The 111,641-nt window shown below is 72.5% G+C and carries 103 protein-coding genes, 2 tRNA genes and 2 pseudogenes (1 of these 107 running past the window's edge); 46 read left to right on the top strand and 61 right to left on the bottom strand.

Translation table 11 applies throughout. The features are described from left to right. From NR072_RS11180 to NR072_RS11170, 3 genes are all read right to left on the bottom strand, one after another. Positions 1–1,006: the 5' portion of a type I restriction endonuclease gene (locus tag NR072_RS11180; RefSeq protein WP_036314529.1), read on the bottom strand. It extends 110 nt beyond the left edge of the window; the window shows 1,006 of its 1,116 coding nt (coding positions 1–1,006); it begins with the start codon at positions 1,004–1,006; its stop codon lies beyond the left edge, outside the window. A 267-nt stretch (positions 1,007–1,273) separates the two neighbouring features. Next, on the bottom strand, positions 1,274–1,618 hold the full coding sequence (locus NR072_RS11175; protein ID WP_010079880.1) for a hypothetical protein: 345 nt from the start codon (positions 1,616–1,618) through the stop codon (positions 1,274–1,276). Between the two features lie 99 nt (positions 1,619–1,717). Continuing rightward, positions 1,718–2,956 carry a CdaR family transcriptional regulator gene (locus tag NR072_RS11170; protein ID WP_036314531.1) on the bottom strand — a complete coding sequence of 413 codons (1,239 nt, stop codon included), beginning with the start codon at positions 2,954–2,956 and terminating at the stop codon, positions 1,718–1,720. An 86-nt stretch (positions 2,957–3,042) separates the two neighbouring features. Here NR072_RS11170 and NR072_RS11165 point away from each other — a divergent pair, with 86 nt between their 5' ends. Both NR072_RS11165 and NR072_RS11160 read left to right on the top strand, forming a co-directional pair. Further along, a complete protein-coding gene (locus tag NR072_RS11165; RefSeq protein WP_036314533.1) occupies positions 3,043–4,095 on the top strand; it encodes a ferredoxin reductase in 1,053 nt (350 codons plus the stop codon). Between the two features lie 67 nt (positions 4,096–4,162). Continuing rightward, a complete protein-coding gene (locus NR072_RS11160) occupies positions 4,163–5,461 on the top strand; it encodes an acyl-CoA desaturase (RefSeq protein ID WP_061873189.1) in 1,299 nt (432 codons plus the stop codon). Between the two features lie 161 nt (positions 5,462–5,622). Here the strand turns inward: NR072_RS11160 and NR072_RS11155 are convergent, their stop codons facing one another. Together NR072_RS11155 and NR072_RS11150 are read right to left on the bottom strand one after the other, a co-directional pair. Continuing rightward, positions 5,623–6,102 carry an SRPBCC family protein gene (locus NR072_RS11155; RefSeq protein WP_051995337.1) on the bottom strand — a complete coding sequence of 160 codons (480 nt, stop codon included), beginning with the start codon at positions 6,100–6,102 and terminating at the stop codon, positions 5,623–5,625. A 71-nt stretch (positions 6,103–6,173) separates the two neighbouring features. After that, positions 6,174–6,428 (bottom strand): glutaredoxin domain-containing protein, encoded by a 255-nt coding sequence (locus tag NR072_RS11150; RefSeq protein WP_020624868.1) that lies wholly within the window; start codon positions 6,426–6,428, stop codon positions 6,174–6,176. Positions 6,429–6,463: 35 nt separating this feature from the next. On the opposite strand from NR072_RS11150, the gene NR072_RS11145 reads away from it, so the two are divergent. After that, positions 6,464–7,282, top strand: coding sequence for a spermidine synthase (locus NR072_RS11145; protein WP_036318045.1), 819 nt, complete (start codon positions 6,464–6,466; stop codon positions 7,280–7,282). A 15-nt stretch (positions 7,283–7,297) separates the two neighbouring features. Here NR072_RS11145 and NR072_RS11140 read toward each other — a convergent pair whose 3' ends face one another. Continuing rightward, the gene (locus NR072_RS11140; RefSeq protein WP_036318042.1) at positions 7,298–7,807 is read right to left on the bottom strand and encodes a MarR family winged helix-turn-helix transcriptional regulator; all 510 of its coding nucleotides are present in this window, start codon (positions 7,805–7,807) and stop codon (positions 7,298–7,300) included. A 24-nt stretch (positions 7,808–7,831) separates the two neighbouring features. On the opposite strand from NR072_RS11140, the gene NR072_RS11135 reads away from it, so the two are divergent. Further along, positions 7,832–9,067: an MFS transporter gene (locus NR072_RS11135; RefSeq protein WP_036318039.1), complete on the top strand. Its 1,236-nt coding sequence runs from the start codon at positions 7,832–7,834 to the stop codon at positions 9,065–9,067. Between the two features lie 39 nt (positions 9,068–9,106). Here NR072_RS11135 and NR072_RS11130 read toward each other — a convergent pair whose 3' ends face one another. The 3 genes from NR072_RS11130 to NR072_RS11120 all read right to left on the bottom strand — a co-directional run bounded on the left by NR072_RS11130 (position 9,107) and on the right by NR072_RS11120 (position 11,387). Further along, positions 9,107–10,138, bottom strand: coding sequence for a DMT family transporter (locus NR072_RS11130; protein WP_084786012.1), 1,032 nt, complete (start codon positions 10,136–10,138; stop codon positions 9,107–9,109). Between the two features lie 17 nt (positions 10,139–10,155). Then, complete coding sequence (locus tag NR072_RS11125; RefSeq protein ID WP_036315598.1) at positions 10,156–10,719, bottom strand: GNAT family N-acetyltransferase; 564 nt, start codon at positions 10,717–10,719, stop codon at positions 10,156–10,158. Positions 10,720–10,811: 92 nt separating this feature from the next. Further along, on the bottom strand, positions 10,812–11,387 hold the full coding sequence (locus tag NR072_RS11120) for a hypothetical protein (protein ID WP_061867713.1): 576 nt from the start codon (positions 11,385–11,387) through the stop codon (positions 10,812–10,814). Positions 11,388–11,635: 248 nt separating this feature from the next. Between NR072_RS11120 and trpB the strand changes: the two genes are divergently transcribed. After that, positions 11,636–12,937 (top strand): tryptophan synthase subunit beta, encoded by a 1,302-nt coding sequence (gene trpB / locus NR072_RS11115; RefSeq protein ID WP_197458574.1) that lies wholly within the window; start codon positions 11,636–11,638, stop codon positions 12,935–12,937. A gap of 54 nt (positions 12,938–12,991) precedes the next feature. Next, the gene (locus NR072_RS11110; protein WP_036337122.1) at positions 12,992–13,693 is read left to right on the top strand and encodes a ZIP family metal transporter; all 702 of its coding nucleotides are present in this window, start codon (positions 12,992–12,994) and stop codon (positions 13,691–13,693) included. A gap of 30 nt (positions 13,694–13,723) precedes the next feature. On the opposite strand, the gene NR072_RS11105 is transcribed toward NR072_RS11110, so the two are convergent. From NR072_RS11105 to NR072_RS11095, 3 genes are all read right to left on the bottom strand, one after another. Continuing rightward, a complete protein-coding gene (locus NR072_RS11105) occupies positions 13,724–14,644 on the bottom strand; it encodes an SDR family oxidoreductase (RefSeq protein WP_036382428.1) in 921 nt (306 codons plus the stop codon). Between the two features lie 234 nt (positions 14,645–14,878). Further along, entirely contained in the window at positions 14,879–16,510 is a 1,632-nt protein-coding gene (locus tag NR072_RS11100; protein ID WP_061873085.1) for an amidohydrolase, read from the bottom strand. Between the two features lie 81 nt (positions 16,511–16,591). Next, the gene (locus NR072_RS11095) at positions 16,592–17,764 is read right to left on the bottom strand and encodes a cystathionine gamma-lyase (RefSeq protein WP_061867711.1); all 1,173 of its coding nucleotides are present in this window, start codon (positions 17,762–17,764) and stop codon (positions 16,592–16,594) included. 61 nt (positions 17,765–17,825) lie between these two features. Between NR072_RS11095 and NR072_RS11090 the strand changes: the two genes are divergently transcribed. Beyond that, positions 17,826–19,574, top strand: coding sequence for an ABC-F family ATP-binding cassette domain-containing protein (locus NR072_RS11090; protein WP_061867710.1), 1,749 nt, complete (start codon positions 17,826–17,828; stop codon positions 19,572–19,574). Between the two features lie 45 nt (positions 19,575–19,619). On the opposite strand, the gene NR072_RS11085 is transcribed toward NR072_RS11090, so the two are convergent. After that, entirely contained in the window at positions 19,620–20,069 is a 450-nt protein-coding gene (locus NR072_RS11085) for an SRPBCC family protein (RefSeq protein WP_020627043.1), read from the bottom strand. A 104-nt stretch (positions 20,070–20,173) separates the two neighbouring features. On the opposite strand from NR072_RS11085, the gene NR072_RS11080 reads away from it, so the two are divergent. Next, positions 20,174–20,911, top strand: a complete 738-nt coding sequence (locus NR072_RS11080; RefSeq protein WP_061867709.1) for a Pr6Pr family membrane protein — start codon at positions 20,174–20,176, stop codon at positions 20,909–20,911. Between the two features lie 7 nt (positions 20,912–20,918). On the opposite strand, the gene NR072_RS11075 is transcribed toward NR072_RS11080, so the two are convergent. From NR072_RS11075 to NR072_RS11055, 5 genes are all read right to left on the bottom strand, one after another. Next, on the bottom strand, positions 20,919–21,749 hold the full coding sequence (locus tag NR072_RS11075) for an alpha/beta fold hydrolase (protein WP_020627045.1): 831 nt from the start codon (positions 21,747–21,749) through the stop codon (positions 20,919–20,921). A 188-nt stretch (positions 21,750–21,937) separates the two neighbouring features. Further along, the gene (locus NR072_RS11070) at positions 21,938–22,465 is read right to left on the bottom strand and encodes a hypothetical protein (protein WP_036315583.1); all 528 of its coding nucleotides are present in this window, start codon (positions 22,463–22,465) and stop codon (positions 21,938–21,940) included. 11 nt (positions 22,466–22,476) lie between these two features. Beyond that, the gene (locus NR072_RS11065; protein ID WP_044659356.1) at positions 22,477–23,067 is read right to left on the bottom strand and encodes a DinB family protein; all 591 of its coding nucleotides are present in this window, start codon (positions 23,065–23,067) and stop codon (positions 22,477–22,479) included. Between the two features lie 98 nt (positions 23,068–23,165). Continuing rightward, the gene (locus NR072_RS11060; RefSeq protein ID WP_061867716.1) at positions 23,166–24,710 is read right to left on the bottom strand and encodes a sodium:alanine symporter family protein; all 1,545 of its coding nucleotides are present in this window, start codon (positions 24,708–24,710) and stop codon (positions 23,166–23,168) included. 139 nt (positions 24,711–24,849) lie between these two features. Then, positions 24,850–25,554, bottom strand: a complete 705-nt coding sequence (locus NR072_RS11055; RefSeq protein WP_043281415.1) for a hypothetical protein — start codon at positions 25,552–25,554, stop codon at positions 24,850–24,852. 167 nt (positions 25,555–25,721) lie between these two features. On the opposite strand from NR072_RS11055, the gene NR072_RS11050 reads away from it, so the two are divergent. Both NR072_RS11050 and NR072_RS11045 read left to right on the top strand, forming a co-directional pair. Beyond that, positions 25,722–26,849, top strand: coding sequence for a YeeE/YedE family protein (locus tag NR072_RS11050; protein WP_061867708.1), 1,128 nt, complete (start codon positions 25,722–25,724; stop codon positions 26,847–26,849). Between the two features lie 52 nt (positions 26,850–26,901). Then, on the top strand, positions 26,902–27,129 hold the full coding sequence (locus NR072_RS11045) for a sulfurtransferase TusA family protein (protein WP_002855519.1): 228 nt from the start codon (positions 26,902–26,904) through the stop codon (positions 27,127–27,129). 43 nt (positions 27,130–27,172) lie between these two features. Here the strand turns inward: NR072_RS11045 and NR072_RS11040 are convergent, their stop codons facing one another. Beyond that, complete coding sequence (locus NR072_RS11040; protein ID WP_061867707.1) at positions 27,173–28,234, bottom strand: zinc-binding dehydrogenase; 1,062 nt, start codon at positions 28,232–28,234, stop codon at positions 27,173–27,175. 265 nt (positions 28,235–28,499) lie between these two features. On the opposite strand from NR072_RS11040, the gene NR072_RS11035 reads away from it, so the two are divergent. Both NR072_RS11035 and NR072_RS11030 read left to right on the top strand, forming a co-directional pair. Further along, positions 28,500–30,002 carry a long-chain fatty acid--CoA ligase gene (locus NR072_RS11035; RefSeq protein WP_061873086.1) on the top strand — a complete coding sequence of 501 codons (1,503 nt, stop codon included), beginning with the start codon at positions 28,500–28,502 and terminating at the stop codon, positions 30,000–30,002. A gap of 7 nt (positions 30,003–30,009) precedes the next feature. Beyond that, the gene (locus tag NR072_RS11030) at positions 30,010–30,585 is read left to right on the top strand and encodes a DUF6226 family protein (protein ID WP_061867705.1); all 576 of its coding nucleotides are present in this window, start codon (positions 30,010–30,012) and stop codon (positions 30,583–30,585) included. 25 nt (positions 30,586–30,610) lie between these two features. Here the strand turns inward: NR072_RS11030 and NR072_RS11025 are convergent, their stop codons facing one another. The 11 genes and pseudogenes from NR072_RS11025 to NR072_RS10975 form a co-directional block, all read right to left on the bottom strand. Continuing rightward, the gene (locus tag NR072_RS11025) at positions 30,611–31,363 is read right to left on the bottom strand and encodes a metal-dependent hydrolase (RefSeq protein WP_061867704.1); all 753 of its coding nucleotides are present in this window, start codon (positions 31,361–31,363) and stop codon (positions 30,611–30,613) included. 177 nt (positions 31,364–31,540) lie between these two features. Next, entirely contained in the window at positions 31,541–32,275 is a 735-nt protein-coding gene (locus NR072_RS11020) for an LrgB family protein (protein WP_036315548.1), read from the bottom strand. Continuing rightward, positions 32,272–32,634 (bottom strand): CidA/LrgA family protein, encoded by a 363-nt coding sequence (locus NR072_RS11015; protein ID WP_061873087.1) that lies wholly within the window; start codon positions 32,632–32,634, stop codon positions 32,272–32,274. The genes NR072_RS11020 and NR072_RS11015 overlap by 4 nt, the downstream gene beginning before the upstream one ends. Then, positions 32,631–33,338 carry a GntR family transcriptional regulator gene (locus NR072_RS11010; RefSeq protein WP_061873088.1) on the bottom strand — a complete coding sequence of 236 codons (708 nt, stop codon included), beginning with the start codon at positions 33,336–33,338 and terminating at the stop codon, positions 32,631–32,633. Before NR072_RS11010 ends, NR072_RS11015 begins: the two co-directional genes overlap by 4 nt. A gap of 267 nt (positions 33,339–33,605) precedes the next feature. Next, complete coding sequence (locus NR072_RS11005; RefSeq protein WP_061867701.1) at positions 33,606–34,613, bottom strand: GIY-YIG nuclease family protein; 1,008 nt, start codon at positions 34,611–34,613, stop codon at positions 33,606–33,608. A gap of 102 nt (positions 34,614–34,715) precedes the next feature. Beyond that, a complete protein-coding gene (locus NR072_RS11000) occupies positions 34,716–34,871 on the bottom strand; it encodes a hypothetical protein (protein WP_157554162.1) in 156 nt (51 codons plus the stop codon). Positions 34,872–34,903: 32 nt separating this feature from the next. Then, entirely contained in the window at positions 34,904–35,656 is a 753-nt protein-coding gene (locus NR072_RS10995) for a hypothetical protein (protein ID WP_061873090.1), read from the bottom strand. A 6-nt stretch (positions 35,657–35,662) separates the two neighbouring features. Further along, entirely contained in the window at positions 35,663–36,259 is a 597-nt protein-coding gene (locus NR072_RS10990) for a DinB family protein (protein ID WP_061867699.1), read from the bottom strand. 23 nt (positions 36,260–36,282) lie between these two features. Next, positions 36,283–36,624, bottom strand: a complete 342-nt coding sequence (locus NR072_RS10985; protein WP_231862115.1) for an alpha/beta fold hydrolase — start codon at positions 36,622–36,624, stop codon at positions 36,283–36,285. Between the two features lie 202 nt (positions 36,625–36,826). Next, entirely contained in the window at positions 36,827–38,047 is a 1,221-nt protein-coding gene (locus NR072_RS10980; protein WP_061873091.1) for a Fic family protein, read from the bottom strand. Positions 38,048–38,114: 67 nt separating this feature from the next. Then, a pseudogene (locus NR072_RS10975) lies at positions 38,115–38,390 on the bottom strand (GNAT family N-acetyltransferase); the annotation flags it as partial. A gap of 110 nt (positions 38,391–38,500) precedes the next feature. Here NR072_RS10975 and NR072_RS11520 point away from each other — a divergent pair. Continuing rightward, a complete protein-coding gene (locus tag NR072_RS11520) occupies positions 38,501–39,682 on the top strand; it encodes a GNAT family N-acetyltransferase (RefSeq protein ID WP_061873092.1) in 1,182 nt (393 codons plus the stop codon). A gap of 184 nt (positions 39,683–39,866) precedes the next feature. On the opposite strand, the gene NR072_RS10960 is transcribed toward NR072_RS11520, so the two are convergent. Beyond that, positions 39,867–40,316: a hypothetical protein gene (locus tag NR072_RS10960; RefSeq protein ID WP_061867715.1), complete on the bottom strand. Its 450-nt coding sequence runs from the start codon at positions 40,314–40,316 to the stop codon at positions 39,867–39,869. A 313-nt stretch (positions 40,317–40,629) separates the two neighbouring features. Between NR072_RS10960 and NR072_RS10955 the strand changes: the two genes are divergently transcribed. The 3 genes from NR072_RS10955 to glpK all read left to right on the top strand — a co-directional run bounded on the left by NR072_RS10955 (position 40,630) and on the right by glpK (position 44,732). Further along, on the top strand, positions 40,630–42,405 hold the full coding sequence (locus NR072_RS10955; protein ID WP_061867695.1) for a glycerol-3-phosphate dehydrogenase/oxidase: 1,776 nt from the start codon (positions 40,630–40,632) through the stop codon (positions 42,403–42,405). Further along, positions 42,383–43,105, top strand: a complete 723-nt coding sequence (locus NR072_RS10950; RefSeq protein ID WP_061867694.1) for an MIP/aquaporin family protein — start codon at positions 42,383–42,385, stop codon at positions 43,103–43,105. The genes NR072_RS10955 and NR072_RS10950 overlap by 23 nt, the downstream gene beginning before the upstream one ends. A gap of 94 nt (positions 43,106–43,199) precedes the next feature. After that, positions 43,200–44,732, top strand: coding sequence for a glycerol kinase GlpK (gene glpK, locus NR072_RS10945; RefSeq protein ID WP_061867693.1), 1,533 nt, complete (start codon positions 43,200–43,202; stop codon positions 44,730–44,732). 209 nt (positions 44,733–44,941) lie between these two features. On the opposite strand, the gene NR072_RS10940 is transcribed toward glpK, so the two are convergent. From NR072_RS10940 to NR072_RS10920, 5 genes are all read right to left on the bottom strand, one after another. Next, positions 44,942–45,478 carry a hypothetical protein gene (locus tag NR072_RS10940; protein ID WP_061873093.1) on the bottom strand — a complete coding sequence of 179 codons (537 nt, stop codon included), beginning with the start codon at positions 45,476–45,478 and terminating at the stop codon, positions 44,942–44,944. A gap of 52 nt (positions 45,479–45,530) precedes the next feature. Beyond that, entirely contained in the window at positions 45,531–46,313 is a 783-nt protein-coding gene (locus tag NR072_RS10935) for a GIY-YIG nuclease family protein (protein ID WP_061867691.1), read from the bottom strand. A 215-nt stretch (positions 46,314–46,528) separates the two neighbouring features. After that, complete coding sequence (locus NR072_RS10930; protein ID WP_228070676.1) at positions 46,529–49,954, bottom strand: DEAD/DEAH box helicase family protein; 3,426 nt, start codon at positions 49,952–49,954, stop codon at positions 46,529–46,531. Between the two features lie 54 nt (positions 49,955–50,008). Further along, positions 50,009–51,091, bottom strand: a complete 1,083-nt coding sequence (locus NR072_RS10925; protein ID WP_084776584.1) for a restriction endonuclease subunit S — start codon at positions 51,089–51,091, stop codon at positions 50,009–50,011. After that, positions 51,088–52,560: a class I SAM-dependent DNA methyltransferase gene (locus tag NR072_RS10920; RefSeq protein ID WP_002857768.1), complete on the bottom strand. Its 1,473-nt coding sequence runs from the start codon at positions 52,558–52,560 to the stop codon at positions 51,088–51,090. Before NR072_RS10920 ends, NR072_RS10925 begins: the two co-directional genes overlap by 4 nt. 99 nt (positions 52,561–52,659) lie before the next feature. Here NR072_RS10920 and NR072_RS10915 point away from each other — a divergent pair, with 99 nt between their 5' ends. Beyond that, the gene (locus NR072_RS10915) at positions 52,660–53,808 is read left to right on the top strand and encodes an ImmA/IrrE family metallo-endopeptidase (protein ID WP_002857770.1); all 1,149 of its coding nucleotides are present in this window, start codon (positions 52,660–52,662) and stop codon (positions 53,806–53,808) included. Next, positions 53,805–54,308 carry a DUF4411 family protein gene (locus NR072_RS10910; RefSeq protein ID WP_002857771.1) on the top strand — a complete coding sequence of 168 codons (504 nt, stop codon included), beginning with the start codon at positions 53,805–53,807 and terminating at the stop codon, positions 54,306–54,308. Before NR072_RS10915 ends, NR072_RS10910 begins: the two co-directional genes overlap by 4 nt. A gap of 111 nt (positions 54,309–54,419) precedes the next feature. Here NR072_RS10910 and dnaB read toward each other — a convergent pair whose 3' ends face one another. Next, positions 54,420–55,811: a replicative DNA helicase gene (dnaB, locus tag NR072_RS10905; RefSeq protein WP_061867481.1), complete on the bottom strand. Its 1,392-nt coding sequence runs from the start codon at positions 55,809–55,811 to the stop codon at positions 54,420–54,422. Between the two features lie 731 nt (positions 55,812–56,542). Between dnaB and NR072_RS10900 the strand changes: the two genes are divergently transcribed. After that, on the top strand, positions 56,543–57,718 hold the full coding sequence (locus tag NR072_RS10900) for a CaiB/BaiF CoA-transferase family protein (protein ID WP_061867480.1): 1,176 nt from the start codon (positions 56,543–56,545) through the stop codon (positions 57,716–57,718). Positions 57,719–57,743: 25 nt separating this feature from the next. Next, on the top strand, positions 57,744–58,970 hold the full coding sequence (locus NR072_RS10895; protein ID WP_256837252.1) for an acyl-CoA dehydrogenase family protein: 1,227 nt from the start codon (positions 57,744–57,746) through the stop codon (positions 58,968–58,970). Between the two features lie 15 nt (positions 58,971–58,985). Here NR072_RS10895 and rimK read toward each other — a convergent pair whose 3' ends face one another. After that, positions 58,986–60,221: a 30S ribosomal protein S6--L-glutamate ligase gene (gene rimK, locus NR072_RS10890; protein WP_061867479.1), complete on the bottom strand. Its 1,236-nt coding sequence runs from the start codon at positions 60,219–60,221 to the stop codon at positions 58,986–58,988. Between the two features lie 27 nt (positions 60,222–60,248). On the opposite strand from rimK, the gene NR072_RS10885 reads away from it, so the two are divergent. The 3 genes from NR072_RS10885 (at position 60,249) to NR072_RS10875 (ending at position 62,831) form a co-directional block, all read left to right on the top strand. Continuing rightward, positions 60,249–60,779, top strand: a complete 531-nt coding sequence (locus NR072_RS10885; RefSeq protein ID WP_061867478.1) for an ATP-dependent zinc protease — start codon at positions 60,249–60,251, stop codon at positions 60,777–60,779. Then, complete coding sequence (locus NR072_RS10880; protein ID WP_061867477.1) at positions 60,776–61,891, top strand: succinylglutamate desuccinylase/aspartoacylase family protein; 1,116 nt, start codon at positions 60,776–60,778, stop codon at positions 61,889–61,891. The genes NR072_RS10885 and NR072_RS10880 overlap by 4 nt, the downstream gene beginning before the upstream one ends. Positions 61,892–62,087: 196 nt before the next feature. Further along, positions 62,088–62,831: an MBL fold metallo-hydrolase gene (locus tag NR072_RS10875; RefSeq protein ID WP_061867476.1), complete on the top strand. Its 744-nt coding sequence runs from the start codon at positions 62,088–62,090 to the stop codon at positions 62,829–62,831. 14 nt (positions 62,832–62,845) lie between these two features. Here the strand turns inward: NR072_RS10875 and NR072_RS10870 are convergent, their stop codons facing one another. From NR072_RS10870 to rpsF, 5 genes are all read right to left on the bottom strand, one after another. Then, positions 62,846–64,069 (bottom strand): MFS transporter, encoded by a 1,224-nt coding sequence (locus NR072_RS10870; RefSeq protein ID WP_236557177.1) that lies wholly within the window; start codon positions 64,067–64,069, stop codon positions 62,846–62,848. A 103-nt stretch (positions 64,070–64,172) separates the two neighbouring features. Continuing rightward, positions 64,173–64,634, bottom strand: a complete 462-nt coding sequence (gene rplI / locus NR072_RS10865) for a 50S ribosomal protein L9 (protein WP_002857787.1) — start codon at positions 64,632–64,634, stop codon at positions 64,173–64,175. A gap of 28 nt (positions 64,635–64,662) precedes the next feature. Further along, positions 64,663–64,902: a 30S ribosomal protein S18 gene (gene rpsR / locus NR072_RS10860; protein WP_002857788.1), complete on the bottom strand. Its 240-nt coding sequence runs from the start codon at positions 64,900–64,902 to the stop codon at positions 64,663–64,665. Positions 64,903–65,132: 230 nt separating this feature from the next. Further along, the gene (locus NR072_RS10855; RefSeq protein ID WP_044659956.1) at positions 65,133–65,729 is read right to left on the bottom strand and encodes a single-stranded DNA-binding protein; all 597 of its coding nucleotides are present in this window, start codon (positions 65,727–65,729) and stop codon (positions 65,133–65,135) included. Between the two features lie 132 nt (positions 65,730–65,861). Then, positions 65,862–66,167, bottom strand: a complete 306-nt coding sequence (rpsF, locus tag NR072_RS10850; protein ID WP_061867474.1) for a 30S ribosomal protein S6 — start codon at positions 66,165–66,167, stop codon at positions 65,862–65,864. A 344-nt stretch (positions 66,168–66,511) separates the two neighbouring features. Here rpsF and NR072_RS10845 point away from each other — a divergent pair, with 344 nt between their 5' ends. Next, positions 66,512–67,078, top strand: a complete 567-nt coding sequence (locus NR072_RS10845) for a hypothetical protein (protein ID WP_157554107.1) — start codon at positions 66,512–66,514, stop codon at positions 67,076–67,078. Positions 67,079–67,142: 64 nt separating this feature from the next. Here NR072_RS10845 and NR072_RS10840 read toward each other — a convergent pair whose 3' ends face one another. Further along, entirely contained in the window at positions 67,143–68,630 is a 1,488-nt protein-coding gene (locus NR072_RS10840; RefSeq protein ID WP_061867472.1) for a M18 family aminopeptidase, read from the bottom strand. A gap of 107 nt (positions 68,631–68,737) precedes the next feature. On the opposite strand from NR072_RS10840, the gene NR072_RS10835 reads away from it, so the two are divergent. Further along, positions 68,738–69,070 carry a hypothetical protein gene (locus NR072_RS10835; RefSeq protein WP_231862096.1) on the top strand — a complete coding sequence of 111 codons (333 nt, stop codon included), beginning with the start codon at positions 68,738–68,740 and terminating at the stop codon, positions 69,068–69,070. On the opposite strand, the gene NR072_RS10830 is transcribed toward NR072_RS10835, so the two are convergent. Then, positions 69,061–70,584: a glycosyltransferase family 87 protein gene (locus NR072_RS10830; protein ID WP_159833615.1), complete on the bottom strand. Its 1,524-nt coding sequence runs from the start codon at positions 70,582–70,584 to the stop codon at positions 69,061–69,063. The genes NR072_RS10835 and NR072_RS10830 overlap by 10 nt on opposite strands. Before the next feature lie 168 nt (positions 70,585–70,752). Between NR072_RS10830 and NR072_RS10825 the strand changes: the two genes are divergently transcribed. After that, positions 70,753–71,838, top strand: coding sequence for an inositol-3-phosphate synthase (locus tag NR072_RS10825; RefSeq protein ID WP_002857798.1), 1,086 nt, complete (start codon positions 70,753–70,755; stop codon positions 71,836–71,838). 106 nt (positions 71,839–71,944) lie between these two features. Here the strand turns inward: NR072_RS10825 and NR072_RS10820 are convergent, their stop codons facing one another. The 3 genes from NR072_RS10820 to NR072_RS10810 form a co-directional block, all read right to left on the bottom strand. Next, the gene (locus NR072_RS10820) at positions 71,945–74,083 is read right to left on the bottom strand and encodes an acyltransferase family protein (protein ID WP_231862095.1); all 2,139 of its coding nucleotides are present in this window, start codon (positions 74,081–74,083) and stop codon (positions 71,945–71,947) included. 142 nt (positions 74,084–74,225) lie between these two features. Continuing rightward, positions 74,226–74,525: a Rho termination factor N-terminal domain-containing protein gene (locus NR072_RS10815; RefSeq protein WP_122054785.1), complete on the bottom strand. Its 300-nt coding sequence runs from the start codon at positions 74,523–74,525 to the stop codon at positions 74,226–74,228. Positions 74,526–74,577: 52 nt separating this feature from the next. Further along, a complete protein-coding gene (locus NR072_RS10810) occupies positions 74,578–76,029 on the bottom strand; it encodes a CCA tRNA nucleotidyltransferase (protein WP_256837239.1) in 1,452 nt (483 codons plus the stop codon). A 65-nt stretch (positions 76,030–76,094) separates the two neighbouring features. On the opposite strand from NR072_RS10810, the gene NR072_RS10805 reads away from it, so the two are divergent. The 5 genes from NR072_RS10805 to trxA all read left to right on the top strand — a co-directional run bounded on the left by NR072_RS10805 (position 76,095) and on the right by trxA (position 82,365). After that, on the top strand, positions 76,095–76,706 hold the full coding sequence (locus NR072_RS10805; RefSeq protein ID WP_070708931.1) for an NUDIX hydrolase: 612 nt from the start codon (positions 76,095–76,097) through the stop codon (positions 76,704–76,706). A gap of 46 nt (positions 76,707–76,752) precedes the next feature. Then, positions 76,753–78,597 carry a murein biosynthesis integral membrane protein MurJ gene (gene murJ, locus NR072_RS10800; RefSeq protein ID WP_256837234.1) on the top strand — a complete coding sequence of 615 codons (1,845 nt, stop codon included), beginning with the start codon at positions 76,753–76,755 and terminating at the stop codon, positions 78,595–78,597. A gap of 65 nt (positions 78,598–78,662) precedes the next feature. Next, on the top strand, positions 78,663–80,795 hold the full coding sequence (locus NR072_RS10795) for a hypothetical protein (RefSeq protein WP_256837233.1): 2,133 nt from the start codon (positions 78,663–78,665) through the stop codon (positions 80,793–80,795). Between the two features lie 147 nt (positions 80,796–80,942). After that, positions 80,943–81,944 carry a thioredoxin-disulfide reductase gene (trxB, locus tag NR072_RS10790; RefSeq protein WP_036337321.1) on the top strand — a complete coding sequence of 334 codons (1,002 nt, stop codon included), beginning with the start codon at positions 80,943–80,945 and terminating at the stop codon, positions 81,942–81,944. 31 nt (positions 81,945–81,975) lie between these two features. Then, positions 81,976–82,365: a thioredoxin gene (gene trxA, locus NR072_RS10785; RefSeq protein WP_327036762.1), complete on the top strand. Its 390-nt coding sequence runs from the start codon at positions 81,976–81,978 to the stop codon at positions 82,363–82,365. A gap of 117 nt (positions 82,366–82,482) precedes the next feature. On the opposite strand, the gene NR072_RS10780 is transcribed toward trxA, so the two are convergent. The 8 genes from NR072_RS10780 to rpmH all read right to left on the bottom strand — a co-directional run bounded on the left by NR072_RS10780 (position 82,483) and on the right by rpmH (position 90,628). Continuing rightward, entirely contained in the window at positions 82,483–83,856 is a 1,374-nt protein-coding gene (locus NR072_RS10780) for a ParB/RepB/Spo0J family partition protein (protein ID WP_216886381.1), read from the bottom strand. A 2,510-nt stretch (positions 83,857–86,366) separates the two neighbouring features. After that, positions 86,367–87,311, bottom strand: coding sequence for a ParA family protein (locus NR072_RS10775; protein WP_049145027.1), 945 nt, complete (start codon positions 87,309–87,311; stop codon positions 86,367–86,369). A 74-nt stretch (positions 87,312–87,385) separates the two neighbouring features. After that, a complete protein-coding gene (rsmG, locus tag NR072_RS10770; protein WP_080556411.1) occupies positions 87,386–88,111 on the bottom strand; it encodes a 16S rRNA (guanine(527)-N(7))-methyltransferase RsmG in 726 nt (241 codons plus the stop codon). Further along, positions 88,104–88,688, bottom strand: a complete 585-nt coding sequence (locus tag NR072_RS10765; RefSeq protein ID WP_256837232.1) for a R3H domain-containing nucleic acid-binding protein — start codon at positions 88,686–88,688, stop codon at positions 88,104–88,106. The genes rsmG and NR072_RS10765 overlap by 8 nt, the downstream gene beginning before the upstream one ends. Before the next feature lie 2 nt (positions 88,689–88,690). Beyond that, positions 88,691–89,689 carry a membrane protein insertase YidC gene (yidC, locus tag NR072_RS10760; RefSeq protein ID WP_049145020.1) on the bottom strand — a complete coding sequence of 333 codons (999 nt, stop codon included), beginning with the start codon at positions 89,687–89,689 and terminating at the stop codon, positions 88,691–88,693. Positions 89,690–89,694: 5 nt separating this feature from the next. Next, positions 89,695–90,063 carry a membrane protein insertion efficiency factor YidD gene (gene yidD / locus NR072_RS10755; RefSeq protein WP_002856440.1) on the bottom strand — a complete coding sequence of 123 codons (369 nt, stop codon included), beginning with the start codon at positions 90,061–90,063 and terminating at the stop codon, positions 89,695–89,697. After that, positions 90,064–90,462, bottom strand: a complete 399-nt coding sequence (gene rnpA, locus NR072_RS10750; RefSeq protein ID WP_002856442.1) for a ribonuclease P protein component — start codon at positions 90,460–90,462, stop codon at positions 90,064–90,066. It lies immediately after the preceding gene. 28 nt (positions 90,463–90,490) lie between these two features. Next, entirely contained in the window at positions 90,491–90,628 is a 138-nt protein-coding gene (gene rpmH / locus NR072_RS10745) for a 50S ribosomal protein L34 (protein ID WP_002856443.1), read from the bottom strand. A gap of 342 nt (positions 90,629–90,970) precedes the next feature. Here rpmH and dnaA point away from each other — a divergent pair, with 342 nt between their 5' ends. The 12 genes from dnaA (at position 90,971) to NR072_RS10685 (ending at position 103,781) form a co-directional block, all read left to right on the top strand. Continuing rightward, entirely contained in the window at positions 90,971–92,518 is a 1,548-nt protein-coding gene (gene dnaA, locus NR072_RS10740; protein WP_044659943.1) for a chromosomal replication initiator protein DnaA, read from the top strand. A gap of 748 nt (positions 92,519–93,266) precedes the next feature. Then, positions 93,267–94,382, top strand: coding sequence for a DNA polymerase III subunit beta (gene dnaN / locus NR072_RS10735; protein WP_256837302.1), 1,116 nt, complete (start codon positions 93,267–93,269; stop codon positions 94,380–94,382). A 21-nt stretch (positions 94,383–94,403) separates the two neighbouring features. Further along, positions 94,404–95,618 (top strand): DNA replication/repair protein RecF, encoded by a 1,215-nt coding sequence (gene recF / locus NR072_RS10730; protein ID WP_134377489.1) that lies wholly within the window; start codon positions 94,404–94,406, stop codon positions 95,616–95,618. Next, on the top strand, positions 95,611–96,174 hold the full coding sequence (locus NR072_RS10725; protein ID WP_010079771.1) for a DUF721 domain-containing protein: 564 nt from the start codon (positions 95,611–95,613) through the stop codon (positions 96,172–96,174). The genes recF and NR072_RS10725 overlap by 8 nt, the downstream gene beginning before the upstream one ends. 370 nt (positions 96,175–96,544) lie before the next feature. Next, the gene (gene gyrB, locus NR072_RS10720) at positions 96,545–98,695 is read left to right on the top strand and encodes a DNA topoisomerase (ATP-hydrolyzing) subunit B (RefSeq protein WP_036314432.1); all 2,151 of its coding nucleotides are present in this window, start codon (positions 96,545–96,547) and stop codon (positions 98,693–98,695) included. A 68-nt stretch (positions 98,696–98,763) separates the two neighbouring features. Beyond that, a complete protein-coding gene (gene gyrA, locus NR072_RS10715; RefSeq protein ID WP_113914087.1) occupies positions 98,764–101,460 on the top strand; it encodes a DNA gyrase subunit A in 2,697 nt (898 codons plus the stop codon). Further along, complete coding sequence (locus tag NR072_RS10710; RefSeq protein WP_010079768.1) at positions 101,457–101,957, top strand: DUF3566 domain-containing protein; 501 nt, start codon at positions 101,457–101,459, stop codon at positions 101,955–101,957. Before gyrA ends, NR072_RS10710 begins: the two co-directional genes overlap by 4 nt. Before the next feature lie 100 nt (positions 101,958–102,057). Beyond that, positions 102,058–102,131: transfer RNA gene (locus NR072_RS10705), tRNA-Ile, on the top strand. 58 nt (positions 102,132–102,189) lie between these two features. After that, complete coding sequence (locus tag NR072_RS10700) at positions 102,190–102,351, top strand: hypothetical protein (protein WP_020624432.1); 162 nt, start codon at positions 102,190–102,192, stop codon at positions 102,349–102,351. Between the two features lie 11 nt (positions 102,352–102,362). Beyond that, positions 102,363–102,435: transfer RNA gene (locus tag NR072_RS10695), tRNA-Ala, on the top strand. Positions 102,436–102,687: 252 nt separating this feature from the next. Continuing rightward, entirely contained in the window at positions 102,688–103,476 is a 789-nt protein-coding gene (locus tag NR072_RS10690) for a queuosine precursor transporter (protein ID WP_256837222.1), read from the top strand. 77 nt (positions 103,477–103,553) lie between these two features. Further along, positions 103,554–103,781 (top strand): amphi-Trp domain-containing protein, encoded by a 228-nt coding sequence (locus NR072_RS10685; protein WP_206452668.1) that lies wholly within the window; start codon positions 103,554–103,556, stop codon positions 103,779–103,781. 36 nt (positions 103,782–103,817) lie between these two features. Here the strand turns inward: NR072_RS10685 and NR072_RS10680 are convergent, their stop codons facing one another. After that, positions 103,818–104,465 (bottom strand): MBL fold metallo-hydrolase, encoded by a 648-nt coding sequence (locus NR072_RS10680; protein WP_256837219.1) that lies wholly within the window; start codon positions 104,463–104,465, stop codon positions 103,818–103,820. A 208-nt stretch (positions 104,466–104,673) separates the two neighbouring features. Beyond that, the gene (locus NR072_RS10675; protein WP_256837218.1) at positions 104,674–105,909 is read right to left on the bottom strand and encodes a hypothetical protein; all 1,236 of its coding nucleotides are present in this window, start codon (positions 105,907–105,909) and stop codon (positions 104,674–104,676) included. A 186-nt stretch (positions 105,910–106,095) separates the two neighbouring features. Here NR072_RS10675 and NR072_RS10670 point away from each other — a divergent pair, with 186 nt between their 5' ends. Beyond that, on the top strand, positions 106,096–106,626 hold the full coding sequence (locus tag NR072_RS10670) for a peptidylprolyl isomerase (protein WP_049161430.1): 531 nt from the start codon (positions 106,096–106,098) through the stop codon (positions 106,624–106,626). 11 nt (positions 106,627–106,637) lie between these two features. Next, positions 106,638–107,582 (top strand): rhomboid family intramembrane serine protease, encoded by a 945-nt coding sequence (locus tag NR072_RS10665; protein ID WP_256837217.1) that lies wholly within the window; start codon positions 106,638–106,640, stop codon positions 107,580–107,582. Positions 107,583–107,749: 167 nt separating this feature from the next. Here NR072_RS10665 and NR072_RS10660 read toward each other — a convergent pair whose 3' ends face one another. Then, positions 107,750–108,055 carry a cell division protein CrgA gene (locus NR072_RS10660; RefSeq protein ID WP_060973757.1) on the bottom strand — a complete coding sequence of 102 codons (306 nt, stop codon included), beginning with the start codon at positions 108,053–108,055 and terminating at the stop codon, positions 107,750–107,752. A 157-nt stretch (positions 108,056–108,212) separates the two neighbouring features. Between NR072_RS10660 and NR072_RS10655 the strand changes: the two genes are divergently transcribed. Beyond that, positions 108,213–108,866 carry an aminodeoxychorismate/anthranilate synthase component II gene (locus tag NR072_RS10655; protein WP_002858195.1) on the top strand — a complete coding sequence of 218 codons (654 nt, stop codon included), beginning with the start codon at positions 108,213–108,215 and terminating at the stop codon, positions 108,864–108,866. Positions 108,867–108,911: 45 nt separating this feature from the next. Here NR072_RS10655 and pknB read toward each other — a convergent pair whose 3' ends face one another. Beyond that, entirely contained in the window at positions 108,912–111,200 is a 2,289-nt protein-coding gene (gene pknB / locus NR072_RS10650; RefSeq protein WP_256837216.1) for a Stk1 family PASTA domain-containing Ser/Thr kinase, read from the bottom strand. Between the two features lie 32 nt (positions 111,201–111,232). Beyond that, positions 111,233–111,641: pseudogene (locus NR072_RS10645) on the bottom strand (serine/threonine-protein kinase); the annotation flags it as partial.

The raw sequence follows: 111,641 nt of genomic DNA, 5'->3' as shown, positions 1-111,641 counted from the left end.
GCACCAGATATTTCACCTTCCCGTCGAAGTGAAGGCGCGCGATCGGCTTCCGATTGTTGTCGTCCAGGATGACGCTGCAGTACGAGGCTGCGTCGCGCATGTAGACGCGGTTCATCGGCACGATTCCGGCGAGAATCGCCTTGATGATGCGGAAACCCTCGATCTCCTCTTCGGTCGTCACGACGCCCGGCTTGAGCTGGCCCTCCTGACCGTTCTCCTCGTCGGACAGGACCGTCTGATCGCCGGTGGCCACGGGCTCAGCGGGAGCCGCCAGTACCGGAGCGACCTGGTCGCCCAGGGCAGTCTTCAGCCGCGCGTTGACGCGATCGTTGATGTACTGGCGCGCAGCCTCCTCGGTGAGCCGGGTGAAGGTCTCCACCGCCTTGGCGTTCATGTACCCGGAGTACACGCGCTTGGCGAGGACCTTCACCAACTCATCGCTCGGCGCAGCCATCTCGGCAGAAATCTCGCGCTTGATGGCCGATACGTACTTCAGCTCCTCGGCTGCGGCGATGACCGAGTCGAGATCGAAGGATCCCTTCGCCAGCTGCTCGAGCTTCGGCACGGTGACCGGGTCGATGTCCAGAAGATCGAGGACGAGGAACGGACGCTCGTCGAGGATGTTGGCCTTGTCGAGGTCCGTGTAGAAGTTCCACACCCGCCCGTTGGTGAGCACGCCGATCCGCGCTTCACTGGTGTGGAAGTAGCGCACCAGCTGGCTCGCGTGCGCCAGGGACAGCTCCGAGCCGACCTTCTTGGCCTCCACGAGGATGTTGACCTTCCCCTCCCGCATGATGGCGTAGTCGATCTTCTCCCCCTTCTTCAGGCCCAGATCTGCGACGAACTCCGGGACGACCTCCTGGGGATCGAACACGTCGTAGCCCAACACCTGCGAGATGAATGGCATGACGAGCGCGTTCTTCGTCGCCTCTTCCGTGTCCAGGGAGCTTGCGTAGTCGCGGGCTCGCCGAGCCACTTGCGCAAGCTTGTCCTCGAATTCAGTCATGCCGTTTCACCCATCCGTGAGTAGGAGCCGGACAGCCGGGAATCCGGCAGCCTCGCACGTCAGCGCCCGAAGGCCCGCCGCAGCTGTGTCGAAATATAACCCAGCTCACAAACACGCTACGGGGACCCTCGCAGGCGCTCCGTGGCCGGACCGCGGGATCGCCCGGAACGCGAGGCGGCCACGACGCGTCGCCTCTCACAGGAAGGAGACGGGGCGTCGTGGCCGCGTTCCGCGGGGGGCCGCCCTGTCAGGCGACGCCCGGCCGGCTCAGCGGTTGCCGGGGTGCTGCGGGTCGGCCGGGATGCCGCGGCTCAGGGGCTCCACGGGCGGGCCGCTCGTCTCCGGGGTCACGGGCGAGCCGGTGCGGGAGCCGCCGACCTCCGGGGTGTCCGGCACCTGATCGCCGGAGGGCTGGGCGCCGGAGCGCAGCGCCTCGAGCCGCGTCTCGAGGACCTGCACCACGGGCAGGCGGTCGCCGTGGGCGCGCTCGTAGGCGAGCAGCTGCTCCACCTGCGACTCGTCGAGGCCGGTGATCCGGGTCGGCAGCGTGCCGTTGGGGATGTGGTCGTAGTCCGGCAGGGGGAGCTCGTCGCGGTTCGGGGCGTTCGTCATGGCACTGTCCCTCTTCTCTCGTCGGGGTCCCTCGTCGGGATGCGTGGTCCACCCACGCTAGTGAAGGCCCCCGTCAGACGGCACCCCCTGCCGCCCCGCTCACCCGACCCCGTCCCGCCGCGCCCGCAGCACGATCTCCAGGTCGAACCGCGCGTCGGGGTCCTCGAGGGCCTCCCCGAACAGCTCGCGCAGCCGGCCCACCCGGTACCCCACGGTCTGGGGGTGCACGCCGAGCTCCGCGGCGATCGGCGCCCGCTGGCCCCAGTGCGTGAGCCAGGCGAGCAGGGTCTCCTCCAGCACCGCCCGCTTCGCCTCGCTCACCTCGTCCAGGGGCGCCAGCACGCGTTCGGCCAGCTGCGTCACGACGCGCGGCTCGGCCCCCAGCACCACGCGCGCCAGGTGGTCCGCGGCGAGGATCGGGGACGGGGCGCCGTCGTCGTCCTCCCCCTGCGCGGGCTCCGCCGTCCGGCCCGCCGCCTCCTGGACGGCCAGCGTGCGGGCCACCCGGTAGGAGTGGGGCACGAGCGGCCAGTCCACGGCCGGCCCGACGACGGCGGCCGTCCCCGCCAGCAGGCGCAGCATGCGCTCGCGGCGGCCCTGGGAGGGCGTCGCGTCGATCACGGCGACCACCTCCGAGTCCCGCTCCACCACGAGCCCGGCCCGGCCCAGCCTCTCCCGGACGGCGACGCCGGCGTCCGCGGGCAGCACCACCACCGCCAGCCGGCGCGGCAGCCGCCAGTCCGCGAGCGCGGCCAGCCGTTGCACCTCCTTCTCCTCGGTCCCGCCCCGGACCAGGGCGGTGGCGAGGGCGGCGCGGTGCAGCTCGAGCACGCCCGCCTGGGCGGACTGCGCCTCCGCGTACGCCTGGGCGCTGACCGAGGAGAGCTCGTCGATGTAGGCCCAGATGGACTCGCCGAGGTCGATCACCACGGACATGCCCATGCCGAGGTGGGCGCATTCGGCGGACAGGTCCCGGAACACGATCCGTGCGGAGGCCCGGTAAGCGCCGAGCAGGGCGTCCATCGTGCGGCCCTCCCGGAACTCCCCCGCGCCCAGGTAGGCCATGAGCGCCCGCGTCTCGGGGCTGAGCGCGGGACGGGCGGTGCCTGGCAGGCTCATCAGCTGCTCGAGCGCCGCGGTCACCCCGCGCGTCAGGTTCTCGCCGTAGCGGCCGTCCCGGGCGCTCACGTACGCCGGGATCTGCTCCGGCACCGTCTCGATGATGCGCTGCATGATGGCCGGGATCGCGGGGGCCAGCCGGCCGGGGAGGTCCGAAGGCAGGGACAGCCACGGCGGGTGCCAGTCGGTGCCGCGCGTCGGGGCGGGGGTTGAGGCCATGATCTTGTCTCCTCACGATGAATCCTGCGGGTCGATCGTACGTCCGACATGAAGAATCATGGCGCGCTGCGCCATAGCGTGGGGGCATGCCCGGCCCCTTCCTGCTCACCCGCCTGGTCACGACGCTCCTGCACCCGCTCACACCGCAGGACGTCCTCGGCCTGTTCGACCCCGTGCACTCCTCCCGCCAGCTGCGCGGGGTGGTCACCTCCGTCGCCCGCGCGACGCCCGGCGCCGTCACCATCGCGTTCCGTCCCGGACCGGGTTGGCGGGCCCACGACGCCGGCCAGTGGGCACGCATCGGCGTCGACGTGGACGGGGTGCGGCAGTGGCGCTCCTACTCGCTCTCCGCCCCCGCGGGCGCGGACCCGGAGATCACGGTGTCCGACATCGGCCTCGTCTCCGGCACGCTCGTGCGCCACACGAAGCCCGGCGACGTCCTCTTCCTCGACATCCCCGAGGGCGACTTCACCCTGCCGGACGAGCCGCGCCCGCTGCTCATGCTCACCGCCGGCTCAGGCCTGACCCCGGTGATGTCCATGATCCGCACGCTCGTGCCGACGCGCCGGGATGCCGACGTGGTGCTCATCCACTCCTCCCGCACCCCCGAGGACGCCCTGTTCCGCGAGGAGCTGGCCGAGCTGGCCGACCAGTTCCCGGGCCTGCGCGTGGTGCACCACCACACCGCGGAGGCGGGCCGCCTCGACCTCTCCTCCCCCGCGCAGCTCGAGGGCCTCTGCCCCGACTGGCGCGAGCGGGCCGCCTACGCGTGCGGGCCGGCCGGGTTCCTCGACGACGCCGAGGCCCTGTGGCGGCGCGAGGCGGCCGCGGACCTCACCATCGAGCGGTTCCAGGCCGACTTCGCCCCGGGCGTGGCGGGGGCCGGCGGCCGCGTGGTGTTCGAGCACGCCGACGTCGAGGTGGACGCCCCCGGCGACGTGCCGCTGCTCGTGGTGGCCGAGGACGCCGGCGTCGCCGCGCCCGCCGGCTGCCGCATGGGCATCTGCCACGCATGCCTCACGCCGCTGCGCTCGGGCCAGGTCACGGACCTGCGGACCGGACAGGTGCACGGCGAGCCCGGCGAACTGATCCAGACCTGCGTGAGCGCCGCCGCCGGCCCGCTGAGCCTCGGCCTGTGAACCTGACGCCCGGCCCGCGACCCGGGCCTCCCTGACCATCCCCGCCTCCCGCCCCCAGGAGCATCACATGACCCAGACCCCCACCGCCCCCGACCGCACCGGCGCCACCGCCCCGGACGATCTGGCCCTGGCCATCCCCGGCACCACCGTGCGCGGCCGCGCCGCCCGGGTCCTGCCGCAGGACCGCCCCGACACCACGAGCTGGGCTCCCCACACCGCCGAGTCCCGTGCCGCCACGTCCCGCTCCACCGCCGCCGCCACGACGCCGGGGCTGCCGGGCGTCGTCGGGAGCCCGGCGGTGCGCCCGCCCGGCGCCGCCCACCTGACGGACGCGCAGGTGGCCGAGCTGGGCCGTGAGCTGGACGCGATCCGCGACGACGTGCTCGCCCGCCGCGGCGCCTCCGATGCGGCCTACATCCGCCGCGTCATCCGCTGGCAGCGCCGGCTCGAGCTCGGCGGCCGCGCCCTCCTGCTCAACGCACGCCACCCCGCCGCGTTCGTGGCGGGCACAGCCATGCTCACGGTCGCGAAGATCGTGGAGAACATGGAGATCGGGCACAACGTGCTCCACGGCCAGTGGGACTGGATGCGCGACCCGGACATCCACTCCACCACGTGGGAGTGGGACTTCGTGACGCCGTCGCGGGCGTGGCAGAACACCCACAACGACCTGCACCACCGCTGGACCAACGTGGTGGGCAAGGACCGCGACGTGGGCTACAACGTCCTGCGCATGGACGAGTCCGAGCCGTGGCGGCCCCGCCACCTGCTCAACCCCGTGATCAATGCGGGGCTGGCGCCGATCTTCGAGTGGGGCATCGCCCTCTACGACCTCGAGCTGGACCGCGTGCAGAGCGGCGAGAAGTCCCGCGAGGAGCTGATGACGGATCTGCGCTCCGTGGGCGTCAAGGCGGCCCGGCAGTTCGCCAAGGACTACGTGGCCACGCCGGCCGTCGCCGAGGTGCTGACGGGCTCGGGCAAGGCCACGCTCGCGGGCACGCTGCTGGCCAACGGCCTGCGCAACATCTGGGCGCACGCGGTCATCTTCTGCGGGCACTTTCCGGAGGGTGCGGAGACGTTCTCCGAGGAGATGGTGGACGGCGAGACCCGCGGCGACTGGTACGTGCGGCAGATGATCGGCTCCGCGAACATCTCCGGTTCGAAGCTGATGCACTTCATGACCGGCAACCTCTCCCACCAGGTGGAGCACCACCTGTTCCCGGACCTGCCGTCCAGCCGGTACGCCGAGGTGGCGCCCAGGGTCCGCGAGATCTGCGCCCGCTACGGCCTGCCGTACACGACCGGCCCGCTGCTGCGGCAGGTGGGCTCCGCGTGGAAGAAGGTGTTCCGGCTGGCGCTGCCGTGAAGCGGCGCACGACGGGGCAGACCACGTCGGCACCGTCCCGCGCCCGGGCCGGGGCCGGGGCCGGGGCCGGATCTTCTGCGGATCTGACCCTTCTGGCCGCCGGTTCGGCCGTCAGAAGGGTCAGAACCGCAACGGATTCCGTATGAGCCGAGGCAGGCCGGTCAGCCCTGGCGCTCGGCCAGCTCCGCGAGCCGGTCGATCGACGCGCGGAGCTGCTCTTCGCCGGTCCGCAGCGCCTTCTGGATGCGCTTCGGGTCGGCGAGCCGCGTCCAGTCATAGGTGTGGGTGACGCGGCAGCCGCCGTCGTCGTCGCCGTCGACCTCCCACCGCCACAGCTGGCCGAACGGCTCCCCGCCGACCTCGGAGGGCTTCCAGGCGATGCGACGGCCCTCCTCGAACTCGACCACGTGGTTCGCGCGGTCCACGCCCTTCTGCAGGGTCATGACGAACACGTCCCCGACGGCGGTCACCCGCTGCCCGGGGGCGGCCTCGGCCAGGTTGTCGTTGCCGTCCCACTCGGGCTGGCGGGCCGGGTCCGCGATCAGCTCGAAGACGACGCCGGCCGGCGCGTCGACGTGACGGGTCGCGGACACGACGCGGTCCTCGGGGGCGGGCAGGGCGGTCTCGTCGATGTGCTCCATGGGGAGAGCGTAGACCCCGGTGCGCGCCCACCGAGAGCGCCGGCGGGGCTCGCGCCGGGGGCGGCCCGACCTCAGATCAGGCCCAGCGCGGTGAGCTTGGCCGCGGTCTCCTCGTTGGTCGGCTCCACCTGGTGGTCGCCGTCGGGGAACACGACCACGGGGATGTTCTTCCGGCCGGAGATCCGCTCGGCGGCATCGGCCTGGGCCGGGTCGGCGACGAGGTCCACGTAGTCGTAGGCGACGCCGAGCTCGTCGAGCTGGCGCTTGGTGCGCAGGCAGTCGCGGCACCAGTCGGCGCCGTAGACGGTGAGGACGTTCTGACTCATCCGTCCAGCGTACTGAGGGGTGGGATGCTGGGGGCATGCCCGCCCAGCCCTCCCCCTCCGGCCGCACCGTCCACCTGTCCACGTCGGGCGTGGACGCCCGCATCGCCCCCGACGAGTTCGGCGGGTTCGTCCTGGAGATCGGCGGGGCCGTCCAGTCCCACGTGGACCTGGCCGACCCCTTGCGCATTCGCTACGAGTACCTGCGCCGCATGGCCCACGTGCTCGACGGCGTCGCTCCGGCGGGCGCGCCGGTGCGGGTCCTGCACCTCGGCGCGGGCGCGCTGACCCTGCCGCGCTACCTCCAGGCGACCCGGCCCGGCTCGGAGCAGACGGTGGTCGACCTGGACCGGGAGCTCGTGTCCTTCGTGCTCGCCGAGCTGCCCCTGCCGGCGGGCACGGACCTCGTCTCCGTGGTCGCGGACGCGCGCCTGGCCGCCGTCGACCTCGCGCTGGACGGGGAGCGGTTCGACGCCGTCGTGCTGGACATCGGCACCGGCGAGGAGGGCGCCGAGCACCTGCGCGGCGCCGTGTTCTACGGGGAGCTGCTCGAGCTGCTGACGGCGGGCGGGGTGCTGCTGGTGAACATCGGCGACGACGCCGGCCTGCGCTTCCTGGGCGCCGAGCTGGGCGCCCTCGAGGAGGCGGCCGCCGAGGCCGGGGTGCCCGGCCCGTGGACGCTCGCGGACCAGGGGATGCTGGAGCGCCTGGACTGGGGCAACGTCGTGCTGGCCGCGGGGGCGCCGCTGGGAGAGGCCGGCTGCACGGAGCGCCTCGCCGCGGCGGGGCCGCATCCGGCGGCCGTGCTGGACCCGGCGGAGTCGGCCGCGCTGGCCGACCGCATCCGTCGCGCCTGAGGGCGGGCGCGGTGCTCAGAGCCGGGGGTCCTCCGCACCGGGGCCCGTCTGCGGTCGGGGCCACGGGTGGCCCCGGCGCTCCTCCGCCCCCTCGTTGAAACGCCGCAGGAGCCTGCTGAACTCGACGACGTCCTCGGCGGGCCAGGAGGAGACGATCTGCGCCACGTTGTCCGCGCGGGAGCTCAGCTCCGCGGCGAGGCGGGCGCGTCCCTCCTCCGTGGGACGGTGCAGCCGGGCGGAGCCGCCGTCGGGGTCCACCACCCGCTCGACGAGGCCGGCCTTCATGGCGGCGGCCACCTGCCGGTGGACGGTGGAGACGTCGAGGTCGAAGGCCTCGGCCAGCTCGGCGATGCTCATGGCCCCGCCCGCCTCCAGGCGGGCGAGCAGCACGGTGGCGCTGCGCTCCAGCGCGCTCGACCGGCCGTAGGGGGCCACCCCCTGCGTGGCCACCCGCAGCAGGAGCATGTGCTCGTACATGATCCCTTCGACCGGGTCGACCCACGCCCCCTCAGATGATTGCATCATGCAAACGATGCTACCTTTTGCATCATGCAAATCGCCGAGCAGGAACGCATCGCCTCCCCCACCTTCGTCCTCGCCTGGGTGGTCTCCTTCCTCCAGTTCCTCGCGTTCTACGCCCTCGTCACCACCATGGCCGTGTACGCGGTCCGGCAGTTCGCCGCCTCGGACGCCGGGGCGGGGCTGGCCTCGAGCGCCTTCGTCATCGGCGCCACCCTCAGCCGCGTGGTCACCGGCCACGTGGTGGACCGCTTCGGCAAGCGCCGCGTCCTGGTGGTGGCCCTGGTCGCCGTCGCGCTGTCCTGCACGCTCTACCTCGTCGCCTCCTCGCTGCCGGCCCTGGTGGCGGTGCGCATGCTCCACGGTGCCAGCTACGCCTTCGCCAGCACCGCCGTCATGGCCCTGGCCCAGGCGGCCATCCCCGACGGGCGACGCGCGGAGGCCACCGGCCACCTCGCGCTGGGCACCACCCTGGCCACCGCGATCGGCCCCGCCCTGGGGCTCTTCCTCGCCGGCTCCATCGGCTACGTGTGGCTGTTCCGGGCGACTCTGGGGATCACGGTGGTCAGCCTCGTGCTGGGCCTGCTGGTGCGCGAGGCGCCCGCCGCGGCGGGCGTCGACGGCGAGCGCGCCGCCGGCGAGGTCCCCCTGGAGCACCCCGCCCCCGCGGTGGGCTTCCGCCTGCGCTCCGTGCTGCACCCGGCGGTGCTGCCGATCAGTGGCTTCATGCTGCTGGTGGGCCTGAGCTACGCCGGGATCCTCACCTACCTGAACGCCTACTCGGTGGAGCGCGGGCTCACGGCCGGCGCCGGCCTCTTCTTCCTGGCCTACGCCGCGGCGATGCTCGTCATGCGCCTCACCCTGGGCACCCTGCAGGACCGCCGGGGGGACGACGCCGTCGTCTACCCCGCGCTCCTCTGCTTCACGGCCGCGCTCCTGGTGCTGGCCTTCGCCACGCGCGACTGGCAGGTGGTGCTGGCCGGGGCGCTGAGCGGCCTCGGCTACGGCACGCTCATGCCCGCGGCCCAGGCGATCGCCGTGAACGCGGTGCCCTCCCACCAGCTCGGCGCCGGCATCTCCACCCTCATGCTGTTCGCGGACGTGGGGCTGGGCCTGGGCCCCGTGCTCCTCGGCGGACTCGTGGCCTCCGCCGGCTACGGCGCCATGTACGCGGCCCTGGCGGGTGTGCTGGTGATCGCCGCCGGGTACTACTTCGTGATGCACGGTCGCCGGCACGGGCGGCGGGGGACCGTGGCCCGCGCCTGAGTCCCGCGCGGTGACCGCGGGCTGTCGCCGCGGGCGGCGCTACCGGCGCCGCGCCGGCCAGGACGCAAGCGTGACGGCGGCGAGGGCGCCCAGGGTGCCCAGCACCGTCGTCGTGGTGACCGTGGATCCGTCGGTGGGGGCCACCAGGTCCACCATGAGGGAGCCCAGGAGGTTGCCCGAGACCAGGCCGAGGGTGGCGGCGAAGACGCCCAGGCGCGGGACGACCATGGCGCCCACCCCGATGAATACGCACCCCAGCGGGCCGCCGAAGTAGAGCCGCCAGTCGTGCGGCAGCGCGGGCATGCCGTGGCCGGAGGCCAGGACGATCCCGCCCCACACGATCCCGAGGAAGAGGACGCCGGCGGTGAAGTTGACCAGGGTCGCCGGGATGGCGGTGCCGTAGGCCGTGGCCTGACGGGCGTTGAACACCTGCTGTCCGGCGGTGGCCAGGCCGGCCAGCAGGGGCAGCAGGGCCAGCAGCGCCCAGCCGGGCCCGCCGCCGGCCTCGCCGAGCTTGGGCCACACCACGAGGGCGACCGCGGCCAGGGCGAGCGCCGCCCCCGTGAGGCGCCGCGGCGTCAGGCGCTGCACCCCGGCGGGGCTGAGCCCGAGCCGGTCCACGACCATCCCGCCGACCACCTGCCCGGTGACCACGGCGACCGTGAACACGGCCACGCCGAGGGGGCCGATCGTCGCGGACTGGGTGAGCACCAGGAGTCCGCCGATCACGCCCGCCACCGCGTACCACGGGCGCACGGACCCCGCGGCGAGGGCCGGGCGGATGCGGGCCAGGCCCCGGCGGCCCCGCGGCGTCAGCACGCTCACGAGCACCATGACGACCAGGCCCGCCGCGAAGGAGCACAGCGCGGCGAGGACGGGGTCGCCCGTCAGGTGGGCGAGGCGGGAGTTGATGCGGCCCTGCAGCGGCATCACGGAGCCGGCGGCCACCGCGAGCGCGAACAGCAGGGCGGTCGCCCGCGGGGAGGGGGCGTCCGGGCGGGCGGCGACGTCGGCCGGGTGGGGGCGGGCGGGTCCGCGCTCGGCGGACGGGGCAGAGGGTTCGGGTGGCATCCCCCCGTTGTACACCTCTAGGCGGCCAGGCGCGCCTCGAGCCCGGCGCGCACCGCGGGCCATTCCTCGCGCACCACGCTGAAGTAGTCGACGTCGGCGATCGTCCCGTCTGCCGCCGGGCGGAAGCGGCGCAGAGTGCCCTCGAACGTCGCCCCCAGGCGGGCGATGGCGGCGTGTGAACGGGCGTTGCGGTGGTCGCAGCGCAGGGCCACCCGCTCCAGTGCCCATTCCTCGAACGCGTGCCCGAACAGCAGCAGCTTGCAGCCGGGGTTCACGGAGGTGCCCCACACCCGACGGGCGTAGACCGTGTGCCCCACCTCCACCCGCAGCCCGGGCACCAGGTCATAGAGGCTCGTGCGCCCCACCAGCTCCCCGCCCTGCTCGACGGCGAAGGCGAAGGTGCCCTCCCGCTCGATCAGCTCGGCGAGGTGCGCGGACATGGCCGCGCCGTCCACCGGCAGGGGCGCGCTGTTCCCCGCCCACATAGCCGCGTCGACGAGCTCGCGCAGGGCGGGGCCGTCGTCGGGGGCAAGGGGGCGCAGGGTGAGGTCCCCGCGGGTGAGGACGATCTCGTGCTTCATGCACCCATCCTGTCAGCGGACTCGGGGTGATCTCCCGGCGCGACGAGACCGAGCGCCACGGACGAGGGCGTCGCCTCCGGCGCCCGGCCGGCTCAGAGCGTGGCGGAACGGCGGGCGGAGGCCCTCATGGCCGCGACCCGCTGCGCCACGGGGGCCGCCAGGGCGCCCGGCTGCAGGGCCGGGGCGAGATCGGCGGCCACCTCTCGGGCGACCCCCTCGAGGGCGGAGGCGTCCTGGGCGACCCAGGCGCGCAGCGTCAGGTGCTCCCGCATCCACGCCGTGAGCGTCTCCTCGGACTCCGGAGTCAGGGCGAAACCCTCCCCCGCCGCACCCGGGCTGGTGCGCTCCACGTCCAGGGCGAGCACGTCCCTGAGCAGCGCGGCCAGGCCCTGGCGCAGCGGGGAGGCGCCGGTGCGGCCGGACTGGAAGGCGACGCGGACGTCGCGGTCGCGCAGGCCGTGCGGCGCCGCCGTCACGGCGAGCAGGCCGGTGTGCTGCGCGGGCAGGCCGAGGGCGGCACGGGCCGCGTCGTCGGCGACGACGGCGACCACACCCGGCAGGCTTGGGGCCTCGGCGAGGAACGTCTCGTAGGACACACCGGGCATCGCGGCCAGCACAGCGGCGGCCTCGGCGGTCAGGGACTGGGTGTCGACGGTGGTGACGGTCATGGATCCAGGGTGAATCGCGATTCACTGAGATGGGGAGCCGCGTCCACATTATGAGATTTGTAGCCACATGGTGAGACTCACGCCTGCCCCGACGTGCAGTACGCTGGCCCCATGCAGATGCACGCGCAGCAGTGGTGGACCGCCTGAGGGCGGCCCCGGTCATGCGCATCTGACACGACGAGCCGCTCGCCTGCCGGGCGGCTCCGTCATGAGCGGCTCCGGCGGGCCCCATCCCAGGAGGACCCCCGATGACCCACCGCAACCCCGAGGACAACGCCCTGAGAGGCGCCCCCGAGCCCCGCACCCTCGCCGAGGCCTGCGACCTCGTCACCACCCCGGACCTGGACGTCTCCGCGGACGGCATGTTCGGCCAGTATGGCGGCGCCCACCTGCCCCCGCAGCTGGCCGGCCCCATGGCCGAGGTCGCCCGCGCGTACGCCGAGGCGCGCCAGGACCCCGAGTTCTACGCCGAATACCGACGCCTGCTGCGCGACGCCGTCGGGCGCCCCTCCCCCCTGACCCCGCTGGACCGCCTCTCCGACGAGCTCGGCGGCGCACGGATCGTGCTCAAGCGCGAGGACCTGAACCACACGGGCGCCCACAAGATCAACCACACGATCGGCGAGGCGCTGCTCGCCAAGCGCATGGGCAAGCGCAGCCTGATCGCGGAGACCGGCGCCGGCCAGCACGGCGTGGCCCTGGCGACGGCGGCCGCGATGGTCGGCCTCGACTGCGAGATCCACATGGGTGCGATCGACGTGGCCAAGCAGCACCCCAACGTGGTGCGCATGCGCCTGCTCGGCACGAAGGTGGTCTCGGTGGAGCGCGAGGGCCGCTCCCTGAAGGAGGCCGTGGACTCGGCGTTCGAGGTGTACGCGGCGGACCCGGAGAAGTACCTGTTCGCGATCGGCTCCGTGGTGGGACCGCACCCGTTCCCCACGATGATCCGCGACTTCCAGTCCGTGGTCGGCCGCGAGGCCCGCGCCCAGTTCCAGGAGCGGTTCGGGGCGCTGCCGAGCGCCGTCGTCGCCGCGGTGGGCGGCGGCTCCAACGCGATCGGCGCGTTCACCGCGTTCCTCGACGACGCCGACGTCGCGCTCGTGGGCGTCGAGCCCGGCGGCCGCTCCGCGACCAAGGGCGAGCACGCGATGACCATGACCCAGGGCCGCGACGGCGTCCTCCACGGCATGGCCACCCTCGTCCTCGCCGACGACGACGGCACCCCGGATCCCGTGCACTCGATCGCCTCGGGCCTGGACTACCCGGGCGTCGGTCCACAGCACGCCCACTTCGCGAGCGTCGGCCGCGTCCGGTACGTGGCCGAGGACGACGCGGCCGTGCTCGACGCGTTCCAGCGGCTCACGCGGCTCGAGGGCGTCATCCCCGCGCTCGAGTCCGCGCACGCCGTGGCGCACGCGATCCGCCTCGCCCCGCAGATGGGCCGGGACGCGCGGATCCTGGTCAACCTCTCCGGCCGCGGAGACAAGGACGTGGACTACGTGGCCGAGAAGCTCGGGCTCACGGGCGAGGCGGACGAGGTCGTGCGGTGAGCTGAGGCGGCGGCCCGGCGTCGCCCCCGGTCAGCGCGTAGCCTGGCTGCCGTGATGACCCTGATGTGGGGCGCGGTCGCCGCGTCCTCCCTGCTCGTGGGCGCCGTCCTGGCGACCCTGCGCCGCTGGCACATGGGCACGATCGGACTCGTGCTCGCCTTCGGCGCCGGCGCCCTGATCGCGTCCGTGTCCTTCGAGCTCGCGGAGGCGGGCGTGCAGGCGGCCGGACCTGCCGCCGTCGGCATCGGGTTGACGCTCGGCGCGGCCGCCTACTTCCTCGGCGACCGTGCGGTGGAGCGCTCCGCCGCGAGGTCCGGGGGCTCGTCCTCGGGTGCGGCGCTGACCGTGGGCGCGCTGCTGGACGGCATCCCGGAACAGCTCGTGCTGGGCATCGGGCTGGTCGCGGGCGAGGGCGTGTCCCTCGCGCTGCTCGTGGCGATCTTCATGTCCAACCTGCCCGAGTCCATCGCCGCCACGGCCGACTCCCTCGACGGCGGCAAGACGCGCCGCCACCTGCTGATCCAGTGGTCGCTCGTGGCGGTGGTCTGCGCCCTGGCGACGTGGGGCGGCGGGCTGATCGCCGACGTCGCCTCCCCTGCCCTGACCGGCGGCATCCAGGGCTTCGCGGCCGGCGCCCTGCTGGTCATGCTGATCGACACGATGATCCCCGAGGCTCGCGAGAAGGGCGGGGAGAAGGCCGGGCTGCTCACCGTGGTCGGCTTCGCGCTCGGCGCGTTCCTGTCCCTGGTGGTGTGACCGCCCAGGGACAGGAACGCCCGGCTCCGGTCACGGGGTGGGCATGCCGCCGGTCACCGGGATGGTCGCGCCCACCACATAGGAGGACTCCGGCGAGGCCAGGAACACGTACGCCGGGGCCAGCTCGGTGGGCTGCCCGGCGCGGCCCAGCGGAGTGGACTGGCCGAACTCCGGCAGGTCCTCCGACTTCTGGCCGCCGGAGGGCTGCAGCGGGGTCCAGATCGGCCCGGGCGCCACGGCGTTCACGCGGATGCCCTTCGGGGCCAGCTGCTGGCCCAGGGCCTTCGTGAAGGTGTTGATGGCGGCCTTGGTGGAGGCGTAGTCCACGAGCTGCGGCGGGGCCATGTAGGTCACCACGGACGTGGTGTTGATGATCGTGGAACCCGGCTTCAGGTGCGGCAGGGCGGCCTTGACCAGGCGGAACTGGGCCAGGATGTTGACGTCGAAGGTGGCCTCGAGCTGCTCGTCGTCGATGTCCTCGATCGAGTCCTGCGCCACCTGCTTGCCGGCGTTGTTCACCAGCACGTCCAGCCCGCCGAGCTTCTCGACCGCCTGGGCCACGAGGTCGGCGCAGAACGTCTTGTCGCGGAGGTCGCCGGGGATCCCGGCGGCGGTGCGCCCCTCCGCCTGCAGGACCCCGAGGACGTGCTGGGCGTCCTTCTCCTCCTCGGGCAGGTAGGTGATCACGACGTCGGCGCCCTCGCGCGCGAACGCGATCGCGGTGGCCGCGCCGATGCCGGAGTCGCCGCCGGTGATGAGTGCCTTGCGGCCCTCGAGACGGCCGGTGCCGCGGTAGGACTTCTCACCCAGGTCGGCCTTCGGCGTCATCTCCGCGTCCAGGCCGGTGCCGGGCAGCGTCTCCTCCGGCGGGCTGATCACGGGGTAGCGCTTCGTGGGGTCCTGCAGGGTGAGCTGGTCGGTGGTGGTGGTGTTCGCGTCGTCGTGCGCCACGGGGTGCTCCTCACGGTCTCGGGGCGACGCGCGGTCTGCGCGCCGTCCTCCGAGCGTAGGGAGCAGCCCCCCGGCGGCGCCACGGCTGATCCCCGGGTCACCGGACGCGCCCCGCCCGCTCCCCCGGACGATGAGCCCTGCGATTTGGCCCCTAACCGGCGGGTTCAGGGGCCAAATCGCAGGGCTCGTCGCGGGGTGCCGGGTGTCGCGGGGTGCCGGTGCCGGGGCCGGGCGTCACAGCCCGCCGTGCACGAACTCCCCGCCCACGGCGGTGGCGACGACGTCGATCGCCGCGATCTGATCGCTCGGCACCGCGCGCGGGTCCTCGCTGAGCACCGTGAAGTCCGCGAGCTGGCCCGCGACGAGCCGTCCCTTGCGGCCGCCCCAGCCGGTCGCCTCCGCGGAGCCGACCGTATAGGCGTGCAGGGCTTCGGCCACCGTGAGCCGCTCCGCGTCCGGGCCGTACTGCTCGCCGGTCTCGGTGCGGCGCAGCACGAAGTCCTGGATGACCTCCAGCGGGCGGCCGCCGGCCACGGGCCGGTCCGAGCTGCCGGGCAGCACCAGGCCCGCGCGCAGCAGCCGCCCGGCCGGGTACGAGAGCGCGGCTCGCTCCGGCCCGATCCGCTCCCGCACCGACCCGCCGAACGCGCTGATGAAGTTCGGCTGGGTGGCCATCACGACCTCCAGCTCGGCCATGCGGGCCACCTGATCGTCGCGGACCACCCCGCCGTGCTCCACGCGGTGCGGCATCACGGGCCGCCCGAACCGGCCCCGCGCCTCGGCGATCACGTCGAGGGCGAAGTCGAGGGCGGCGTCGCCGATCGCGTGCAGGGCCAGGGCCCAGCCGGCGGCCGCCGCACCGAGGCACGCTCGGCGCATCTCCCCCGCGTCCTGCTGTAGGTAGCCGCGGCCGTGGCCGTGGCCGCAGTAGTCCTCGGTCATCGCGGCGGTCTGTCCGAGCATCGACCCGTCCGTGAACACCTTCGCCGGCCCGATCTGCAGCCACTCGTCGCCCACGCCCGTGCGCACGCCGGCGTCGAGGGTGAGGTGCGTGCCGTCGTCGGGATGGCCGTCCACCGGGTGCAGCGCGTCCAGGGTGACCATCGTCTGGAAGCGGGTGCGCAGCAGCCCCGCGTCCCGGGCGCGCTGATACGCGCCGAACTCGAGCGTGCTGTGCCCGATCCACCCGCCGGCCACCCCCGCATCCGTCACCGAGGTGATGCCCTCGGCCGCGTACTCCTGCGAGGCCCGCGCCAGGCACGCGCCGATGTGCTCGTGGGACTCCGGCTGCAGCAGCCGGGTCACCAGGCTCATGGCGGTCTCCTCCAACAGGCCGGTGGGCCGGCCGGCGGCATCCGTGAGGATCCGCCCGCCCTCGGGCTGCTGCAGCACCTGCTCCCCCACGCCGGCCAGGACCAGCACCGCCCCGGACACCGTGACGGCGTGGCCCGTGTTGTGGCGGATGAGCACGGGGCGCCCGGAGGCGGCGGCATCGAGGCTGTCGCGGTCCGGCTGGGGTCCGGTGAGGTGGCCGGGGTCGAAGCCGGTGCACGTCACCCAGGCGCCGGGGTCGAGCTCGGCGGCGCGGGCGCGGACCCGGCGGTGGACCTCCTCCGCGGTGCGCGCGCCCTCGAGGTCCACGTCCAGTCGGGACTGGCCGAACCAGACGCTGTGCGCGTGGGCGTCGTTGAACCCGGCGAGGACGGTGCGCCCCCGCGCGTCGAGGCGTTCGCGCGCTGCGAGGCCGTCCAGCTCCTCGTCCACCCCGACGACGACGCCCCGCCACACCCCCAGCCGCGAGGCCGACGGGCGGGCGGGGTCGCCGGTGATGAGGCGGGCGTTCTCCACGATCAGGTCGAGCTGCATGGGGCGGGGCCTCCTGGGACGGGGCGGCGGGGACTGATTCGCGAGCGTAGCCGGGCCGGGCTCAGGCGGGCAGGGCCGGGCTCAGGCGGGCCCGGCCGCCGCGTCCAGCGCCCGGGTGAGATCGGCGAGCAGCTCCGCCGTCGGCTCGACGCCCACGGACAGACGCACGAAGCCGGCCGGGACGTCGTCGCCCCAGCGGGCGCGGCGCTCCGCCGCGGTGTGGGTGCCGCCGAAGCTCGTCTGCGCCACCACGTACGCGGCCGCCCCGATGAACCGCTCCGCCGCGGCCGCGTCCGCGAACTCCAGCCCGACGACGCCGCCGGCTGCCGTCATCTGGCGCGCGACGATCGCCGCGTCCGGGTGGTCCGGCAGCCCCGGGTAGGCCACCGCGCGCACGGCCGGGTGCCCGGCCGCGAGCTCGGCGACCGCGAGCGCCGACGCGCACATGCGGGCGAAGCGGACCTCGAGGGTCTCCAGGCCGCGGTGGATCAGCCAGGCCTCATGGGTGCCGAGGATCCCGCCGGCCAGGGTGCGCCAGCCGCGCACGCGCGCCATCAGCTCGGGGTCGCGGGACGCGACGTGCCCGCCGAGGGCGTCGGTGTGCCCGTTGAGGGCCTTCGTGTCCGAGGCGACGACGACGTCCGCCCCCAGGCCCAGCGGCCGCTGCCCCAGCGGGGTCAGGGAGGTGTTGTCCACGACGACGAGCGCCCCCTTCCCGTCCCGCCGCCCGTTCGCGTGGGCGCGGGCGGCGACGTCGGCCAGATCCGCGACGCGCAGCCCGGGGTTGGAGGGGGTCTCGACGAACACGAGGTCGTGGGCGGAGAGGTCGGCGTCCGCGAGGCCCGGCGTGGACACGAAGTCCACGTGGACGCCGGCGGGCACGAGGTGCTCGGCGGCGAGGGCGCGGGTGGCGCCATAGCCGTCCGAGGGCAGCAGGGCGCGGTCCCCCGGGTGCAGCAGGGGCAGCAGGACGGCGGCGATCGCGGCCATGCCGGAGGGGACCACGGCGACGTCGGCGTCCTCCAGCGCGCCCAGGGCGGCCTCGAGCGCGGACCAGGTGGGCGTGGCCCAGCGCGCGTACTGGAAAGGCACGTCCGCGCCGGGGGCGGTGGGGGCGCCGTCCGGGTCCGCGCCGGGCAGGTGGAACGCGCTCGCGTGGACCAGCGGCGGGGAGATGGACTCCCCCGGGGCCATCCCGTGGGCGCGGTGGTGCAGGACGGTGCCGAAGGCGGGCGGCGGCGGGGCGGCGGACATGGCCCCGAGCGTAGTCCCGACCCCGGACGCGGCAGCGCGCCCCCTCCCTAGACTGGCGGACATGACCTCCGGCCCTCCCTCCCCCGCCCTGCCCGCCGGGCCCGCCGCCCACCTGCGCGGCGAGCACCTGACCGTCTCGCTCGGCGGGCACCGCGTGCTCACGGACGCCACGGTGCGGATCAACGCCGGCTCGCGGCTCGGGATCGTGGGTGAGAACGGGCGCGGCAAGACCACGCTGCTCCACGTGCTCACGGGCCGGATCACGCCCGACGTCGGCCGCGTGACGCGGGCGGGCACGCTCGCGTTCGTCCCGCAGGCGCTGCGGGCGCGGGCCGACGGGCGCTCCCGCACGGTGGGCGACCTGGTCCGCGACGCCCTCACGGGCCCGCACGCCGCACTCGAGGCCCTGGACGCCGCCGCGGCCGCCCTGGCCGAGGCCCCCGACGACGCCGGCGCCGGACACCGGTACTCCACCGCGCTGGAGCGGGCCCACCTCTACGACGCCTGGGACGCCGGCCGGCGCGTGGACATGGACCTCGAGGGGCTGCACGCGTGCACGGACCGCGAGCGCCCCCTCACATCGCTCTCGGTCGGCCAGCGCCACCGGGTGCGCCTGGCCGTCACCCTCGGCTCCCGGCCGGACCTGCTGCTGCTGGACGAGCCGACCAACCACCTGGACGACGTCGCCCTGGACTTCCTCACCCGCCGGCTGGTGGAGCACCCGGGCGGGGTCGCCGTCGTCAGCCACGACCGCGCCCTGCTGCGCGCCGTGTGCACCGACATCGTGGACCTGGATCCCAGCCAGGACGGGCGGCCGCGGCGGTACTCCGGCGGGTACGCCGGCTGGGCGAAGGGGCGCCGCCGCGCCCGGGCCCCCTGGGAGCAGGAGTACGCCGAGCAGAACGCCGAGCGCGAGCGGCTGGAGCTGGCCGTGGAGGACGCGCGGGAGCAGATGCAGGGCTCGTGGCGGCCCCCGAAGGGCACCGGCAAGCACCAGCGCTCGAGCCGGTCGGCGGGGATCGTGCAGATGTTCAACCGGCGCTTCGACGAGCTGGAGGCGCACCGGATCACCGTGCCCGAGCCGCCCCTGCGCCTGGACTGGCCGTTCGCGGACATGCCCGACGGCGACCCGCGGGACGGCGCGGACGCGGCGGCGGGCACGGCGGGCGGGCCGGGCACGGCGGGCGACGACGTCCTGCTCACCGCGGACGCCGTGCGCGTGGCCGGGCGGCTCGAGCAGCCGATGGGCGCGGCCCTCGTGCCGGGCGGCCGCGTGCTGGTGACGGGCCCGAACGGGGCCGGGAAGTCCACGCTGCTGCGCGTGCTCGCCGGGGACCTGGAGCCCACGAGCGGCTTGGTGACCGTGGGCGCCGACGTGCGCGTGCGCCTCGTGGCGCAGGAGACCCCCGCGTGGGACGAGGAGCGCACCGCCGCCGCCGTGTTCGAGGAGCACGTGCGCCGCGTCGGCGCGGACGAGGCCGGCGTCGACGACCTGGGCCGTCCCCTGCCGGCCCCCACGCTGCCCTCGCTCGGGCTGCTCACCGCCGAGGCCGCGGACACCCCGGTCGGACGCCTGTCCCAGGGGCAGCAGGCCCGTCTGCACCTGGCGATGGTGCTCATCGAGCGCCCCCACGTGCTGCTGCTGGACGAGCCGACGAACCACCTCTCCCCCGCGCTCGTGGACGAGATGACCGAGGCCCTGCAGGTCACGGAGCAGGCCGTCGTCGTGGTGACCCACGACCGGCAGATGCTCGCCGACCTCGCCGACTGGCCGCGCGTCGAGCTGCGGACCGACGCCGCGGCGGTGTGAGGCGGGCGGGGCCCCTGGCCACAGGCCCGGCCCGGCGGTCCGCCCTCAGAGGTGCGCCCGGCACAGCCGCCGCAGCGCCACGCGGGCCGGCAGTCGGTAGGCCAGGGCGACGACGGCGGGCCCGTGGACCGTCAGCCCCGCCCGGGTGCCGCGGGGGGTGGCGGTGAGGTCGTGCGTCATGGAGACCGCCGTCCCGGCCACCCGCACCGTCCACCGCCAGGTGCGGGCGTCGTCGTCGACCTCCTCGACCACGAACGGGACGCGCAGCCCCAGGGGCGCGTGGACCACGCCGCGAAGCCCGGCCCGCAGCCGGCGCCGTGGCGCCTCCACGGCGCGGATCTGCGGAGCCCACCGCGGCCACAGGCGCAGGTCGGCGTAGCGGGCCCAGGCCACGTCCACGGCGGCGGGCCCGGTCGTCGTCACGCGGCGGAACTGTCGGGGGCGGCGCGCGCGCCTCGCGCCGGCGGGGGTGCGGGTCCAGGGGGTCCGGATCATGGTGCCGAGCGTAGGGTCCGGACCGCCGGCCGGGACACGCCCGCCGGCCCGAGCGGCTCGGCCAGTGCACCGGGGGCGGCGTCGCGCTCCGGCAGGATGGGCGCATGACCCTCCCCACCCCCTCCGGCCGCTGGACGACGACGGCGCGGCCTGCCTTCGCCGTCGCCGCGGCCCTGTCCCTGGGCGGCAACCTGCTCTCACTGTGGATCGGCTCGTGGAAGTCCTCGGACCTGCCGGCCGACGCGGGCTACGCGGGCGTGCTCGAGGGCGGCTGGGAGCACATGCTCAACCAGCCCACGTACTTCACGTTCCTCTCGAACTTCCTGGTGGGGCTGACGTCCCTGCTGCTGGCGCTGCGCCTGCACCGGCCGGGCACGCTGTTCCGGGTGCTGCGGGTGACGGGGGTGGTGTGCATCGTGATCACGGGCGTGGTGTTCAACGTGCTGCTGCGGGACGCCGACCCGATGACCGCCGTCGAGCGGTTCAACGACACCCTGCAGCACATCGTCACGCCGATCCTCACCCCGGTGCTGTGGGCGGTCTTCGGGCCGCGGCGGCAGATCACGTGGCGGGTGGTGTGGTTGTCCACGCTCATCCCGCTCGCCTGGCTGGCGTTCACGCTGCTGCGCGGGCCGTGGCTGGACTGGTACCCGTACACGATCCTGGACGTCCCGCGGCTGGGCTACGACGGCGTCGCCGTCTACGTGGTGGCGATCCTCGTGTTCTTCGTGGCGGTCGCCGCCCTGCTGCGGGTGGCCGACGGCCTGCTGGCGCGGGCCAGCGTCGGGGTGGGGGCGGGCGCCGAGGCGGAGGCCCGGGTGGAGGCCCGTCCCTCCCCCTGACCCCGCCTCAGTCCGACGCCGCGCGGCCCACCTGCACCGCCCACGCGCGGACGAGCGCCTCGGCGACCTCCGGCTGGTCCAGGTGCACGTTGTGGCCGGCGGCGTCGAGCGCCGCGTAGGTGGCGCGCGGGTAATGCTCCAGGAGCGCGGCCTGGTCCCGGTAGCCGACGAGGTGGTCCTCCCGGCCGGTGAGGATCAGGGCGGGCCCCTCGAACGGCGGCGCGGCCTCCTCCGGCACGGCGTCCAGGACGTAGCGCGCGGACAGGCGCTTCAGCGCCTCCTCGTCCACGGCGCGGACGCCCGGCAGCGCGTGCTCGCGGAACCGCTCCCACGTGTCCCGCGTCAGCCGCGGGGACATCTCGAGGAACGGGGCGGCGTCGTCGGGGTCGAGGGTAGACATGAAGGCGTCGTCGCGCTCGCGCACCACCAGGTCGGTGCGGGTGCGCCGGTCCTCGTCCGGGTCGACGACGGGCGCGAGCAGCCCCAGCCCCAACACCTGCGCGCCGAACTCGGCCGCCACGTGCCGGGCGAGCAGGCCGCCGAGGGAGTTGCCGAGCACCGCGAACGGCCGCTCGCCGACCTCCGCGCGGATCCAGTCCACGAGCCAGGCGGCGAGCTCGGGGAGGCCGCCGTCGTCCTGGAGGGCCGAGGTCCGGCCGAAGCCCGGCAGGTCCACGTAGATCCGCTCGACCTCCCCGGCCTCGGCGAGGGCGTCGTCGAGCGGCAGCAGCAGCCGGTGGTCCACGCTGTTGCCGTGCACCGCGATCAGCGGGACGCCGGAGCCGCGGCGGACGACGTGGGGGTTCTCGGGGGTGTGCTCGGATGTGTGCTCGGTCATGGGTCCGAGCGTAGGGCTGAGCGCGCGGTGCCGCCCTCTCCCCGCCGCCCTCTCCTCGCCACCCTCTCCCCGCTGCCCCCTCCCCACCGCTTTGCGGGCCGAATGCGACGCTCCCGTGCCCGATTCAGGGGCTCATCCGTCGGATTCGGCCCACAAAGTGCTCGGCCGGGCCGCCCGGTGCCGGCCGGTCACCAGAGCAGCTGGTCCCCGCGGATCTGCGTCTGGAGTCCGTCGATGCGCCCGAGCACGGAGACCTGCAGCAGGGCTGGCCAGGCGTGCACCACGAGCCCCAGGGCCACCGCGACCACGCCCCAGACCGGATGCCCGACGGCCGCCAGCGCCACGCCCGCCACCGCGTGCAGACCCGCGGAGGCGGCGTGGCTGACGAGGGAGCCCACGGCGGCGGTGCGGATGCGCCGCAGGTCGGCCCGGCCGGTGATGCGGCGGCTGATGGCCGCGTTCCAGCCGACGGCGCCCAGCTGCCGGGAGAGCCAGTCGGTGCGGACCCGGCGGGCGAGATCGCGCCAGCGCGTGTCCCGCCTCCACGGCCGGTCCACGAGCTGCCGCGAGGGCTCCCCGTAGAACGGGCCGAACCCGAAGGTCCCCACCGTGAGCACGCCGACGAACAGCCCCGGCGCCGTCGGCGCCATCAGCACGAAGGCGGACATCAGGGCGGCGACGGTGAGGGCCAGACCGGCGAGCGAGCGGGGAGTCATCACCGCGGACGCTAGCGCACCGGGCCCGCACCCCGGGCGATCCCCTCGAGCCGCCGCACGTGCGCGGCCCACCGCTCGGCGTCCCAGCCGGGCAGGTTGTCCCCGGGGCCGCGCAGGCCGGCCTGCCCGTCGATCCCCTCGCGCAGGATGTCGGCGTGGCCGGCATGGCGGGCCGCGTCGAGGGCCACGTGGGAGAGGATCTGCGCCAGAGTCACCTCGGCCAGGTGCGCGGGCCACCAGGGGACCCGCCCCCGCGCGTCGAGGACGAGGGCCTCGATGGTCGCGTCCGCGTGCGCGAAGCATCGCCGCGCGTAGTCGAGGACGTCCTCGAGGGTCTCGTCCTCGGCGGCGAACAGGTCCGCGCCGTTCTCCTCGCCCACCCCCGGCGCGTCCCAGGGCAGGGGGATGCCGGCGGGGCGGCCGAAGACCTCGCCGAAGTACTCGAGCTCGCACGTGGCCGCGTGCTTGAGCAGGCCCAGCAGGTTGGTGCCGGTGGGGGTGCGGGGCAGGCGGACCTCCCGCTCGGGCAGGCCGTCCAGCTTCGCGAAGAGGGCGTCGCGCTGCCGGCGCAGCCCCTGATGGAGGATCTCCTTGTGGTCCATGGGGTGAGCCTGCCGGGATTCAGGCCGCGCGGACGGCCCTGGCCCGTGGCCCGACGTCGTCGCGGACGTCCGGCGCCCCGGGCCGCCGTCGTCGGTCCTCAGCCCTCCCGGCGCGGGACCACGGTGATGGCCCGGGTGTCCGGGGCGGTGTCCGCGACGTGGTCCATGGCCTCGTCCACGTCCCCGGTGCGCTCGTAGGCGGCGTGGATCTGCTCCCACAGGCGGGCGTTCCGGACGCCGATCGCCGCCGGATCCAGCACGGGGTCCTGGCCGGCACGGCGCTGGCGGTCGTAGTCCTTGAACAGCCGGATGGCCACGGGGCTCAGCAGGATGAGTGCCACGATGTTCACCCACGTGTAGAGGCCGACGCCGAAGTCGGCGAACGCCCACACGAGGGCCGAGCTCTGCACGGACCCGAACACCATGGAGCCGGCCAGCATCAGCCGGGCGATCGCGATGACCGCGCGCTGCGCCGTCTTGTTCGGGATGAGGTAGGCGACATTCGTCTCCGCGTAGAACGCGAAGGAGAGCAGGGTGGTGAAGGAGAAGAGGAAGACGGCAATCGCCACGAAGGACGGGCCGAAGGCGGGCAGTGCCTCGTCGATGGCGATCTGGACCCACGCCGGGCCCTCCTCGACGCCGGGCACGTGCTCCGCGAGCAGACTCTCCCCGTCCGGGCCCAGCACGTTGAAGCTGTTCGTGGCGAGGATCATCAGGCCGGTCATGGTGCAGACGAACAGGGTGTCCACGTAGGCGGAGAACGCCTGGGCCAGGCCCTGCTTCACAGGGTGGGAGACGTGGGCGGCCGCCGAGGCCTGGGCGCCCGAACCGGTGCCGATCTCGGTGGAGTACACGGCACGGCGCACGCCCCACGCGACGGCGGCGCCGAGGATGCCGCCGTAGACCGAGTCCAGGCCCAGCGCGCTGGAGAAGATCAGCCCGAACATCGCGGGGACCTGCTGCCACATGAGTCCGACGACGAGCAGCCCCACCAGGATGTACGCGCCGGCCATGAACGGGACCACGAGGCCCACCGTGCGGCCGAGGCGGTGCATGCCGCCGAACACGATCACGCAGAACAGCACGGCCATCCCGAGACCCACCCACAGCGGGTCCCAGCCCCACGCCTCGGTCGTGGCGGCGGTGACGGCGTTGGCCTGGATCTGCGGGCCGGTGAAGACCGTGGCGAACACGGTGGCCGCGGCGTAGGCGACCGCCAGCCACCGCCAGTTCCGGCCGAGCCCCTCGAGGATGTAGTACGCGGGCCCGCCGCGGTACTCGCCGCGGACCTTGTGCTTGTAGAGCTGTGCGAGCGAGCTCTCCACGAGCGCCACGGGGGCGCCGAGGATCGCCGTCACCCACATCCAGAACAGCGCGCCCGGGCCGCCCAGGTAGATCGCGGCCGCGACGCCCGCGATGTTGCCGACGCCGATGCGCCCACCCAGGGCCATGGCGAACGCCTGGAACGAGCTGATCCCCGCCGACGACGATCCTCCCCTGACCAGCTGGCCCACCATGTCCTTGAGCAGCCGCACCTGGGGAGCCGCCATGCGGATCGTGAAGTACAGGCCCAGGGCGAGGAGCCCGACGACCATGGGCAGGCTCCACATGATCGAGTTGGCGGCGGTGACGAACTGCTCCATGGTCACTTCCCAGGTCGTGGACAGGATCCGTGCACTCCATCACATTCGGGCCACCTCGGGCACCCCTGAGCCCCCGGGGGGTCTGCGCGGGACCGGCAGGGTCGGCCGGCCAGACACGCCGTGCCGTCCCCGCGCCGGCTCACCCCTGCCCCGCTCCCGCCTCCTCCCGCACCGTCATCGCCAGCTCGACGTGGCCGGCGTCCGGGTCCGCGAGGATCTGGCGGATCTCCGGCGCGGCGCCGGCATCCTCCACGTCGAACGCGTCCATCAGTCCCAGCAGGTCCGGATGGGGCAGCGCGCCGCCGGGGGCGTCGTCGAGCAGGTCGACCTCGCCCGCATCGGCCCGCACGTCCACGTACCGCTCCACGCGGCGCGGCAGCGCCCCGGTCACCACCTCGTGCCCGCCGACCCTGAGGCCCGTGGGAGCCGGGCCGCTCAGCGGGACGGCCAGGACGGTCTCCACGACGTCGGCGGTGCCCGGCACCGGACGCAGTGCCGTCCACGGCGGCCCGGCCGGTGCCGACCCCGCCTCCGCGAGCGCCTGGAACAGCGTCGCGAAGGCGTCGTTCGCGCGCTCGGTGGTCGCCTCCTCACCGGCCTCGTCCAGGGCCACCCGCTGCACGACGCCGGCCCACGGCGTCGGCCCGACCGTGCGCTCCGCCACGGGGCCGGGACGGGCGGGGGCGCCGTCGTCGTCAGGATCCGGGGCCGCGTAGACACCGGCGACCGCGAGCGCGAGCGCGCGGTCCTCGAGGTCGCGGCGGCGTCGCAGCTCGGCCGCGTGCGCCTTCGCGCTCAGTCCGGTGGCGAGGGCGAACTCGCCGACGGTCATCGGGGGGCTCATGGGGCGACCTTTCTCTCAGGTGATCCCAGCGTGGGCGTTCCCCCAAGGGGAGGGTCAAGCGTCGCCCACGGCGCCCCCGCGCGTCGTCTCCGGCACAGCCCTGCGACTGTTACCCCGCACGTCCTGCCCGGCGCGCGGGACCGGCCGCACCCTGTCTCATGGCAGGCATGATCATCACCGGACTCCTCCTCGGCCTCGTCCTGGGCTTCGTGTTCCAGCGCGGACGCTTCTGCGTCACGGGCGCTTTCCGCGACCTGTTCACTATCCGGTCCACCCGATGGCTCACCGCGTTCATGGTGATCGTGGCCGTCCAGTCGGTGGGCGTGTTCGCCCTCGACGCCCTGGGCGTGATCACCCTGGAGGCGGAGACGTTCCCGTGGCTGGGCACGATCATCGGCGGCCTGATCTTCGGCTTCTCGATCGTGCTCGCGGGCGGCTGCGCCACCGGCACGTACTACCGCGCGGGCGAGGGCCTCGTGGGCTCGTGGTTCGCACTGATCTTCTACATCGTGGGCGCCACCGCGTTCCGCAAGGGACCGCTGGCCGGCACCACCGAGGCCGTCCGCTCCGTGGAGACGCAGACGGGCTCGTTCCAGCAGCTCACGGGACTGTCCCCGTGGGTGTTCGTGGCGCTGCTCGTGGCCGGCGTCGGCCTGGCCGTGCGTCATCACCTGCGTCGCGAGGCGGCCATGACCCGCTTCCGCCTGCCCGCTGCCAAGACCGGCCTCGCGCACGTGCTCACCGAGAAGGCGTGGCACCCGTTCGTCACCGCCGCGATCATCGGCGTGCTGGCGATCCTCGCGTGGCCGCTCTCCTGGGCGACCGGCCGTGAGTCCGGCCTGGGCATTACCGGCCCGTCCGCGAACATCGGCGCGTTCCTCGGCACGGGCGAACTCGAGCTCGTGGACTGGGGCGTGCTGATGGTGACGGGCCTGCTGATCGGCTCGTTCATCGCCGCGAAGGCCTCCGGCGAGTTCCGCGTCCGCGTACCCGACGCGCAGACCACCGTCCGCTCGATCATCGGCGGCCTCGGCATGGGCTGGGGCGCGGCGTGGGCCGGCGGCTGCACCATCGGCAACGCGATGGTGAACACCGCGACCTTCAGCTTCCAGGGCTGGACCGCGCTCGTGTTCATGGTGCTCGGCACCGGCCTGGCGGCCAAGCTCTTCATCCTCAACCACCGCGGCAAGGGCACGACGCCGGTCCCCGCCTCCGGCTCCGGCCTCGCCTCGGCCGAGGGCGCGGCGGCGAACGCCGGGACGGCCCGCCCCGTGAAGCTCACGCCGATCGGCTGAGCCGGCCCGCCCGCGCACGACCTCTGACCACCGACACCAAGGAGAGAACATCATGGCGAAGCACCTGCTCGAGACCGACGGCCAGGTCTGCCCCTTCCCGCTCGTGGAGGCCAACCAGGCGATGCAGCAGATCCCCTCCGGGGACGAGCTCGTGATCGACTTCGACTGCACCCAGGCCACCGACTCCCTGCCCCGCTGGGCCGCGGAGAACGGCCACGAGGTCACCGACTTCGTGAAGCGCGGCGCCGCGGAGTGGACGATCACCGTGAAGAAGGGCTGAGGGGCAGAGGAGCCTCTCGGCACCTCCGCACGCCGCAGGGGCCTCAGACCTCCAGCAGCACCTTGATCTCGCGGCGCTCGTCCATGGCCCGATACGCCTCGGCGGCGTCGTCGAGCGGCATGCGCGCGGTGAACACGCGGCCGGGCTGGATCTCCCCGGACTGGATGCGCTCGATCAGCTCGGGCAGGAAGCGGCGGACGGGGGCGGGGCCGCCCTCGAGGTGGATCTGCCGGCCGAAGAGGTCGGAGCCGTCGAGGGTCTGGTCGTGGGAGACGCCCACGAACCCGAGGTACCCGCCGGGGCGCACCGAGGCTAGGGCCTGGTCCATCGAGCCCTGCGTGCCGACGGCCTCGCACACCCCGTGCGCGCCGTAGCCGCCGGTGAGCTCGCGCACCTGGGCGGCGCCCTCCTCGCCGCGCTCGGCGATCACGACGTCCGCGCCGAACTCCCGGGCGAGCGCGGCCCGATCCTCATGGCGGGAGAACACGATGACCTGCTCCGCGCCGAGGGTCTTGGCGGCCAGGACGGCACACAGGCCGACGGCGCCGTCGCCGACCACGGCGATGGTCTTGCCGGGGCCGGCCTGCGCGGCGACGGCGGCGTACCAGCCGGTGCCGAGCACATCCGAGGCGGCAAGGTAGTCGGCCAGGCGGTCCGGGTCCGAGGGCTCGCCCCCGGGCACCTTCACGAGGGAGCCGTCGGCGAGCTCGACGCGCATGTACTGCGCCTGGCTGCCCGTGTACTCGCCGGCGTTGACGCATCGGGACTGGTAGCCGGCCTGGCAGATCTCGCACGTGTTGTCCGAGAGCATGAAGGAGCCGATCACGAAGTCGCCGACCTCGAGGGTGGCGACGTCCTCGCCCTTCTCCACGATCGTGCCGACGTACTCGTGGCCCATGCGCCGGTGGTCGACGTCGTTGTGACCGCGGTAGGGCCACAGGTCCGAGCCGCACACGCACGCGGCGGCCAGCTTCAGGACGACGTCCGTGGGCTGAGCGACGCGCGGGGTGTCCACCTCCTCCACGACGACGTCGCCCGGCGCGCGCATGACGACGGCCTTCATCGTCTCGGGGATGGCAGGGGTGGCGGGGGTCTGTGCGGTCATGGTCTGTCCTCCGGTCTGGCCCGGCGGTCCGGGCGGCGGTGTGCGGGGACCAGTCTTGCGCCCCTGAGCCGTGGAGACGACACATCGACGTCGCAGGCGGGGCCGGTGGATGACCGCGCGCCAGCGACATCACCGCCGGGCAGAACCGCGGTGATGTCGCTGGCGTGAGGTCCGCCGACACACCCCGCTCGGCTCACAGCGAACGAGCACCGCCGGGCGTTACGCTGTGGTTCCCATCACATCCGACTCCCCTCGGAGGCCCGTCGTGACCCTCACCCTGCCCACCCGCCTCGAGCGCACCGCCGCCGAGCATCCGAACTCCACCGCCCTGATCCTCGGCGAGAACCGCATGACATACGCGGAGCTGCAGGACCAGTCCCAGCGCCTGGCCGGGCTCATGCGGCAGGAGGGCATCGGCCCCGGGGACCGCGTGGCGCTCATGGTGCCGAACATCCCGGCGTTCCCGGTGGTGTTCTTCGCGGCCCTGCAGCTGGGCGCCGTCGTCGTCCCGATGAACCCGCTGTTCAAGCGCCGCGAGATCGAGTACTACCTGGAGGACTCGGGCGCGTCGATGCTGTGGTCGGTGCCGTCCGAGGAAGCCGTGGAGGGCGCCCGCGAGCGCGGTGTGCCGCTGCGCACCCTCGGCGAAGACGGCCTCGCCCCGCACCTCGCGGAGAGCCCCGGCCCGGTGACCGAGACCGTCGAGCGGGACCTCGAGGACGACGCCGTCATCCTCTACACCTCCGGCACCACCGGCCGCCCCAAGGGCGCCCAGCTGACCCACCGGAACATGGGCACCAACGCGGACACCGCGGCGGAGACGCTGATCCAGCTCCAGCACGGGGAGACCGTGCTCGGCTGCCTGCCGCTGTTCCACGTGTTCGGCCTCACGTGCGCGCTCATGGCGCCCGTGACCATGGGCGCCAGCCTGGCGTTGATCCCCCGCTTCGATCCCGCCGTGGCCGCGCAGACCGTCCGCGAGCACGCGGTGGACGTGTTCATCGGCGTGCCCACCATGTACGGGGCCGTGCTGGCCGCGGCCAAGGACCGTCCGGAGGACCTGGCCAGCCTGCGCCTGGGCGTCTCCGGCGGATCCGCCCTGCCCGTGGAGCTGCTGCGCCGCTTCGAGGCCACCTTCGACTGCGAGATCCTGGAGGGCTACGGCCTGTCCGAGACCTCCCCGGTGGCGTGCTTCAACCACCCGGGCGAGGAGCACCATCCGGGCTCGATCGGACGCGCCGTCCGAGGGTGCGAGATGCAGCTGGTGACGCCGGACGGGGCCGTCGTGCCCGAGGGCGACGAGGAGACCCTGGGCGAGGTGTGGATCCGCGGCGAGAACGTGATGAAGGGCTACTGGGGCAAGCCGGAAGCCACTGCCCAGGCCATCACCGAGGACGGCTGGTTCCGCTCCGGCGACCTCGCCCGGCGCGATGCGGCGGGCAACTACTACATCGTGGACCGCACGAAGGACATGATCCTGCGCGGCGGGCTCAACGTGTACCCGCGCGAGATCGAGGAGGTGCTCTACGAGCACCCGGCCGTCGCGGAGGCCGCCGTGGTGGGGGTGCCCCACCCGGAGCTCGGCCAGGAGGTCGCCGCGCACGTGGTGCTCGCCCCCGGCGCGCACGCCACGGAGGAGGAGCTGATCCAGCACGTGAAGTCCCAGGTGGCGCCGTACAAGTACCCGCGCACCGTGAACGTGCGGGACGGGCTGCCCAAGACCGCCACCGGCAAGATCCTCAAGCGGGAACTGACGCCGACGGAGTGAGCTCGGGATGACCGCCCGGGCCCGCGTGTGGGCCGAGGTGCTCGCGGAGGCGGGCGCCGCGGTCGCCCCGGACCCGGTGCGTGGCATCCCACTCGACGAGGCCGGGCGCGCCGACCTGGCGGTCCCCGTGGGCCGGGCGCTGCGGGTGGCGCCGCCGGCCGACGTCGACGGCGCCTCCCCCTGGCGGCTGCTGGAGACGGACGTGCCCCAGGACGACGACGGCGGTGTCCTTCCGGTGCTCCGGGTGGCGGTCGGCGCCCCGGGGCAGGTGCACGCGCTGCTCCCGGACTGCGGATGCGACGCATGCGACCCCGGGTCGGATGAGCTGCTCGAGGCCGTCGACCAGGCGGTCGTGCGCACGGTCGGGACAGGGGTGAGCCTGCGGGGCCGTCATGGGCTGCGGCGCCGGGACTGGCACGTGCACTGGCGCGCGGACGGCACGGCCGAGGGGCTGGGCCGGGTCCCGGGATGGCCGTTCGAGGCGCTCACGGACGCGTGCCGGGACCTGGCCGCCGGCGGCCGTCCGAGGCTGCCGCGCGGGACCGAGGCGACCGTGCGGGCGGGGTGGTTCCCGGAGGCGTGAGGAGACAGCGGCCGGGTGCCGCCGCTCAGAACAGTGCCGCCACCCCCCGAGCGGCGAGCGGGACGAGCCGCACGGCCCGCACCACGGTGAACGCGGTGACCACCGAGACGAGCGCCCACTCCCGCCAGGACCCGGTCCGGCCGAGCAGGGGAAGCCGGAACCGTCCGGAGGACTGCCACCACCACAGGCGTGTGGGGGGCTCCGGGCTGAGCGGCCAGAGCAGGGCCACCCCGTTGTTGGTGAGGGCGTCGCCGAGGATGTGCACGCTCACGCCGACGGCCACGGAGGCGGGGATCCACCACAGCCCGTCGCTGAGGACGGTCGCCGACACCGCGACCAGGATGCCGAGCGCCCACGCGGCCCTCCATCCCCGGTTCGGGAGCAGTCGGAGGGCCTTGGCAGCCACGGCCGCCAGGAACGCGGCGATGACCCCCTGCCCCGGCGTGTAGACGTGCCCCGCGATCGGCACCTGGATGGAGGCGGCCGCCGTCGCGATGGCGGTGAACGCCGCGACCCCCACCAGCGAGTGTGTGCCGCGCCGATGCCCGCCGGCCACGTGGCGGATGCCGCGGCTCATCCACTCGGTCAGGGGCGGCAGGGCGTGGACGACGGTGGCGCGGGGGTGGTCCCAGTCGCTGATCATGGCCGCGCCGGCGGTGGTCACGGCGCCGAGCAGCTGGAGTTCGGCGGGCAGGTGCAGCACGGCGATCGGCGACTGCCAGTGCGTGAGCGCCAGCCAGGCCGCGGCGCCGGTGGCCGCGTGGGACGGGCCCATCATGGGTGAGGTCCTCTCGTTCGCAGGACCGGGCCGCGTCACCGCGCCAGCGAGGGCCGGCGGGCGGCCCGCGGGGAAGGAAGAGGACCAGGGTGGCAGGCGGGGCGGACACGGTAAGGAGGCCGCCGCGGCTGGAGCGGGTCGAGGCGGCTGCCCGGCCGGGGGCGGCCGCCCGGCCCCTCACCCCGTCATCGCCAGCACCAGCGGGGCCAGCAGGGCGGTGAGCACACCGGAGCAGGCCATGGCGAGGGCGGAGAACGCACCGGTCTTCGGGCCTTCGGCGAGGGCGCGGGCGGTGCCGATGCCGTGGGAGCTCACGCCGATGGCCAGGCCGCGCACGCGGGGGTCGCGCACGCGCAGCCGGTCGAGCACCCAGGGGGCCAGCACGGCGCCGAGCACGCCGGTGAGCACGGGGAGCACGGCGGCGAGGGAGACGATCCCGCCGCCGGCGTCGGCCACCGCCATGGCGATCGGCGTCGTCGCGGACTTGGGGGCGAACGTGGCGGCCAGCGCGGCGTCCCCGCCCATTGCCCGCACGATCAGCACGGCGCTCACCATGGCGGTCAGCGAGCCGACGGTGACCCCGACGGCGACCGGCAGCAGCAGCTTCCGGATGTCAGGGCCGGCCCGGTACAGGGGGACGGCGAGGGCCACGGTGGCGGGACCGAGCAGGAAGGTGAGGTAGCTGCCGCCGATCATGTAGGTCTCGTAGTCGATGCCGGTCAGGGCCAGGAACGCGGCCACCAGCACGATCGTCACGAGCACGGGCGTGAGCAGGGCGGTCTGCCGGGCGGCGAGCCACAGGCGGCGGGAGAGCACGGCGACGGCGAGGGTCAGCGCGATGCCGAACAGCGGTGTGTGCAGGAGCGCGTCCCAGGCCTCCGCGAGGGAGTCGGTGAGTTCGGCGGCGTTCACTGTGCGTCCTCCTTGTCCGTGAGGCGGCGGGCGAGCGGGGCGGCGACGCCGGCGGTGACCAGCAGCCCCAGCAGCCAGGGCACCACGAAGCCGACCAGCATCAGCGCCCGGTGTTCCCCGATGAGGCCCAGCACCGCGACGACGCCGACGCCCGCCGGGACGAACAGCAGCGGCAGGTGCTGGAGCAGGTGATGGCTCGCCGTCATCACCGGTGCGTCCTCGGCCGGCCGGCGCCACGCGAGCAGGCCGAGCAGCAGGAGCATGCCCAGCACGGCCCCGGGGATCGGCAGGTGCAGCGTGTCGGCCACGAGCGTGCCCGCCAGCTGGCAGAGCAGCAGGATCAGCAGGCCCTCGATCATCGGGGTTCACCTGCCTCGGACAGACCCACGGGCGGCGGGCCGGGGACGACGCCGGTCCCCGCGGTGTCGAGGTGCGCCTGCAGGGCGCGCTGGGCGTCTGCGGCGCGCCCGGCGGCCAGCTGAGCGCAGATCTCGGCGTGCCCATCGAGGAGGCGGCGGGCGGCGTCGACGGATCCGCCGGTGGCGGCGTGGATGAGGCGGGCCAGGCGGGGGGCGAAGGTGCGCACGACCTCGTCGAAGGCGGCGTTGCCGCACGTGGCGATCACGTCCCGGTGGAAGCGCACGTCCAGCGCGGAGAAGGCAGCGAGGTCGCCGGCGTCCAGGGCGGCGCGCTGCTGCTCCAGGTTGGCGGTGAGCGTGGCGACGAGGGGCCCGACGGCGTCGGGCCGCGCGGCGACCGTGGCGAGGGCGGTGGACTCGAGGAGGCCACGCAGGGCCGTGAGGTCGGCCACGCTCTGCGGCGTGAGAGCCTGCACGGCCGCGCCCTTCTTGGGGAGGAGCCGCACCAGGCCCCAGCGCTCGAGCTGGAGGAGGGCCTCCCGGGCCGGCGTCCGGGAGATGCCGGCCTCCGTGGAGAGCTGGACCTCGGTGAGCATCTCCCCCGCGGCGATCTCACCGCGGACGATGCGCCAGGCGACGTCGTGGGCCAGGCGGCCGGCAGCCGTGGCACGACTGCCCCATAAGGGGTCGGAGAGTGGAGTCATGCGGGCCAGAATAATCGGATGCATGCATGGATGTATGCATTGTGTCGGACTCGGAAGGGGCCGGGTGGGGAGGGGCATAAGATGCCGGCGCCCACCCTCGCCCCATGACCGTCGCCATCACCCGTCTCGACCCCGCCGGCGCGGACCGCGCGGAGCTCATTGCGCTGCTCACCGGCAACGCGTGGCCCTTCCCTGTGCGCCCCACGTCACCCGGCCGGTGGCGAAGGAGGCCATCGAGGACGGCGGCAGGCACCACACACTGTCGGGTCACCAGCTCCCGATGTAGTCCTCCGGGCCGAGGAGACCCCGGGTGTCCGCCCAGGCTCCCCAGCGGTCGAGGAGGAGGGGGATGGCCTGGTCCTCCCACCAGGGCAGATGGACGAGGCCCTGACTCATGCCTCCGCGGTTGAACCGCTCCACATTGACCTTGTCCTCGTCGTAAGGCTCGGCCCCCTCAAGGGAGCGATCGAGCGCATCGCGCAGGAGCCGGCCGAGTTCATACTCACTGGTGGGCATGGGGGTGTCGTCGAGCCGTTCAGCGAGCTCCTCCCAGAGACCGACGCTTCCCCGCAGCCCGTACTGGCTGGGGCGGCGGCGGAACAAGTCGCCGACGGCCGCGCGCGCCGACGAATGGACTTCCACCACGTCCACACCGCGCTTCGCCTGCTCCGCCAGGGCCGTGCGGGCCTTCCGGATGCGCTGGCGGAGCAGCTGTGCTTCGGGGCTGGTACCGCCGTAGATGAGGTTCAACGGCGGGGTGTGCGTGTCGATCACAGGCTTCTCGATGCCCCCGAGCGGTGTCACTTCCGCGAACCCGGCGGGCGCCTGCCACACACGGACGGCGAGGTGACGGCGCATCCAGGTGGTCAGCTGCTCGCCGCTCTCCGGGGTGAGGGAGAATCGACCCGCGGAGGCGACGGCGACTGGCTCCAGGTCCAGCCGATCCACCAGGAGTGCGGCCAGAGTGCGGCGCAGAGTGGAGTGCGCGGTGCCGCCGCCCGCGAAATGCTTGCGTTCCAGGCGGGCCCGCAGGCTGCCCTCGGCCTTGCCGATGTAAAGCACATCGCTTCGACTGACAGACGTGTCCAATCGCAGCTCGGCTCGCGCCGCGTCAGGATCCTGCGCGACAACCGCGTACAGCCCGGTCGAATCCGGCATGACCTCGCCGCCACGCCCACCAATGACCACACCGCCGTCCTCGACGCGTGCGAACAGCTGGGGACTGTTCTGCAGAGCATGGGAAGCGGCCACGATGAGCCCCGCCTTGGTGGTCATGCCAATGTCCTCTCTTCGTCCGGGACATCTACCCCGGCTACGCCTCGAGCCTACGGAGGGCCCTGGACACGGTAGGCGCCCTTGCGATGGATCGCTGAGCCCTCACCGCGCCAAGATCCACCGGTCCTCTGGGCCGAAATTGTGGAGGTCGTCGCAGACGAAGCCGCGTAGCCACGGGACGTGGTCCACGACGCGCCGGTACAGGCCGCGGTGCACGCCGGACTCGTCGCCGATCAGCTGCACAGCGGACACGTTCATCTCGACTCCAACCGCGCGCAGGCGGGCGGACCTCACTCCTCGTCGGGCGCCCGGTCCTCCGCGTCGGCGATGACGTCCTCCAGAGCCCGCAGGTGGGGCTCGGCGTCGTCCCCGGCGCCCAGGTCGGCCAGCGCGAGGCGGAGGGCCTCGAGCAGCTCGCCGGCCTCCGGGTCCGCGGCGGCGGAACTCCAGCTCTCCCGCCAGGGCTCCTGGGTGGCGCCCTGCTGCTCCAGGAAGATGAGCCGCTCGACGTCGTCGGCCGGGATCTCGAGTTCCTCACCCCACGCCTGCATGGTCTCCACGTACGTGGCGTACTTGCGGGGGTAGGTCCAACCGCCGCCGATCCGGACGTCGACGTCCTTCGCATGCTCGGCGAACCAGGCGCGCACCACGGAGTCGAGGACGGGGGCGATGTCGGACTCCCGGTGGGCCTTGGTGAGGAAGTAGAGGTACTTGGTGCCGAAGGCCGCGCCGAGGTGCTTGATGCAGCCGACCCCGCTCTTGCGCTGCTGCCGGATGTGCTCGAAGGCCGCGGGCCCGCCCTGCTCGAGGGTGATGCGGGTGACGTCGGCGAGCTGCTCCTCGAACCCGGGCTGCGTCATGATGCGCTCCACCCGGGAGGGGCCGTAGCCGACCCGTCCGTATCCCCACACCATCGCGGCGATGAAGGCGTCCCGCTGCACGGCGCGGTCCTCGGCGGTCACCTTCGCGGCGTAGCCGGTGACGACGGCGCGGGTCAGCGGCTCGCGCTCGAGGCAGGCGGGCAGGTCGGGCACGGGAGGCATGTGCCTTCAGTTCCGGCCCGGCCCGCCGCTCCCCTCCGCGATGGCGGTCAGACGGTCCACGTGGGCGGCCCAGCGGTCGGCGTCCCACGGGGGCAGGTTGTTCCCCGAGGCGCGCAGGCCGGCCTGCCCGTCGATCTGCTCCCGCAGGATGTCCGCGTGGCCGGCGTGCCGGGCCTCGTCCAGGGCGACGTGCGCGATGATCTGCGCGAGCGTGACCTCCGCCTTGTCGTCGGGCCACCACGCCACCCGCCCGGGGGCGTCGGCGCCGAGGGCCGTGATGGTCGCGTCCGCGTGTGCGAAGCAACGGCGGGCGAACTCGAGGACGTCCTCGAGGGACTCACCCTCGGCGGCGAACATGTCCACGTTGTCCTCCTCCGGCCGCCCCGCCGCCGCCCAGGGCAGCTGCACCTCGGCGGGGCGGCCGAACGTCTCGCCGAAGTACTCCAGCTCGACGACGGCGGCGTGCTTGACCAGTCCCAGCAGGTTGGTGCCGGTGGGAGTGCGCGGCAGGCGGGCGTCGCGCTCGCTGAGGCCCTCGAGCTTCTGGACGAGGGCCGCACGCTGGCGGCGCAGCCCGTCGTGGAGGATCTGCTTGTGGTCCATGAGGTGATCCTGCCCCAGAGCAATCAGGCCGCGAACCCCCGCACGAGCTCAGCCACCCGCTCCGGCGCGTCCAGGTGCACGTCGTGCCCCGCGCCGGGCACCTGCACGTGCCGCACCTCCGGGCGCCGCAGCCGCATCTCGTCCAGCTCTCCGGCGGGCACGTACCCGTTTTCCCCGGTGATCAGCAGGGTTGGCGCGGCGATCTGCCCCCATTCCTCCCACCGGGGCCGCTCGTGGACGGGCCGCAGGGCGGCCTCCAGCACGTCGACGTCGAAGCGTGGCACCCAGCCGGCATCGACGTCCCGGGTGGTGCGCGGGGAGTACGCGGTTGCGGGCGACCTCGCCCCTGGCTGGCCGTTGCACACCGCGCGGCTGACGCTGCGCCCGTACCGGGAGGACGGCCTCGCCGGCCCTGCCGGATCGGTGTCCCAGCTGGACCTGGGGTTCGAGACGTACGGCCTGCACCGGGTGGTGGCGCAGATGGACGCCCGCAACCCGACGCCCGCCCGGATGGCCGGGGCACTACATACGGCACTGAGGCTGGTCAACCCTGTAGACCGCCCCCGGTCAACCCCGCCGGCCCGCACGCGCGGCGAACTCGTCCAGACAGGTGAGCACCTCGGTGGCCAGCCACACCCGGTTCCGACGCTGAGCGGACGCGGCCTGCAGAGCGCCGGCCTCGACAAGCTGGTCCACGGCCCGCTGGGCGGCCGGGCGCGAGACACCCAGCGCCTGGGCCAGGTGGTCCACGGTCACGGCGGGTTGCGCGATGATCACCGCGAGCGCCCGCCAGACCGCCGCGTCCCGCCGGGCGGTGAGCCGCTCGCGCCAGCCGGTCAGGGCCTCGTCCAGGTCCGCGACGAGCTCTCGGCCGTTGCCGACGGCGGCCAGGGCGGCCTGCGCGAAGCGGCGCACGATGGGCGCGGGGTCGCCGTCGCGGTAGGCGGTGAGGGCGTCGAAGTATCCGGCCGTGTCCGTGAGGAGTCCCGCTGAGAGGGGCACCCCCATACGGGTGATCGCGCCGGCCCGGCGCAACACGGCGTGCACGAGGACGCGCCCGGTGCGGCCGTTGCCGTCCGCGAACGGGTGGATGGTCTCGAACTGGGCGTGCGCGATGGCGGCCTGCACGAGGGCGGGCACGTCCGTGCGTCGCAGGTAGGCGAAGAGATCGTCCATCCCGGCACGCAGGCGCTCCGGGTGGGGCGGGACGAACTGCGCCGTGTGCGGCGTGGGCGCCCCGCCCCCGATCCACCCCTGCGCATCGCGGTAGGCGCCCGGCCGGGCATGCTCCTGACCGTCCATGAGGGCACGATGGGCGGCCAGCAGGGCGGGCTCGTCCAGGTCGGCAGCCAGCCGGGAAGCAGCGCCCATGGCCCTCACGTTCGCCGCCACGAGCGCTGCGTTCGGGCGGGTGCGTTCGCCGAGAGTCGCCAGGGCGAGGGCTCGCGCGCCCGCCGTGATGTGCTCGATCTGCGAGGAGGACGCGGACTCAGTGCGCAGGAGCACCGCGTCGATCGGGGCGATCTCGCCGGTGAGCCCCGGGAGGGCGTGGCTGATCTCGGCGTCGAAGCGCACGACGGCGGCCGTCGCCTCCTCGACCTCGGTCGCCAGATCAGAGGGCAGGTCGAGCCCGAGGCGGGCGATACGGGCGGGGAGCGCGGCTCGATATGGGCCTGCTGCACGCACGCGAGCGCGGCGGGTGAGGACGCCGGCGTCGTCGGGGTCCGCGGTCCAGGGGCGCTGTTCCCAGCCGACGGCCCACGGGGTCGGGCGCGGATCGTTGCTCATGCCACAACCTTACGCAACGTTATGTCTAGAGCGTTGCGTACTTCTGGGCGTCTGAGGTGGAAAGCCGTCAGCCCCGGGCCCGATGCTCCGAGGCGAGCATCGCGTAAGTGACGCCGTCCACCCAGCCGCGGGTGCGGTGCAGTGACTCCTCCTTGAAGATGCCCTCGTGGCGCAGGCCGACCTTCTCCATCACGCGCGGGATGGGCGCGTTGTCCGCGAAGGCGTGAGCCTCCACGGGTCGGACGCCGAGGCCCGCGAAGGCGAGGTCCAGCAGGGCACAGGCCAGCTCGGTGGCGTGGCCCCGGCCGGCGTGGGCCGGGGCTATGGTCCAGCCGATCTCGGCCTGCGCGTCCCGGGCTTCCTCGCGCGGCGCGCCGCGAGGTCGAGGAGGGGCGTGGCCATGGGGTCACGGCAACGGGCGGCGGTGACGTCCCCTCCCCTACTCTCGGCCCCATGGACGTCACCTTCACTCCACTCGACCCGGCAGGCGCCGACCGGGACGCGCTCGTCGCCCTGCTCACCGAGAACGCGTGGCCGTTCCACACGCGCCCGCGCGTCACCCGGCCGGAGGCGGAGAAGGCCGTCGATGGCGGCGCCTGGGAGGATGAGGACCACCGCACCTTCTGGATCGACCACGCCGAGCACGGCCGCGTCGGCGTGGTGCGCCTGGAGGACCTCACGGACCCCACCCCCTTGTTCGACCTGCGCGTGGCGGAGCGGTTCCGCGGGCGCGGGCTCGGCGCGCAGATCCTCACCGCGCTCACCCGGCTCGTGTTCGAGTCGATGCCCGCGGTGGACCGCTTCGAGGGCCAGACCCGCGAGGACAACGTGCCCATGCTGCGCACCTTCCGCCGGGCCGGCTGGGTGAAAGAGGCGCACTACCGGCGCGGCTGGCCGGTGGAGGGCGGGGAGCCGCTGGCGTCGGTGGCCTACGCAATGTTGCGCCAGGACTGGGCGTCCGGCACGACGACGCCGGCCCCCACCGACGTCGACGCCCCGCCTCCGGCGGGGCGCAAGGAGGGCGCGGCTGCGGGCGGCCGCGCCCCTGACTGGCCGTTGCCCACCGCGCGGCTGACGCTGCGACCGCACCGGGAGGACGACTTCGGCTGGTTGCAGGAGATGTACACGCAGCCCGAGGTGGTGCGCCACCTGCTGGACGAGCCCTGGGACGAGGCGACCGCGCGAGCGAAGCTGGCCAAGCGGATCACGTGGGACGACCTCGGCGGCCCGTCCGGGGCGGTGTCCCTGGTGGTGGAGCACGCGGGCGTCCCCGTGGGTGACGTGATCCTGTGGCTGACGGACCGCGAGCGCGGTGTCGCGGAGATCGGCTGGGCACTGGATCCGCGGCATGCCGGTCAAGGCTTCGCCCGGGAGGCCGCGGCTGCGCTGCTGGACCTGGGGTTCGAGACGTCTGGCCTGCACCGGGTGGTGGCACAGATGGATGCCCGCAACACGGCGTCCGCCCGACTGGCCGAGACGCTCGGGATGCGTCGAGAGGCACACCACCGGCAGGACCTGTGGAGTAAGGGCGAGTGGACGGACACCCTCGTCTACGCGATGCTCGCGAGCGACCGGGGAGGTGGGGGGGCCATCTATGACGGCGAAGGCAACGTCAGCTCCGGAAGAACCGCCTAGGACCCCGTGGCGAAAGAGAAATCCCCCACGTGCGCATCGTGGAGAGGCGTGGGGGATGCGGTGATGTGAACGTTCGCATCCATGCGCACCGAGGTCGGCGTGTCGGGGGCAATCCGTGCCGCCGAACGGACTTCTACGCTCACCCCATGTAGCTCGAGACCGTGAGGGGATGGACTCGCGAGGCTCACCAGGTGTGCGGACCGAGGTCCTCGAGGATCTCCAGGTCGAGAAGCCACTCGTCAGGGCGGGGAGTCTCGGGGAGCACCGGCTCGTAGGCGCCGACATAGACGACCTCCCCCAAGCCGAGGCCGGTGGCCTCCTCCGGCTCAAGGACCGTCAGGTCAGCGTGGCCGGGGACGCGGTCGATCTCGGCGAGCCGCCCCGAGGGCCACACCTCGTGTGCCGCCCTCACCACGGCCCGCACACGACGCAACGGGATCGACCCGGCGGGGCTGCCGTCGTCGTGATGGGTGACGACCCAGCCTGCAGAGACCAGGGGCCCAGCCTGACTCACTCCCCGGGAGGGCAGCAGGATCAGCTCGTGGACTTCCCCCACGGCGATCGGGTCACCGCAGCATTCCTGCTCCCAGTCCGAGAGCGAGGCGCGGCCGACGGCGCCGACGGTGATGTCCATGGTCGGAGTGTAGGGGCGGGGCCTCACCCGTGGGTACGCGTCACCCGGGGCGCTCCGCCCTCGTTCCAGCGGAACAGGGTGAGGTGCCACAGTCCGGGGACCGTGCGAGACGGGCCACCTCCACGCGCACCGACGTGGCCCTGTGCGAGCGGCTCGGGTTCCGCGAGACCGTACCCGGCGCGTGGGCACCCGCGACCCGGGAGTGACATCATGGACCTCGGCTCGCGCTGATACCGGATCTCGTGATATGACACCAGGTATCGTGAGCCACGCCACTACACTGTGCCTCCACCGATAAAGGAGCAATCCCTCCATGCCGACCCTGCGAACCGTCTCCCTCTCCGCCGCCACGCGGGAGGATCACCTCGCCCGCCTCCGGGCGACCAGCCCGGAGGCCCCCCTCGACATCCTGGTCGTGGGCGGCGGCTCCACCGGCGTGGGCGCCGCGTTCGACGCGGCCACCCGCGGCCTCGACGTGGGCATCGTCGAGGCCCGCGACTGGGCCTCCGGGACCTCGTCCCGCTCCTCCCGCCTCATGCACGGTGGCCTGCGCTACCTCGAGATGCTGGACGTCAAGCTGGTGTACGAGGCGCTGCGGGAGCGCGACCTGCTGCTCACCCAGACCGCGCCCCACCTGGTGCGTCCCCTGCGCTTCGTCTTCCCGTTCTTCCACAAGGTGATCGACCGCGGCTTCATCGGCGCCGGCGTCACCATGTACGACGCCATGCAGTCGCTCGGCCGCCGCCGCGCGATGGGCGCGCACCGCCATCTCAGCCGCCGCTCCATGGCCGCGACCTTCCCCTCCCTCGACGACGAGAAGATCGTCGGCGCGGTCGAGTACGCCGACGCCCAGTTCGACGACGCCCGCCTGGCCATGATGCTCGTGCGCTCCGCCGTGGACCACGGCGCCGTGGCCGCCAACTACACCGCCGTCACCGACTACCTGCGCGGCGACGACGGCCGTGTGCAGGGCGTGCGTGTCCGCGAGGAGACCTCCGGCGAGGAGTTCGACGTGCACGCGCGCGCCGTGATCCTGGCCGGGGGCGTGTGGACCCAGGAGCAGCAGGAGCTGGCCGGGGCCGACGGCGGCCTCGAGGTGCTCGCCTCCAAGGGCGCCCACATCACCGTCCCGCGCGACCGCATCCGCGCCGACGCCGCCACCGGCGTGATCACCAAGACGGAGAAGTCCGTGCTGTTCCTCATCCCGTGGGACGAGTACTGGGTGATCGGCACCACGGACACCCCGTGGGCGGAGGACGTGGCCCATCCGGCCACCACCGCGGACGACATCGACTACATCCTCGAGCACGCCAACGCGGTGCTGAAGGAGGACCTCACGCGTGACGACGTGATCGCCACGTACGCCGGCCTGCGCCCGCTCCTGCAGCCGGTCACCGGATCCGACGGCGGCTCCACCAAGATCTCCCGTGAGCACACCGTCACCGAGGTGGCCCCCGGCCTCACCGCCGTGGCCGGCGGCAAGTGGACCACGTACCGGGCCATGGCCGAGGACGTCGTGGACTTCGTGGTGCGCGAGACCCACCCGACCCGTCCCAGCCTCACCGAGCACATCCCCGTGCTCGGCGGCCTCGGCTACTCGGAGATCGAGGCGGAGGCGGACCGCATCGCCGCCGACTACGGCCTGGACGAGGCCCGCGTGGACCGGCTCCTGTTCCGCTACGGCACCGTGCTGCGCCACGTGCTCGACCTGATCGACGCCGACCCGTCCCTGAGCGTCCCTCTCGCCGAGGCGCCGCGCTACCTGCGCGCCGAGATCGTCCACGCCGCCCGGGCCGAGGGCGTCGTCCACCTGGACGACGTCATCGAGCGCCGCACGCGCCTGTCCACCGAGGTCCGTGACCGCGGCGTCGCGGCGGCCGCGGAGATCGCGTCCCTCGTGGCCCCCGAGCTGGGCTGGGATGAAGAGCGCATCGCCGGTGAGATCCGGGCGTACAAGGACCTCGTCGCCGCCCGCCTCCGCGGCGAGACCGCCCACGACGACGTCACCGCCGCCGCCGCGCTCGCAGCTGCCGACGCCGCCCCCGTCCACGGAAAGGAGCCCGTCCATGGGCACGATCTTCCTGCATGAGATCGCCGGCACGGCCATCCTCCTCCTGCTCGGCGTCGGCGTCGTCGCCAACGTCGTCCTGACGAAGACCAAGGGCAACGGCGGAGGCTGGCTGCTCATCAGCTTCGGCTGGGGGCTGGGCGTCTTCGCGGGCGTCTACGTCGCTGCCGCGACCGGTGCGCACCTGAACCCCGCCGTGACCGTCGGCCTGCTCGTCAGCGGCGCCGAGGAGTACGCCCCCGGCATCGCCGTGACCCTCGGCACCACGCTCGCGTACTTCGCGGCGCAGCTGATCGGCGCCTTCCTCGGCGCGGCCCTGGCCTGGCTGGCCTACCGCGACCACTACCAGGCGGAGACGGACCAGGGCGCGATCCTGGGCACGTTCGCCACAGGTCCCGAGATCCGCAACCCGCTGTGGAACATGGTCACCGAGGTGATCGCCACGTTCGTCCTGGTGTTCGTGGTCCTGCTCTTCGGCTCCACCCCCTCCGGGCTCGGCCCGCTCGCGGTGGCCCTGCTCGTCGTCGCGATCGGCGCGAGCCTGGGCGGCCCCACGGGGTACGCCATCAACCCGGCGCGCGACCTGGGCCCCCGCCTGTTCCACGCTGTCGCGCCGATCCGGCACAAGGGCGGCTCGGACTGGGGCTACGCCTGGGTGCCGATCGTCGGCCCGCTCGTCGGCGCCGTCCTGGCCGGCCTCGCCGCGCCTCTGTTCGTCTGAGCGGTCTGCCCGTCCAACCCCGGCGGGCACGTTCCCCGTCGGGAACGTGCCCGCCACCCCCACACCCCCGTGACCACCTCCGAAGGAGTAGGACATGACCACCCCCCGCTACGTGATGGCCATCGACCAGGGCACCACGTCCACGCGCGCGATCCTCTTCGACCACAGTGGGGCCATCGTGTCCACTGGTCAGCGCGAACACGAGCAGATCTTCCCGCGCGCCGGCTGGGTGGAGCACGACCCGGTGGAGATCTGGACGAACACCCGCGAGGTCATCGGGGAGGCCCTGGCCCGCGCCGAGGTGACCCGACACGACGTCGCCGCCGTGGGCATCACGAACCAGCGTGAGACCACCGTGGTGTGGGACCGCAACACCGGCAAGCCGGTGTACAACGCCATCGTGTGGCAGGACACCCGCACCGACCACCTCTGCGAGCGCCTGGCCGGCGACGTCGGCGCGGACCGCTACAAGGAGCGCGTCGGGCTGCCCCTGGCCACGTACTTCTCCGGCCCCAAGGTGGCCTGGATTCTGGAGAACGTGGACGGTGCCCGGGAGGCCGCCGAGAACGGCGACCTCATCTTCGGCACCACGGACTCGTGGCTCGTGTGGAATCTCACCGGCGGCGGCGAGGGTGGCCGGCACGTCACCGACGTCACCAACGCCTCCCGCACCATGCTGATGAACCTGGACACCCTCGACTGGAACGAGGAGATCTGCGCGGACATGGGCATCCCGATGTCCATGCTTCCGGAGATCGTCAGCTCCTCCGCCGAGGTGGGCACCGTATCCGGCCAGCAGCTGCTGCGCGAGACGCCGATCACCGGCATCCTGGGCGACCAGCACGCGGCGACCTTCGGCCAGGCGTGCTTCGAGGTCGGCCAGGCCAAGAACACGTACGGCACCGGCAACTTCATGCTGATCAACACCGGCGAGGAGCCGGTGCACTCGGACAACGGCCTGCTCACCACGGTGGCGTACCGCATTGGCGACCAGAAGCCGGTGTACGCGCTGGAGGGCTCGATCGCCGTCACCGGCTCGCTGATCCAGTGGCTGCGGGACAACCTCGGGATGATCGGCAGCGCCCCGGAGGTCGAGACCCTGGCCGCCGGCGTGGAGGACAACGGCGGCGTCTACTTCGTCCCCGCGTTCTCCGGCCTCTTCGCCCCGCACTGGGACGCCGCGGCCCGCGGCGCCATGGTGGGCATGACCCGTTACGTCAACAAGGGGCACATCGCCCGCGCGGCGCTCGAGGCCACCGCCTTCCAGAGCCGCGAGGTCCTGGACGCCATGAACGCGGACTCCGGCGTGGACCTCACCGAACTGAAGGTCGACGGTGGCATGGTCGCCAACGAGCTGCTCATGCAGTTCCAGGCGGACCTGCTGCGCGTGCCCGTCGTGCGCCCCAAGGTCATCGAGACCACCGCTCTCGGCGCCGCCTACGCCGCAGGCCTGGCGGTGGGGTTCTGGGCGTCCCAGGACGAGCTCGTGGCCAACTGGGAAGAGGACAAGCGCTGGGAGCCCACCATGGACGAGGAGGAGGCTGAGCGCGCCCTGCGGCTGTGGAAGAAGGCCGTGGAACGCTCCCGCGACTGGGTCGACGAGGACGTCGAGTCGGCCCAGAGCTGAGCCGTCCGATCCGTAGGCCGGTCCGGCCGGCCCCGTGCGCCCCGTGCGCCCCGGGCCGGTCCGGGCCGACCCGGCCCCTCCGGAAGGACCCCGAGCAGCACTACCCCCTCGTCGGCCGCCTGCGCGCGGAGCGGGGCGGAGTCGGTGCCGTTGCCATCGGCGCAGTGGCCAGGCCCGAGGCGCCCGGCTGCTCCGACGTCAAGCTGTCCTCACCCAGGGCGTCCTCTTCCCCCGCCGCTTCCGCCCAAGGCGGCGGTGGCCAGGCAGGCGAAGTAGTCCGCATCCACGTGTCGGCCGTCCTTGATGGCGCTCCGATGTGGAATCTCCTCGGAGATGTTCTCCTCGTCCGCGTTGTTCGCCGAGGCCACCACCCTTTCGAGGCCAGCCACCTCGGGCCGGAGTTCGCGCGCCCGTCGTCGCATCCTGCCCTCGCCGGTCCACTCATGGGTGCGTTCGGTGAGGGCGTCGAATGGGTTCTCACACGCCGACAATCGGCGTGCTCGTTCGACGACGTTGGACGCCAGGATGCCCCGGAGCATCGTCGTCTTGCCGGTTCCGGGGAGGCCGTTCACGCCCATCAGACCTGACCCGCCCGCCTCGACGACCTCGGCCCGCGCGACGACATCAATGCGGGCGGCTTGCTGGTGCCCCGTGTGCTCGTGGGCGGTCACATTCGAGGAACTCAGCGGTGGCTGCAGTGCCGGGATGGCGCGCTTGTCCTCCTCCCCGAGGCTCGGCGCGGGCATTCCATCCCCCCCGTCTGCCCTTCGCTCTCTCCCCCAGGACAACGACGTCCGTTCAGTTCCGGTTCAGCCCGAACCGGCGCGTCATCAGAGCGTCCTTGTAGTGCTTCTCCGCGGCGTCGATCTGGGCCTGCGGGGTATTGGAGCCGAACACGCGCAACAGGCTGAACGTGTACCGCTCCGGTTGGGCGGGGTCGAGCTCCAGGGCATCCCGGAGGGCGACGTTCCCGCCATGCCCGTCACGGGCGTAGGCCTCCCACCGCCCGAGCACACCACGCTCGCCGTCGGCCTTGCCGACGTAGCACTGGCCCGCGGTCTCGTCGGCGATCAGGTAGATCCCGCGTACGGCCTGCAGGGCGGTGCGCCAGCCTGCGTAGCGGGTCTCGGTCACCATTGACTGCAGGTCCCCGTAGCTGAGCAGCACGTGGTCGAAGCCGGGGAACGCCTCGGTGGTGGGGTCGGCGATCTCCAGGACGGGGAACCGCGACGCCAGGGGGCCGCGCTTGGCCCAGTTCACGGGGTCTGCGGACCACTCCACCACCAGGCGCTCCTCGAGGGAGGCCAACAGCGGCACCGGCGCAACGTCGTAGTACCGGTGCCGCTCCGTGCGCTCAGCCACGGCCTCCCCGCGGTTCTCGTACACGGCGGTGAGGCGAGAACGACGCCCGCCCTCCCCCATGAAGATCAGCCAGTGGCGGGCGGGCTCCTTCGGGAACTTCCCCACGTGGTGCTGCTCCCGCGTGTAGGCGAGCACCCGCTCCGGCGTGGCTGCCGCCCGCGATGGCAGCCCCGACTCCTTGTAGGTGTGGCGGATGGCCAGGATGGTGGATGAACTCATTGACCGGGCCAACGAAAAAAAGACCTCGAGAACCAACGTTTCCTCGCCGGTCTGGCCCACGAGCAAATGCGTGCGGTCCTGAGCACCACGGGCCTAGCCCATTGGCACAGCAGGCATCATCGCAGTCGCCGCCATCACTGGTCCGGATGGGCTCAGACAGATTGGTCAGATGTTGCCCCAGGTCGCTCAGCGCGCCGTCCGCAAGTAGTCCGTCCTCAGGCCACCTTCCCCGCTTCCACCTCGGCCCGCGCCCGCACCTCGGCCAGTACGGCCACCACGGCGTCCGCAGCATCCTGCGGATACACGGCATCGACGCCACCCAGTGCGAGATACGGGTCCTCGTAGAGCCGACCCGGGTCCACCACGCCGTTGCGCACCAGGTCGTCCACGAGCATGCGGGTGAAGCGGATCTGGCGCGTGGTCCACCTGCCCTCGTCCAGGAACGCGGCCAGCGCCTCTTCCGCGGCCCGCCGCTCCAACCCCACAAGACTGCGCACGAAGACGCCCAGCTCGGCGCCGGCGTGCTCACGCACCCAATCCAGCTCCGGCCGGTCAGATCCGCCCGCCGCCACCAGCATGCGACCGAGCTCCTCGAGATCCGTGGCCGTCAGCGGCTGGTTGCCGCGGAGCTTCCGCAACGCCAGGGTGTCCTCCTCGGCGCGCAGGAAGGCCATGGCCTTCTCGCGGTAGCGCTCCCAATTCATGCCCGGCCGTGCCGGCACCACGACCACCTCGTCGATCTCCCCCAGGGTGTCCACGAAGTCCGTGTACACCGGTGAGGAGCTCAGCCTCGGCAGGAACACCACCAGTCCGCGCAGGCTCTCCCGCAGCGCCTCCACGTCAACGACGCCAGCGCCTTCCCACCACAGGTCTTCCGCAACGGAGCGCAGCAGGGACTCTTCCACCTTGACGGCTGGGATAGCCAGCTGACTCAGCAACGCACCCGCGACCTCCTGGACGGATCTGCGGCAACGCTCCGCCAGGGCGGCATCACCGTCCAGGGTGGCCAACTGCCAGCGCAGGGTCACGAGGTCGAAGCGCTTCGCTGCTTCGTCCGGGTCACGCAGCGTGGAGGGCAGTCCGGCCACATGGTCGGCGAGTTCGTCGACATCCTCGGCGGTCACCGCGGCCCACGCATCGGGCTCGGACCAGCGCTCCACGTGGCGCCGGTGCTTGCGCACCAGCAGGTTCTGCATCGGCATGCCCTCCACGTAGGAGTGCAGCCAGGTGGCGTGGGCCTGGCGTACGACGCTGGCCGAGCCCGCCTCCCCATCGCCCTCGCGCGCATCCAGGGCCGCCACAATCCCGGCCCGTGCCTCGAACAACCGCTGGGTAAGGGACTTCTGCACGGAGGACCCCGGCTCGGGGAGATCCTGGTTGAAGTAAGGCAGGTTCTCTCCGAAGTCGAAGACGGTGAAGTTCTTCTTGTCCTGCCCGGGCCCGAACAGATCGGGACACAGGCGGGTGCCGCGGCCGATCATCTGCCAGAACTTGGTCTTGGAGTGGACCACCTTGAACAGCACCAGGTTCACCACCTCAGGGATGTCCACCCCGGTGTCCAGCATATCCACGCTGATGGCGATATGTGGGGCCTTGTCCGAGTCGGAGAAGTCATCCAGCAGTGCGTCGTTGAACGCGGTCTTGCTGGTGATCACCCGTGCGAACGTCCCGCCCAGCTCGGGGAACCGCGCGTTGAATCGACGCTCGATGAAGTCGGCATGATTCTGGTTCTTCGCGAACACGATGGTCTTGCCGAGCCGGTCACCGCCGGCCACCTTCTGACCGCGCTCCATGAGCAGCTCCAGGACCTTGTCCACGGTGTCTTCGTTGAAGAGGAACCTGTTGACCTGCTCGGAGTCCACGCTGTCCGGGGGGCCGTCCTCGCCCCAATCCAGCGCGTCCCACTCGGCCTTCTCCTCGTCGGAGAGGTCGGCGTAACGGATCCCCTGGCGCAGGAACTCCGTCCCCGCGGACACCCCCAGCGGCGGCACCAGGTACCCCTGCTCCACGGCCTCCTCAAGGTCGAAGGCGAAGGTGGGCACCCCGTCCTCGAGGTGGAACAGCCGGTAGGTGTTGTGGTCCACCTCGTCCTTGGGTGTAGCGGTGAGGCCCACCAGCAGGGAGTCGAACCAGTCGAAGATCGCGCCGTACTTCTGATAGACGGAGCGGTGGGCCTCGTCGATGATCACGAGGTCGAAGTACCCGGCGCCGAACCTCCGCGTCCCACCGTCCTGCCCGTCGTGCTCCAGCAGATTGAGCATGGTCGGGTAGGTCGCGGTGTAGACCCGCCCCTCCCCGCGCTTCTCGTCCTGCAGGTTCACGACGGCGGTGTCCGGCAGGTTCGCGGCAAACGCCCGTTTGGCCTGCCGTACCAGGGCCGTCCGGTCCGCGAGGAACAGGACCCGCTTGACCCAGTTCCCCCGAATCAGCTGGTCCACGAGGGCGATGGCGGTCCGGGTCTTGCCGGTGCCGGTGGCCATGACCAGCAGGGCATCGCGCTGGCGGGCGGCGAGGGCCTGCCCGACGGCGGAGATCGCCTCCAGCTGGTATGGCCGTCCCGCGATGTCCACGTTGACCGGCACGTCCGTAAGGTCCTGGCGGACGGTACGCCGCTGGATGAGGCGCTCGAGCTCGTCGGCGGTGAAGAACCCTTCAATCTCACGGGGCGGGTAGCCGCCGGCCTCGCCGAAGGCCGCATCGTCCCAGAACCAGTGGTCATAGCCGTTGGTGTAGAAGATCAGCGGGCGGCGAGCGAACTGCGCTTCAAGGGCGTCAGCGTATCGGCGGGCCTGTTCCTGGCCTTCGAGCGCGCTCTTGGTGGTGCGCTTGGCCTCCACCACGGCCAGGGGCAGACCATCGGCTCCCCAGAGAACGTAGTCCACACGCCCGGTGCCGCCGGGGGTGGGCAACCCGGTGACGGGGTACTCGCGGTCGCGAGCCTGGTCGAGGGGCCACCCGGACTCGGCGAGGAGGAGGTCGATGAAGAGAGAGCGGGTCTCCGCCTCTGCGTAGTCGTAGTCGTGAAGGTCGGGGAGTTCGCTGGTGGTGGCGGCGGCCTGGGCGGCGGCGATCTGCTCCCGCAGGGCCTGGATCTCGGCCTCGTACGCGGCGGCCTGCTGCTCGTTCTGCTCGCGGAGACGGGCGTTGTCCTCGTCCTGCTTCTTGAGCCGGGCAATCACGGCGTCGAGCTGCTCCACGCTCATGGCGGCCTTCTGCGGGGCAAGTGCGTGGTCGAACTGCGCACCGGTGGGCACGGCCTCCGGGTGCGGGCCGTGGTGGAACGCGGCCCAGACGAGCACGTGGAACAGCTCGCGCAGGATGGTGAGGGCGGCGCGGGCATCCAGCACGGAATCCTTGTGAACGGCGTTGTTGCCGGCCTTACGGAGGAAGTTGAGCTTGTCCACCACCGGGCGTCCGGCCAGGCCGGTGAAGGCTACCCCGTTGATGAGGCCGGAGAGGTCGGTCTTGTACGGGTCCTCGAGGCGATGGGTGGCGTAGACGAACTCGACGACCCGTTCGACGCAGCGCCGGGCATAGAACGCGGCCGCGCGCGGGTCGGTGCTCATGTAGCCCTCGGCCTGCGCAGCGTCCTCGTGAGCAACGGGGAGCGCCCGCTCCACCCAGTCCATGTTGCCTGCCATCAACACCCTCTCCGGCAGCTCACCACCGAGCCGCCCACTGTCATCCTGCCGGATTCACAGCTCCCCGCGGAATGCCCTGTGTTGGAGCGACGCGAACAGCTCGTCCTCCAACGCCAGTGCCCGCTCGACACGCGCTCGCTGCACGTCGATCTTCTCGACGACGGCGGCGAATTCTCTCTGCATATCGAAAGACACGTCCGGGATACGCAACTGCAACGTCCGTTTGATGTTGAGGTTGCTGATATTCGTCGTCTTATTGCCAAAGCTTCGCACGGTCGCTTGGACTCTGTCACTGTTGAACCAGGCGTAGAGGAAAGTCGGGTCGACGTCGGGGCCGGGACGAAGCGCTGAAACGAATCCGCCGATAGCCGACGGCTCCGGCAGGGAGTCAACGAAACAGCATTTTCCTACGAGGTTGTAGCTGTTCGCACTGGACACTAAGGTGTCCCCCTCTTGCAGATACTTTGCCTCGTTCTTGATGAGCTCTGCCGGGATGCGAATAAGATCCGAACTGTCCAGGCGCTTCTGCACATTCTTCGTACGCATCACGGGGACACCTGACTCAGCCACATCTTCGGGCTTGAAGGTGACGCCTCGTACGAAAGACGCAAGCTCCGATAGGGGCTGCCCGGGACCGGCCTCCCGGACGCGATCAGCGAACGCCACCTGGACAAGAGCAGCCAGTCGCTCGAGTTGCGCCCGCCGGCGCGACCGCTGCTCGTCAGCCTGGTCCAGAATCGCCGAAATGCGCCTTTGCTCCTTGAGATCAGGAAGCCTAATCGAGAGACGATACACATCATCCCGATTCAATCCTGGCACTGCCGCTGATTTATTCATTCCCTTGAGACCGAGAGCGCTAAGGATCCAATACAGCCACCGAAGATCGACGCCCTCCCCGAGAGGCACCGCCTCGTAGGCAGTATCTATAGGCCAAACATCACCGGGCACCCAGGTGACCGACCCGATTGACCCCTTCCTTCCTACGACAATCGCGGGGCCCGAACTGAGGGCTTGATCATGGAACCCCACGACGCCACTGGAGCCCACGACGGCAACAGGCCCCCCTCGGCGATCACCCTGTTTCAGCGCTTTCCCGTACTTAAGGGAAACAATGTCACCCAGCTTCACCGTCTTCACCGCAGCATCCCCTTGAGCTCCGCAGTCCCAGCGGCAATCTCGGCGTCGAGCTGTTCGAGGTCGACGAGGATCTCCAGCGGGTCCCGGTGCTCGACCTCCTCGATCTCCAACTCCTTGTACCGGTTCAGGGAGAGGTCGTACCCCTGCTCCACGATGTCCGCCTTGGGCACCAGGAAGGACTGCGCGGTCCGCGGCCGGTCCTTCTCTCCTGCCGGGTTCTGCCACCGCTGAACGAGGTCCGGCAGGTCGTTGGCCTCCACCGGCGTGCGCTTGTCGTCCAGCGAGAACCCATCGGCGCGGACGTCGTAGAACCAGACGTCGTCCGTGCTGCCGGGACCGTCGTTGCGGAAGAAGAGGATCGCCGTCGAGACCCCTGCGTAGGGCTTGAACACACCCGCAGGCAACTTCACCACCGCCTGCAGGTGATGGTCCTCCACCAGCATCCGGCGCAAGTCCTTGTGGGCCTTAGACGAGCCGAACAGCACCCCCTCCGGTACGATCACCGCCGCACGACCGCCCGGCTGCAACAGCCGCAGGAACAGGGCCAGGAAGAGCAACTCCGTCTTCTTCGTCTTCACCACGCGCTGCAGGTCAGAGCTGACGCCCTCGGCGTCGAGGGACCCGGCGAACGGCGGATTGGCGAGGATCAAGCTGTATTTGCCAGCGTCGCCGTCGCTAGCACCCTGGGCCAGGGAGTCCCGGTACGCGATGTCCGGGGACTCCACCCCGTGCATGAGCATGTTCATGCTGGCGATGCGCAGCATGGTGCTGTCGAAGTCATATCCGTGGAACATGCGCCGGTTGAAGTGCAGCCGCTGGTTCATGTCAAAGAAAAGTTCCGGGTGTTCCTCCCGCAGATACTCCGACGCGCCGACGAGGAACCCTGCCGTGCCACATGCCGGGTCCACGATCACGTCCTCCGGGGTGGGCGCCGTCATCCGCACCATGAGGTCGATGATGTGCCGCGGCGTGCGGAACTGGCCGTTCCGTCCCGCGGTGGAGAGCTTGGAGAGGAGGTATTCGTACAGGTCACCGGTGGTGTCCCGGTTTGTGAGGGGAAGCTTGTCGATCAGATCCACGGCGGTGGCGAGCATGCGCGCGTTGGGGATGGTGAAGCGGGCGTCTCGCATGTGGTGCGCGTAAGTGGAGTCCTCCCCTCCAATCTGCTGGCCGAGACGGCGCAGGAACGGGAAGACCTCGCGGTCCATGCGGGCGAAGAGTTCGTCCGAGGCGACGTTCTTCAGCTGGTGCCAGCGGAGGTGCTGGTGGTCGGCGTCGAAGATCGTCGTCTCCACCGGTTGGTTCGTGCGGCGCGCCTTGGCCTCGGCTTGCGTCTGTGCCTCATCCAGGCGACGCAGGAACAGCAGGTAGGTGATCTGCTCGATCACCTCAAGAGGGTTGCTGATGCCACCCGTGGCGAAGGCGTCCCAGACGCGGTCAACCTGGTTTTTGAGAGTTCCGGTGATCACGACGCGAGTGTACGGGGTGGGGCTTACAGCGTCCCAGGCGATGACTAGGCTGAACTCAGGGCGACACAAAGCCGCCCCGGCGCAGGAAGGAGGCGGTCGATGTCCACGGTGCGCGTCGACGTAGAGCCGGCCGTCCTGCGCTGGGCCCTCGAACGTGGGGGCATCGACCTGGCCAGCGCCACTACCGCACACCCCGACCTCGAGGCCTGGCTCAGCCGGACGAAGAAGCCCACCATGAAGCAGCTGGAACGGTTCGGGCAGAAGGTCCATGTGCCCTTCGGCATGCTGTTTCTCAGCGCTCCCCCGGCGCCGGCACCCATCCCCATCCCTGACATGCGCACGCCGGGCAGCCAGGGCGTGGGTCACCCCTCCGCCGAGCTGGTGGACGTCCTGCGGGAGTGCCAGCTCCGCCAGGACTGGTACCGGGACCACATGCTCGCCATTGGCGCCAACCCCGTGCCCCTCGTGGGCAGCGCCACGCTCCAGGACGATACAGAGGATGCCGGAACACGCCTCCGGGAGATCCTCCACCTGGACGCCCTGTCCGGCGCCAGTGACGCCTTCCGCAGCGTGCTCGTGGGCGCCTTGGAAGAGGCGGGGGTGCTGGTGATGATCAGCGGCTACGTCGGCAATGAAACCCGAAGGCCCCTAAACCCGGACGAGTTCAGGGGCTTCGCCCTGGCCGACGACCTCGCTCCACTGATCTTCGTCAACGGAACCGAGGCCAAGACCGCCCAGCACTTCACCCTCCTCCACGAGACCGCTCACCTGCTCCTCGGACACAGTGCGCTGTCTGATGCCCGCCCCGGACGCCACGCACCCTACGAGGAGGCCTGGTGCAACCGGGTGGCCGCCGCAGCCCTGGTGCCCCGCGTCGTGCTGGAGCAGCAGCAGGAGCGACTCAGCACTGAGTTCGACGAGGTGGTCGCCGATGTGGCCAAACGCTGCCAGGTGAGCCGCGCCGTCGTGGTTCTCCGGATGAAGACCTGCGGACTGATCACCCCTGCCGCCGCCGACGCGCAGCTCGCAGCGCTGGCCCGCGTCCCCCATCCCCAGACCCCGGCGCCGAAGGGCGGAGGGGGCGATTATTACCGCACCGCCCGCTACCGCCTCGGCGTCCCGTTCACCACCGCCGTGGTAGCCAGCGCCCGGGAAGGCGGAACCAGCTACCGGGACGCGTTCCGCCTGCTGGGAACCCACAAGCGTGAGGTTATGGACACCCTGGCTCAGAAGATGGCGGCCGCATGATGTTCCTGCTCGACGCCAACACCTTCATCACGCCGAAGAACAGTTACTACGGGTTCGATCTCGCCCCGGGGTTCTGGACGTGGCTGGAGCGCGCTCATGCGGCAGGCTGGGTCGCCAGCGTGGAGGCCGTGCGGCAGGAGCTATGCCGGGGCGGGGATGAACTCGCCACCTGGGCGTCAAACCATCCGCAGCTCTTCCTCCCACTCACGTCAGAGGTGCCCCAGCGCATCGGCGAGTTGGCCCAGTGGACCCTGACCCGTCAGCCCGCGTATCAACAGGCCGCGCAGGACGAGTTTCTGGATGACAGCGCCGATCTGCTGTTGGTGGCGCAGGCTGCATGCATGGACGCCACCGTGGTCACCTTCGAGGTGCCCGCCCCTCAGGCGCGCAAGCGCGTGAAAATCCCTGACGCCTGTGCCGCTCTGGAGACCCGCTGCGTCGACCTGTGGGAATGCATGCGCCAGACCAGCCCCCGGTTGACGCTCGACCTCGTGCCCTGAAGAACGTTGCACGTCACTGATGCCGTCAGTCGACACAGTGAGTGCCTCACTCGAGTGAGTGACAGGCTCTCTGCACTCACTGACGGGGCGGTTTTGCGTCAGTGACGGCCGTCAGAACCCGCCCGGGCCACCACCCGCATCACTCGCCAGGTTCGAGAACCGCGAATAATGCCCCTGGAACCCCACCACAATGGTCTTCGTCGGGCCGTTGCGGTGCTTGGCCACGATCAGGTCCGCCTCGCCGGCGCGCGGGGACTCCTTGTCGTACACGTCCTCGCGGTGGAGCAGGATCACCATGTCCGCGTCCTGCTCGATCGAGCCGGACTCACGCAGGTCGGACACCTGTGGCCGCTTGTCCGTCCTCTGCTCGGACCCACGGTTCAACTGGCTCAACGCGATCACCGGCACGTCGAGCTCCTTGGCCAGTAGCTTGAGGGCACGGGAGAACTCGGCGACCTCCTGCTGACGGGACTCGACCTTCTTGCCCGAGCTCATGAGCTGCAGGTAGTCCAGCACCACCATCTTGAGGTTGTTCTTCTGCTTGAGCCGCCGGCACTTGGCGCGGATCTCCATCATGGTCATGTTCGGGGAGTCGTCGATGAAGAACGGCGCCTCGTTCAGCCGCCCCACGGTCGCGGCGATCTTGGACCACTGGTCGTCCCGGATGGTGCCCTTGCGCAGGTCCTGGAGTGCGATCGTCGCCTCGGCGCTCAGGAGCCTCATGGCGATCTCGTTCTTGCCCATCTCGAGGCTGAAGAACACGGTGGCCATGTTGTGGTGGATGGCCGCGGCCCGCGCGAAGTCGAGCGCCAGCGTGGACTTGCCGACGGCGGGGCGTGCCGCGATCACGATCATCTGTCCGCCGTGCAGGCCCTGCGTCAGCTCGTCGAAGTCGTAGAAATCAGTGGGGACGCCGGTCAGGCCCTCCCCCTGGTTGCCGGCCGCCTCGATCTCGTCGACGGCGTGCTCCATGATCTCCGCGAGGCGCACGTAGTCCTCGGACTGGCGGTTCTCCGCCACCTTGTAGATCTCGGACTGCGCCTCGTTGACGATCTCCTCGACCTCACCGTCGCCCTGATACCCCAGCTGGGTGATCTTGGTGCCGGCGGTGACGAGGCGCCGCAGGACGGCCTTCTCCGCCACGATCGCCGCGTAGAAGCTCGCGTTGGCGGCGGTGGGCACGGACTGGATGAGCTCGTGCAGCACGGCGGGGCCGCCCACGCGGCTGAGCTCCTGGCGCTTGTTCAGCAGGTCCGCCACGGTGACGGCGTCCGCGGGCTCACCGCGGCCGTAGAGGTCGATGATCGCCTCGTAGATCATCTCGTGGCTCGGCCGGTAGAAGTCGTGGCCGCGCAACAGCTCCACCACGTCCGCGATCGCGTCCTTGGAGAGCATCATGCCGCCCAGCACCGAGCGCTCCGCCTCCAGGTCCTGGGGCGGCAGGAAGCGTTCAGAGGAACGGCCGCCGTCGTAGGAGCCCGAGTCTCCGTAGTTCTCAGTCAACGTCCGGAGACTCCCTTCCCACAGCCCGCACGACGGCGGCCCTCGCCGGTCTTCCCGGCCCTGATTCCTCTGTTGTCACCGCCCGTGCCGCCGCACCCTCCTGCAGGCGGACGATGCGACGGTCCCCGGGGCGACGGTCCGAGCGGATGCGCGCCTGTCAGTGGTCACCTGCGGCCAATACCCGCCCTCGCGTTGGGGATACCACGCGACACTACGCGCGCCGTGGAGGCCGGGCAACCGCGTTTCCCACAGGCCTTGTGGACAACGTGTGGATTCGGCGGCGTGTCGTGTGGATCGCCTGGGGACCACGCTGGGGACAACCGCGCGACCACTCCCAGAATCCGGCTCTGACCTGGGACGATGCGATCCCCAGAGTTGTGGAGGAAGATTCTCCACTTCCCCTTCGCTCCGGCCACCGGACTTGACAGCACCCTCGTTTGCGCCCTCATCACACCGCCTGGTACACGCCTATCCACACCGTCGTCCACACCCTCCACATCTGTGGACAACTCCTGTGGACAAGGTGCCCGGATCTGGGGACGGCGAAGTTGACAGCGTCTGCGCACGGCCCCGGGTCCTCCCCGTGCCCACCTCTCCCGGCCGCCCCGGACCGCCCGGCACCGATGACTCACGCACGTCAGTGACCCGCCCCAGAGTCATTGGACGGAACGCAAGCACGGTGCTTGGGTGGAACCCGTCGTCGTGTCGTCCGCCACAGTGAGGAGTCCGCCGTGCCCCCGGCCACCACCGCCCCCTCCCCGGCCTCGCTCCCCCTCGACGGCGTCCTCGTCGCCGACTTCTCCCGCGTCCTCGCCGGCCCGCTCGCCACCATGACGCTGGCGGACCTCGGGGCGCGCGTCATCAAGGTGGAGCACCCCGTGCGCGGCGACGACACCCGCGGCTGGGCCCCGCCCCGCTCGGCGACGGGCGCCACCTACTTCGAGTCCGTGAACCGCAACAAGGAGTCGGTCGGCTGGGACCTGAAGGACCCCGAGGACCAGCGGCGGGCCGCCGCCCTGGCCGCCCGGGCCGACGTCGTGGTCCACAACCTCAAGCCCGGCACCATGGAGCGCCTCGGTCTGGGCTACGACGACGTCGCGCGGGAGAACCCGTCCGTGGTCTACGCCGCCGTCTCCGGCTTCGGCGACCGCGAGGGCCGGGACCTGCCCGGCTACGACTTCATCGTCCAGGCCGCGGGCGGGCTCATGAGCATCACCGGCGAACCGGACGCCCCGATGAAGGCGGGCGTCGCCCTGGTGGACGTGCTCACGGCCAAGGACCTCACCGCCGGCGTGCTCGCCGCGCTGCTGCGCCGCGAGCGCACCGGAGAGGGCGCGCACCTGCGGCTGAACCTGCTCTCCTCGCTGCAGGGGGCGCTCGCCAACCAGGGCCAGGCCTGGCTCGGCGCCGACGTCGTCCCGCGGCGGATGGGCAACGACCACCCCTCGATCACCCCCTATCAGCTGCTGGCGTGCCGGGACGCGCCGCTCGCCGTCGCCATCGGCAACGACGCGCAGTTCCGCACCTTCGCCGCGGCCCTCGGCGTCCCCGGGCTCGCCGAGGACCCGCGCTTCACCACGAACACGGACCGGGTCGAGCACCGCGAGGAGCTGCGCGCCGCCCTGGAGGATGCGCTCTCGGCCGAGACGGCGGCCCACTGGCGGGACGTGCTGCAGGCCGAGCGGCTCCCGGTCGGCCTCGTGTCCACCGTCGCCGAGGGCGTTCAGCTGGCCGAGTCCCTCGGCCTCGAGCCGACCGTCGAGGTCCAGGACCGCTCCGGCGCCCCCGCCGGCCGGCAGTTCCGCCACCCGGTGCAGTGGGACCCGCCCGTCGCGCACCCGCGCCACGCGCCGCCCGCGCTCGGCGCGGACACGGCGGCCGTCAACACCTGGCTCGACACCCGCTGACCACCCCGCAGAGAGGACCCCCGCCATGACCACCCCGTTCCACGCCGAAGCCGACTCGTTCCTCGGCCGCGCCGACGTCGTCGGCCTGGACACCCTGTTCTCCGCCGAGGAGAAGGCCGTCGCGCTGCAGGTGCGCGGCTTCGTGGACGAGCACATCCGCCCGCACATCGCCCGCTGGTACGACGACGCCGTGTTCCCGCGCGAGATCGTCCCCGAGCTGGGCCGTCTCGGCGTGCTCGGCATGCCCTACGAGGGCCACGGCATGCCCGGCCGCTCGGCGGTGGAGTACGGCCTCGCCGCGCAGGAGCTCGAGGCCGGCGACTCCGGCCTGCGCACCTTCGTCTCCGTGCAGGGCTCGCTCGCGATGGGCGCGATCCACAAGCACGGCTCCGAGGAGCAGAAGGCGCAGTGGCTGCCGCGCATGACCGCCGGCGAGGCGGTCGGCTGCTTCGGCCTCACCGAGCCGGGCGCCGGCTCGGACCCGGCCTCCATGACGACGACGGCCCGCCAGGAGCCCGGCGGCGACTGGGTGCTCGACGGGGTCAAGCGGTGGATCGGGCTGGCCACGCTGGCCGACGTCGCGATCATCTGGGCGCAGACCGGCGAGCCCGGCGACGGGCGCGGGGTGCGCGGCTTCGTGGTCCCCACGGACACCCCCGGCTTCCGTGCCGAGGCGATCACCCAGAAGCTGTCCATGCGGGCCTCGGTGCAGTGCGAGATCCACCTCGACGGCGTGCGCCTGCCCGCCTCCGCGATGCTGCCGGCCGACTCCGCCGTCGGGCTCAAGGGCCCCTTCCAGTGCCTCAACGAGGCCCGCTACGGGATCATCTGGGGCGCGATGGGCGCCGCCCGCGACTCCTTCGACGCCGTCCTCGACTACGCGATGCAGCGGCGGCAGTTCGGGGTGCCGCTGGCCTCCCACCAGCTGACGCAGGCCAAGCTCGCGGACATGGCCGTGGCCATCGGCAAGGGCTACCTGCTGGCGCACCAGATCGGCCGCGCCAAGGACGCCGGCCCGCTCACCCCCGCCATGATCTCCGCCGGCAAGCTGGACAACTGCCGCGTGGCCATCGGCATCGCGCGGGAGGCCCGCGAGATGCTCGGCGGCAACGGCATCACCCTGGAGCACTCGCCGCTGCGGCACGCGAACAACCTCGAGTCCGTGCGCACCTACGAGGGCACGGACGAGGTCCACCAGCTCACGCTCGGCCGGCACCTCACGGGCATCGGCGCGTTCGCCCCGGCCCGCTGAGCCCCGCCCCCGGGCTCAGGCGTCGTCGGCGGGCGCCTCGGGCGCCGGGGCCTCCTCGGCGACGGAGGCGAGGATCGGGGTGGCCGGCAGCTTCCGCACGCGCTTGGGGCGGCGGGCGCGGGCGGGGATGAGGGCGCGCATGTTCTCGGTCTTGCCGAAGCAGAGCAGCCGGTCGCCCTCCTCGAGGACCTTGGTGTCCGCGGGGTTGGGGAACACGGAGGTGCCGCGGTGCAGGGTGAGCACCTGCAGGTCCTTCGCGAGCAGCCCGGAGTCCTCGATGGACTGGCCCACCCAGCCGGAGCCGGCGTGCACGGTGATCTCACCGACCCCGTACCCGGTGGACACGGCCAGGCGCTGGCGCACGTCGATGTCCGGGAAGCCGGCCTGGTCCGCCACGTAGTCGATGATCGCGCCGGCCACGTCCAGGTCCGTGGCGGCCTCGATGCCCTGCAGCCCCGGGGAGGAGTTCACCTCCATGACCAGCGGGCCGTGCTCGCCCTCGAGCATGTCCACGCCGGCCACGCGCAGGCCCATGATGTGGGCTGCCCGCACGGCGGTCTCCGCGTACTCGGGCGAGAGCTCGACGCGCTCCACGGTGCCGCCGCGGTGCACGTTGGAGCGGAACTCGTCCCCCTGGGCCCGGCGGCGCATCGCGGCCACCACGCGGTCCCCCACCACGAGCGCGCGGATGTCCGTGCCCTTGGACTCCTCCACGAACCGCTGGATGAGCACCTGCTGGTTGGTGCCGTGCAGCGTCTCGATGATCGCCTCGGCCACCTTCTTGGTCGGCGCCAGGATCACGCCGATGCCCTGGGTGCCCTCGAGCAGCTTGATCACCACGGGCGCCCCGCCCACCATGTCGATCGCCGTGGACACCTCGCCGCGGTTGCGCACGAACACGGTGGCGGGCATGTCGATCTCATGGCGGGAGAGGATCTGGGTGGCCCGCAGCTTGTCCCGCGAGTTCATGATCCCGGCGGCCGTGTTCGGCGTGTAGACGTCCATCTGCTCGAACTGGCGCACCACGGCGGTGCCGAAGTAGGTCACCGAGTTGCCGATGCGCGGCAGCACGGCGTCATAGCCGGAGAGGGGGCGGCCACGGAACATCAGATCGGGCTCGTCCGAGCTGAGGTCGATCCCGAAGCGTAGGGTGTCCAGGACCTTCACCTCGTGGCCGCGCTCGAGCGCCGCGGTCTTGAGCCGCTGCGTCGAGTAGGCGCGCAGGGAACGGGAGAGGATGGCGAGCTTCATGACCGCTTTCCTGGGAGGATGAGGGGCGTGTCTGAATCTAAGCACACGGCCCCGGCCCCCCACGGCGCGCCCGCCACCGACGACGGCGCCGCTCGCCCGGGTCTGGTGGGCTGGCGCGAATGGGTCGGCCTGCCCGCCGCCCACACCCCCTGGATCAAGGCCAAGATCGACACCGGCGCCCGCACCTCGGCGCTCCACGCCTTCGGCATCGAGCGGTTCGCCCGCGACGGCGCCGCGTGGGTCCGGTTCGAGGTGCACCCGTGGCAGACCTCGGCGGCGGACGCGCGGACGGCCGAGCTGCCGGTGGCCGACCTGCGCACGGTCCGCTCCTCGAACGGCGAGGCGCAGGAGCGCGTCGTCGTCGTGATGCCGCTGACCCTGGCCGGCCGCACGATCGAGGCGGAGGTGACCCTGACCCACCGGGACGAGATGGGCTTCCGCATGCTCGTGGGGCGCACCGCGCTGGCCGCCGGCGGCCTCCTCGTGGACCCCGCCGCCTCGTACGTGGGCGGGCAGCCGCCGCGCGGCGTGCGCCGCCGGAACCGGGGACGCGCATGAGCCCTCGCCCCGCCCGCGCCCCCTTCGCGTTCGGCGGGGTCGAGGTGGCGGCAGGCCGCCGCCACGAGCTGTCCCTGCCGATCTCCCAGCTCGTCACCGGCGCGGACGTCACCCTGCCCGTGCACGTGCTGCACGGCCGCGAGGACGGGCCCACCGTGTGGGTCTCCGCCGCGATCCACGGGGACGAGGTGGCCGGCGTCGAGATCGTCCGCCGCGTCCTGGAGCGGCTGCAGCCCAAAAACCTGCGCGGCACCCTGCTGGCCGTGCCCATCGTCAACGTGCTCGGCGTGATGGCCGGAGACCGCTACCTGCCGGACCGCCGCGACCTGAACCGCTCCTTCCCCGGCTCCGCCCGAGGCTCGCTGGCCTCGCGCATCGCGCACCTGATGATGACCGAGGTGATCGGCCGCTGCACCGTGGGCATCGACCTGCACACCGGCGCGGACCGCCGCTCCAACCTGCCGCAGATCCGGTGCGACCTGGAGGACCCCCAGACCCGCGCGCTCGCGGAGGCGTTCGGCGCGCCCGTGCTCTTCCACGCCCGCCTGCGGGACGGCTCCCTGCGCGCCGCGGCCCGCGAGACCGGCGCGCGCGTGCTGCTCTACGAGGCCGGTGAGGCCTGGCGGTTCGACGAGTACGCGATCGCCCCCGGCGTGGACGGGGTCCTGCGCGTGCTCGCCGCCCTGGACATGGTGGACCCCGCGGACGTCGGGCTCACCGAGCCCGGGCCGGACGCCGTCGTCGACGCCCCCGGTCCGCTGCCCGGCGAGGTCCCCGAGGAGCGGACCACGGACGTGCCCGAGGCGACCGACGCCACCGGCGAGGACACCGCCGCCGTGCACCCCGACGTCGTCGACGGCGAGCAGGACGCCCCGTACCTGGTGTGGCAGTCCACGTGGGTGCGCGCCCGCGCGGACGGCCTCGTGCACCTGGACGTCGCGCTCGGCGAACGCGTGAGCGCCGGGGACCGGATCGGCGCGCTCTACAACTCGTTCGGCCGCCGCCTCGCGCACGTGAAGGCCGAGCTGACCGGCGTGGTCATCGGCCGCACCGAGGCACCCCTGGTGCACCGCGGCGACGCCCTCGTGCACATCGGGGGATGGGACGCGTGAGCAGCCCCACGACGACGGCGGCCCCGGCCCCGCCCGCGCGCTGACCCGGGGCCGCGGGGCGCCGTCGTCGGGCGGCGCGGGACGCTGAGCCCTATCGCGGCCACGTGCGCCGATGCTCCACTGGGGGTTCGAACCGCCCGCCGAGGCCCTCGCCGGGCCGGCGGTGCGACCCGCCCACCGTCCTGGAGGTTCCGTCATGACCGCCCGTCCCGTCGCCCCCGGCATCCACCTCGTCCAGCACGCGAACGTGAACTGCTACCTCATCGAGGACACGGACGGGCTGACCCTCGTGGACGCCGGCCTGCCCGCCGTGTGGCGTCCGCTGGGGCACGCCGTGCGCGCGCTCGGGCATCGCCCGGAGGACATCAAGGCCCTCGTGCTCACGCACGCGCACTTCGACCACGTCGGTGCCGCGCGTCGCCTCGTGGAACGGCTGGGGGTCCCGGTGTACGCCCACCGCGCCGAGCACTACCTCGCCGCCCATCCCTACTCCTACGCGCACGAGAACCCGCGCGCGCTCTACCCCCTCCGCCACCCGGCCGCGCTGCCGATCCTGGGCTCGATGGTGGCCGCCGGGGTGTTCGCGGTGAAGGGCGTCAGGGCGACGGCCGAGCTCACCCCGGGGGAGACGGTGCCCGTCCCCGGGCGCCCCGTGGTGGTGCCGAGCCCGGGCCACACGCACGGCCACTGCGCCCTGCACCTGCCCGACCGGGACGTCCTCATCTCCGGCGACGCCCTCGTCACCCTGGACCCCTACACCGGCCGCCGCGGCCCGCGCATCATCGCCGGGGCCGCGACCGCCGACAGCGGCCTCGCCCTGCGCTCGCTGGACGCCCTCGCCGCGACGGGGGCCGGCACGGTCCTGCCCGGTCACGGCGAGCCGTGGCACAGCGGCGTCGCGAGCGCCGTCGAGGAGGCGCGCCGGCACGGGCCCGCCTGAGCGCGCCGGCCCGCTCAGGCCGGGGACGGGCGCCGGGCGATGGCCCGGCCGCCGTGCACGAGCCGGTAGTAGAGCAGCAGCGCCACCCCGACCCCGCCGGAGAACAGGTACATCACCGGGATCCCGACGGCGGCCACCACCGCGCCGAGCACCATGGGGCCGAGGCCGGTGCCGAGGTCCAGGAGCAGGAAGAACGTGCCCGTGGCGACGCCGATCTCGGTGGGCCGGACCACCTTGATCGCGATGGTCTGGAACACGCTCACCACGGGCCCGTAGGTCAGCCCCAGCAGGGCGCCGGCCACGAGCATGCCCGCCGGCTCCCGCCACAGCGCCAGCACCGCGTAGGAGACGGCCATGCCCGCGAGGATCGGGTAGACGACGGCGTTGTCCCCGTGCCGGTCGTGCAGCACGCCCAGGACGGCGCGGCCCACGATGGTGCCCGCGGCGAAGAGCAGGAAGAACAGGCTCGGCACCATCGCCGGGTAGCCCTGCTGCTGCGCGAACGTGGCCATGAACGCGAGGATGCCGCCGTACATGAACCCGGAGGCCAGGGCCACGCCCGCCGCCGGCGCCACCTCCGCGGAGAACACGTCCGCCCGGTGCAGCCGGAACCGGCCCGTCAGCGGCGGCTCGGGCACGCGCAGGAACAGGGCGATCAGCAGGGCCATGCCCGTGAAGCCGATGCACGCCCAGAACAGGGCGTCGTAGCCGACGGTGGTGCTCAGCTGCAGGGCCACCATCGGTCCGACGGCGCCCGCGAGCGTCATGGACGTGGAGAACCAGCCGGTGCCCTCGGAGCGGCGCACGGGCGGGACGATCCGCTGCACGGCCGTGGCCAGCACGGTGCCGGCCGCGCCGAAGCACATGCCGTTGAGCAGCCGCACCGCGGTCAGCGTGGCCAGGGAGTCCGCCCAGAGGTACGCCGCCGTCGTGAGGACGTAGCAGGCCAAGGCGACGAGCAGGACCCGCCGCCGCCCCCACGCGAAGGTGGTGGGCGTCGTCGTCATGCGGGTGAGGACCGCGCCCAGCACGAACGCCCCCACCACGACGCCGGCCTCCGCGTCCGACGCGCCGAAGGACGTGACGGCGTAGAGCGCCATCGCGGTCATGAGCGTGTAGAAGATCATCGCCACGAACAGGTAGGTGGCGCTGACGAGGATGAACGGGCGCGTCCACAGTGGCGGGCGCGGGGCCGCCGTCGAGCCGGCGGGGTCGGAGGGCGGTGGGGCGGAGGGCATGATCTCCATGTTCCCCCACGGCACGAGGCCCCGGCCCGCTCGTGAAGAGCGGACCGGGGCCTCGGGTGCGCGTCGCGGGCGCGACGGGCTCAGAAGCGGTTGATCACTTCTTGGCCTTGGCGGCCACGACCTGCAGCTGGACGGTCGCGATGACGTCCTCGTGCAGGCGGACCTGGGCCTCGTGGTTGCCCACGGACTTGATGTGCGCCGGCAGGGTGATCGAGCGCTTGTCCACGGAGCCGAGGCCGGCGGCCTCGATCGCCTCGGCGACGTCGGCGGTCTGGACGGCGCCGAACAGGCGACCCTCCGCACCGGCGGTGCGCTCGAGCTTCACGGTGGCGGACTGGAGCTGCGCGGCCTGGGCCTGCGCGTCCTCCAGGTTCGCCACGGCGCGGGCCGCGCGGGCCTTCTGCAGGGACTCGACCTGCTTCTCCCCGCCCTTGGTCCACACGGTGGCGAAACCGCGCGGGAGCAGGTAGTTGCGGGCGTACCCGTTCTTGACCTCGACCACGTCACCGGAGGTGCCGAGACCGGCCACTTCCTGGGTCAGGATGAGCTTTGCCATCTGGGTGTTCCTTCCTTCGCTCGCTCGATCAGCCGCGGCCGGCGCCGGCGTAGGGCAGCAGGGCCACCTCGCGGGCGTTCTTGACGGCCTGGGCGATCTTGCGCTGCTCCTGGACGGTCACGCCGGTCACGCGACGGGCACGGATCTTCCCGCGGTCGGAGATGAACTTGCGCAGCAGGGCCACGTCCTTGTAGTCGATCTCGGTGATCTTGGCGGCCTTGAGCGGGTTGGACTTCGGTTTGGGCTTGCGGAGTTCAGCCTTCGCCATCGTGGTGCTCCTTCAGAGTTCTCTGGAGCCCGCAGAACGGTTCTGCGGGATGGGATCACGCGACGTCCCGTGCCGGGCACGGGGCCGTGTGCAGTGCGGCCCGGCGGTGCCGGGTCGCGGGTGGGATGGGCCGCCGGGGCGGCCCTCCGGGCGAGGTGCGCCCGGACGGAGAGGTCCGTGGTGTTCCGTGTCCGTCGCGGCCGTGGGGGCCGCGCCCGGTCAGCGCAGGATCAGAACGGGGGCTCGTTGGAGGACGGGGTGTCCCATCCGCCGCCACCGCCGCCGGACCAGGGGTCCTGCGGCGCGGCCTGGCCGCCGCCCTGCTGCTGGCCGCCCCAGCCGCCGCCCTGCTGGGCGCCGCCGAAGCCGCCGTCGTTGTTCCCCCCGAAGCCGCCGCCGGCCGGGGCGCCGCCGAAGCCGCCCCCCTGCTGGCCGCCGCCGAAGCCACCGCCGCCGCCGCCGCGCTGGGCGCGGGTGACCTTGGCCGTGGCGAACCGCAGCGCCGGGCCGACCTCGTCCACGTCCAGCTCCCAGCTGGTGCGACGATTGCCGTCCCGGTCGTCGTAGGAGCGCGCCCTGAGGCGGCCCTGCACGATCACGCGCATGCCCTTGGTCAGCGACTCCGCCACGTTCTCCGCAGCCTCGCGCCAGACCGAGCAGCGCAGGAACAGCGCTTCGCCGTCCTTCCACTCGTTGGTCTGACGGTCGAACGTGCGGGGCGTGGACGCGACGGTGAAGTTCGCGACGGCCGCGCCGTTCGGGGTGAAGCGCAGCTCCGGGTCGGCGGTGAGGTTGCCGACCACGGTGATGACGGTCTCGCCTGCCATGGTCACTCCTGTCTTCGGGGGTTCTGCCGGTCAGTGACCGGATCCGAGGATCCGGGACTGCTCAGCGGGGTTCCGGTGGGGGCGTCGGGGACTGATCCGATGCTCTCAGACCCTCCGGACACGGTACGAGGATCACTCAGCGGTGATCTTCTGCTCCTCCGGACGGATGATCTTGGTGCGCAGGATCGTCTCGTTGAGGTTCAGCAGACGGTCCAGCTCCTGGGTGGCGGCCGGCTCCGACTGGAAGTTGACGACCACGTAGATGGCCTCGGACTTCTTCTGGATCTCGTAGGCGGTCTTGCGGCGACCCCACACGTCGACGTTGTCGACGGTGCCGCCGGCGTTCGTGACGACCTCGAGGTACTTCTTCAGGGTCGGCTCCACGGTGCGCTCGTCGACCTCAGGGTCGATCAGCACCATCAGCTCATAAGCACGCATGCGAACCCACCTCCTCTGGGCTTGCGGCCGCGGTCTCTCCGCGGCAGGAGGTTCTGCGTTCTCCCCTTACGCATGCATCCGCACTCTTCGGCGGCACGCAGGGGATCCCGTCAAGAATACCAGCACTGCGCCTCCGCAGATGAGGTGCCACCCCTAGGGGGCCGTGGGGTGGCCGGGGCTTGCCCTCGGTCGACGACGACGTACCTTGGAAGGAGGACACACATCCTGTGTCACACCCCTCTCACGTTTCGGAGCATCCCATGTCAGAGTCCACGTCGGCAGCGCCCCAGCCGTCCCAGTCCGTCCCCTCCCGCCGCCGAGTCGCCAGCAGCCTCGCGTGGGCGGTGCCGACCGTCGTCGCCGCCGCCGCTGCCCCCGCCGAGGCGGCCAGCCCTCTCCCGCGGATCGACCGCGTGTTCCGGGTCACCCGCGGCACCCAGGCAGCCGTGCCCGGCGCGTCGGTGTCGGAATGCCGCTCGGGTTCCCGCTTGAGCGTCACCACGGACGACGTCAACAACTACTACCGGATCGTCAATGTGCGCACCGGCTCCACGGTGACGAACGTGACCGCCTCCATCCTGGTGCAGAGGAGCGTGGTGGATGCGATGGCGCGGAACAGCAACCCCCTCACCTGGACGAACCACACGACAACAGACTGGAGCAACCCCGTCCTTGAGGTCTCCGGCACCACGCCGGCCGTGTACACCAACGACGGCATCGAGTACTACCGCTACTACAGCACGCTCAAGACCGCGGTACCCGCCCCCGTCTCAGGCACCATCACCCTGCCGCGCATCGGGTGGTACAGCAACTGCAGCACGGCCCTCGCCGGCGTGTCGGTCAACGGGCGCGGCTCCGCCGTCGTGAACGGCACGACCTTGGTCAATGTCGGCGGCTTTCGGACGGTGTGACCCCAGGCTCCGCCGGCTGACGCAGCCCCGCGCACGCCGCTCGCGGCGCCCCCCACGCGCAGCCTCACACCCCGCGGAAGAACTCCCGCACGGCCGCCGTCAGGTGCTCCACGTCCCGCACGCCGCACATCTCGCGCGCCGAGTGCATGGACAGCAGGCCCAGGCCCACGTCCACGGTCCGGATGCCCAGGCGGGTCGCCGAGATCGGGCCGATGGTGGAGCCGCAGGGGACGTCGTTGTGGGAGACGAACTCCTGGAACGGCACCCCCGCCACGCCGCACCAGCGGGCGAACGCGGCCTCACCCCCCGCGTCGGTGGCGTAGCGCTGGTTGGCGTTGATCTTCAGCAGCGGGCCGTGGTTCACGCGCGGGTGGTTCACGGGGTCGTGCCGCTCGGCGTAGTTCGGGTGCACCAGGTGGCCGGCGTCCGCGGACAGCAGCCAGGACCCCGCGATCGCCCGCGCCCGGCCCTGCCCGGCCACGCCGAGCGCCTCGAGCACGCGCCCCATGACCTCCTCGAGCAGCGGCCCGGCCGCCCCGGACCGCGACGCCGACCCCAGCTCCTCGTGGTCGAACGCGGCGAGCAGCGGGATCACCGGGGCGCCGGCCGCCTCACCGGCCACCCCGCCCGCGACGGTCCCCTCGTACGCGATCGCCCCCTCGGCGCCACCGTGCTCGCGCGCCAGCTCCTCGAGCGCCACGAGGCCCGCGTGCACCGAGCTCAGGTTGTCCAGCCGGCCCGACGCGAAGAACTCGCCCGCCAGCCCGAAGAGTCCGGGCGCCTGGGCGTCGGCCACCACGACGTCGTGCCCGCGCACCGCGGCCGGGTCCACGCCGGCGGCGGCCGCGAGCGCGGTCAGCACGTCACCGGGCACGCGGGCGGCCAGACCGTCGGCCTCCGCCTCGCCGGCGCCCTCGCCGCGCGGGGCGAGCGCCCCCACGACGGGGTTCGTGTGCCGCTGCCGCTTCAGCGTCAGCCCCTCGTTGACCTCGCGGTCCAGGTGGATGGCCAGCTGCGGGATGCGCCCCACGGGCCCGGTCGCGGCGAGCACCTGCGTGCCGTCGTCGAGGGCGAGACGCCCGGCGAACCGCAGCTCACGGTCCAGCCACGAGTTCAGCAGCGGGCCGCCGTACACCTCGACGCCGGCCTGCACCCAGCCGTCGGCCGTCACGGTGGCCGGGTTCGGCTTGAGCTTGAACCCCGGCGAGTCCGTGTGTGCGCCGAGCACGCGGAACACCGGCACGACGCCGGCGCTCTGCCCCGCCTCGTCCGGCCCGGCCGCGCGCGCCTCAGCACCCTCGTGGCGGCCCAGCGCCCCGGCACCCGTCGGCACGATCCAGGCCACCGCCGCGCCGTCGCGCACCACCACGTAGCCGCCCGGGGCCGACGGGAAGTCGACCGTCTCGTCCAGGCGGGTGAAGCCGACGGCCTCCAGGCGGCGTGCGACCTCCTCCGCGGCGTGGTAGCTGGAGGGCGAGGCGGTCACGAACTCGGCCAGGTCCCGCAGGTGGGCGGGCAGCTCGGCGACGGTGTCACGGGTCACGGGGGTCATGACCCGACCGTACCGCGCCCCACCATCCGTCCGACTACCCTGGCCCGAAAGCGGCCCCGGCCGCATCGCCCGCCCCGTCAGCGCAGGAGGAGCCCGCCGTGGACATCATGATCGCCGTCGCCGTGGGGGTCTTCCTCCTGGTGGCGTGGACCGTGGGCGGCTGGGCCATCGTGCGGATGGGCTTCACCCGGGACGGGGACGCGGCCCGCACCCCCGCCCACGACGACGGCGCCGCGCGTCCGGCGCACCCCGGCGCGGCCGCGGACCCGGCCACCGACCCCCACGTGATCTGGCGCGAGCAGATGAAGGCGGCCACGGCCGCCTCCGGGGCGCAGTGCGTCTGTCCGCCGCCGCCCCGCGAGGACGGCGCCGCCGAGGCGGGGACGACCGCGGCGCCGTCGTCCCCGGACTGCCCGATCCACCGCTGGGACTACGCCTGAACCGCGGCCGGCCGGTCTGAGCGCCCCCGGGCCGGGCCGGCGTACGCGCCGGCGAGCGGGTCGGCGTCCGGGTGGCCGCCGTGGTCGCGCTTCACGAGGTCCTCCGCCGGGTGCAGCATCTCCCACACGACGCGCCCGCACAGCCACAGCACCGCGAGCATGTGGGCAAGGATCGCGGCCACGTAGACGGAGTCGTCCATGGAGTGCTGCGGCGGGGTCTCGGCCACCCCCTTGGCCAGGTACATCCACACGGCGAAGAAGTGCAGCGCCTCCACCGTCTGCCACACCCAGAAGTCCCGCCAGCGCGGCAGGGCGAGCGCCAGGAGCGGGATCAGCCAGACCACGAACTGCGGTGAGTACACCTTGTTGGTGAGCACGAACGCCGCCACCACCAGGAACGTCAGCTGCGCCAGCCGCGGGGTGTGCCGCACCCGCACGCCGAGCACGAAGATCCCGAGGCAGCACACCGCGAAGGTGCCGTAGGCCAGCAGGGTGAGGGAGTCCTCCGGCACGAACGCCCACCCGGCCTGCGCGGCGGTCACGTCCCACGCGTGCCACACGCTGGACAGGCCCGGCCCGCGCTCGCCGGAGAAGGTGAAGAACACGGACCACGCCTGGAAGTTCACCGCCATGAGCGGCACGTTGACCGCCGCCCACGCCGCCACCGTGCCCCCGGCCGCGAGCAGGAACGGCCGCCACCGCCGCGAGCGCACCGCCAGGATCAGCAGCGGCCCCAGGATCAGCAGCGGATACAGCTTCATGGCCGCGCCGAGGCCGAACAGCACCCCCGCCGTCAGGGACCGGCCGCGCGACCACGCGTACATGCCGCACGCCAGCAGGGCCACGGCCCACAGGTCCCAGTTGATGGTGCCGGCCAGCACGATCCCCGGGGCCACGGCCACCATGAGCCCGTCCGTCCACCGGCGCCCCGCCATCCGGACGGTCAGCACCGCGACGACGGCCCACAGCACCACCACGAACCCGAGGTTCACGAGCCAGAACACCACCGTGCCCTGCTCCGGCGAGAACGGCAGCGCCTGCGTGATCCAGGCCGCCACCGAGCCCACGACGGACATCAGCACGGGGTACTCGAACGTGGAGCCCGCCCGGAACGGCGCCCAGGGGTCCGCCGCGAACCCGCGCCCGCCGTAGAGCGCGGCCCAGTCCGAGTAGCAGCCCGCGTAGTAGACGTCCGGGGCGCCCCAGCCGTGCAGCAGGCACGGCGACTTCTGCAGCACGGTCACGACGGCGGCCAGAGCCACCAGCAGCCCCGTCAGCGCCGCGGGCCCGGCCCAGGAGCCGGTCCCCCGTCCGGGGCCGTTCGCCGCGAGGCCGCCGGCGAGCTGGAAGCGGCCGCCGCGCTCGCCGGGGGCGGGCAGGGTCCCGGACGGTGCGCTGTCAGCGGAACGCCCGGCGGGGGCACCCGGGTCGGCCACGGCGTCGCACGGGGCGCCGTCCGCGGCGTGAGTAGGCGGCTCGCTGGGGGTCGCGGCATGCGCGGGGGCCGGTCTCATGCCCCCATCCTAGGAAGCCGCCCGGACACCGGACGGGCGGGGCCGCCGTCGTCGGTCGTAGACTGGCGGGGTTGATCCCCGGGTGAGCGCCCCGCCGAACGGTGTGGGCCCCCCTGCGCGCGCCGCGTGCCCGCACCCGTTCCGGACAGTCGAGGAGAGAACCAGACCGTGGCCACCAATCCCATCCGCGTCGCCATCGCCGGCGTGGGCAACTGCGCAACATCCCTCATCCAGGGTGTGGAGTACTACCGCGAGGCGAAGGCCACGGACACGGTCCCAGGCCTGATGCACGTGCAGTTCGGCGACTACCACGTGTCCGACCTCGAGTTCGTGGCCGCGTTCGACGTGGACGCGAAGAAGGTCGGCCTGGACCTGTCCGAGGCCATCACCGCCTCCGAGAACAACACCATCAAGATCGCGGACGTGCCCCACGCGGACGTCACCGTCCAGCGCGGCCCCACCCTGGACGGCCTCGGCAAGTACTACGCCGAGACCATCGAGGAGTCGGAGGCCGAGCCCGTGGACGTGGCCCAGGCCCTCCGCGACGCGGAGGTGGACGTGCTGGTCTGCTACCTGCCCGTCGGCTCGCAGCTGGCCACCGAGCACTACGCCCAGGCCGCGATCGACGCCGGCGTCGCGTTCGTGAACGCCCTGCCCGTGTTCATCGCCGGCACCCCGGAGTGGGCCGAGAAGTTCACCGCCGCGGGTGTGCCGATCGTGGGCGACGACATCAAGTCCCAGATCGGCGCCACCATCACCCACCGCGTGATGGCCAAGCTGTTCGAGGACCGCGGCGTCACCCTGGACCGCACCTACCAGCTCAACGTGGGCGGCAACATGGACTTCAAGAACATGCTCGAGCGTGAGCGCCTGGAGTCCAAGAAGATCTCCAAGACGCAGGCCGTCACCTCCAACACCTCCGCGCAGCTGGGCGAGAAGGACGTGCACATCGGCCCGTCCGACTACGTGGCCTGGCTCGACGACCGCAAGTGGGCGTTCGTGCGCCTCGAGGGCCGCAACTTCGGCGACGCCCCGGTCTCGCTCGAGTACAAGCTCGAGGTGTGGGACTCCCCCAACTCGGCCGGCGTGATCATCGACGCCGTGCGCGCCGCGAAGATCGCCCTGGACCGCGGCATCGGCGGCCCGATCCTCTCGGCCTCGTCCTACTTCATGAAGTCCCCGCCCGTGCAGCACAACGACGACGCGGCGCACGAGCTCGTGGAGGCCTTCATCCGCGGCGACATCGAGCGCTGACCCGCCCGGTCCCCGCGGACCGCGCACGACGCCGGCCCGTCACCCTCCCCGTGGAGGTGACGGGCCGGCGTCGTCGTGGGGGCGCGCGCCGCCCCGGCCACCGCGCTCAGCGCCGCGCGCCGAGCCGGTCCTCGATGGTGAGCCGGACGAGCTGGGCGTACATGGCCTGGCCGTCGGCGCGGGGGTGCACGCCGTCGGCGGAGAAGTCCGTGACGTGCTGCTTCGCCGCGGCGTCCCAGTCCGCCAGGACGATCCGGTCCGGGTGGGCCTTGGCCTGCGCCTCCATCTGCACCTGCACGTCCGCGATCCAGTCCATCGGGCCGTGCGGGACGACGAGCACGAGCAGCCGGTCCTCGCCGACGGCCGCCAGGATCTTCTCCCAGTCGCCCCGATGGGTGGTGCCGTTGGCGCCCAGGGCCACCACGACGACGTCGCTCAGCTGGCCGTCCGCCTTGAGCTTCTCGAGCTCGTCCGCGGCGTCCCAGATCTGGTAGCCCACCTCTGCCTCGAGCAGCATCCCCGGCAGCTGCTCCATGAGCGTGGGCGCGGCCGAGAGCGAGACGGAGTCGCCGATCAGGGTGACGTCCGGGCCGAGCTCGGACGGCGGCAGGGCCGCGGTGAGCTGCTCCTTGGAGTACGTGGGGCGCGTGACGGCCGGGTCGCCGAGCCCGAGCCCGGACGGCTCGGCGGACGATCCGGGCGAGGACGTCGCGCCGGCGGAGCTCTCCGCGTCCCCGGGGGCGGCCGAGCCGGGCGAGGCCGAGGCCGACGCCTCGGCCCGCTTCGACTGCTCCGCCGCGCGGGACTCGCGGGCCGCCTGCTGCGCCGCCTGGGCGGCCTTGAGGGACTCCTCCGCCTGGGCGATGTCCTGCTCGAGCTGGGTCTGCGCGGGCGAGTGCACCACGGCGGCCACGGCCGCCGTGGGGACGGCCACGAGCCCCAGCGCAGTGGCGGCGGCCGCGAGCCGGCCGATCGGCCCGGCCCCGCCCGTGAACGCCCGCCGCGCGGCCGCGCCCCAGCGGCCGAAGGCGCCCCTGAACCCCTCGTGGAGGATGGGCTCCTCGATCAGCCGGGTGCTCAGGTCGGCGATCAGGGCGGTCAGCAGCAGGATCGCGCCGGCGGCCACGGGCTCGACCCACCCGGGGGCGTCCACGGGCACCATCACGCGCATGATCACGAGCAGCGGCCAGTGCCACAGGTACGCGGCGTAGGAGCGGCGCCCCCACCAGCGCAGGAACCCGTTGCCCAGCGCGCGCGAGAGCGAGTCGCGCCGGTCGCCCTGCACCACGTGCCAGACGATGAACGCGACGACGGCGGACAGGCCCGCCAGCACTCCGCGGTACGTGCTCGCGTGGCCGCCGTCGACCAGGGCGAAGCCCGCCGCGAGCACCGCGACGGCGCCCCACGCGACAGCCACCCGCGTGGCCGAGGTCCGCGGCTCGGGGCCGCCGTGCTCGGGCCGGGGCACATGGGCCAGGCCGATCGCCACGCACGCGCCGAACAGCAGGCCGAAGGCGTGGGTGTCCGTGCCGAAGTAGAGGCGGGCCTGCTCGAACCCGTGCCACGAGCCCCAGGCCATCCACGCCGCGGAGGCCACGGCCGCGACCGCGACCGCGAGGATACGACGTCGGTCCGCCACCCGCCCCGAGTTCACCGTGCTGCGCGGCGGCCAGGTGAGCAGGAGCAGCCCCCAGAGGAGCAGGGGCCAGAGGATGTAGAACTGCTCCTCGATCGCCAGGGACCACAGGTGCTCGAACAGAGGCGGCGAGGCGCGGTTGAAGTAGTCCCCGCCCTCGAGGATCATCACCCAGTTGCTGGTGTAGGTCAGGGCGCCGAACCATTGGCGACCCAGGCCCGCGGGGAACTCGTCCACCGCCAGCCACGCGAGCGCGGTGGTGCCCACGAGCGCCATCAGCATGGCCGGGATGAGTCGTCGGACGCGCTTCATCCAGAAGGTGCCCAGCGCCACGCCCCGGCCCGCGTCCACACCGCGGACCAGGCCGGTGGTGATGAGGAAGCCGGAGAGCACGAAGAACATGTCCACGCCCACGAACCCGCCGCGCAGGAAGGTGGGCCAGGCGTGGAAGACGAGCACGGCGAGCACCGCGATCCCCCGCAGCCCGTCGAGGGCGGTCACCCGGCCGGGGCCGCGGCTGACCCGCGTGCCGACCTTGACGGCGGGCACGCCGTCCTGGGGCGACAGGGCATGGCGGGGCACGGGCGCGGTGCGCTGGTCGGAACTCACAGCGGTCGATCATTCCATCCCGACCTGGATGGGCCAAAGCCTCCGGCTATCCCCCACCCACCCACCGCGTTGGGGGCGGTTTCCGGCGGTATTCCGCTCCCAAAGCACCGGTTTCCGCCCCGGAAGGGGGGGCGGGCGCCGGTCAGTGGTCGCGCAGCGCTTCGATGAGCTCGTCCTTGGTCATGGTGGAGCGGCCCTCGATGTCGAGCTCGCGGGCCCGCTTCTCGAGCTCGTCCTTGGTCCAGTCCTCGTAGGAGCCGGCCTCGCCGCCGCGCTCGGCGACCTCGTCCCGGCCGTCCCGGGCGGAGGCGTTGGCGATCCGTGCGGCCTTCTCCTCGCTCGCGCCCTCGCGGCGCAGCGCCTCGTAGACCTCGGGGTCCTTGATGCTGGAGGTGCCGGGGCCCATGGGGGCGCCGTTCTTCTCGGCCTTCTTCTCAGCCATGCGGCCAGTGTGGTCCCGGCCCGACGACGGGTGGAAGGCCCGCCGCGCCGCCTCAGTCCTGCTGGGCCTCCGGCTGCTCGGCCCACCAGCGCCGCAGCTCCGCCTCGGCCTCGGCCTGCTCGTGCGGGCCCTCGTCGAGGCGCCACTCGAGCAGGTGGTTGTACGCCCGCCCCACCACCGGGCCCGGGCGGATCCCCAGCAGCGCCATGATCTGCTGCCCGTCCAGGTCCGGCCGCACGGCGGCGAGCTCCTCGGCCTCGGCGATCTCGGCGATGCGCCGCTCGAGGTCGTCGTACGCGTGGGCCAGCCGCTCGGCCTTGCGCCGGTTGCGGGTGGTCACGTCCGAGCGGGTCAGCGCGTGCAGGCGGGGCAGCAGGTCGCCGGCGTCGTGGGCGTACCGGCGGACGGCGGAGTCGGTCCAGCCGGCGTCGCCGTAGCCGTAGAACCGCATGTGCAGCTCCACCAGACGGGCCACCGCCTTGATGGTGTCGTTGTCGAACTTCAGGGCACGCAGCCGCTTGCGGACGAGCTTGGCCCCCACGGTCTCGTGGTGCCGGAAGGTGACGGCCCCGCCCTTCTCGAAGCGGCGCGTGGCCGGCTTGCCGACGTCGTGCAGCAGCGCCGCCAGGCGCAGCACGGGGTCGGGGGTCGACGGCGCGTACTCACCCTCCAGCTCCATGGCCTGCTCCAGCACGGTCAGGGAGTGGGCGTAGACGTCCTTGTGGCGGTGGTGCTCGTCCGACTCGAGCTGCAGGGCGGGCAGCTCGGGCAGGACGTGGTCGGCCAGGCCGGTGCGCACGAGCAGGTCGAGGCCGGCGCGCGGGTGCGCCCCGCACACGAGCTTGACGAGCTCCTCGCGGACGCGTTCGGCGGAGATGATCGTGATCCGCTCGGCCATCGCGGCCATGGCCTCCTCCACCTCGGGGGCCACGGCGAAGCCGAGCTGGGAGGCGAACCGGGCGGCGCGCATCATGCGCAGCGGGTCGTCGGAGAAGGAGTCCTCGGGGGTGCCGGGGGTGCGCAGCACGCCGGCGTGCAGGTCCCGCATGCCGCCGAAGGGGTCCACGAGCTCGAGGGCGGGCAGGCGCAGGGCCATGGCGTTGACGGTGAAGTCGCGGCGCAGCAGGTCGTCCTCGAGGCTGTCGCCGAAGGCCACCTGCGGCTTGCGGCTGGCCGGGTCGTACTGCTCGGCCCGGTAGGTGGTGACCTCGAGCTGCCAGCCGGCCTTGCGGAAGCCGATGGTCCCGAACCGCCGCCCCACGTCCCACGTGGCGTCCGCCCAGCCGGCGCCCACGGCCTCGGACGCGTCCGGGTCGGCGTTCGTGGTGAAGTCCAGGTCCGGCGACGTCCGCCCCAGGAAGAGGTCGCGGACCGGGCCGCCCACCAGGGAGAGCTCGTGGCCGGCGGCCTCGAACCTCCGCCCCAGCTCCACGACGACGGCGGGCAGGGTGGCGTCCGCGGGGAAGCCGGGGGGCAGCGCGTGGGTGGCGGTGGTCAGATCCATGATGCCTACAAGGGTGCCAGACGGTCCCGGCACGGGCCCGCGCGGGCCGGGCTAGAGTTGACGGCATGACCCGCCCCGATCCCTCCGCGCACCGGGGCGCCCCCCTGCCCTCCGCGCTGGGGGCGTGGCGTCGCCGGCCGCAGCCGCCTCTGCGCCCCGTCACCCCGGCCCCCGCGGGACCCCGTTCCGCCGGTGCCGCCTCCCTGCCCACGGTGGAGGAGGTCTCCGCCGGCGGCGTCATCGTCCGCGAGCACGACGGCGGCCTCGAGGTGGCCGTGATCGCCCGCTACAACCGCGGTGGCCGGCTCGAGTGGTGCCTGCCCAAGGGCCATCCCGAGGGCGAGGAGGACCACCGGCAGGCGGCCGTGCGCGAGGTGGAGGAGGAGACCGGGATCGCCGGCCACATCCTCGAGCCGCTCGGCGCGATCGACTACTGGTTCACAGTCGCCCGGCACCGCGTCCACAAGACCGTGCACCACTTCCTGCTGCGCGCCACGGGCGGCGAGCTGACCACGGAGAACGACCCGGACCACGAGGCCGTGGACGTCGCGTGGGTGCGCCTTGAGGACGTCGCGCGCCGCCTCTCCTTCGCCAACGAGCGCCGGATCGTCGACCTGGCCCGCCAGGTGGTCGACCAGCACTTCCCCCCGGGCGGTGCCCGGGGCCCCCGCCCCTGATCCACCGCCCCCGGCACGGGGCCTTCCGACCACGATTGGGTGACCCTTGAGCAGCAGACCCGCCCCGCGCCGAGCGCAGGACCCCGCCCACGCCGGCGTCGCCGACGAGGAGCCGACGACGACGGACCCCGCCCCCGCCACGGATCCGGCCGCCGTGGACCCCGCGGACGAGACCCCCGAGGGCGAGCGCCGCGCCGGCCGGTCCACCGCGATCATGGCCTCCGGCACGCTCCTCTCCCGCGTGCTGGGCCTCGTCCGTGCGACGCTGGTGACGGTGGCGATCGGCCTGTCCGCGGACATGGCCGACATCTTCGAGATCGCCAACTCCCTGCCGAACGTGATCTACCTGCTCCTGGTGGGCGGCGTGTTCAACGTCGTGCTCGTGCCGCAGCTGATCAAGCACGCCCGCGACGCCGACCGGGGCGCGGACTACACCTCCCGCCTGATGACGCTCGGCACGCTCGTGATGCTCGCCGGCACGGTGGTGGTCATGCTGGCGGCGGCCCCGCTCATGACGGCCCTGACCCGCGGCTGGTCGCCGGAGAAGCTCGAGATGGCCACCGTGTTCGCCCTGTGGTGTCTGCCCCAGGTGTTCTTCTACGGCATGTACGCGCTGGTGGGGCAGGTGCTCAACGCCAACGGGCGCTTCGGCGCCTACATGTGGGCGCCGGTGCTGAACAACGTCGTCGCGATCGGCGCGATCGTGCTGTACCTGGGCATGTTCGGGGCGTACCGGGCCGGGGACGACCTCGCCGGGTGGACGAGCGCACAGACGGTCGTGCTGGCCGGCGGCCACACCCTGGGCGTCGTGCTGCAGGCCGTGATCCTCTTCCTGCCGCTGCGCGGGCTCGGCCTGGGTCTGCGCCCGCGGTTCGGCTGGAAGGGCATCGGCCTGCGGGACACCGGCCGGATCGCCGGGTACACCCTGATCACGATGGTCGCCACGAACGTGGTGCTCCTGCTGTGCCAGCGGTACGTCACCTCCGCCACGGAGGCCCGCGACCGCGGCGAGCTGCGCATCCCCGGCACGGAGACCTGGAGCGCCGAGATGGCGCAGGCGGCCATCCCCGGTGTGGCCGCGTACAACATGGCGATGCTGATGGCCGTGCTGCCCCATTCGGTGTTCGTGCTCTCCCTGGCCACCGTGCTCTTCAACCGGCTGGCCCGCGCCATGGGCCGCCAGGACATGTCCGCGGTGCGGCGCACGACGGCGCAGGGTCTGCGCGCGTTCACCGTGCCGCTGATGTTCTGCCTCGCCGGCGTGGTGGTCCTGGCGGGCCCCCTGGGCCGCGTCTTCGGCTCGACGGCCGAGACGGCGATGGTGGCCGGCGTCGCGGTGGGCTCGGTCCTTCTCGCGCTGGCGCTGTCCATCCCGTTCCGCTCGGGCTCCTTCTACCTGCTGCGCGTGTTCTACGCCGCCGAGGACGCCAAGGTGCCGATGGTGGTCCAGGTCAGCGGCTCGCTCCTGATGCTGCTGCTCTCGTGGGCGGGCGCGACGCTGCTGCCGCTGTGGTCCATGGCCCTGTGGGTCGCGGTCGCCTCGTCCGTCTCGTACGTGTACCAGTTCGTCCTGACCCATGTGCTCACCGTGCGCCGGTTCGGGGACTACGGCCTCGCATCCGTGCTGCGTGCCCACGTCCAGACCGGCCTGGCCGCGCTGGCCGCGGCGGCCGCGGGCGTCGTCGTCGTGTGGCTGCTGGGCGGGTACACCGGCGGGTTCGCGTGGAACTCCATCGGGACGGCGCTGCTCACGTGCGCGGTGGCGGCCGTGGCGATGGGTCCGGTGTACCTGATGGTGCTGCGGGCCATGCGGTTCCCCGAGCTGGACGACGCCCTCCGGCCGCTCGTCGCCCGCGTGCCGGCGCTGGGTCGTCTGCTGCGCGTCGGCTGATCTCTGGCCGCGACGGCCACGCCACGTATCATCGGATTCCGACCCCGTCGTCAGGAGAAGAGCCCGTGCCCCAGCCCATCGCCGTCGGCGCCGTCCTGGGCGGCCGCTATCGCATCACCCAGCACGTGGTGACGTCCGCGGACCAGGACATGGTGTTCCTGGGCACGGACCAGGTGCTCAACCGCCGCGTCACCGTGCTCGTGGCCTCACGTGAGAACGCCACGCAGGTGGCCTCGTCCGCGCGGGAGCTGGCCACGGGCGAGCGCACCGACGACGTGCAGGTGCTCGACCTGGGGCTGTCCGAGGGCCGCACGTACCTGATCGCCGGCGGGGACCCCGACCCGGACGTCCTGCTGGGTCTGGCGTACCCGCAGGAGCTGTACGTGGAGCCGTTCCAGACGGACAGCCTCGGCTCCGAGCTGTTCGGCGAGTCGCGGACCGGAGACCCCCACGCCTACGACGACGACGAGGCGTACTACACCGACCTCGACCGCCGGCTCCGCGCGGACGAGGACGAGGCCCAGCGTCGTCCCGGGTTCCTGAACCGCCTCTCCGAGCGCCTCGCCGAGCGGGTCCGTCCCTCCGACGGCACCGCGGCGAAGGCGGCCGCCGGGGCGTCGGCCCTGGCCGCGGCGGACGCCGCCACCCGGAAGCAGCAGGAGGAGCGCGAGCGGGCGGAGCGGGAGGCCGCCGAGCGGGCCGAGCGGGAGCGCAAGGAGGCTGAGGAGAGGGCCCGCGCCGAACGGGAGGCCGCGGAGCGGGCCGAGCGGGAGCGCAAGGAGGCCGCCGAGCGCGCAGAACGCGAGCGCCGGGAGGCTGAGGAGCGTGCCGAGGAGGAGCGCCGCGCCGAGGCCGAGCGCGCCCGTCGCCAGGCGGAGCAGGAGGCTGAGGATCGGGCCGCGCGCGAGCGAGAGGCCGAGCAGGCCCGGCTGGCCGCGGAGCGGGAGGAGGCCGAGCGCCGCGAGCTCGAGCGCCGGGCCGAGGCCCGCCGTCGTGCCGAGGAGGAGCGGGCCCGGGAGGCCGAGCGGCGCGAGGCTGAGAAGCGCGCGGCCCAGGAACGCGAGGCCGCGGAGCGCGAAGCTGAGAAGCGCGAGGCCCAGGCGGGCACCGCCGCACTCCCGGCTGTCGCGGCGGGGGCCGCCGCCGCGCAGACCACCGACGCCGATGCCGACGGGGCCACGCCGCCCGTCGAGCCCGTCGAGCCCGTCGAGCCCGTGGCGGCCGAGAAGACCGACGCGCCGGAGCCGGTCGCCCCGGACACCGAGGCGATCCCGGTGCGGCGCCAGCGCCCCGTCCCCCGCCGAGCGATCGTGGCCGAGTCCGCGCCCACCGTCCGTGAGGAGTCGCGCGGCACGGCCGCTCCGGTGGCTGCCGCGGCCGGGGCCGCAACGGCGGCGGGTGCCGCGGCTGCCGGTTCGACGGCCGCCGCCGCGGCTCCGGATGCCCAGGCCGCCCCGGCCACCACCGGGAGTGGTGACGGCGCCACGGTGGCCGACCCGGGCGACGGCCACGGCCGCACGCGCGGCGGCGGTCCGCTGGCTCTGGTCCTCGTGGTCGGCCTGCTCGCCGCACTCGTCGTGGGCGGGGTGCTGCTGGCCCAGAACCTGCGCGGCGGGCCGACCCCGCAGGCCGCGGCCGCGTCGTCCGGGTCCGGGTCGTCCGAGTCCGCATCGGACACCCCGTCGCCGTCGGAGAGCACCAGCCCCTCCCCCACCCCGACCAGCGAGAGCGCCGCGGCCGCCCCGCAGCCCGTCCAGGCCCTGCGCTCGGTGCCGGACCTGCCGGAGCACGAGGCCGAGCACGACGCGGACCTGAGCAACCTCATCGACGGCGACCCCACCACCGTGTGGCGCACCTTCGCCTACGCACGGCCGAACTTCGGCGGCTATGTGGAGAGCATGAACCTCGTGGTCCAGCTCGAGGAGCGCACCGAGGTGAACGAGGTGACCCTGCAGAGCACGGGGGCCACCGGTGGCGCCTGGTTCGCGTACATCGCCGACTCCCCCGAGGGCGCGAACGCCCAGGAGATCGGCAACGGCACCTTCGACCAGGACACCGTCTCCATCCCCGTGCCGTTCGAGGGCTCCGAGGCCGAGGCCGAGTACGTGATCGTCAGCCTCACCTCGCTGCCCCAGCTGGAGGGCACGACGTCGGACCTCCCGTTCGGCCTGCGCCTCGGCGAGATCGCCGTCCGCTGACCCCGCGCCCAGGCGACGGCGCGCCGGACCTTCCGGCCGCCGTCGCCGGACGTCGCTGCACCGCGGCCCGACACCGCGGAATACCCGCCCGTGGCTCCGCCGTTGTCCTGGAGGAGCGTCCACCACCCCGATCCACTGGAGGAACCCGTGGCCCCCACCGCCCAGGACCAGAGCGTCCACAACGTCGTGATCGTCGGATCCGGCCCCGCCGGATACACCGCGGCGATCTACACCGCCCGCGCCGACCTCTCCCCCGTCCTCGTGGCCGGGGCGGTGACCGCGGGCGGCGAGCTGATGAACACCACCGAGGTGGAGAACTTTCCGGGCTTCCCGGAGGGTGTGCAGGGGCCCGAGCTGATGGCGAACCTCGAGGCCCAGGCCCGCCGGTTCAACACGGAGGTGGTCTACGACGACGTCGTGCAGGCCGACCTGACGTCGAACCCCAAGGTGCTCACGCTCGGCGACGGCACCCAGCTGCGCACCCACGCGGTCATCCTCACGACCGGCTCCGCCTACCGGAAGCTCGGCGTTCCCGGCGAGGAGCGCCTCTCCGGCCACGGCGTCAGCTGGTGCGCCACGTGCGACGGCTTCTTCTTCCGCGAGCAGGAGATCGCGGTCGTGGGCGGCGGCGACTCCGCCATGGAGGAGGCCCTGTTCCTCACGAAGTTCGCGTCCAAGGTGACCGTGCTGGTCCGCAAGGACGAGCTGCGCGCCTCCAAGGTGATGGCCCACCGCGCCATGGAGAACGAGAAGATCGAGTTCCGCTGGAACACCGAGGTCACGGAGGTGACCGGTGACGACAAGGTCAACACCCTCCGCCTGCGGGACACCCGCACCGGCGAGGCGTCCACGCTGGACGTGACCGGCCTGTTCGTGGCCATCGGCCAGGACCCGCGCACGGACCTGGTGCAGGGCCAGGTGGAGCTCACGGAGCACGGCACGATCCGCATCGACCATCCGTCCTCGCGGACCTCCCAGCCGGGCGTCTTCGCCGCCGGCGACGTCACGGACCACACCTACCGCCAGGCCATCACCGCCGCCGGCTCGGGCTGCGTGGCCGCCCAGGACGTGGAGCACTACCTCGCGACCGTGGCCGATGTGGAGGAGGCCGCGCCGGCCGGCCCGGAGTCGGACGCGGTTCCGGCATGAGCCACTGACTCATCACCCCTGACAGGGCGTCATGAGTCATGTCGATAACACCCCTGTCCACCCCCGTCAGACACAGAACAACCCCCAGGAGGCTGCCATGAGCACCATCACCGTCACCGACGCCGACTTCGACCAGAAGGTCCTCCAGTCCGAGCTGCCCGTCCTCGTGGACTTCTGGGCCGAGTGGTGCGGCCCGTGCCGCATGCTCGGGCCCGTCCTGGAGGACATGGCCGTGGAGCACGAGGGCAAGGCCGTGATCGCCAAGCTCAACGTGGACGAGAACCCGGCCATCGCCGCGCGCTACGGCGTCACCTCCATCCCGCTCGTCGTGGGCTTCCAGAACGGCGAGAAGGTCGCCGAGTCCGTGGGCGCCAAGCCCAAGGCCGCGCTGGAGAAGGAGTTCTCGGCCCTGCTCGGCTGAGCCCCTCCCCCACTCACCACGACGGCCCCGTCACCCGAGAGGGTGACGGGGCCGTCGTGCGTTGATCTTCAGGACCAGCGGCGGGTGCCCGTGGACGCCGTCCGCGGGAAGTCCGGATCAGGACTTCTTGCCCTTCCCCTTGCCGTCCTGACCGCCCTGGATGAGGTCCATGATGCGGTTCAGATCCTCCACGGTGGTGAAGTCGATGGCGATGCGGCCCTTGCGCGCGCCGAGGGTGATCTTCACGGCGGTGTCCAGGCGGCTGGTGAGCGCGGTGGCGTAGTGGTCCAGGCGCTCGTGGCGGGCGTCGTCCGTGCTGCGCCGCGGCGTGCGGCCCGGCCGGAGCCCGCCCTGCAGCTGCGCGACCGCCTCCTCCGTGGCCCGGACGGACAAGCCCTCCGACTGGATCCGCTGCGCGAGACGCTCCATGTCCGACGGGTCCGTGAGTCCGAGCAGCGCACGCGCGTGGCCGGCCGAGAGCGTGCCGGCGGCCACGCGGCGCTGCACGAGGGGCGGCAGCTTGAGCAGCCGCAGCGTGTTGGAGATCTGCGGACGGGAGCGGCCGATGCGCTGGGAGAGCTCCTCCTGCGTGCAGGCGAAGTCCTCCATGAGCTGCTGGTAGGCGGCGGCCTCTTCGAGCGGGTTCAGCTGGGAGCGGTGCAGGTTCTCCAGCAGAGCATCCCGCAGGAGGTCCTGGTCCGGGGTCTGGCGGACGATCGCCGGGATGGTGTCCAGGCCGGCCTTCTGGGTGGCGCGCCACCGGCGCTCGCCCATGATCAGCTCATAGGGGGTGGGGCCGTCCACCTCGCGTACGACGATCGGCTGCAGGATGCCGACCTCGCGGATCGAGGTGACCAGTTCCGCCATGTGGTCCTCGTCGAACACCTCACGCGGCTGCCGCGGGTTGGGGTGGATGTCCCCCACCGGGATCTCCCGCAGGACCGCGATGTCCGCGGACACGGTCCCCTCGGCCGCGACGGGGTCCGCGGTCGAGTCCGCCGGTTCCTTCCTCGACGACGTCGCGGAGGTGGCACGCTTGCTGGGCGCCTTCACCGTCGGCATGGCCGGACGCCCCTTGGTCGGCCGCGCCGCGGGTGCATCCTCGGAGTCTGCGGAGAAGAACACGTCGACGGGACGCTGCGCGGGTCGCGAGGCACGCTTCGACGAGGTGGGCCCTGCCTTCGTGGCGGACGTGGCGTTCCGGCCAGTCGCAGCCGTTGATTTCCCGGCCTGTGTCGTTCGGCCCGCGGTCTTCCGCGGCGAGGCCGACGGGGCGGGCTCGTTGGACTCCCCTGGCGTCTCGGTCGTCGCGGTGCTCCGCGTCGATGTCGTGGTGGCCTCCGCTGCCGCGGCAGCCTTCGGGCCGCTCTTCACCGGCACCGCAGAGTCCTTCGGGGAGGAGGCCTCGGCGTTCTCTTCCGGGGCTTCTACAGTGCTCTGGATCAGGGCGCCGAGGCCTCGCCCCAGGCCTCCTCGACGGCTCGTCTTCAACGGGTCCTCCTGCAGTGAGTGGGTCTGCGATCAGTGTAGGTGAGCGGCCTGGTCTCGATGGTCCCGAGCGACGGAAGGCACTCCTCAAGGTGCTCTGGCCCTGGCCGCCGGGGGCGCGCGAGGGCCTGACACGTGCAAGGGGCACGGTGATGTTCAGGCCTCGGTTCTGGCATGAACCGTCCGTACTGGGCCCGGACGGCAGGAGGTGGGCGCGCCGGCGGCAGCTGCTGCGGGCGTGAGTGTTTCACGTGGAACACTCCGAGTGGGGGCGCTTCGGAAGGGTGCCGCTGCAATCCTCAAGACCTCCTCGTGTTCCCTCTCGAGGTTCACTCGTTTCACATGAAACGCGAGCCCGCGTCGACGAGCGGGCGGTATCAGAATCACGGTTGTTCAGTTTGTTTTTCATGTACTCCCGGGCCGATCAGCCCTCCGTGCGGACGGTACTCAGATCGCTGGCTACCCGCATGATGATGTGCTTCATCGGACGCGCAATGGCGGACCAGCAGCGAAGCACTCGTCCCACTTCCCCGCGGTGTGATGTGAACACTCGAATCGCCGAACGGATGAGCTCGGCCTGCTCGTCGCTTCGCCGTCAGTGCTTCCTCACACCCGCGCAGCTCACGAATTGAACGCTGCTTCACCATCCGCGTTTCACGTGAAACACGGACGAGTCTGTCATCCAAGTACGACATGAGTTCGGGTGGGCCACGTGCTCGCTCACCCGCAAGTCAGTGCCACATTCCTGCGCCATTCTCAGTCAGCTCGCTCCCGGCACGGATCGTGTGCTCCCTGGATCGCCTGGGATTGTGACCTCGCGGCACGGCGCTTTCACCCGAAGCTCGTTTCACGTGAAACGTATCGTTCGAAGATTCGACCGTGCGCTCATCCATGGAAGCTCGCCCACCAGCGGGTCGCACCCCGAGGCCGGCGTGCGCAGGGTCCTCTATATCTTGAGAGGTTCAGACTTGCCGCGTCGCTGATGGTACTGGCTCGATCTAGTGAGCCCCGATCACCGGTCGTTCAGTTTCACGTGAAACGGCTGGGAGGGAACGCCGGGTCGCGGGTCGCATGTCGGGGCAGCGAGCATCCACTTCCGCCGTTGACAGTACTGCTCGATGTGGTCGCCGATGTCACGGGCGGCAGTACAGTGACGCGGCCGGCGCTCCACCCCACCCACTGACTCCATCCGTCCTGTCAGCTGAGGCCGCCCATCAAAGTTTCAGGACCGCCTCGTGGGGAAACTGGGTCTTCAATGCCTCCATCCGCGTACAGCTGCGGTCAGGGATCGACGCTAGGTGAGCGCGGAACCACCGTGTTTCACGTGAAACCCCCGGCGACCGGCCGATTACTCGACGCCCTGGTTCCCACGTCGCTGCAAGACAGAACCACACGGCCCGCCCCATCCCGCACGGAGCCGCCGCGGGCTTCCCGGGGGGCCTCCACCGCAGTCACCATTCACACGCCGTCCCCGTGCCCAGTCGTCAGACGCGACAGGAGACTGAGCAGGGCTCATCAGCACCGCAGAGGCATCTACAGCCGCACACCCTAGACGTACACTGTCCACAGATGTTGTCCACATATCAACATCGACGTTCGCTGGTGACCACGTCAAGACGCTTGTTGGCCAGCTCAACCACTTGTCTCTGTATACACTGGGGGCGCACGACCGCGCTTCCTCACTGGAGGCTCTCTTTCTCCGCACACAGGAATGCACAGCCGAACTGACCTTCAGGCGCCCCCAATCGGCCCCTCCAACTCAGACGAATCACAGGAGACCACCTCGCCGCTCACGTGCCCTCTCGGACACGCTGACTGACAGACCGGCCGCGCACCCCCGCGACGGCACTCTGACTCGAGCTCCGCTCTGGCCCCCGATTCCCTGCACGTCACCGACGGCGAGGAGGTCTGACGTGGGGGGAGGGGGCACCCAGCCACGGCACCCGGCCTGCTCGACGGCTGCATTCTCGGGGCTGCCACGAGCCCGCCTGAGGGGCAGGGACGGGCCATGCCCTGCACGTCCGCACCAGCCGGCCAGGACGTTCCCTACGAACCGCGCAGCTCCCGAGGCGCACCTCAACGCACGGTGCACCGCCGGCCGGCCATCACAGCCGCGGTCCCGCTCCAGGGCAAAACCGTCCTCCCCGTGACTTCGTGCGTCGCCGCCCCTGCTACCCCCACGCCCGGCGACAGATGCGCCCCGCCCACAACGGAGCGGCAGAGGGCTCGGGCCAGGGGAGGAGAGGGAAGCGCGTCAGACGGAAGCGGTCTACCACGGGCACCCCTCCCCATCGTCCCGCCGCGGCGGCACCACGCTCGCACCCTCGGAGGGGGTCGTTTCACGTGAAACACGGTCATCCGCCATGCCCAGCGTTTCCGCTTGTCTTTTCACCCCCCATCTTCCGGGCCACGCTCACTCACGACGAAACCCGCCGGGGGACTGCTCCCTCCGGCGGGCTTACGTCGTCGTCAGCGGCACCACCCGGCGATCACCGCAGCGGACCGCCTGGGCGTCAGCCCTTCACGGCCGGGGCACCGCGGCCGGCGATCTCCGCGGCCGCCTCCCGATACGCCACGGCGCCCGCCGAGGCCGGGTCGTAGGTCAGCACCGTCTGCTGATAGCTGGGTGCCTCGGAGATGCGGACGTTGCGGGGGATCGCGGTGTTCAGCAGCTGCTCCGGGAAGTGCGTCCGGACCTCCTCCGCCACCTGCACGGCGAGGTTGGTCCGCGCGTCGAACATCGTCAGCAGGATGGTGCTCACCTGGAGACGCGGGTTCAGGTGCTTCTGGATCATCTGCACGTTCTTGAGCAGCTGGGAGAGGCCCTCGAGGGCGTAGTACTCGGCCTGGATCGGGATGAGCACCTCCTCGGCCGCCACGAACGCGTTGACCGTCAGCAGGCCCAGGGACGGCGGGCAGTCGATGAACACGTAGTCCAGCCGCTCCTGGCCGTCCTCCTCGCGCCAGGCGGTGTACGCCTCGAGCGCCCGCGACAGTCGCTGTTCGCGGGCCACCAGCGAGACCAGCTCGATCTCGGCACCGGCCAGGTCGATCGTCGCGGGCACCACCTGCAGGCCGTCCACGTCCGGGGCGTCCTGCACGACGTCCTGGATCTCCATCTCGCCCAGGAGCACGTCGTACACGGAGGCGACGTCTCCGGTGTGGGGGATGTTCAGCGCGGTGGACGCATTGCCCTGCGGGTCGATGTCCACCACCATCACCCGCATGCCCGCGCGGGCGAGGGCCGCGGCCAGGTTGACCGTCGTCGTCGTCTTGCCGACGCCGCCCTTCTGGTTGGACGTCGTGAACACGCGGGTGCGGTCGGGGCGCGTCAGACGGCGCCGCTGAAGCCGCGCGGGCTCCTCGGCGTCGGCGCCGCCCTTCTCGGCGGTCCGGCCGGTCCACTTCTGGCGCAGGGCCCTCCAGGCCCCACCCCGGCTCTCCTGCTCCTGCGCCATGCGGCTCTACCTCCTGGGTCGCGGGTGTGCGGATCTGCTGCCGCCCGGCCCGTCCCGTCCCGGTGGGGGAGGGGTCAGCGGGGACGCGCGCTGACGCGCACGACGGTGGTGGTCTCGGGCAGCAGGCCCTCGCCCACCGTGAGGATCTCGGGCTCGGCACCACCATACTTGCGCAGGACCTTGCGGGCGGCGGCGATCTCGTCGGCCGCGGAGCGGCCCTTGATGGCCAGCAGCTCCCCGGCGCCCTGCAGCATCGGCATGGTCAGCGGCACGAGGGTCTTCAGCGCGGACACGGCGCGGGCGGTCACGACGTCGACGTCGAGGTTCCCGGAGACCTGCTCGGCGCGGCCGCGGATCACGTCCACGTTCTCCAGGCCGAGGTCGGCGACCACCATGTCCAGCCACTCCACGCGCCGCTCGAGCGGCTCGATGAGCAGGAACTGGCAGTCGGGGCGCGCGAGCGCAAGGCACAGGCCGGGAAGGCCCGCACCGGAGCCGACGTCGGCCACGAGCGCACCCTGCGGGAGGAGCTCCTCGACCACGGCACAGTTCAGGACGTGGCGCTCCCAGAGACGGGGCGCCTCACGCGGACCGATCAGGCCCCACTCGATGCCGGTGTCCGCCAGGTGGGCCACGTACGCCTCGGCCCGGGGGAGGGCCTCGCCGAACAGCTCGACGGCGGCCGGCCGCAGCGCATCGGTCAGCGGCGGCGCCGGCTGTCCCACGGGCGCGGGGCGGTCGCCCCGGTCCTGCGGATCCAGCCCGGGGCGCCGCTCGTAGGCCGAGCCCCGCTCAGTCATCGGCGGAGATGACCACGTGCCGGCGGGCGCCCTCGCCCTCCGACTCGGAGGTCAGGCCGGCGTCCGCGACGACGTCGTGGACGATCTTGCGCTCGTACGCGCCCATGGGCTCGAGGTGCACGGGACCCTCGCCGGCGCGGACGCGCTCGACGGCCGCCTGGGCGGCGGTGCGCAGGGCGACGTTGCGGCGCTCCCGGTGCCCGCAGACGTCCAGGATCAGCCGGGAGCGGTGCCCCGTGGCGGCGAGCACGGCCAGCCGGACGAGCTCCTGCAGGGCCTCCAGGGTGCGGCCGTCGGGTCCGACGAGGCCGTCCAGGCGCTCGTCGTGGTCCTCGGAGACGACGGACACGTACGTGCGCCCGTCGCGGACCTCGATGTCGATGTCCCCGTCCAGGTCCGCGATGTCGAGCAGCTCCTCGACGTAATCCGCGGCGACGTCGCCCTCCTCCTCGAGGCGGCGCACCGCCTCCGAGACGGCGGCACCGTCCTGCTCCGCGACGCGAGAGCCCTGGCCCGCGGGGGTCTCGACGACGGCGTCCTCGGCCTCGGCGGCCGGGGTCACGTTCTCGGCGGACATGCTCACTTCCTCCTGCGGTTCTTGCGCTGGGGCTGGACGCGCTGACCCGACTGGCGGACAACCTCACCGTTCAGCACGGCGCCACCGCGGCCCGCCTGGGTGTGCGCGGACGAGGGCGTGGCCTCGGCGTTCGACACCTTCTGGCCCACGGGGGGCAGGCCCTTGGCGGCGCGGCGCTCGTTGAGCTCCTTCTCGGCGAGGGAGCCCGGGGTCGGGTTGTTGCGGATGATCCACCACTGCTGGCCGACGGCCCAGAAGTTGGAGTAGGTCCAGTACAGGAGCACGCCGATCGGGAAGTTGATGCCGCCGATGCCGAAGATCAGGGGCATGGCGTAGAGCATGATCTGCTGCGTCTGCATCATGGGCCCGGAGAGGGCCTGCTGCGTCATGTTCTTCGTCATGAGCATCTTCTGCATGAAGAACATCGAGCCCGACATCAGCAGGATCAGCACGATCGCCGTGACGATCACGGGCGTGCTGCCCGGCGCGCCGAGCGAGTTCATGAAGGTGTCCGACATGCGGGCGCCGAAGATCGTGGAGCCCTCGAAGGAGCGGATCTGGTCCGCGGACAGGGCGTCCATGGCTTCGCCGCGCTCGGCCGCGCCGCGGGCGCCGATCAGCACCTGGTACAGCGCGAAGAAGAACGGCATCTGGATCAGCAGCGGCAGGCAGGCGGCGAACGGGTTCGCCTTGTGCTCCTTCATGAGCGCCTGCTGCTCCATGGCCATGGCCTGGCGGGAGAGCTGGTCCTTCTTGCCCTTGTACTTGGCCTGCAGCTTCTGCAGCTCGGGCTGGATGGCCTGCATGGCGCGCTGCGCCTTGATCTGCTTGACGAACAGCGGGATCAGCAGGGTGCGGATGAGCACCACCAGCAGGAGGATGGACAGGGCCCACGTCCAGCCGGAGTCCGCGGGCAGGCCCGCAAACTCCAGGATGCTGTGGAACGCCCCGAGCAGCCAGGACATCAGCCAGCGGAACGGGGAGAGGATGGCTTCGAACATGGGGGTCAATCCTCCTGCGGGAGATCAGGTGGGATGGGAGGGTGGTTCAGGGCGAGGATGCGCGGCTGCCGGCCCGGCGGCCAGCGTCGGTGCCCGGGCGGGACCGGGTCCACGCCGCCGTCGTTCCAGGGATGGCACCGGCCGATGCGCCGCGCGGCGAGCCACGACCCCTTCACCGCGCCGTGCACGTGCACGGCCTCCAGCCCGTAGGCGGAGCAGCTGGGGAAGAACCGGCACACGGGTCCGTACAGCGGGGAGACCACGGCCCGATAGACCGTGAGCAGGCCCGCCAGCAGGGCGGACGGCAGCGCGCGCAGCGGCCCCCACTCACGGGAGGGCTCGAGCACGACGAAGGGCGAGGGCGTGACGGTCATCTACGCGTGCTCCGAGGCGGCGGGCAGGTGCGGCTTCAGGGCCTTGCCGAGCGCGCCGACGGTCTCGCGGCGCAGCAGCGCGTAGTCCGCCTCGGCGGCGGCCGGCAGCGCGCGGACCTGCACCAGAACCGGCAGGTCGCGCAGCGGGGGCAGGCGCATCTGATCCGCGACGACGGCGCGCAGCCGCCGCTTCACCCGGTTGCGGGTCACCGCGTTCCCCACGGCCTTGGACACGACGAACCCGGCCCGCGGCCGAGGGGCGCTCGGCGACGTGGACCGGGTCTGATCGGGGTCCGTGGCGACGCTCACCACGACGGTGCGCCGACCCGCGCGGGTGCCGGTGCGACCGAGGTGACGGAACTCCGCGGGCGTGCGGACGCGACGGTCACGGGGCAGCACGGGGCGCGCCGTCCCTGGACCGAGGTCCTCAGGCGGACAGCTCGGCGCGGTTCTTGCCGCGGCGAGCGGACAGGATGGCGCGGCCGGCGCGGGTGCGCATGCGGGCACGGAAGCCGTGCTTGCGGGCACGACGGCGGTTGTTGGGCTGGAACGTGCGCTTGGTCACTGTGATCTCTCCACGACGTGTTGTGTGCCTTCGACCGTCGACCTGAGCAGGTGGACCAGGGGGAAGGACCGGTGAGGCTCTGACATGAAATCCCCGGCGGGCACGATCAACCGACACCCGGGGGACCAGACAACTCTAGTGGCCGGGGTACGCAGGGGTCAAACGGGTGCGCGCGGATCCCGGACGCCCGTGGGCGCCCGGGGCGGTCGTCCACAGGATGATAGGGGTTGTCCACCGTCTGTGCACAACCCTGTGGACAACCGTTAGACTCCGAGCACCGTCGTCCGTCTCGCGCAGCCGCCCCCGTCCTCGGGGACGTCTGCCCCAGGAAAGGAAGCCTCCGTGGTGGCAGACCAGGCCGTGCTCAGCTCGTGGCGCTCCGTCGTGGGCTCCCTCGAGGACGACGCGCGGGTCAGCGCCCGCCTCATGGGCTTCGTCTACCTGGCCCAGCCGCAGGGCCTCATCGGCAACACGCTCCTGCTGGCCGTGCCGAACGAGACCACCCGCGAGACGCTCCAGGGCACCCAGGTGGCCGACGCCCTCACGGACGCCCTGACCAAGGAGTTCCGCGAGGAGATCCTGCTGGCCATCTCGATCGACGCGAACCTGCAGCCGCCGCGGACCCCCTCGTCCGAGGCCCGCCGCTCCTCCCTCGCGGGCGGACCGGCCGCCGCCGCGGTGCCGGACGTCGAGCTGCCCCCGGCTGCGACCGCCGCCACCTCCCGCCGCGCCGTCGCCGAGGAGCTGCCGGGCTTCCGCATCGAGCCGCCGGCCGACGTCGCGCCCGCTGCGACCGCGGCCCCGAGCGGGAACGGCAAGCCGACCCCCGCGCCGCCGTCGACGTCCGCGGAGACCAGCCGCCTCAACGACCGCTACCACTTCGAGACGTTCGTGATCGGCTCGTCCAACCGGTTCGCGCACGCCGCCGCGAACGCGGTGGCCGAGGCGCCGGCGAAGGCGTACAACCCGCTGTTCATCTACGGCGAGTCCGGCCTGGGCAAGACGCACCTGCTGCACGCGATCGGGCACTACGCCCGTCGCCTCTACCCGGGCCTGCGGGTGCGGTACGTGAACTCGGAGGAGTTCACCAACGACTTCATCAACTCCATCCGCCACGACGAGGGCGCCTCGTTCAAGCAGGTCTACCGCAACGTGGACATCCTGCTGATCGACGACATCCAGTTCCTGGCGGACAAGGAGGCGACGGTCGAGGAGTTCTTCCACACCTTCAACACGCTCTACAACAACAACAAGCAGGTGGTCATCACCTCGGACCTGCCGCCCAAGCAGCTCTCCGGGTTCGAGGACCGGCTGCGCTCCCGCTTCGAGTGGGGGCTGATCACGGACATCCAGCCGCCGGACCTCGAGACGCGCATCGCGATCCTCCGGAAGAAGGCGGAGGCCGAGGGGCTCGTGGCCCCGCCGGAGGCGCTGGAGTACATCGCCTCGCGCATCTCCACGAACATCCGCGAGCTCGAGGGCGCGCTGATCCGCGTGACCGCGTTCGCCTCGCTCAACCGGCAGACCGTGGACATCGAGCTGGCCGAGCATGTGCTCAAGGACCTGATCACGGACGAGACGGCGCACGAGATCACCCCGGAGCTGATCCTGCACGCCACGGGGGAGTACTTCAATCTCACCCTCGAGGAGCTGACCAGCAAGTCCCGCACCCGCACGCTGGTGACGGCGCGGCAGATCGCCATGTACCTGCTGCGCGAGCTGACCGAGATGTCCCTGCCCAAGATCGGCCAGGTCCTGGGCGGCCGCGACCACACCACCGTCATCCACGCGGACCGCAAGATCCGCGAGCTGATGGCCGAGCGGCGGACGATCTACAACCAGGTCACCGAGCTCACCAACGAGATCAAGCGGAAACAGCGCGGCGCCTGAGCCACCCACTGCCCCCTCGAGTCCCGGTTCGAACCTTCGACCGGGACTCGAGTCTTCTTCCACATTGTCCACCGGTGTGGACAACTCTGTGGAGAACCCCCGCCACTGTGGACAACCTCCGCGCCTGTGGATGGCGGAATCAGGCCGCTCACGCCGCGTCCACACCCCTGGGGACGACGACGGTGCACAGGCTGGTGAATCACACGGATGTCATTCGGTGGTCCACACGTATCCACAGATCTCCACAGCCGAAAACCGCATGATCTCGCGGATTTCGACGGGTGTGGACGCGTCCTGTGGACAGGAATGTGGACAACTGGGGGGTGGATCCGGGGATGAGTCTGGACAACCCCGGTCGGGCCTGTGCAGAGCGGGGGGAGGGCCTCCGAGGCTCGTCCACACCGGATGCACACCCCGAACGAGCGGGCGTCCACACGGTTCCCCCAACCGGATCCGCATGGTGCCGCGGTAGAACGGCGTTCTCCACAGGATCCACACTCGCTACCACTCCTTCTGATCCCTCTGGAGAGATCCCGCCAAGCAACATCAACTCCGCCGCCCCGCACCGAGCTGAGCGCCTCGACGGCCCGGGCTCCGCCCGGGCGCCCGAGATCCGTGGAATCACACGGCTGTCATTCGTCGGCGACCTGACACCCGCCGCGCGGACCGCCTATGCTGAGGCCCGCGTGTCGCCGTTCCCCCCGGGCCCGCAACCCCCGTCATCACCCCCAGAGAGGCAGTGCAGCTCGTGAAGTTCACCGTCGAACGCGACATCCTCACCGACGCCGTCTCCTGGGCCGCACGCTCCCTGTCCCCGCGCCCGCCGGTGCCGGTGCTCTCGGGCCTGCTGATCACGGCCGAGGCCGGCGTCGTGTCCATCGCGAGCTTCGACTACGAGACCTCCGCGCGCCTGGAGATCGAGGCCGACGTCGAGACCGCGGGCCAGGTGCTCGTCTCCGGCCGCCTGCTGAACGACATCGTCCGCTCCCTGCCGCAGGCCCAGGTCACGGTGGAGCTCGACGGCGGCAAGGTGCTCGTCACCTGCCGCTCCTCCCGCTTCGCCCTGGCCACGATGCCCGTGGGCGACTACCCGGCCCTGCCCGAGCTGCCGGCCCCCGCGGGCACCGTGGACGGCGCCGCGTTCGCCCACGCCGTCGCCCAGGTCACCGTCGCCGCCTCCAAGGACGACACCCTGCCGATCCTCACCGCCGTGAAGGTGGAGATCGAGGGCGACACCATGACCTTCCTGGCCACGGACCGCTACCGGCTGGCCATGAAGGAGATCCGCTGGACCCCGGCGGACCCGTCCCTCTCGACGTCGCTGCTCATCAAGGCGCGCACGCTCACCGAGGTCGCCAAGTCCCTCGGCTCCGGTGGCGACCTGGAGATCCTGCTCGGCCAGACCGCCGACCTCGTGGGCTTCGCCTCCGGCGGCCGCCGCACCACCTCCGTGCTCGTGGACGGCGAGTACCCCAAGATCCGCTCGCTCTTCCCCGAGTCCAGCCCCATCCAGGCCGTGGTGGACACCGCCGCCCTGGTCGAGGCGTCCCGCCGCGTGGCCCTCGTCGCCGAGCGCAACACCGCCCTGCGCATGGTGTTCACGGACGGCCAGGTCACCCTGGACGCCGGCACCGGCGACGACGCGAGCGCCAACGAGTCCGTGCCGTGCACGCTCGAGGGCGAGGACATCACCGTGGCGTTCAACCCGTCCTACCTCTCCGAGGGCCTGGCCGTGGTGGACCAGCCGCAGGTGCGCTTCGCGTTCACGTCCGCGCCCAAGCCCGCCCTGCTCACCGGCGTGAACCAGAAGGACGGCGTCGTCTCCGACTACCGCTACCTCGTGATGCCGGTGCGCATCGCCTGACGCAGGGGGCCGGACGCTCCCGTGTACCTCTCCCACCTCACCGTCGCGGACTTCCGGTCCTACCGCTGGGCCGACCTGGAGCTGACGCCGGGGTCCACGGTGCTGCTCGGGGCCAACGGGGTGGGCAAGACCAACCTCGTGGAGGCGATCGGCTACCTCGGCGCCCAGCAGTCCCACCGGGTCAGCTCGGACGCGCAGCTCGTGCGCTTCGGCCGGGACCGGGCCCGGATCGCCGGGCGCGTGCACCGCGGGTCCCGCACCGTCGCCCTCGAGCTGGAGATCCTGCCGGGCCGGTCCAACCGGGTGGCCATCAACCGCGGCGCCCCCGTGCGGGCGAAGGAGGGCCTCGGGATCCTGCGCACCGTGGTCTTCGCCCCGGAGGACCTGAGCCTCGTGACGGGGGAGCCCGGTGGCCGTCGTCGTCTCCTCGACCAGCTCATGGTGCAGCTGCGTCCGGCCCTCGGTGAGGCCGCCGCCGACTACGAACGCGTGCTGCGCCAGCGCAACGCCCTGCTCAAGTCGAGCCGCGGCTCTCGCCGCTGGGGCCCCGAGGAGGACGCGACCCTCGCCGTCTGGGACGAGCACCTCTGCGCCGCCGGCGCCCGCCTGCTCCACGGCCGCCTGCACGTGCTGCGCCTGCTGGCCCGCCCCCTCCAGGAGATGTACGCGGCGCTGACCAACGGCTCCAAGGCCGCGGCCTACGCCTACGAGTCCACCGTCCCGCTGGCCCGTGGCACCCACGCGGAGGTCCCGGCCGTGGCGGACCTGGCCGCGGACATGCACCGGACGCTCGAGGCCCAACGGGAGGAGGAGCGGGCGCGGGCGCTCACCCTGGTGGGCCCGCACCGGGACGAGCTCGCCCTCTTCCTGGGCCCGGCGCCCGCGCGCGGCTACGCCTCCCACGGGGAGACGTGGTCGCTGGCGCTCGCCCTGCGCATGGCGGCCTACGACGTGCTCGTGGCCGACGACCCGGACCCCGACGCCCGCCCCGTCCTGATCCTGGACGACGTGTTCGCGGAGCTCGACGCCGCCCGTCGCCGCCGCCTCGCCGCGCTCGTGCACCGGGCCGAGCAGGTGATCGTCACGGCCGCCGCGCTCGAGGACGTCCCCGAGGAGCTCACGGCCCACCGCGTGCTCATCCGCCAGGACGCGGAGGGCTCCGAGGCCGTGACCGCCGCGGCCCCCGTGGAGGGGGACATCCGCGAGCCCCGGCGCGAGGGCGGCGCCGATGGCTGAGACCCCCGCCCCGTTCGAGCCGGACCGGCCGGACCTGGCGCTCGTGCAGCTGCGCCGGGTCCGCGAGGCCGCCCGGGAGCGGGGCGAGGCGCCGCTGCGGGCGCGGGGGACGGGCGCGGGCCTGGCCGGGGCCATGGCGGGCACGACGTCGGCCGGCCGGGAGCGGCAGGACCGTCGACGCCCGTTCGGGGGTGCGGACCGGGACCCGGCCACGGTGTCCACCGTGTTCGGCCGGCTCATCCGCGACCGCGGCTGGTCCACCCCCGTGGCGGTCGGCTCCGTGCTCACTCGCTGGGCCGAGCTGGTGGGGCCGGAGATCGCGCTGCACTGCCGCCCGGAGAGCTTCGAGGACTCCGTGGTGCGGGTCCGGACGAGCTCCACCGCGTGGGCCACGCAGCTGCGCCTGATGAGCCCCGTGCTCCTGCAGCGCTTCGACGAGGCGCTCGGGCCCGGCGTCGTGACCCGCATCGAGGTGGCGGGGCCGCAGGCCCCGAGCTGGCGCAAGGGGCCGCGCACCGTGCGCGGCGGCCGCGGGCCACGCGACACCTACGGCTGAGTCCGGGGCCGCCCCCCGCGGCGCACGACGGCGTCCCGGACGCGGCGAGGCCATGGGTGCCGCTCTGGCGCGCTCACAGGGTCGGTGACGGCCCGGGAGGCATGGGCGGTCTCCTGCGCACGTCCTGAGCCGTGTCCCTGGCCGCTGAGCGGGTGTTCTCCCGCGGCGGACCCCCGTCGATGCGGGCCCTCGGGGTGTCAGGCGGTACACTGGGACCAGTGAAAGGGGGCCGGCCGTCGTCCGTCCCCCGCCCCCGTGGATCTGCGGGAGCGTGTCGCGTGCCGGTTATGTCCGGGCGGCGGCGCGCGCCTGCGCGCGGGTCGACCCTGCCGCCGACGTCCGAGGAAGTGAGCCACCCGTGGTTGACGCCATGCCCGAGAACCCCGCGGAGGAGCCGACCGCCGCGTCGGCCGCGCCGAACCCGGAGGCCGTGCCGGACGCCGTCGGGCAGCCCGAGACCCCCGTGAAGGACCGGAAGGTGCCCGGTGAGTACGGCGCCAGCGCCATCACCGTGCTCGAGGGTCTCGAGGCCGTCCGCAAGCGCCCCGGCATGTACATCGGCTCCACCGGCCCGCGGGGCCTGCATCACCTCGTGTACGAGGTCGTGGACAACTCCGTGGACGAGGCGCTGGCCGGCTACGCCACCGGCATCGACGTCACGCTGCAGGCCGACGGCGGCGTGCGCGTGGCGGACGACGGCCGCGGCATCCCCGTGGACCTGCACCCCACCGAGGGGAGGCCGACCGTCGAGGTCGTCATGACGATCCTGCACGCCGGCGGCAAGTTCGGCGGCGGCGGCTACGCCGTCTCGGGCGGCCTGCACGGCGTGGGCATCTCCGTGGTCAACGCGCTCTCCCGCCGCGTGGACACCGAGGTCCGCCGTCAGGGGCACGTGTGGCGCATGTCCTTCGCGGACGGCGGCGTGCCCCAGGGCGAGCTGGTGAAGGGGGAGGCCACGGACGCCACGGGCACCGTGCAGACGTTCTACCCGGACCCGGAGATCTTCGACTCGATCGAGTTCGACTACGAGACCCTGCGTGCCCGCTTCCAGCAGATGGCCTTCCTCAACAGGGGCCTGCGCATCACCCTCACGGACGAGCGCGTCCAGGAGTCCAACGAGGTCGTCGACGACGAGATCGCGGGCGAGGGCGCCGCCGGTGAGGACGTCGCGGAGAACGGCCTGGCGGAGGAGGCGGAGCAGGAGCCCCAGCGCCGCTCCGTCACCTACCTGTACGAGAACGGCCTGCTCGACTACGTCCAGCACCTCAACTCCGCCAAGAAGGTCGAGTACGTCCACGACGACGTCATCGCCTTCGAGGCCGAGGACGTCTCGGACGGCCGCTCCATGGCCGTCGAGGTGGCCATGCAGTGGACCTCCGCCTACTCGGAGTCCGTGCACACCTACGCGAACACGATCAACACCCACGAGGGCGGCACCCACGAGGAGGGCTTCCGCGCCGCGCTGACCTCCCTGGTCAACCGCTACGCGCGGGAGAAGGAGATCCTCAAGCCCAAGGAGGACAACCTCACGGGCGAGGACATCCGCGAGGGCCTGACCGCCGTGATCTCCGTGAAGCTCTCCGAGCCGCAGTTCGAGGGCCAGACCAAGACCAAGCTCGGCAACTCCGAGGCCCGCGGGTTCGTGTCCAAGGCGGTCACGGACCACCTCGGCGACTGGTTCGAGCGCAATCCGGGCCCGGCCAAGGAGATCATCCGCAAGGCCATCATGGCCTCGCACGCCCGCCTGGCCGCCCGCAAGGCCCGGGACAACGCGCGCCGCAAGTCCCCGCTGGAGTCCTTCGGCATGCCCGGCAAGCTGGCCGACTGCTCCTCGAAGGACCCCGAGCGCTGCGAGGTGTACATCGTGGAGGGCGACTCCGCCGGCGGCTCGGCCAAGCAGGGCCGCAACCCGGAGACGCAGGCCATCCTGCCGCTGCGCGGCAAGATCCTGAACGTGGAGCGCGCCCGCCTGGACAAGGCCCTCGGCAACGCCGAGATCCAGTCGATGATCACGGCGTTCGGCACCAACATCGGCGAGGAGTTCGACATCTCCAAGCTGCGGTACCACAAGATCGTGCTCATGGCGGATGCGGACGTGGACGGCCAGCACATCACCACGCTGCTGCTGACCGTCCTGTTCCGGTACATGCGCCCGCTCATCGAGGCCGGCCACGTGTTCCTCGCGCAGCCGCCGCTGTACCGCATCAAGTGGTCCAACGCCCCGCACGACTACGTGTTCTCGGACGAGGAGCGCGACGCCGCCGTCGAGGCCGGCCTGGCCAAGGGCTGGCGCTACCCCAAGGACAACGGGGTGCAGCGCTACAAGGGCCTGGGCGAGATGAACTACCAGGAGCTGTGGGACACCACCATGGACCCGGAGCACCGCACCCTGCTGCAGGTGACCATGGAGGACGCCGCCGCCGCGGACGCCGTCTTCTCCATGCTCATGGGCGAGGACGTGGAGTCCCGCCGCACCTTCATCCAGCAGAACGCCAAGGATATCCGCTTCCTGGACGTCTGAGCCGGACCCGCAGACCTGCCTGAGCCGACCATCCTCCCCGCCGTCGCGGGGAGCACGAGAGGACCCGCGTGAGCGACGAGACCACCCCCCAGACCCCGGACGAGCCCGTCGAGGGCGCCCCGACCCCGCAGCCCCCGCAGACCGGCCTGGACATCGAGGTGGAGCACTACGTGCTCCCCGAGGGCGCCGCCGACAAGGTCGAGCCCGTCGACCTCGAGTCGGAGATGAAGCGCTCGTACCTGGACTACGCGATGGCCGTGATCGTCGGCCGCGCGCTGCCGGACGTGCGCGACGGCCTCAAGCCCGTGCACCGTCGCGTGCTCTACGCGATGTACGACGGCGGCTACCGCCCGGACCGTGCGTTCAACAAGTCCGCCCGCGTGGTGGGCGACGTGATGGGCAACTACCACCCGCACGGCGACACCGCGATCTACGACGCCCTCGTGCGCCTCATCCAGGACTGGGTCCAGCGCTACCCGCTGGCGCTCGGCCAGGGCAACTTCGGCTCCCCGGGCAACGACGGCGCGGCCGCCCAGCGCTACACCGAGACCAAGATGGCCCCGCTGGCCATGGAGATGGTCCGGGACATCGACGAGGACACCGTCGACATGCAGGACAACTACGACGGCAAGCAGCAGGAGCCCGTCGTCCTGCCCGCCCGGTATCCGAACCTGCTGGTCAACGGCTCCTCGGGCATCGCCGTCGGCATGGCCACGAACATCCCGCCGCACAACATGCGCGAGGTGGCCGCGGGCGTGCAGTGGTACCTCGAGCACCCCGAGGCCACCCGCGAGGAGCTGCTCGAGGCGCTCCTGGCCCGCGTGCACGGCCCCGACTTCCCCACGGGCGCCCAGATCCTGGGCCGCAAGGGCATCGAGGAGGTCTACCGGACCGGCCGCGGCCCCATCACCATGCGCGCCGTGGTCAACGTGGAGGAGATCCAGGGCCGCACGTGCCTCGTGGTCACCGAGCTGCCCTACATGACCAACCCGGACAACCTCGCCGCGAAGATCGCGGAGATGGTGCGGGACGGCAAGATCAACGGCATCGCGGACATGCGCGACGAGACCTCCGGCCGCACCGGCCAGCGCCTGGTGATCGTGCTCAAGCGCGACGCCGTCGCCAAGGTGGTGCTGAACAACCTCTACAAGCACACCGAGCTGCAGTCGAACTTCTCGGCCAACATGCTCGCGCTCGTGGACGGCGTGCCGCGCACCCTGTCCCTGGACGGCTTCGTGCACCACTGGGTGAAGCACCAGATCGACGTGATCGTGCGCCGCACCGCGTTCCGCAAGCGCAAGGCCGAGGAGCGCGCGCACATCCTGCGCGGTCTGCTCAAGGCCCTGGACATGCTGGACGAGGTCATCGCGACCATCCGCCGCTCGGCCTCGGCGGACGTGGCCCGCGAGGCCCTCAAGGAGCTCCTGGACATCGACGACGTCCAGGCCCAGGCCATCCTGCAGATGCAGCTGCGCCAGCTCGCCGCCCTGGAGTCCCGGAAGATCCAGGACGAGTACGACGACCTCATGGCGAAGATCGCCGAGTACAACCGGATCCTGGAGTCCCCGCAGCGTCAGCGCGAGGTCATCTCCGAGGAGCTCGCCGAGATCGTGGCCAAGCACGGCGACGACCGCCGCACCGAGATCATGGCCGGCTTCGACGGGGACATGTCCATCGAGGACCTGATCCCCGAGGAGGAGATGGTCGTCTCCATCACCCGCGGCGGCTACGTCAAGCGCACCCGGATCGACCAGTACCGGTCCCAGGCGCGCGGCGGCAAGGGCGTGCGCGGGGCGACGCTGCGCGGCGACGACGTCGTCGAGCACTTCCTCACCGTGTCCACGCACCACTGGCTGCTGTTCTTCACGAACTTCGGCCGCGTGTACCGCATCAAGACGTACGAGCTGCTCGAGGCCGGCCGCGACGCGAAGGGCCAGCACGTGGCCAACCTGCTCGCGTTCCAGCCGGACGAGCGGATCGCCCAGATCCAGCCGCTCGTGGACTACGGCCGGGCCCCGTACCTCGTGCTCGCCACGCGCGGCGGCCTCGTGAAGAAGACGCCGCTGCTGGACTACGACACGAACCGCACCGCCGGCCTGATCGCGATCAAGCTGCGCGAGGGGGACGAGCTGGTCTCGGCCCGCGTGGTCTCACCCGACGACGACCTCATCCTGATCTCGCACAAGGGCCAGTCCCTGCGGTTCACCGCCACGGACGAGGCGCTGCGTCCCATGGGCCGTGCGACCTCGGGCGTGACCGGCATGAAGTTCCGCGACGACGACTCCCTGCTGACGATGGACGTGGTGGAGGAGGACGGCTACGTCTTCACCGTCACGGACGGCGGCTTCGCCAAGCGCACCCACGTGGACGAGTACCGCCTGCAGAACCGCGGCGGCCTCGGCATCAAGGTCGCCAAGCTCGTGGACGACCGCGGCGAGCTCGCCGGCGGTCTCGTGGTGCGCGAGGACCAGGAGGTCCTCGTGGTGATGGCCTCGGGCAAGGTGGTGCGCTCCGCCGTCGCCGGCGTGCCGGCCAAGGGCCGCGACACGATGGGCGTGATCTTCGCCAAGCCGGACAAGCGGGACCGGATCGTCGCCGTCACCCTGAACAATGAGCAGGAGATGGAGGCGAAGGCGGACGCCGAGGCCGAGGCGGGGCCGGATGTACCCTTGGACGCAGACATCGACCCGACCGACCCCGTAGCCGCACCGGAGGACGCCCTGACGCAGGACGCCGGTGAGGGTGCAGACGGAGGAGAGCAGTGAGCACGTCCGCGTCGTCGCGTCCCGGCCAGGGGCGGAGCACCGGGAAGGCCGCCGAGCCGCGGTCCGGCCGCCCGGTGCGCAAGGCCAGCGGGTCCTCGCAGGAGGACCTGGTCCGCGCCGTCCCGAAGGCCAAGGTGCGCCGCGCCCGCCTGGTCCTGACCCGGGTGGACCCGTGGTCCGTGCTGAAGCTGGCGTTCCTGCTCTCGGTGGCGCTGGGCATCCTCACGGTGGTGGCGGCGGTGGCGCTGTACTCGCTGTCCGACGTCCTCGGGATCTTCGACAGGGTCAACGACGTGATCGGCACCGTGCTCGGCTCCGAGGCCGGGCGCTACACCGTGGCGTCCCTGGCCCCGCTGAGCACCGTGACCTCGCTGGCCACCGTGCTGGCCGTGGTCAACGTCATCCTGCTGACCGCCCTGGCCACCGTGGCCGCGCTGCTCTACAACCTCTGCGCGAGCCTCGTGGGCGGCCTCGGCGTCACGCTGACGGACGACTGAGCAGACCCTCGACGACGCCCCGCGCGGATTTGCGCGGGGCGTCGGCGTTCCTGTACAGTCATCTCCTGTTGTGAACGGCGTCAGCCGTGAGCGACGGTGAGGGCGTATAGCTCAGGCGGTTAGAGCGCTTCGCTGATAACGAAGAGGTCCCAAGTTCAAGTCTTGGTACGCCCACTCCCACCACACAGAGCCCCGGTCCGCTGGGGCTCCGTTCGTCTCCGGAGGTCTTCCCATGGGTCGACTGGCACGCGTGGCCCTCGTGGTCAGCGCCGCGGCAGCCGCCTATGGGGCGCGTCTCTGGCGGGAGAACAGTGCGGGGAAGGACGTCTGGGCCACGGCCACGGACGACCTGCCGGAGGACGCCGACGGCGTCGAGCCGGCACCGGAGGACTGACCGGTCCTCACGGGGGCATGGCGCAATTGGTAGCGCACCTGCTTTGCAAGCAGGGGGTTAGGGGTTCGAGTCCCCTTGCCTCCACCGAAGAAGGGCCCGGGAGTCGTGAGACTCCCGGGCCCTTTCGTATGCCCAGGGTGGCCGCCGGCGCCGGCACCGTGGGCAGAAACCGGCGACCCGGGGGCTCCTGGGGCACAAACCGCAGGACTTCGGGCCCCGTGGGCAGAAGAGAGGGCGTTTCTGCCCACGGAGGGACGGGGATGGCCTGCCCCGAACCCCCGCCGCCGGACCCGCCCACCGCGCCCACCGCCGTCGTGCGTGGTGTTGGATGGTCCGGTGAACACCACCATCGACACCCCGTCCCCCAACCGACCCGCCTCTGGGCAGGGCACTCCGGCCTACGCCCGGGTGCCCGCGAGCTACTACGACATCTTCGTGGGCGTCTTCATCGCCCTCCTCATCCTCTCCGGCGTCACCGCGGCCAAGCTCTTCTACGGCCCCACCGTCCCGGTCATCTCGGACCTCTTCTACGACGGCGGCCCCCTCATCTTCGACGGCGGCGCCTTCCTGTTCCCGTTCGCGTACATCGTCGGCGACATCCTCGCCGAGGTGTACGGCTGGCGCCGGGCCCGCCGGGCCATCGTCCTCGGCTTCGCGATGCTCGTGCTCGCCGCCCTCACCTACACGGTGGTCTCCTGGACCACGCCCGTCGAGGGCTTCGAGGTGTGGGACCAGGCCCTCGCGCCCATGCTGCGGATCACCGTGGCCGGCTTCGTCGCGTTCCTCGTGGGCTCCCTGCTCAACGCGTCCATCGTGGTCCGCCTCAAGGAGCGCATGAAGGAACGGCACGTGGCGTTCCGGCTCATCCTCTCCACCGTGGTCGGCCAGTTCTTCGACACCCTGATCTTCTGCACCATCGCCTACGCCGGCACCATCTCGCTGCTGGAACTGGCGAACTACACGGTGACCGGCTTCGGCTACAAGACGCTCGTGGAGATCCTCATCGTGCCGGTGACCCTGCTCGTCATCCGCGCCCTCAAGCGCCGGGAGCCCACCTACCGGGCGCCCGGCTTCGAGATCCACCGCGACGAGAACCCCGCCGTCGCCCCGGCCGCGTCCCGCTGACCCGCACGGGCCCCGGCGTCGGCCGCGCCGGGGCCCGCCCGTCGCGCGCACCCCGCCCACCGACTACCGTCGGTGCCATGGGCAAGGACCTCTTCGAGCACGAGCAGCAGCAGACCCTCAGCCGCGAGCAGGCCGCCGCACGCCTGCGCGACCTCGCCGACCAGCTCTCCCGGCAGAACGAGGTGCGGATCGAGCACGGCGGCCGCGACGTCGTCGTCACCGTCCCGGACCGCGTGGGCCTCGAGGTGGATCTCGAAGTCGAGGACGGCGGCGACGCCGAGCTGGAGATCACCCTCAGCTGGTGACCGTCCCCGGGCCGGCCGCCGTCGCCTCCCCGTGTCTCAGAACGTCCAGGGCTCCCCGGGGGCCAGACGTCGGTAGTCGGTCACGCCCTCGGCGAGACCCGAGAGCACCCCGTCCACCACGCCCTTGCCGTCCTCGCTGAGGATGCCGTCGTGGATGGGGCGGGTGTGCGTCGCCGCGATGGCCCGCATCTGGTCCACCACGTCCGCGATGCGCAGCCATGGCGCCGCGGCGGGCAGCAGGAGCACCTCGACGTCGGCGTCCGGCACCGTGAACGAGTCGCCGGGGTGCAGCACGGCCCCGTCCACGAGGTAGGACACGTTGACCGGGCGCGGCACCTCGGCGTGGATCACCGCGTGCTCCCCGCCGAGCACCTCCACCCGGAAGCCGGCGGCCTCGAACGTCTCCCCGGGGACGGCCGTGTGCACGCGCCCGGCATCGAGCCCCGCCTCCGCCAGCGGCCCCGTGAGGTCCCGTGGCGCCCACATGTGCGCCTCCGTGCCGGCCACGGCCCTGACCAGCTGCTCGGGGACCACGTGGTCCGGGTGGCCGTGCGTCACGAGGACGGCGTCCGCGCCGTCCAGGACCGCCGCGTCGCTGAACGCGCCGGGGTCGAACGCGAGGCGTCGGCCGGCCTTCTCGAGGCGGACGGCCGAGTGGCCGAAGAGGGTCAGGGTCGTGCTCATGCGGATCACTCCTCCGCCCGGCGTCGGGATCCCGGGCGCTCCCAGCCTCCCGCGTGCTCCCGGCGGCGGACAAGGCCCGCACCCCGTTCGACGGCGACCCACCGGCTCCCGCCCCGACCGGCGCCCGGACGCGCGACGGCCCGCGCCCCCTCGGTCCTGCCGAGGATGCGCGGGCCGGGCGCCGTCCGCTGTGCGCTCAGGGCGCGGGTCAGCGCTGCTGCCCGGGCTGGACGCCCAGCACCTTCGCGTTGGCGGCGGCCACCGGGTCCGGGGCGGCGGTGTCCACACGCACGCCCTGGCCCGCCGCGGCCGAGCCGGCCTCGGCCACGACCTTCTGCTGCTGGGCGTAGGGGTTGTTCGCCTCCACCACCGGGATGTTCGCGGTGATCGGGCCCGGGACCGGGGCGGTCCACGGATCCTGCACCGGCTTGGTCAGGCGCCACAGGGCGAAGCCGGCGCCGGCGGCGGCAGCCGCCATGCCCGCGACGATCCAGGCGCGGCCGCCCGAGCGGGAGGCCCGGCGACCGGCGGCACGGTTCAGGTCCTTCTCGGCCGCGCCGGCGTACTGCTCGGCACCCTTGCGCAGGCGCTTCACGATCGCCTTGTCCCCGGTGAGCTTGATCAGCGCCTGCTCCAGGGCGTCCGGGACCTCGACGTCGTGGGCGGTCTTGCGGGCGTGCGCGGCGCCGTCGGCCAGGCGGGCGGCCGCCACGGGGAGGACCTCCTCCTTGCGGCGCTGGGCGTAGTCGCCGGCGTCGGCCAGGCGGGCCTGCACCTGCGGGGCCACCTTCCCACCCTGCTCCTGCAGCGCGGACAGGCCCGTGGCGAGGAGGCCGGCGAGGGTCAGGCCGCCCGCCGCGGCGGCGTCCTTGGCCTGGCCGGCACGGTCGCTGAACAGGGCGGCGGACCGCTGCGCGTCCTTGCGGGCGCCCTTGGCGGTCTTCTTCGCGTCCTTGCGCAGGCCCTTGGCGGCCTGGCGGCCGTCCCGGCGCAGCTGCTTGGCCTTGCGGCCCCCACGACGGCGGCCCTTCTTCGCGGCCTTCTCGGCGTCCTTGCGCGCCGCGGCGAACTGCTGCTGCACGTCGTGACCGGCGTCCTGCGCCTGGGCCTGCAGGTGCTCGAGGAAGTCCTGGACGGTGTCCACGCCCTTGGCGACGGCGGGGGCCAGCAGCCCGTACTGGTGCGCGACGGCCTCGCCGGCCTTGCGCGCCCCGCGCTCGACCACGGGGCCGTACTCCTTCTTGGCGTCCTGGGCCTTGCGGCGGCCCTCCTCGGCCGCGGCGGAGCCGCCGATCAGCCCGTAGGCCGCGGCCACCTCGCTCCAGGCGCGGGTGGACTCCACCTTCGGGGCGGCCCAGTGGCGCAGGTTCTCCGCCTGGCGTGCCACGAACGCGTTCGTGCCGCCGTCGTGCTGGATCTCGTCGTGCAGGGTCTTGCGGGCCATGTGATGCCTCCCGTGGGTTCTGGATGGTCGTTGAACGCGGTGGTCCTCGCGGCCCAGCCTAGTGGCCGACCCCCGCCGTGGCACGGGTCCCGGCACGCCGGGAGTGCGTACGCCGATCGCGGAAGATCCCGACCCCGGACGGCGGGATCCGGACGGCCCGCCGCCGCGGATGGAACAATGGGGCGCATGGCGAACAACACGCACACCGCGACCATCCACACGAACCACGGCGACATCGTCGTCGAGCTGTTCGGCAACCACGCCCCGAAGACTGTGAAGAACTTCGTGGGCCTCGCCACCGGCGAGCAGGAGTGGACCCACCCGCAGACCGGTGAGAAGAACAACGGCGCCCCGCTGTACTCCGGCACCGTGTTCCACCGCATCATCAAGGACTTCATGATCCAGGGCGGCGACCCGCTCGGCATGGGCATCGGCGGCCCCGGCTACCAGTTCGGCGACGAGATCCACCCCGAGCTGCAGTTCGACCGCCCCTACCTGCTGGCCATGGCCAACGCCGGCCCCGGCACCAACGGCTCGCAGTTCTTCATCACCTCCGTGCCCACCGGCTGGCTCAACGGCAAGCACACCATCTTCGGCGAGGTGAAGGACGAGGCCTCCCAGAAGGTCGTGGACGAGCTCAACGCCGTCGCCACCGATCCCCGTGACCGCCCGCTCGAGGACGTCGTCATCGAGTCCATCGACATCGACGAGGCCTGAGCAGCCCCTCGGTGAGCACCACCCCCTCTGACCCGCACGGCCCGGACTCCGCGGACGGCACACCCCCGGTGTGCCCGCGGCATCCGGGCCGTGCGGCGTATGTGCGCTGCGCCGTCTGCCGGCGCCCCGCGTGCCTCGACTGCCAGCGTCCCGGCTCCGCGGCCGGACCGGTCTGCGTGGACTGTGCGTCCGGCGTCGTGGCCGGTCCCGGTCCGACGGCGGCTCCCGCTGCCGGCGCCGCCGCGACGGTCCCGGCCCGACGGCGGACGGGCTTCGCCGCCTCGCCCGTCACCTGGATCCTGCTGGCGGTCACGGTGGTGGTCTACGCGGCGCAGTGGATGACCCGGGATCAGGCGTCCGGCGTGACCGAGGCGCTCTGGTACGCCGGGCTCTACACGTCCCCGTACGGCATGGAGCCGTGGCGGATGGCCTCCTACGCGCTCGTGCACGACGTCTCCGGTCCCACGCACCTGCTGCTGAACATGCTCGCGCTGTGGGTGATCGGGCGCGTGCTCGAGCCCGCGCTGGGCTGGTGGCGGTTCCTCGCTCTCTACGTGCTCTCCGCCGTGGGCGGCGCGGTGTTCGCGCTGTGGGTCTCGGACCCGCTGCAGCCCGTCGTCGGGGCGTCCGGCGCCGTGTACGGCATGTTCGCGGCCCTGTTCCTGCTCACCCGGGTGCGGGGCGGCCAGGTGCGCTCGATCGCCGTGCTGATCGGCCTGAACCTCGTGTTCTCGTTCCTGTTGCCCGGGGTGGCCTGGCAGGTGCACGTGGGCGGGCTGCTGACGGGCGCCGTCGTCGCCGTCGTGTTCTCCCTGGCCGGCGGGCTGCGGCCCGGCCGCGCGCGCGTGCCGTCCGTGGGCGCCCAGGCAGCCGGCCTCGTGGTCGTGGCGGCGGCGCTGGCGGCGCTCACGGTGCTCGGCGCCGCACGGGTCACGGTGGCCGGCCTGCTCGGCTAGACCGTCGTCCCCGACCGTCCCCGGAGTTCTCCACAGCCGGGTGTGCACTTCTTCCCACAGGGGTGTCCACACCTGTGGACAACTCCGGGGACAACTCGTCTCCGGGCGGGATCGTGCGGATCGGCCATCCACAGGGTTGTCCACCGCTGTGGAGAACTACACGCGTGTCATTCGCTCCAGCGGGACATCATCAGGAACCCGACGAGCGCGATGCCGAAGCCCACGAGGATGTTCCAGCCGCCGATCTGCACGATCGGGAAGAGGCCCTGGGTCAGGTAGTAGACGATGATCCAGAGCAGGCCGAGGATCAGCAGGCCGAACATCACGACCTTGTACCCGGGGGAGAGGGGCTTCGGACCCGGGTCCACGTCCCCGAGGTCCGTCCGCACGGCGGAGCGGCTGCGGCGCGCGGCCTCGAGCTCCTCGCGCTTCCGACGGGCCGAGTCCTTGCGCTTGCCGGCGGGTGCTGCCACGGGTCTTCTCCTCGGGTGGGGGGGTGATGGGCGCCCCCACCGGCGGAGACCGGGGCGGGGACGGTATCCTGCTGACCTGCCCAGGACCGGGGTCAGCGACGTGCCCGGCCAGTCTATGCACCCCGCTCCCACGCGGCGGGGAGGAAAGAGCGCCCCCGTGCAGAGCCCCGAGGTCTCCGTCCTCGTCGTCGACAACTACGACAGCTTCGTCTACACCCTGGTGGGCTACCTCGAGCAGCTCGGGGCCCGCACCACCGTGATCCGCAACGACGAGGTCACCCCCGCCCGCGCCCTCGAGCTCGCGGCCGAGCACACGGCCGTGCTCATCTCGCCCGGGCCGGGCGCACCCGCCGACGCCGGTGTCTCCCTCGACCTCATCCGCTCCGCCGCCGACGGCGGCCGCCCGCTCTTCGGGGTGTGCCTGGGGCACCAGGCCATCGCGGAGGCGTTCGGCGCGACCGTGACGCACGCGGAGTCCCTCATGCACGGCAAGACGTCCCTGGTCCGCCACGGCGAGCACCCCATGTTCGAGGGCGTCCCCTCGCCGTTCACCGCCACCCGCTACCACTCGCTGGCCGCCGTGCGGCCCACCGTGGACGAGGCGGTCCTGGAGATCACCGCAGAGACCGAGGACGGCGTCGTGATGGGTCTGGCCCACCGCACCGCGCCCCTGTGGGGTGTGCAGTTCCACCCCGAGTCCGTCCTCACCGAGGGCGGCTACCGGATGCTCGGCAACTGGCTCGAGTCCGTGGGGCTCTCCGGGGCCGCCGAGCGCGGCGGCCGGCTCTCGCCCCTCGTCCGCCAGGACTGACCGGTCCCGGGGCCCGGTTCGCGGGTCCGACGGCGCCCCGTCCGCTCAGGTGGACGGCGGCGGATCGATCGAGGGCTCGGGGTCCGGCGTCAGCGTCGGCAGCGGGTCCACCGGCGTCCCGGTGGGCGAGGTGCTCGGCGACTGCTCGGCCGGCTCCGGCGAGGTCGACGGGGCCGCCGACGTCGACGACGGGCTCTGCGTCGGCGACGGCGTCGCGGTCGCCGTCGGCTCGGGGGTGGGCGTGGCCGAGGCGGACGGCGAGGGTGACGGCTCCGCGCTCGCGGAGGGCTCCGCGCTCTCGGAGGGCTCGGGGCTCTCCGACGGCGGGGGGCTCGGTGGCGCGGACGCCGACGGCGTGGGTTCGGGCGCCTCACTGGACGGCGGCGCCGGCTCGGAGGGCTCGGCCGTGGGCGCGATCCACGAGGAAGCCGTCAGGGTCAGGGAGGAACGGTTGTCCACGCGGACGCCGGCGGGCGGATCCTGGGCCACGACCGTGCCGACGTCGGTGGTCGCGCCGTCCTCGTCCTGGATCCGCACGCGCAGCTCGGGGGCGCTCAACGCCAGCTGACGCCGCGCGTCCGGAGCGCTCATCCCCACCACGTCCGGCACGGCGACCATGCCGCTGGACAGGTGCAGCACCACGGAGGAGCCGGGCGGCACGTGCGTGCCCATCGCGGGGTCGGTGCGGGCGAGCAGCCCGCGCTCGAGTCGGCTGTCGTCCTGGTACTGCACGGAGGAGACGCGCAGGCCCAGCCGTTCCAGCTCGCGGCGGGCCGCGTCCTCGGACAGCCCGTGCAGGGAGTCGGACAGCGCGATGCCCTCCTTGCCGCGGGACACTCGGATCCGCACCTCGGCCCCGCGGGGCACCTCCGTGCCCGTCGGCGGGTCGCTCTGGGTGACGGTCCCGTCCGGGGCGTCGGCAATGTACGCGGACGAGACGACGGCCACCAGACCTGCGTCCTCGAGCGCCACGACCGCCTCGTCCTGCTGCAGCCCCACCACCGCGGGCACCTCCACGGTGTTGCGCAGGGCCGCCGCGAGCCACGGCGCCAGGACCAGGGCCAGCGCCACCAGGACCACGCCGGCCGCCAGGAGCGTGCGCCGGCGGACGCGACGGGGCGTGGCCGTCGCCGGCGTGTCCCCAGGTGGCGGCTCGGGCCGGGGCGTCGCGGCCGCACCGGGCGTCACCGGCTGGCCGGCCGTCACCGGGCGGGGGCCGTCCATGGCGGCGGCGGCGGCCAGCTGCGCGGCCGAGGCGGCGCCGGGCAGTCCCGCACCCGCGACGGCGTGGTTCGCCGCCTGGGGCTGTGCGGTGCCCGGCTCGGCCGGGACGGAGGGCGTCGGCCGGGTCAGCGGGACCGCGGCCGTCGGCACGTCGGCGTCGTCGGCCCCGTGCTCCGCGGGCGTGGCGCCCAGCACCGCGCCGACGAGGGCGGGAGGGACGGGATCGAGCGGCGGGGTGTGACGGCCGGGGCCGACGTGCGGATCCGCGGCGGCCTCCTCGAGGGCCGCGAGGAACGCGGTGCCGGTGGCGAACCGGTCCTCCGGATCCTTGCGCAGGGCGCGCAACACCACGGAGTCGAACGCGGGCGGCAGGTCGGGGTCGACGTCGGAGGGCGCCGGCGGCTCCTCGCGCACGTGCTGATAGGCCACGGCCAGCGGCGTGTCACCCGTGAAGGGGGGTCGGCCCGTGAGCAGCTCGAACAGCAGGCAGCCGGCCGCGTAGAGGTCGGCGCGGCCGTCCACGGTGCGGCCCGTCGCCTGCTCCGGGGCCAGGTAGAGGGCCGTGCCCACCACGGCCTGGGTCTGCGACGTGGTGGCGGAGGTGTCGGCCAGCGCATGGGCGATCCCGAAGTCCATCACCTTCACGGCGCCCGTCTCCGTGACCATGACGTTCGCGGGCTTCACGTCGCGGTGGACGATGCCCTCCTCGTGCGCGTGCTCGAGCGCTTCCAGCAGGCCCCGGGTCCAGGCCACGGCACGATCCGTGCCCACGGCGCCCTCGGCGTGCAGGATCTCCCGCAGCGTCCGGCCGGAGACGAGCTCCATCACCAGGAACGGGCAGTCCACCGGATGGAGGCCGTCCTCGAGGGAGACCTCGCCCGTGTCGTACACGGAGACGATCGAGGGGTGGTTCAGGGAGGCCGCCGAGCGTGCCTCCTTGCGGAAGCGCGCCTGGAAGTGCGGATCGCGCGCCAGGTCCCGGCGCATCAGCTTGACCGCCACCGGGCGGTGCAGCCGCAGGTCCTCGCCGCGGAAGACGTCCGCCATGCCGCCGCGCCCGATCAGCTCACCGATCCGGTACCGCCCGTTCAGGGTCCTCTGCTCGTCCACAGACACGTCCGCGTGCTCGTCCCGCCCGCCGCTCAGGCGGAGGGCGTGGCGTCGGCGGACGAGGCCTCCGCGCCACGCGCGTCAGCGGACGGGTCGGTGGTGGGCTCGCCCGTCGGCGCCGTGGACTCCCCGGAGGACTCCGTCGTCGGATCCCCCGTGGGCGTCGTCGGCTCCTCGGACGGCTCCGGCGTGGGCTCCGGGTCGGCGGTGGCCGTCGGGGATTCGGCGGTGGGGGACGGGCTGGGCTCGTCCGAGGCCGATGGGCTCGGCCCGGTGCTCGGCTCCTCCGACGCGCTGGGCTCCGGCTCCGAGGCGGGCTGGGACGCCTCGCGGGTCGGCGCGGCGTCGGACCCGCCGGTGGCCACGATCAGCTGCACGTGCGTGTCGTAGCGGTGACGCTCGCCCTCGCCGGGCACCACGCGCACCACCTCGCCGTCGGCG

The organism is Micrococcus sp. Mcc89, assembly GCF_024519795.1.
Lineage (GTDB): Bacteria > Actinomycetota > Actinomycetes > Actinomycetales > Micrococcaceae > Micrococcus > Micrococcus luteus.
This window is presented reverse-complemented; position numbering and strand designations above follow the sequence as displayed.

Bases quoted from the DNA above. Each gene is read 5' to 3' on its own strand.
- NR072_RS11175 (WP_010079880.1), bottom strand. From the start codon at position 1,618: ATGACGAACGCCCCGAACCGCGACGAGCTCCCCCTGCCGGACTACGAC.
- NR072_RS11170 (WP_036314531.1), bottom strand. From the start codon at position 2,956: ATGGCCTCAACCCCCGCCCCGACGCGCGGCACCGACTGGCACCCGCCG.
- NR072_RS11165 (WP_036314533.1), top strand. From the start codon at position 3,043: ATGCCCGGCCCCTTCCTGCTCACCCGCCTGGTCACGACGCTCCTGCAC.
- NR072_RS11160 (WP_061873189.1), top strand. From the start codon at position 4,163: ATGACCCAGACCCCCACCGCCCCCGACCGCACCGGCGCCACCGCCCCG.
- NR072_RS11155 (WP_051995337.1), bottom strand. From the start codon at position 6,102: ATGGAGCACATCGACGAGACCGCCCTGCCCGCCCCCGAGGACCGCGTC.
- NR072_RS11150 (WP_020624868.1), bottom strand. From the start codon at position 6,428: ATGAGTCAGAACGTCCTCACCGTCTACGGCGCCGACTGGTGCCGCGAC.
- NR072_RS11145 (WP_036318045.1), top strand. From the start codon at position 6,464: ATGCCCGCCCAGCCCTCCCCCTCCGGCCGCACCGTCCACCTGTCCACG.
- NR072_RS11140 (WP_036318042.1), bottom strand. From the start codon at position 7,807: ATGATGCAATCATCTGAGGGGGCGTGGGTCGACCCGGTCGAAGGGATC.
- NR072_RS11135 (WP_036318039.1), top strand. From the start codon at position 7,832: ATGCAAATCGCCGAGCAGGAACGCATCGCCTCCCCCACCTTCGTCCTC.
- NR072_RS11130 (WP_084786012.1), bottom strand. From the start codon at position 10,138: ATGCCACCCGAACCCTCTGCCCCGTCCGCCGAGCGCGGACCCGCCCGC.
- NR072_RS11125 (WP_036315598.1), bottom strand. From the start codon at position 10,719: ATGAAGCACGAGATCGTCCTCACCCGCGGGGACCTCACCCTGCGCCCC.
- NR072_RS11120 (WP_061867713.1), bottom strand. From the start codon at position 11,387: ATGACCGTCACCACCGTCGACACCCAGTCCCTGACCGCCGAGGCCGCC.
- trpB (WP_197458574.1), top strand. From the start codon at position 11,636: ATGACCCACCGCAACCCCGAGGACAACGCCCTGAGAGGCGCCCCCGAG.
- NR072_RS11110 (WP_036337122.1), top strand. From the start codon at position 12,992: ATGACCCTGATGTGGGGCGCGGTCGCCGCGTCCTCCCTGCTCGTGGGC.
- NR072_RS11100 (WP_061873085.1), bottom strand. From the start codon at position 16,510: ATGCAGCTCGACCTGATCGTGGAGAACGCCCGCCTCATCACCGGCGAC.
- NR072_RS11095 (WP_061867711.1), bottom strand. From the start codon at position 17,764: ATGTCCGCCGCCCCGCCGCCGCCCGCCTTCGGCACCGTCCTGCACCAC.
- NR072_RS11090 (WP_061867710.1), top strand. From the start codon at position 17,826: ATGACCTCCGGCCCTCCCTCCCCCGCCCTGCCCGCCGGGCCCGCCGCC.
- NR072_RS11085 (WP_020627043.1), bottom strand. From the start codon at position 20,069: ATGATCCGGACCCCCTGGACCCGCACCCCCGCCGGCGCGAGGCGCGCG.
- NR072_RS11080 (WP_061867709.1), top strand. From the start codon at position 20,174: ATGACCCTCCCCACCCCCTCCGGCCGCTGGACGACGACGGCGCGGCCT.
- NR072_RS11075 (WP_020627045.1), bottom strand. From the start codon at position 21,749: ATGACCGAGCACACATCCGAGCACACCCCCGAGAACCCCCACGTCGTC.
- NR072_RS11070 (WP_036315583.1), bottom strand. From the start codon at position 22,465: ATGACTCCCCGCTCGCTCGCCGGTCTGGCCCTCACCGTCGCCGCCCTG.
- NR072_RS11065 (WP_044659356.1), bottom strand. From the start codon at position 23,067: ATGGACCACAAGGAGATCCTCCATCAGGGGCTGCGCCGGCAGCGCGAC.
- NR072_RS11060 (WP_061867716.1), bottom strand. From the start codon at position 24,710: ATGGAGCAGTTCGTCACCGCCGCCAACTCGATCATGTGGAGCCTGCCC.
- NR072_RS11055 (WP_043281415.1), bottom strand. From the start codon at position 25,554: ATGAGCCCCCCGATGACCGTCGGCGAGTTCGCCCTCGCCACCGGACTG.
- NR072_RS11050 (WP_061867708.1), top strand. From the start codon at position 25,722: ATGATCATCACCGGACTCCTCCTCGGCCTCGTCCTGGGCTTCGTGTTC.
- NR072_RS11045 (WP_002855519.1), top strand. From the start codon at position 26,902: ATGGCGAAGCACCTGCTCGAGACCGACGGCCAGGTCTGCCCCTTCCCG.
- NR072_RS11040 (WP_061867707.1), bottom strand. From the start codon at position 28,234: ATGACCGCACAGACCCCCGCCACCCCTGCCATCCCCGAGACGATGAAG.
- NR072_RS11030 (WP_061867705.1), top strand. From the start codon at position 30,010: ATGACCGCCCGGGCCCGCGTGTGGGCCGAGGTGCTCGCGGAGGCGGGC.
- NR072_RS11025 (WP_061867704.1), bottom strand. From the start codon at position 31,363: ATGATGGGCCCGTCCCACGCGGCCACCGGCGCCGCGGCCTGGCTGGCG.
- NR072_RS11015 (WP_061873087.1), bottom strand. From the start codon at position 32,634: ATGATCGAGGGCCTGCTGATCCTGCTGCTCTGCCAGCTGGCGGGCACG.
- NR072_RS11010 (WP_061873088.1), bottom strand. From the start codon at position 33,338: ATGACTCCACTCTCCGACCCCTTATGGGGCAGTCGTGCCACGGCTGCC.
- NR072_RS11005 (WP_061867701.1), bottom strand. From the start codon at position 34,613: ATGACCACCAAGGCGGGGCTCATCGTGGCCGCTTCCCATGCTCTGCAG.
- NR072_RS11000 (WP_157554162.1), bottom strand. From the start codon at position 34,871: ATGAACGTGTCCGCTGTGCAGCTGATCGGCGACGAGTCCGGCGTGCAC.
- NR072_RS10995 (WP_061873090.1), bottom strand. From the start codon at position 35,656: ATGCCTCCCGTGCCCGACCTGCCCGCCTGCCTCGAGCGCGAGCCGCTG.
- NR072_RS10990 (WP_061867699.1), bottom strand. From the start codon at position 36,259: ATGGACCACAAGCAGATCCTCCACGACGGGCTGCGCCGCCAGCGTGCG.
- NR072_RS10980 (WP_061873091.1), bottom strand. From the start codon at position 38,047: ATGAGCAACGATCCGCGCCCGACCCCGTGGGCCGTCGGCTGGGAACAG.
- NR072_RS11520 (WP_061873092.1), top strand. From the start codon at position 38,501: ATGGACGTCACCTTCACTCCACTCGACCCGGCAGGCGCCGACCGGGAC.
- NR072_RS10960 (WP_061867715.1), bottom strand. From the start codon at position 40,316: ATGGACATCACCGTCGGCGCCGTCGGCCGCGCCTCGCTCTCGGACTGG.
- NR072_RS10955 (WP_061867695.1), top strand. From the start codon at position 40,630: ATGCCGACCCTGCGAACCGTCTCCCTCTCCGCCGCCACGCGGGAGGAT.
- NR072_RS10950 (WP_061867694.1), top strand. From the start codon at position 42,383: ATGGGCACGATCTTCCTGCATGAGATCGCCGGCACGGCCATCCTCCTC.
- glpK (WP_061867693.1), top strand. From the start codon at position 43,200: ATGACCACCCCCCGCTACGTGATGGCCATCGACCAGGGCACCACGTCC.
- NR072_RS10940 (WP_061873093.1), bottom strand. From the start codon at position 45,478: ATGCCCGCGCCGAGCCTCGGGGAGGAGGACAAGCGCGCCATCCCGGCA.
- NR072_RS10935 (WP_061867691.1), bottom strand. From the start codon at position 46,313: ATGAGTTCATCCACCATCCTGGCCATCCGCCACACCTACAAGGAGTCG.
- NR072_RS10930 (WP_228070676.1), bottom strand. From the start codon at position 49,954: ATGGCAGGCAACATGGACTGGGTGGAGCGGGCGCTCCCCGTTGCTCAC.
- NR072_RS10915 (WP_002857770.1), top strand. From the start codon at position 52,660: ATGTCCACGGTGCGCGTCGACGTAGAGCCGGCCGTCCTGCGCTGGGCC.
- NR072_RS10910 (WP_002857771.1), top strand. From the start codon at position 53,805: ATGATGTTCCTGCTCGACGCCAACACCTTCATCACGCCGAAGAACAGT.
- NR072_RS10895 (WP_256837252.1), top strand. From the start codon at position 57,744: ATGACCACCCCGTTCCACGCCGAAGCCGACTCGTTCCTCGGCCGCGCC.
- rimK (WP_061867479.1), bottom strand. From the start codon at position 60,221: ATGAAGCTCGCCATCCTCTCCCGTTCCCTGCGCGCCTACTCGACGCAG.
- NR072_RS10880 (WP_061867477.1), top strand. From the start codon at position 60,776: ATGAGCCCTCGCCCCGCCCGCGCCCCCTTCGCGTTCGGCGGGGTCGAG.
- NR072_RS10875 (WP_061867476.1), top strand. From the start codon at position 62,088: ATGACCGCCCGTCCCGTCGCCCCCGGCATCCACCTCGTCCAGCACGCG.
- NR072_RS10870 (WP_236557177.1), bottom strand. From the start codon at position 64,069: ATGCCCTCCGCCCCACCGCCCTCCGACCCCGCCGGCTCGACGGCGGCC.
- rplI (WP_002857787.1), bottom strand. From the start codon at position 64,634: ATGGCAAAGCTCATCCTGACCCAGGAAGTGGCCGGTCTCGGCACCTCC.
- rpsR (WP_002857788.1), bottom strand. From the start codon at position 64,902: ATGGCGAAGGCTGAACTCCGCAAGCCCAAACCGAAGTCCAACCCGCTC.
- NR072_RS10855 (WP_044659956.1), bottom strand. From the start codon at position 65,729: ATGGCAGGCGAGACCGTCATCACCGTGGTCGGCAACCTCACCGCCGAC.
- rpsF (WP_061867474.1), bottom strand. From the start codon at position 66,167: ATGCGTGCTTATGAGCTGATGGTGCTGATCGACCCTGAGGTCGACGAG.
- NR072_RS10840 (WP_061867472.1), bottom strand. From the start codon at position 68,630: ATGACCCCCGTGACCCGTGACACCGTCGCCGAGCTGCCCGCCCACCTG.
- NR072_RS10835 (WP_231862096.1), top strand. From the start codon at position 68,738: ATGATCGCCGTCGCCGTGGGGGTCTTCCTCCTGGTGGCGTGGACCGTG.
- NR072_RS10830 (WP_159833615.1), bottom strand. From the start codon at position 70,584: ATGAGACCGGCCCCCGCGCATGCCGCGACCCCCAGCGAGCCGCCTACT.
- NR072_RS10815 (WP_122054785.1), bottom strand. From the start codon at position 74,525: ATGGCTGAGAAGAAGGCCGAGAAGAACGGCGCCCCCATGGGCCCCGGC.
- NR072_RS10810 (WP_256837239.1), bottom strand. From the start codon at position 76,029: ATGGATCTGACCACCGCCACCCACGCGCTGCCCCCCGGCTTCCCCGCG.
- NR072_RS10805 (WP_070708931.1), top strand. From the start codon at position 76,095: ATGACCCGCCCCGATCCCTCCGCGCACCGGGGCGCCCCCCTGCCCTCC.
- trxA (WP_327036762.1), top strand. From the start codon at position 81,976: ATGAGTCATGTCGATAACACCCCTGTCCACCCCCGTCAGACACAGAAC.
- NR072_RS10775 (WP_049145027.1), bottom strand. From the start codon at position 87,311: ATGGCGCAGGAGCAGGAGAGCCGGGGTGGGGCCTGGAGGGCCCTGCGC.
- rsmG (WP_080556411.1), bottom strand. From the start codon at position 88,111: ATGACTGAGCGGGGCTCGGCCTACGAGCGGCGCCCCGGGCTGGATCCG.
- NR072_RS10765 (WP_256837232.1), bottom strand. From the start codon at position 88,688: ATGTCCGCCGAGAACGTGACCCCGGCCGCCGAGGCCGAGGACGCCGTC.
- yidC (WP_049145020.1), bottom strand. From the start codon at position 89,689: ATGTTCGAAGCCATCCTCTCCCCGTTCCGCTGGCTGATGTCCTGGCTG.
- yidD (WP_002856440.1), bottom strand. From the start codon at position 90,063: ATGACCGTCACGCCCTCGCCCTTCGTCGTGCTCGAGCCCTCCCGTGAG.
- NR072_RS10725 (WP_010079771.1), top strand. From the start codon at position 95,611: ATGGCTGAGACCCCCGCCCCGTTCGAGCCGGACCGGCCGGACCTGGCG.
- gyrB (WP_036314432.1), top strand. From the start codon at position 96,545: ATGCCCGAGAACCCCGCGGAGGAGCCGACCGCCGCGTCGGCCGCGCCG.
- NR072_RS10700 (WP_020624432.1), top strand. From the start codon at position 102,190: ATGGGTCGACTGGCACGCGTGGCCCTCGTGGTCAGCGCCGCGGCAGCC.
- NR072_RS10685 (WP_206452668.1), top strand. From the start codon at position 103,554: ATGGGCAAGGACCTCTTCGAGCACGAGCAGCAGCAGACCCTCAGCCGC.
- NR072_RS10680 (WP_256837219.1), bottom strand. From the start codon at position 104,465: ATGAGCACGACCCTGACCCTCTTCGGCCACTCGGCCGTCCGCCTCGAG.
- NR072_RS10675 (WP_256837218.1), bottom strand. From the start codon at position 105,909: ATGGCCCGCAAGACCCTGCACGACGAGATCCAGCACGACGGCGGCACG.
- NR072_RS10670 (WP_049161430.1), top strand. From the start codon at position 106,096: ATGGCGAACAACACGCACACCGCGACCATCCACACGAACCACGGCGAC.